The following is a 111,664-nucleotide window of genomic DNA, read 5'->3' on the forward strand; positions in this document are numbered from 1 at the left end:
ATAAGCAAAGCGTTTTATAACTTCTGTGAAGAAGCAGGTTTAGAGCATGAGCGGACACCCGTTCGAACACCGAATAAAAATGCTTTTATTGAATCGTTTCATAGTGTTCTGGAACGTGAGTGTTACCAACGACATTGTTTCGAAAGCTACGAAGAAGCCTTTTCCGAGGTAGATCGATACATCCGTTATTACAACAAAGACCGTATTCACGGCAGTCTACACGACTGGTCGCCGACAGATTACCTGCGCCTGGTCAACGAAGGAACCATAGAATCCAAATCCATTGCGTTATGATGCGTCAATCTGAGAAAAAGCTAGCTAGTGTCCAATATTAAGGGGTTGAACCGATATCACACCTTTTTAATCTCTAACGATCTCAGGGAAGCTTATTTCGGTAATTTGGAGCGAAAACAAGCCTATTTCATGTATTTTTGTTGAAATAAGCTCCCTGGTGAGCGTTAGAATTTCAGAAAGCTCAAAATCGTGCAAATAAGCTCATCTGTGATCGTTAGAATTTTAAGGAGGAGTTTTACATTTCATTGGCTTTACTCTAGCAGGTTTGTGGAGACTTCTAATGAAGATTTCTACTTTCTCCGTATTGCGTTTATGTTTTGTTTCTGAGTTTCCATCTGTATGGTAGTGATGTCCTCAGATGTTTGCAATGTGCAAATCAGATCGGCCCCCTGGTTGGCACAGATAAGAGGGTTGGGTTGGGTTGGGTTGGGTTGGGTTGGGTTGGGTTGGGTTGGGTTGGGTTGGGTATCTTGTTTCGAAGAACAACAAAAAAAAGACCACCTTACACACGAAGAGGTCTTTCATCCTAAGTTTGTATTTGTCAGTTTACTGAGTAACTTCCTACACATTTGTTGCTACTGTACGCACAGCTTGAAGACGATCTCACCAACTATCAGAACTCTCTCTGCAACAGTATCTCCGTCTGCTATTAGGCTTGTCCATCTAGGTTAACACACCTACATAGAAACCAATGGAGATAAACAGAACGCACCAAACAAATGCACCGATTCCAGAAATAACAGCATATCTCCCCATCCTCATGCGGCTCATGCCAGAAAAACAGCACATTAGATTACGCACGCCTGGGATGAAATAACCCAGAATAACGGACCAGGACCCATATTTGAGAAACCACGTTTCTACCCTGCTAAATCGCTTGGCATTTACCCCAATCCATTTACCATACTTATCAAATAGGGGCCTGCCGGCTTTTCGGCCAATCGTATAACTCAGTATGCCTCCCGTAAAGGCCCCGCCAAAACAGACAGCGATGGATACGGAATAATCCAGAACGGAGATCGAGGCGAGATAACCGACAAAGGTCATCAACACCTCATCCGGAATCGGTAGCCCAATAACACCAAGAGCGAGTAAACCATATATTGCGAAATACCCATATTGACTAATAATTTCTTTAGCAAATTCCATAACTTAACTCGCTCCTTATTTCGGTTCCACAATATCCTTCTCATGGGAGGGCAGTATTTGCTTCAATGAAGGGAAACGGATTTGACTAACCATGAGACCGGATAATACCACAATAACAAGATATGCTACAGCATGATTAAAATAAGGACTCCATAGAGCGAAGAAGGACATCAGTCCACCTGCAAATGTAATCGGCATTCCGACAAAACCACTAACTGGTGTTTTCTGGCAGTTATATCTTGCAAGACGAAGCGCTCCGCACACCGGGAACAGTGCTGTCAATGCCATACCCAGCATACCAACTTCAGTCATCGAATTAAGGTACAGAATTAGCACAGGTGCTGTCCCGAAGGAAACGACATCAGCCAGTGAATCAAGTGCTTTACCAAATTCCCCTTCACAATTAAGCTTGCGTGCCGCATATCCATCAAATAAATCAAAGAACATCGCTACCCATATCATTGTCACAGCCAAGGCAAACTCTCCATGAATCGCCATAATGACCGCGAGCATCCCCGAACTTAAATTCCCCAAGGTTAAAATGGATGGTAAAGACTTCATAAAATTTAACTTCCTTTCATACTAGGCTTTAGGAAATGTAATATAAAAACGTACGCCATCCGGTGTATTCTCCACTCCATAACCACATCCGTGCAGATCGAGAATCTGTTTTGAAATGGCCAGGCCTAGCCCGGTCCCTCCCATTTTGCGATTGCGCGAGCGCTCTACACGGTAGAACCTCTCCCATATATATTGCCGTTCCTCTTCCGCAATGTGTTCACCTTTATTCTCAATCGTGACGTGAACACAACCTTCATGCCTGTTAATCTCAATCATTATATCGGTTTGCGGAACCGCGTGACGTATAGCATTCATCATAATATTGTAAAATACTTGCTCTAGCTTGCTTCGATCCCCTTCGACCGTCTGCTCCGTCGTGGATATAAGCACCACTTCAAGCCCTTTATCTTTCAGCTGAGGCCCGAGGCGCCCAGCAATATCTTCAATCATGTCAGCCAAAGCAATCGCTCCGGTATTCAGTTGAATCGCAGCAGATTCCAGTCGGACCAGATCCAGCATTTCTTCAACCATCGTTTCCATCTTAATGGCTTCATCTACAATGACTTCAATGTAGCGCTCCCGCTTGTTTTCACTCACACCGTCTTTCAGCCCTTCAGAATATCCTTTGATAATACTGATCGGTGTTTTGAGTTCATGAGAAGCATCGGCAAAAAACTTACGCTGACGCTGTTCAATCTGCTGTTTCAATTCCATATCGGTACGCATCTGTTCATTCGCCTGTTTAAGCTCTTCCAGCGTCTGACCCAGTGTGCCTGATAGAGCATTCAGACTATCAGAAAGGCTACCAATCTCGTCCTTGCGCCGGATCGATGATCTCACCGTGAAATCCAGCGTGGACATCTTTTTCGCCACATGATTCAAAGCGAGCAGCGGCTTCGTTATGATTTTGGACAATAACAGGGCGAGCAACAGAATCAGCACAAACGCGCCCATACCGAAGTATGCATAGAATAAACGAGTAGCCTCATTCGCTTCCCGAACCTCCTGCAGGGAGGTGAGCGAGAAAATCAACTGTTGTTCCGCGCCGACACGTTGCACAGGAGCAATGGTAACGACGTTTCGCACTCCGCTCCAGCTTTCCTTCCATTCTTCATTAATCATTTTGCCATTAGACAGCTTTTGCTGATCTTCTGACGACAACGGGAACCGACTGTCCAGAGCCTGCACGAGCAGGCCTTGTCTCTGACTCCAGGTAGCAAGATCCGGTAACACAACCTCCGTCAGAACTCCCGTCCATTCCTGCACAGGTAGCAACGATTCTTGAAAAGTTTCTGTGCCCCATGCAGCAGAAGCTGCATCTTGAATTTTGAAGGGATATACCGTAGGCTCAGCTTTACCCTGATCGCTGGAAGATCCCTTTACGGTCAGTTTTTGTCCAAATTTGAGATGTGACCTGATCCAGCCTGCGTTTTCACCATTAATGAACAACGACAGAGATACCTTCACACGTTTGCCGTCTTCCTGAAGAAGCGTGATATGAAAGGGATCATCCACCAGCTTGCCTGTGTTCGTTAAAATAATGAGATGAGACTGATTTTGCCGCATGAATCTGCCCATTTCCTTCGCGAGTTGCATATCACTCCAGTGACTGGCAGAGAATTGCTGTTCAAACTTGGACAGCTTCTTTTTCATACTGCTAATCTTCTGATGCTGGTAAAAATCGGGGAACCAGATCAGTTGGGCAAGCACCGTTGTCCCATACAGCAGGACCACAAATCCGGCCATGACCAGAAACAGCTTCATCGTTACGCCATTTCTTCTCATTCTTCTGCCTCAAAACGGTACCCCGTACCAATCACAGTACGAATGCACTTTGCTTCATCGCCCAGTTTACTGCGAAGCTTTTTGATATGCGTATCTACCACACGAGAATCCCCTTCAAAATCAAATCCCCACACCCGATTTAATATGGCTTCACGGGATAAGACAATGCCAGCATTCCGAGCCAGATAGAGTAGCAGATCATATTCCTTCGGTGCAAGCTCAACTTCAATCCCATTTCTCTCCAAACGTCTACCCCATGGATCGAGAATAACATCGCCAAAACGAATGACCCCCTGCTCCCGCCCCATCGCACCTTCCACTCGTTTCATCAGCGTCTCAGCCCGTGCAACCAGAACCCGGGGACTGAACGGCTTGGTTACATAATCGTCTACACCTAACTGGAATCCATGGATTTTGTCATCGTCTTCCGACCTTGCGGTTAGCATGATAATAGGTACGGCAGAAGTAGAGCGAATATGACCACATAATGTCCATCCGTCCATTTCAGGCATCAGTACATCCAGAATGACCAGGTCTACCTGATGCAAAGCCAGCTGTTCCAGCGCTTGGACTCCATCTTCCGCTTCAATAACATTCCATTGTTCTTTTATAAAATAATCGGCCACAATCTCACGAATGCGGCTTTCGTCTTCTACCAGAAGCACGGTTCTGATCATGACCGACTCTCCTTCTTTATTTCTATAGATAACATACCTGCTCAATGTGTCGTTCGTGTGTCCTGCCAGATCAATCCAGTTATACCGAGTAATCGACTCCACCATATATACGATTAATATATACCAAAAGTTACTATTTTTTATCAAAAATACGCAAAAAAGAAGCAGCCAACTAGTATTACATTGTTCGTTGACCGCTCCTGAGATGAAATTGGGGATATGCTTTATTCAAATTATGCGCTCTGATGCGGCCCGTCCTATTCTGGACAAGTGCATTCCAAACGCTGATTAACGTTGGTGCTCCAAACGATGTGCCACATGCAGTGTAGGTCCAACGAAGCGGTTCAACGGGAACCCGCCAGCAATCGCTTTGGTTACAAATGCTTTCCCTTCACGTACAGCCTCTTTCACGGAAAGTCCGCGAGCGAGCCCGGCAGTAACGGCTGCAGATGTTGTGCAACCTGCACCATGGGTATAACCGGAACCGACAACATCAGCTTCGAACCAATCATAATTGGTTCCGTCATAGAGCAAGTCCATGGCTTTACCCGGGTTAATTACACCGCGATCTTTAATCAGAACATGTTTGGCACCATGCGCGTGAATGGTCGCTGCCGCAGCTTCCATCTGCTCTTTGGAACGAATCGGACCGCTCTTCGCCAGTTGGGAGGCTTCGAAGAGATTAGGTGTTACAAGATCCGCACCCGGGAGCAAAAATTCGATCATGGCTTCGGTGTTTTCTGGCTGCAGCACCTCATCCGTACCTTTGCACACCATAACTGGGTCAATAACGATTTGCGGCAGACCGCTACGGCGAATATGTTTGGCAACAAGCTCAATGATATCCACTGAACCGAGCATGCCCGTTTTCATCGCGTCAAAACCAATCCCATCCAGGACGGTGCGAAGCTGAGCTTCGACTACATTTAATTCTACAGGAAAGACCTGGTGATCCCATGTCTCAGGTTCCATGGAAACAACCGTTGTTAATACGGTCATGCCGTATACGCCCAGCTCCTGGAATGTTTTCAAATCGGCTTGAATGCCTGCGCCACCGCTCGTATCCGAGCCAGCGATAGTTAATGTTTTTGGAATCGTCATGGTCGTTCTATTCTCCTTCGTGTTTCAGTTGACACTATCCTATCCCTTGTACGAGCGGATGTCAATGGCATGTGAGGCTGTATGCAGCCATGCTTTTTCAGCACAAAAGAGATCTGTCTTAATTCAGGTCCTTGGTTTCCAACCGTGTCATGGAAAGTGTAGCAATCCATAAGCCTATTGCCCCCAAGGTCAACGGAATCACGATGATGTTATTGACCGACATTGTAGGTCCATTGGAACCGCTAAAACCCGAGCATACGACGAGAACAAGGAAAATGGAAGCAACCATTGTAGCCGTCACCGAATGCTTGCGCATACCGAAGAATAGAGGAATCAGGGCCATGGCGGCGGCAGAGAGGGAACTGATGGTATATTTCAGCACGATCTGCCCCAAAGCCACAGATTCTACAGGCTCGGTAATAAAACCATAGTACTGATTGGCCGCCAGCAGGAGCACACCCATTAGAATGTCCGTAAACATGATCATCGTAAACGTAAAAATAAAAACTAACATTAACTTCGCAGCAATGATTTTATGCCGCTTGATCGGATAGGTAAACATCACATTCATCGTTTTGTCCCTGTATTCGCTAATGATCAATTTAGATATCAAGGAACCAGCAAATATAATAAACACTGCTCTGGAAAATGTATCAATTAGCGTAAAGGCCCCGTGGTAATCGGCCAAGGCATAATCCTCAGCCCCGAAATCGGTAACACCGATCATAATCATAAATAGAAGAATGCTGACAATGGCGATGCCTGCACCCACAAAATTCCGGGCAAAGCGATGCTTGCGCCATTCCAGACGAATGAGTTTAAGCAACGTCATCAGCCCCTTTCATCAGACCCATGAAGTGCTCTTCCAAGGAATGCGAACGTTTAGAGATCGACTCCACCTCAACCCCGTGCTGAACCAATTTGCTGTTAAGATCGGAAGCCGTTATATCTGGGTCATAGACACGTAACGTCTGCTCATCGAACAACTTATAATTGCTCAGATGCAACAAATGTTCTACGACGTATGCAGCTTTCTTAGGATCTGCAGCCTGTACTTCAATATAATCGGTGTGACTGCCACGGATACTCTCCATGGATACTTCTTCGACAAGCCTTCCCTCGCGAATGATGCCAATCGTGTCCGCAACCTGCTCCACTTCGCCCAGAATGTGACTGGAGATCAGCATCGTAATGCGATATTCTGTGCTCAATCGTTTGAAGAGATCACGCATCTCTTTGATCCCCACCGGGTCAAGCCCATTAATCGGTTCATCCAGAATTAACAACTCCGGTGTTGTGATTAGCGCACGAGCCAGCCCAAGACGTTGCTTCATACCGAGAGAGAAGTCCTTCACAGGTTTTTTGCCTGCATCCTTCAAACCGACCATTTCCATATGTTTCCCAATCATCTGTTTGCTCGTGAACCCCATATACTCACAGTGCAGATCAAGATTTTCCCATGCAGACAGTTTGTCATAGAAAAAGGGATATTCGATAATACTGCCCATTCGTTTCAATAACTCGTAAGAGTCCGGGTTTAGCTTTTCGCCGAAGAGTTCGATCTCACCCGCAGTAGGTTTAACAAGGTTGGTTAACATTTTCATTAATGTTGTTTTCCCTGCTCCGTTCGGCCCTAAAAACCCATAGATTTCGCCTTGCTTAATATTCATGTTAACACCGGATACGACCTCTGTTCCTTCGTACACCTTGGTAAGATTTATGGTCCGTGCAATATAACTCATCTGGTCATTCTCCTTTACGTCCCCCTCCTGGGGTGCTTATAACTGTATTGTAAAGAAAAAAGTCTGCTTTTTTATTAATCAAATCTTACAAAAACCTTAAGTTGGAACGCGTTCTGATTTACTCTGATACTTCATTGGTAAATTGACCCGGATAACCAGCAACTTGGAATCGTTAGTCTTTTACGGCCCTACAACATTTCTTCCAACGTAAAAGAAAACACCGTCCGCTGATGTGGAACGCTATGAACATCAATACGTCCACCCATCCGTTCAACGAGTCGCTTCGTGATGGTTAGGCCGAGACCGCTGCCCTGATACATCCGATTACGGGAATCTTCCAGCGTGTACATTCGTTCAAAGACACGACTGTGTTCCTGTTCCGGGATACCTTTTCCTCGGTCCCATACCTGCACAGTAACGGGCTCTTCTTCCCTGTTCAGTATAGATATTCCGAGTTCCTTGCCATCGGCGCCATATTTCATCGCATTGGTGATCAGGTTGTCCAGCACGCGATCCAGTGCCTCTTCGTTGGCGCGAACGAACACATCCTGCTCTGGAATGCTCAGTTCCACTTGTAACCCGAGCTTTGCAAGCAATTCGTAAAACGATAACATTTTTACCCGGCACAACTCACTGATATTCACCCGGCTAAGCTCCAGCTGACGGTCTCCCGATTCAAGCTTGGCGAGATCAAAAAAAGAATGCATCAGGCGCAGCACTTCCTGTGCTTTATCCTGTATTTTCTCCGTCATTACCCTCCGCTCCGCATCGGTCAGAGATGAACTGTGCAGCAACGTTTCACTGTACCCGAGTACAACCGTAAGCGGGGTCTTCAAATCATGCGAAATGTTGGAGAGCATATGACGTATCTCCTTCTCCTGGTTGGCATAGTCAGCCTTAGCCAGATGGGCGTGTTCAAGCAACCGGTTCATGTCGTTTAACAGCCGGCTTACCTGTGCATCACTATCAAATACAAGCAGACGTTCAAACGTGCCCTGTTCGAGAATACCCGACACTTTGTTGTGAATATACGTTAGATGCTTACTTCGTTTATGAAGGCGTAGTCCAAACGCAATAACAGCACACGCAAGCAGGATCGTTGATACCGCAAGCAACCACAGCATCATCATCATACCGGCTCCGCCTCCAGCTTATATCCAATGCCCCATAACGTTTTAATGTAACGTGGAGCAGAAGGATCAACTTCCAGCTTTTCTCGCAAGCGGCGCATATGTACATTGATAATATTTTCATCGCCATAATAGTGATCATTCCAGACGGACGCGTAAATCTGAGCCTTGGTGAACACTTTACCGGGATGGGTGACCAATAATTTTAAAATGCCAAACTCCTTGGACGTTAATTTGATCGGCTCTCCCTCGCGCTCTACCTCATACGTTTCCATGTCCACCACAAGTCCGCCGAGAATTATTCTGTGGTCGTGGGCTTCTTCTTCCGCAGGCTGAGCAGTGTAATTGGCACGGCGGATGGCCGCTTTGATGCGAGCTGTCAGCTCAATCAGCGAGAACGGTTTGCTCAAGTAATCGTCAGCCCCGAAGCCAAGACCCAGTGCTTTGTCTACGTCCCCATCTTTGGCAGATAGAATGAGTACGGGCACCAGACTTCTTGCGCGAATCGTTTGCAGGACTTCCATCCCGCTGCGATGCGGAAGCATGAGATCAAGAATGATCAGGTCAAAACCAGGCTTCGCCTCGTTGAACAGCCGTTCTGCCTCCAGACCGTCATAGGCATATTTAAGGTCAAAGCCCTCTTTTTCCAAATAGGGACCAACCATCTCACTAATCGAACGATCGTCTTCCACAAGCAACAAGCGATGACTTGACATAAACTCCCCTCCGGCATAAAACATTTTCTATGAAGCTATTCTATAAGACCGTTTTCTTTATTACCTCACAGTTTGATGAAATTGGCAATGACAGATCAAAAAAACCTGACCAAGCAGGCACTTCGGGTTGAAGTGTGCTCCATCAGGTTTATTAATGACGTTATTTATGATTGCGTTCGTTCACTAAACGATGCGATGTGGATCAACAGTTATCTTGCAGCTATGCATTTTCTCCCCGAATCCAGCACAATCCAATTGTACCGGCCCCGGCATGAATGCTCACCACTGGAATAAATGGCATGATTTCTGTTCTCAAACGTGGAAGTAACTCTGCGATCTGCTGTTTGATACTATGGGCTTCGTCGTGATTGTTTGCATGCATAATGCACACATGTTTCACCTTCTCCATGTCTTTTTTCAGCATCTCGAGCATGCGCTCTTTTGTACGTTTGAACGTACGAATCTTCTCATTCACTACGACTTTGCCCTCTTCGAACCGAAGCAACAAGTGTATCTTGAGCAGTTGGCTGATAATCAGTTGTGTCCCGGTCACACGACCGCTGCGATGAAGATTTTGAAGACTCGCAGGAATCAGATAAAAAGACATGTTATCAATCATCTGTTCGATACGATGTTTAATCTCGGCAGCGGAACATCCCTGCTTCTGCCATTCCAGACCTTGCATAATCATCTCGCGAAGAGGATAAGCGCCTGCCCTTGAATCAATTGCGGTAACCGTCACGCCTGCCATCTCCGCTGCCTGCATCGAGGTGTGGAGCGTTCCGCTAAGTGCCGTGGAGCAATGAATCGTTATAATCTCATCATACTGATCCTTAATGGATTCATACAGTTCGATAAACTCACCAATCGGCGGTTGTGAACTGCTCGCGCGCGATGAAGTTGCCAATTTCTCATAAAAGGTATCGGACGAGATTTCTTCGGTTTCCCGGTAACATTCCTCGCCAAATACAATGCGCAGCGGCACAATGTAGATATGATTTTGCTCCGCAAAAGCGGAATCCAGTGTACTGGTGCTATCGGTGACCCATGCAATTTTCTTCATGACATCCTTCTCTCTTGCCGGATTGTTCGTGCTGGTAATCATCTACCCGTCGTCAGGCACATGCCCGGCCGTTATTTTAAATTTGAATAAACACAATTGTAAACGCTTGCGCTCTTACCTCTTCATTATAAAGGAATTCTCCCCTGCCTGTCTTGTGGCGCATTCATGAACAATCCCTCACGTTCCAGTATTCGCTAAAAAAATGTCTTGCCTGTGAAGGAATATATTGGTATGCTGTTGTCCTTCTCTCTTTTTCGCCTTGACTGAAGTGAACGGGTCCGCCGTTCAATCCACTTATCGGAGGTGTCATATGCTTTATTTTACGTTGGCTTCCAAAGCCTACGCCCGAAACCTGCAATATCGCGGGGCACACATGGTACATAACCTGGCAAGCGCCATGTTTGGTTACATGTATGCTTGTCTCTGGATCGGCATCGGGGCCGACCACCAGCTTGGAGAATATGGGGTGCAGGGGATGATCAGTTACATTGCATTCACGCAATCGTCACTCTGGATTTCAGGTTTCCTGACGAACGGACTCGGTATTCCGCTCAGTGTCAGGACAGGGCAGATCGCACTGGATCTCATGCGTCCGGTACATCTGTTTACTCACCTGATGGCACGGGAATGGGGGCAGATCGCCTACCAGTTCGTGTACAAAAGCCTTCCCATCTACCTTCTCTACTCCATCGTTTTTTCCCTAAAATGGCCTTCAGAGGCCTGGACTCTGGGCTATGCCGCACTTGCACTTGCTGGCGCAGCATACTTGTCCATCTGCATGAACTATATTATCGGTGTCACATCCATGTGGACTACGGAATCATCCTGGCTACACTGGGCCAATCATGCCTTGATGAACCTGATGGCTGGTTTCTTCATCCCACTGGAATGGTTGCCGAACTGGCTGGAACAACTGGCCTGGCTGTCGCCCTATCCCTTTTTACTCTATGTACCTACCCGAATTTACCTTGGTTTTGAAGACGGCTCCTTCCTATGGGGAACCTTGCTTTGGTGTGTTTTCATGACCCTGCTCTGCCTTGCCGTCACCAAAGTGTTACGTCGTAAAGTGGAGGTGCAAGGGGGATGAAACCTATCTCGTGGTTCCACTTATATAAAATACTCATTCAAACCAGCATCCGCAGCCGCATGCAGTACAAGTTTAACTTCGTGCTGGGAGCCATCCTGGCCGCTCTGATTCAAATCTCCGAATTTCTGATGGTCGCGTTGGTACTGCACAAATTCGGTGCGATCAAGGGCTGGTCGCTACATGAGATCGGTTATCTTTTTGCGATTATGACATTATCCAAAACGCTATATCGCACATTCGGCAATGAAGTGCATCATTTGGAAAAATATTTGGTGGGCGGTGAGCTGGATCAACTGCTGACACGACCGATGCCTGTCCTGCTCGCGCTGATGCCGCAGAACTTCCGCATCATGATCGGTGAAGTACTGCAAGGTGGATTCATTCTATGCTGGTCGCTTGCGGGCATGATGCACAGCGGGCAGATCGGCTGGACGGTTGTTCCGCTCTCCCTGTTTGTCATTGTGACTGGAGCTATCATTCTTTTTTCTATCGGACTCGCTACAGCCACACTTGGTTTCTGGACGACACGTATTGAAGAGTTGCAAGTCATCACAGAGGATGCGGCCCGTACCGCGGCTCAATATCCGCTCACCCTCTATCCCAAATGGATGTCCGGTCTTCTGCTGACCGTCATTCCTGTAGGATTTGTAAACTATATTCCATCCCTCTACTTGCTTCGCGGTGAAGGCGGTGCTTGGGTGTTGGCCGTCATTGCTGCGGTAGCCGTGATATGTCTGGTAGCCAGCTTACGTTTCTGGGCGTTCGGCATGACTAAATATCAAAGTACGGGTAGTTAGAGAAGTTATATACGTTGAACGATATATTTACACATTAACGGAGAGGACAGAAAAAATCTGGAAAAGCGAAGCGCTCGCCTTTATCACCGGATATTAACCTTTATTAAAAGAATTCAAAAAATCTGGGGATAACAGCGATTGGAAGGTTATTCTGTCATCGGAGTGTCTGTGTAAAATCATTTTTTCAATTTATATGAATTAACGGAGGAGGCGTAATACACATGAATATGATTACAGCACGCAACCTGCAAAAACAATTCAAAACTCCTGTCGTGCGGGAAGGCCGCTTCTCAGGCGTACGTACCTTGTTTTCACGCCAGTATGTAACCAAAGAAGCGGTACGTGATATCAGTTTTGATGTCAGGCAAGGAGAGTTTGTTGGCTACATCGGCCCCAACGGGGCTGGTAAATCCACTACGATCAAAATGCTGACAGGCATTCTTCACCCGACTGCGGGTGAGGTGATGCTTGGCGGGATGAATCCACATGAGGAAAGGCGCAAGACAGTGCGCAAGCTCGGCGTTGTGTTTGGACAGCGAAGTCAGCTCTGGTGGGACTTACCCGTGAAGGATTCCTATGATATTTTGGCAGAGATGTACGGGGTGAGTTCGGATGTCAAAAGGAAACGGTTGTCCCAGTTTGCTGAACTGCTGGACCTCGAATCATTCTGGGCCACTCCGGTTCGCAAGCTCTCTCTTGGACAGCGCATGCGGGCAGATCTAGCAGCGTCCATGCTGCATGATCCGGAACTGCTTTTCCTCGATGAACCCACCATCGGACTGGACGTGAATGCAAAGCGAAATATTCGCCAGTTTTTGCGCACATTAAATGAAGAGTTTGGCAAAACCATTCTGCTCACTACCCATGACATGGATGATATCGAACAGCTATGCAATCGTGTCATGGTTATTAACCACGGACAACTGACCTATGACGGAACCATCGCCTCCCTTCGAGATACGATCGGTTTGCCTACATTGATCCGTGTCGCCTTCCGCGGAAGGGTTCAACTGCCAGATGCATTACCTTCCGCCATTCAGGTTACAAGTATGGACAATCAGGTGCTGACGGCACTGGTGAACCGGAAGGAATGGCGTACGATGGATGTTTTGAAAGAGCTGGAGCAGTGGGGAGAGATCGATGATATTGAGATGAAGGAACCCGACTTCGAGGATGTTATACACAAAGTCTATTGATTAATCTAAGGGTTGGCCTATCTTATAGTGAAACGGGTTATAGGGCTGTTCAAACGCCGTTACAGGAGAGAGGGACATGACGTACTGTAGTAACGGAGGTGAGGGTCATGCTTGTGACCAGACATGTTCTTGCTGCACCCAGTCCCTATGCTACGCCTTATTACATCGTGCGTGGAACGAATCCCGGACCCGTCATGATGATTACATCCGGAGTTCATGGCAATGAAACCGCGAGCATGGCTGCTGCACAGAAGCTTGCCGATGATTGTGCCTCGGGGCGGCGTGTGATTCATAGCGGAACCTTGATTATTGTGCCGAGAGTCAACCAGCAGGCTTATGCGAAAAAAATCAGAGGCAAACCTGACCTGAACCGCACCTTTCCTCGCCGCAAGTCAGGAAAATCGAAGCATCCACTGGCAGCCGCCGTGTTCAAGCTTGCACGGGAGCATCAGCCTGACTGGTGGCTCGATCTGCATGAGGCAAATGGTCTGTCACAGCTCACTCCACGCGTGCTTGGACAAACGCTGATCACCAATCCAGGTAGCTCCAGCGTGCCGATCTGCCGCAGGGTGATTGAGCGCATGAACCGCTCTATACCCGTGGGCAAGCATCATTTTAATCTAAAGCGGCATGAGTTGCCCGGCTCCGCTCGGACAGCGGCTTCAAGGTTGCTACATGCGAAGTCTATCACCGTGGAAACGTGCTGGAGCCTGAAACGCGCTGTACGGATCAAGTACCAGACGGAAATTGTTCATCATTTTCTACGAGAAGCAGGTATGACTTGAGCGAAAAAACAAAAACCACCTCCATTGCAGAGAAGCCGATGAATGACATCGACGGGCGCAATGGGGGTGTTATTTTTGTATTATCCATGCAACATCACGAATTCCAGTATGTTTAGAGAACCTTCTTTAGAAAATATACCGATCTGTTTTCCAATACCAGAATTTTTCTCCCTGAGAGATAATAAATCGCTCCAGCCATGTTTTGAAATTAGTATTAAAGTGACCTGAAAAATCAACGGGATTCATACTTTCACATAGTAATAAGTATTCTTCCTCGCCGGAGTGCCACCGATCCAGATCAATCAAGATTCGATCATCAACAATGTTTGCCACGGCAATCTTACGATCTGTCGGTTCGTTATAATGCATGACATCTTGTGCAGAGTACAACAAAACCTCTCCACCATATTCAGGATGCTCAAACAATGAGGCCCCATTACATATTTGTAGAAAGCCTATGTAGTCAGGAGGTAATGAGACAGAAAAGAAATTCGAAATATCCTCAATCTTCTCCTGCGTTGCTCCAGGTTTCAACCTGTTTATAGCTGTCATTTTCCCCGCAGAAGTAAATATTTCAATCTGGCCATCATTTTGATCAGACCAATCTTTAAACGCTTTGAATAACTCCATCCTTACGGCTCCTTATCAGTAAACTGAACTTGTGAAATCGATTTTGAAGCAGCGATTCTATTCTTTATTGCTCCATGCTTTTTACATCAGATACAACTTGGAAGCCTTTAGCTTTTCCGCTCAGGTATCCCTGTTCGTAAAAATCAATTCCATTGGAGGTTATTGTAATTGCCACCATTTCAACATCATTTTCTACCGAATCAACTACAATATATTTTCTATCTGATAAATAGGTTATCGCCCTATGTTTTTCTATATGTTCTGTTTGGTAGAATGCGCTTTTAGGAACAACGGCAGACTCACTTTCTGAAAACCATATGGAATAAAGTTCTGCCAGAATATTGTACCTCTCTTGTATCCTCTCTTTTATGACTATTTCTAGATCATCAGGCATGCCGAATCCCTCCTTTAATATATAGGAATAAGCAAATATTCTGATCCAACGCCGTATTCTCTTGCCAACCGAAATAAAGCTCTGTTTCTCCAATTCGAATAGGTACATGACGCTAACCAACCTCGAATGGAAAATTCAAACGTTGTATTCGTTATATTCGTTTCTCTCCCCCCGTTTCCTGCTCATTACATACGACCTGTCTGCTCTTAAAAAATAGAAAAAGAGCCGTGATCACGGCTCTACGGCTCTTTTTTCTCCACTCTAAAGGACTGGATATAACTATCGATTTCGTCCTCAGGTACAAGCAACAATCCGGCCAGCTGTTTTTGCATCTGCTCCAGATGTTCAATGTGCTGTTGAATGTCGGTTATCCGTTCACGTACAAGTGTTTTCAACGTCTCTTTTTCCATATCCTCATTACTTAGCAGCTCCAGCGTTTCCTTTATTGCTTTGAGCGAATAACCGAGCGTCTGTGCACCCTTAATGAACTTGACTTTCACCAGATAATCCTCGGTATACACGCGATATCCGTTGGAGGATCGATGCGGAGCAGGCAGTATGCCGCTGTCCTCATAATAACGAAGGGTTGCCATACTTACTCCCGTCTCTTTAGCCAATTGACCTCTTGTCATGGTCTGCACAACGCTCTCCCCTTTCCAACTGACTCATTGCGCTTGTTTGTTACGTATCTGCGTATACTCATGATCATAAGATGCCTCGGGAAATTTTACTGAACTTCCTTGCAGTAGAGGTTGTGCTTCACCTTTCAGATAACGGTCAAAAAAGGCAAGTGCATAACTTCTCGTAATATCGATATTATGCTCCGCAGACATATTCTTGGCAAACAAACGCGGTGAAATTAAGGCAATATCCGTGAAGCTCTGATGGAAAAATCCATCCACGGTCAGATAATAAGTATCATTCAGACTGTTCTTCATAACATGTTTCAGATCGGGTTCAAACTCGGGATAGAATAACTTTTCATACTCGGTAGGATTGGGTCCCAGACTTTTAGCTGTCTTGCCAGACATGATGTACATAAACGGCTGTTTCAGCGACGACTTGGAAACACTGCCCCAAAATCCACCTTCCAGGCTGAGTCCTGCATGAAAACGTTCATCTTGTGCGAGTGCTTCGGCTGTTGTTGCCCCGCCATACGAATGTCCCATAATGCCCGTGTGGTTCAGGTCAAGTCTGCCCTCCAGCACCTGATTCGGGTCACTCACATTCCACTGTTCAAGCGTGTCGAGTACAAAACGTGCATCGGCCGCACGAATGCCGACTCCCTGTACATTATATTGATACAACTCTTCTGATGTTGCAAATTCTGGCCCGGCATCATAAGAAACCTTGTGACCATCCGGGAAAGTTACTCGAGCCGACGTATACGGATGATCTATGCCTACGACGATATAGCCATGGCTAACCAGCTCCTCCACCGCGGTCATACTCTGAAAACGAGCCGAACGGACACCCGGAGAGAACACTACAACAGGATACGAGCTACTTGCATTTGACATCGTTGCACCTTTTACCACATGGGTCGGTATCGTATCCAGATAACTGAATACTTGAGATGGGATGCCAAACACCAGACTGATCGCTTCCCCCAATTCAGCAGGATATGACTCCGGTTTAATACCTTTTGCAACTTCCGGGTCTACGGGATACCACACATTAATCATCAGTTCCCGCTTGTCCCCGGATTCAGGCGAAAGAGTCTCCTCACGAGATTCATCTACGATATGTTGTGAAAATGTACCGATGGCAAATCGCCCCGTTGGCTCGGGCATTGTAAATGCTGGGAAATACCTCGTAAACATTCCTGATCCAATTCCCGAGAAAGCGGCAAGAAGAAGGATGAAGAGACCGCGCATCCAGGCACGTCCTTTTGACTTCTTCTTATGTATTTCTGGTGCTACACTTCCAACACTGCGAGTCCATTTCATCACTTGAATCATTAACAGGATAAATAGAATGAGCGCGACAATATAAGACGGCAGTAACATCACCCTTACTGAGTCCATGATCGCATGTAGCAGAAAAGCAATCACCAAGGCACTGAGCATGCCTATCGCAAGCTTTCGCCTTTTCGCATAAAACGGTAAACCCAGCGCCCCTGCTATCGTCACTAGTACGAAAATCCATTCGAATATCTTCATGATTTTTCCTCCAAACGTTGTTGATACAACAACAATAAACCTTGAAGTATACTTCAAGGTCAAGGATTGAAATGAAAAATCATTAAATTATTCGACAGTCACCTTCGTACGCGGCATGGTATGCATTGCACCCGAAGTTACATGTGCCTGGACAACATATACCCCCGGCTCCTGAAATGTATACTTCACTTCATATATGCCATCACCTACAGAACTAGCCTTCACTGCCCCACGTGCCTCAAGCTCATCGGCATTCATCATTCCTTCTTCAATGGAAGGTGCCGCAGGTTCGTTCTGTTCGTCCCAGATTTGGAATTGTACCTGATCAGCATCATCTACAGGCTTCTCTCCCTGGGTTAGTTTGATCTGTAAAGCGACTTCTTCGTTCACCTTCGCCTGATCTGGCATCATCAGTTTCACTCGAATCATCTCCGGCATCTCGCCAGAGGCCGACTGCTCCGTATAAGAGCAGCCGGACATGATCAGCACCAGTATAAGCAGAGGTGTAAACCAGCGAGCTTGTCCCTTCATCACCGTTAGTCCTTTCTGCGTAAAAAGATTTAAGAAGAACATTTAGTTAGAAGATTTAGGTGTTTTACCGATTCCCCACAACATCACAATAATGATGATAAATGCGATCAGAGCCAGCAATGGAATCGTGATAAAACCAAACCAGTTCAAATAATCGGTATAGCATGGAACCTTACCACACGCCACAGCGTTGCCGGTAGCCGAGAAGATGCGCTGAATCGTTACGTGATACAAAGAAATGCCGCCCCCGATAAAGCTGAGCGGGAGTACGTACTTGGCAATCCCCACATCATCCTTGAAATACGCAATTCCAAGCAGAATCGTTAACGGATACATAAAGATGCGCTGAAACCAGCACAGATCACATGGCAGAAACTGCTTGATCTCACTTAAATAAAGACTTCCCAAGGTTGCAATGACAGATACAGCCCAGGCAATAAATAATCGGGTATCTACACTCCGTGCAGGCTTCTCTGAATTGGATGTTGCACTCATACCTCTGTCCTCCTCTTCCATTGTTCGTTTTGAATGATTTTATCATTCCTTTGTATTCTCTGAGTTCACTGCATGCTTATGTAATTGATTACGCGATTAATTATACCAAATATTTGCTCTTTCAGGCGAATACAAAAAAGCTGCCACAGGGGCAGCCTTTTCGGTTTGAATGTGAGATTAATTATATCAACATAAGACCGTATGGAATCACATTGTTGATTGTTGCATTAAGCTTGCCTTACATCGCTTTAGTCAGTGTAATAGATCCATCTTTTTGAGCCCATTTCACATTCCATTGTAACAATTCAGCAATGAAACGCAGCGGTACTTGTGTACGTCCGTCTTTGTTAACAAACACGGTAGAACCTACGTTTTTCTTCATACCGTTGACTTCCATGACCGTGTTGTTCACCCAGAATACGAGTGTATCATCACCAGCCATAACGGTAACTTGCTGCGCTTTTTTGTCCCATTTCACCGTTGCGCCGATTCCCTCACTCAGGAAACGCAGCGGGATGTATGTTGTATTTTTCCAAAGCACAGGTGTGGTGTCCATGTTCGTTGTTTTATCGTTAATTTTCAGCATTTTGCTGTTCAGCTTCATCCAAACCGTTGTCATATCTGGCGCTGGTGTTGGTGCAGGCGTTGTTGGTGCTGCCTCTTGGAACTTGTCATTGAACTGAGTCACAATGGCATTACCCAGCGCTTGACCTACCCCGAACATCACTTTGAAGCCTTCACGATTCGTGGTGTAAGAAGCATCATAGTTGCCTGCCGCATATTGATCCAGCACTTTTTGCACTTGGTTTTCATGTGTTGTCAGCGCTTGTTGTGCTGCAGATTTAGGCAGGTTGCCTGCTGTTGCGGAATCCAGGAATGTAGCAAACTCCGTTGTGAAGCCGTCGATTCGTTTTTGCACAGCTGTACGTGCGGTAGCATCATTATCTTTTACAGCTTTAACATAATCACTCTGAGCGTTAACATGGTTAGTTACCCAGATTTTTTCGAATGCATTCGCTCCTTCATTTCCATAAATAGAAGCAATCGCGGCTTTGAAGTCCGCTGTATTTCCAGCTTCTGCGGTTACGAGGGCATTCGATGCCGCTGTGCGTCCATCATATTGCTCTTGCATTTGCAGAGCGGAAAGCGCAAAGTGCTCCGAAGCCAAGTGGTTGAGTGCAGATCTCAGGTCAGCTGCTTTGGTATCTGCTTTGGTGTTGTTAAACTTCTCAGGCATCTGTGTTGTAATCGCGGTGGAAAGTGCTTTACTTACGTCAAACATTTCCTTGAAGCCTTCACGATATGCCTTGTATGCATCGGTGTAATCTCCGGCTACGTACTCGTCGAATACTTTTTGCACGAGGTCTTCATGCACTTTCAATGCTTGTTTAGCCGCGTTTTTCGGCAATTTACCTTCTGTCGCTGTGCTCAGAAATGTGGAGAATTCATCCACGAATCCGTTGATGTTATCCTGTGCTTGCTTGATGCCAGCCTGATTCCCCATCTTAGTGGCTTTCACCAGATCGTCGGTATATTTGTTATGTGCGCGGAAGATGCGTTCGAATTCTTTGGCACCAGCTTCACCGTAAAGCGAGGCAATCGCCGGTTGCATATCCAGTGCATTTTGGTCGAGCGCTTTGTAGGCTGCATCTGCATCTTTGGCTCCATCATAAGCTTTCGCCATGGCTGTTACCGCCAGAGCAAAGTGCTCAGATAACAAATGATCCAGATTCGCTCTCAGGTCAGCCGCAGGGGTGTTCACGGATGCTTTCATCATCGTCATGGAAGTGGAGGTCTGGGGCGCAGCAGCAGCTCCCGCGATTCCCGGCATTAACAGCGATAAGCTAAGTACAGGTGCAATAAATGTTTTCATTTTCATCTTCATTGTGTGTCACTCCTTAAGTATGTTTTTGATTCCTTTGTTTCTTTGTCGTTGTCTTTCATAGGGTGTAACGCACGGTTCTCCATTCTGGATCACTCCACAGGCAAAAAAAATTACAGCTTTCAGTAAAGAACGCCGCAAATGCTTGATACATCTATGTTTTTTTATCTAAAAAAAATTAAAATTCTAGTGATCTGAGTATGATCTGAGTCTAAAATGCACAACTCATCTGTAATATACCATATAGATTTAATTCACTCGTCGATCCACAAGTGCGTGTACATCCTTCAAATTCATATCATGCAAATTTCCTATATTTCTCAATAATAGCTTACATTGCGAGTAAACCTGAGATACAATAGAGGCAAACGCTCTCCATCGAATGGAAAAGGAGGTCAACTCATGACTTGGCTACCTTATGCATTGGTTATCGGTATTGCCTTATTTGGCGGGATTGCTACACTTATCATCGGGAATTCGAAAGCCAATCGCATCAGTAACCCCGAGTATGATCGCCGTACACGGCAAAATCTGAGTAAACTTACATATGTATACGTCGGCGCCATCGTACTGGGCATAGGTGGATTTGTCCTGTATTTGTACAACTGATCGTCATCCACTGAATGCTAAAGTAACATCTTTTTGAATACGGCAACTCTCCGCACGCCTCGTTCCATGTGTTGCACCATCGGGGAGGTTACTCCCCTCTCCCTGATCCACGCCAGCCAGCCGCGCAGCATCCATAGGTGAATTTGTTCATACAACTGTTCTCTTGTGAGCAGTCCCCCGGCCTCAGCGTACCCTTCCATTACTTCTTCTATAGTCGATATAGACTCATTCGCTCTTGCGGTTGCAGGAATCATCGAGGTAAGCGCGGCAGCCACATCAAAATGCGGATCACCTCTTCTCACCTCTCCAAAATCGATCAAAAGCGTCTTTTGCTTCATAAATAACATATTCCACACACCCAGATCACCATGAATCGAGCTATCATTTCTCACGATGTACTCCGTACATTGCTCTACATGCCCCTCAAGTGAACCGATAATAGCTGACGAAGATCCCCTGACTTCATCACGGACTTGTGACCATAATAGAGATAACGCAAAACGATCCTGCTGATCCATGATTTCAAGCTTGTGAGCAGCATGGTGGAAGCGAGCAAGCATGTTCCCAAATTCAACAAAATGCATGGTTTCCTGATCGTACGGTACCGTTTCTTCCACGTAGTACTGCAAATTATAAATTTCATCATTCAAATGCACATAGGACAACCCATTCCGCGCAATGACCATTGCTGGAGAGATGTTTTGCAATGACAGAACGTGATGAAGCCTCTCTTCGTTTACAGCCTGCCGCTCATCTCTAAGTTTACGTAACACGAATCTACCTGCTGAAGAATCAATGCATTTTGCTTCAGAGCTCGTCCCCTGTTTCATCACTTCCACGCGCTGTATCCGACCAATATCATAAAACTCTTCAATAAACTCTTTCATAACGCGATGATCCATCTGCCCCCCTCCTTAATTATGAAACCCAAACAAGATGCTCCCCTTATAACCTTTACATCGCAACTACCCATCATGATGCAAAGATCGTTACACATGTTTACAAGTTAGAGATAATTCAGAATTATTCTGGATAAGTTCGGGGGGTAATATAAAGTCATAAGGAACAGCAAGACAACAAATAACCCAACTTAAAGGAGAGATATATGATGAAGAAAAACATGAAAAAATCCGTAGCTACAATGATGGTGCTGGGTATGACCTTAACCGGAGCAGCCGGTGTATACGCCGGAACACAATTGGAGAAAATCTCGGCTTACCTCAATCATGGAATCAGCTTTAATGTAGACGGTGCAGCATACTCGCCGACTGAAGGGGACAGTAAAAAACTGGCTCCAATCACGTACAATAACTCGACTTATCTACCGGTTCGCGCACTGGCTGATGCACTGCATGTGCCTGTAACGTATGATGGTGCCAATAAACAAGTTATTATTGGTGAAGCGAACAGCAATCCAACTGCACTAACCAATGTAACCTATACCGTAGCGCAAAAAGAAGCGATCCAGAAAGCATTTGCTCAATTCGATGGTTTTGAGACAGCATATGCTCCACAGCAAATGACTGCAGGTGATACATTCAAAAGCGTAGCCGTTGGCGACGGTGTAAGCTTCATTTTCAATCACATGAAGGTTGATGTTTCTCCAAGAGATTATTCGGACGGTTACACGAGCAAAGAGGTTAAACTGTCCAATGGTGTTAGTGCAAAATGGTATACACCAAGCGATATCGGCATGTTAACCTTCGAACTGGATGATCGGTATGTCACCCTTAGCTCGCTAGATCATAAACTGTCCCAAGCGCAATTGCAACAAGTCGCTGTCTCTGTACAAAAAGTAAAAGGCGGCAATGATCAAGGGATTACTGCTTTTGAAAATGTAAATTACTCCAAACAGCAACTGGAACAGATCCGCAAATCATTTGCTCAATTTGATGGCTTTACCACAGCCTATGCACCACAACATATGGTTGCGGGAGATGCCTTCAAAAGTGTGGGTGCCGGCGGCGATGGTGTGAACTTTGTATTCAACCGCATGAATGTAACGGTATCTCCTAGAGACTACTCATTCAGCTACGATGGCAAAACGGTAAAACTGCCTAACGGCGTATCAGGCAAATGGTACACACCGGACAAAACCGACATGCTTACGTTCAAGCTGGATGATCGATATGTCACACTCAGCTCGCCAAATAACCAATTGACGCATACCCAACTGGAGCAAATGGCCGTAGCTGTGCAAAAAGTAAAATAATGCAATCCTATTCTGCGTAACGCTCATAAAGCATCATCTGATCATAAACCCATAACATCATAAATAAAATAACAAAACACATACGATATCGGCTCTTCCGTTCTTCAGACTTGGGAGCCGTATAGTGTGTGTTTTGTCTTGGTTATAGGCCGTTTATGCTGCTCGCAAAACGCGGCTTTTGTCCGGCTTCATTTTGATGCGGAAAGGGTTATAATAAATAAAGTTATCCCGATTTTTGCAAAATACAAACAGAAAGGAATGAGTGCACTATGAATCAGCGCATTGATCTGTCGCCAGAAGAGCTGCAGCAGCTTGCCGTCCAATTCAACAAAGCTTCGCAGAATGGACAAGACATCGTTAACCAACTCAAAACGATGATTGATCAATCCGAAGGTCAATGGGAAGGCAATCGGCAGCGTGATTTCCTTGAGCGTATGAATAACAGTATGACCACGGTGAGCAGTTATTTACGAGGTTTAATGGAGACAGGCACGCAGCTGCAGCAGACTGCAGAACGTTTCCGTGAAACGGATCAGTCACGTTAGTACTGATCCGTTTGTATCAAAAATACCAGCAGCCGCGGCCAACATCAAAATTGGCGTAATGTATTGTCACGCCTGCTCAAGCTCTGCCGCAAAAACCTCTTCTTCTTCATCACTATACCCCTTGAAAATAACTTCATCAATGTCTCCGTGATTAAATACATAAGTGTAATCTGGATTAATGTAACCTTCCGGGTACGGGCAGCCAATATAGTCAAATTGCCGCGGAGGTTCGGTCATTAACATTTGTTTCCTTCCATAGATGACGAGTTTTTTTGTACCCTCTTTCAAACGAATTACAGACCCGTTGGGCAGCAGTGCAGGTGTATTATTTTCCAAACTTTTCATCCTCCTCATATCTAGTGACCTTGTAATTAGGCCTGCTTTTCGCTGAATTAAACCGATTTTGGTCTGTTCATGACTCGGCGAAGCCAGTAATATCGATGCAGATCCATAACAAAATGAAAGACAACAAAAGCCAGCAGGATGTATACACATATCAGAACAACAGCCACTGTCTGCTGTGTTACGAAGGCCAATGAAATGTTGGCCAGCAAGTATGCCCCTCCTGTAATTGCGGTTAAGGTAGCAATGGGCATACCATTACTTTTCTCCCCCTTTTTACGCTGGGACGGCTGCTTTAATTTTTGTAAACGAAACCTTACATACTGAGATAAGGCAAAGAAGTATACTGCAAAAGATCCAATCGCATACCATGGCGTAGTCAGTCCCAGTGCTTCATAGGCAAATTTCTGTATAACTACCATAAAAGAAGCTGAACACACCAGTCCGAATACGCCTCGAAACAAGACATAATTGAGCTGTAGCCTGCGCGGGAATGCAATCAGGGCAATGGCCCATAGATTCATAACAGCTAGCGGCGGAAGTAGCAGATAGGCATACAGAGCTTGAAACGGAACACTGAATATAGGTATCAGAAGAAATACATTGAGAAAAAACAGAACCAGTGTGCCTGCGCTGAGCCGAATACCATCCAGCGCATAGATGACCAGATAATTCTCGAACGTTTCCTTGGGATACGATGTCCCTTCATACATCACGGGACCAGCAGCCGTATTTCCCTTATGCACTGAAGGTTTTGAACGCTGTTTATTCGCCATCTACTTAAACCACCCCGCCACGGTAGACCAGGCCTTCTTCGCGCCATGCTTGACAACATCCTTCACCGAATCATCCTTTCCGTCACCGTCCAGGTCCATATCCAGCTTTATCCCTTCCGCAAGATAGGTTAGACCGACCGAAACCCCCAGGCCAACGGCACCTACTGCCAGTACAGGTGCTGCTGCTGGCAGAACGGCCGCAGTTAGAAGAGTCGCTCCTACAGTGGTGGCTCCTCCTACGACAACATTCCCGATAATGTCACCCGCGATCTTGTCGGTACCTGCATTCTGACTAATATTCTCTTTCGTATCGTTGAATACATCTATACCCACACTGGCCCAACCCAGCTTGTCCGTCAACGCTGATTTGACGGCATAACCTGGTTTGATCATGGCGGCAACTTCTTTCATCTGCGGGCTGGCCGTTCCGTTGGCAATTTTGGCCTCAATGTCACGTACATAATGGATTTTATAGTCTCTTGGCCGCCCGTTTGGAGCCTTATTTCCTTTGACTGCATCATGACTCTCACGAACCAGAACCCGAGGTGTATTTCGATCCAGCTGAGCTTTCACCATGTAACCGTTCTTCACTCGATATCCCAAACGGGCAACCGCCATAGCTGCAGTTAATGTACCGACCGTGCTGCCCAGCCCATCAAACGGAGCAAGCAGATTAATGCCCGTCACTCCAAATTGGCCACCAGAGTTATCCTTCTGCTCCATCGTCTGCCGGGTTGTTTTCACATAAGCGGCCAGCTGCTGCATGCTTTGCCCTGCACTTTGGAAACGTTGCTGATGCGCCTGATACAGCCCAATAATCGTCTGCCGGTTACCCGATTGCCATGCGGCTCCTTGGATAGCATGCTGCAACATACCATCAACTTGCTGTAGCTGTGCAGTGACTTGTTCAATCTGCTGGGCAAGAGCATTCAGATATTCTGCTTTCATAACAATCTTTGTCATGTTCAATCCCCCTAACTTTTCGGACGTAATGTCCCTCCCGTTCAGCGCACATAGGGAAGAACGGATATGGAACGTGTTGTCAGCAGAAAGAGACTCTGTACCAGCTCTTCCTCCGTTAAGATGAATGTAGTAAACACATCCTCTGTCTCCCCTTCAAGAAAGAGCCAGTTTCCACTCGTACTGCCGATAAAATAAATGACTTGTGATCTCTCATCTGTACCCCGGGTATATACTTCAAATCGGCCCTGCTGCTCTAGAGCAGCAAAACTGCAGCACAAGGGCTGCACCCAGCCCTGATCCAGATGTTTATCTTCTTCCAATATGACCTGCATTTTATCGGTTGCTTCGGTTTCTTTAGCATCTTCGGTTCTTTCGCTTATCTCCGCTTGTTCATCACCATGTCCCGCTGGACTTATCTCCAATTCAAACAAGCGGCGCAATGTGTCGGCCCCGATGGACGTGCGCATACTCTCTTGTCCCAGATCAGGAACAGCTTCTGGCGGAGTATCATTCATATCCAGTCGGTTACCGAGAACTTTAAACATATCCTGTAAGGAGGGATATGAAGTGAATACGGACTGATGATGCATAGGCTTCCAGATCCATTCGACCAACAGATTACTTGATAAAAAACCATACGTTACGGATCTGCCCTGATCCGTGTTGAATAACTCCAGACGAGTTACCGCACTGCTCAGTTTGCAAGCCGTAAGCAGCATATGTACCTGAGGTTCTAACGTAATTTCCTGATCGCTAATGTTTATTACATGATCCTGTACCAAGCCTTTGAGAATCTGCGTGTACGAAGGTGCAGCCTCTCCCCGGCCTGCAGCAGCATGCGATTCTGCCCGAAGCTGTTTTGCCTCTGGTATATTCATGATTTCAAATAGAAAGAGCGTCTCCGAACCGTTACACTGAAAGGATGTATAAAATGACACGTGTATTCCCCTTTTCAAAAATGAATACCCTTAAAAAGCACTCATTCTTTTATTGTAAAAGGAACGCGAGCGCTGCTCAATGTGCCCCCATTCCTGAAGTTAAGCAGTCAGGCCTGATTATATATACCCAATTATAAATATAAAAGGCACAGCAAATATGCTGTCCCCCTATTTTTTTGCTTTAGTCCATCTTCATATCTGTTACTCGGATCACTCTTCTGTAATACAACGCATCCATCAATTCCTCCCAATCCAGCTCATCCACATTCACGTCCCGGAAAAATACTGAAGCAGCAGGCAGGAAACTAAGTAATGGCCCGGTTCCTCCACAGATCAGAGCCCCGCCATCTCCGCCTTTTGGCATCACTTCTCCATCTGCACCCAGTGTAAGCTCGTACTTATATGGATCTCCGGCAAACTGTACACCGAAGAAGTTCGGCAACTCCAGATCATAAGGGTGATGATGTTCTCCATCTGTTTCTGTATCAGCCGACGCCTGCTCAGACTGAACCGGACTCTCCGGCTTCCCCAGATGTCTTAATCTCATCGTATAGTCAAAGCTGTCTCCCCAAGGAAATAACGTGCGACAACCTCCACCATAGATATACTCCCACTCGTCTTCCGTCAACAAACTGAATCCCGCCGCTGTTTCTTCCTTTACAATGTCCTCCAGTTCGATTCCTTCATTAAACCAGAGAATTCGAACCTCTCCTTGGTCTTGAATCAGTTTGAATTCCAGATGAAGTTCATATTCATTCAGCCCCGATTCCTTGAATTCGGCTAAGGCTTTAGGAAAATCATCATGCTCCTGAGCAAATGCTTCTTCCTCGGTTACCTCAATCCACCCCAGGGAGATGGTCTCACACTCCACAAGCATCGGGCCAATATTGACCTCTCTCACAGGTGACATCTGGCCTGCCAGAAAGGATTGTACGTCCTCAATCCCGTAACTGCTTGCAGTTTCGTGCAGATCAGCAGTCGTTTCCTTATCCATTCCGTGATGCCACTTTTCCCAGCCTAATGTTACCTGATCACCTGGAACAAATACGAATCGCTGTTCATCCTGTGTAAACACTCCGGTCTGAGTCCGCTGTCCATATCGCTCAAACGTCTGCAATCCCTCATACTGCATCCCTTCAGGCAACTGAAGCGCAATACGTTGCATCCATTCCTGCTTGTCCTGTTCAGACAGCCCCTGCCAGACGCTTTTCGTTAAAGCTTCCATCTCCATCCACCTCTCACTGCAACTTTTGGCGTCTAATACTTTAGTTAATGAGTCACCAGGCCCGTTTATTTGAATGGGTGACAGCTCGTTTATTTGCCTGCGGCATGCGACAGCCTCAGTAACAATTCTTTTCGTTTGCCCTCCGCCTTACGGGCCAGTGCAGCCAGTTTCTCTACCTTGCCAAAAATCGGGTAGAGCACTCGCTGAACTTCATATGATTCCAACTCCTGAACCTGTTCCAGCAACCACTCAAGCTTCTCGTCCTGCTCGAACTCCGGCAACAATTTGAGTTTCAATCCGTCCGTTGAACGGCGCAAACTCTGAACGAGAACCGATACTGAGTCTGCTGTCACACCATACTTATCGGCAAAGGCAGCAATAAATTTGTCCTGAATCATCTGATGTTCGTCATCGACCTGCGCCATATATTCGTAAATCAGAGGAAAATACTGCTCGCTCGCAAGTCCAAGCCCAAAGGCGGCATAACTTCCCGGCATCCCACTCTTCTCCCCTTCTGTATCTGCATAAAACTCAAATTCCTGGATGGCTGCTCGTGCGTATTGTTCCAGAAGTGAACGCAGCTCAGGATATTCTAGAGCATTCGCAAAGAATCGGTGTGTATCCGATTTGGCAAGTCCTTTGATTGGCAGATACTGTTTTACTTTGGATTTCAGTTTGATGTGATAACTCTTGGGGAACCCCTGCTCCAGCAAACGAATAATAAAGGCTATCGCCTGTTGATATGCTCCTGGTTCTTCCTGATGTATTTGAATCGCTATCCTCGCAAAAACATCATTGGCCTGGCATTCCACCTGCTCCGTCTTAACATAAGTATCTTCCGGCTTATATGTACCGCTGCCCTCAGTCAACATCCGATCTGCCTGCTCACTACCGAGCTGCTTGGCCAGTTCCAGAAACCTAAGCCCTCTTGGCTTGCTGTAGCTAGGTTCGAAACGCAAAATCATCACCGCTGCATAGAGTAGCAGATCTATAGAGTGTAAACTCTTAACCTGCCCGTCCAGCTTCTGATCTGGCTTCAACGAGTATTCATTTTCACAATATTCTGAAATCTGTACGTCGAAATACTGTGGTAAAAACTGCTTCTCCGCCCATAGCGTCAAGGCATAAATGATCGTATGACGGTGCTCGGCGAGAGCATCCTTTCGCTCCCGATTTAACGTTTGAATCTGTTCATATTGTCTAATGATCCATGTTGCATCCATCGATGGAAACAACACGGGATCGAGCAGATGTTTTGCCAAAAAAGTCGTTTCGAGCGGCTTGGTCGGGTATACACCATTCTCCAGTTTTTGCTCTGTATACGTCCGAATCTGTTCTAGAAGTTGCTGTCTTTTCTCTTCATTGATGTATTCCAGCAACGTCAGCTTCAGCATCCCGTTGCTTGTAGGAAACTTTCCTCTAAACGTAAACCGGTAATCAATCAGCGGTGTATCTGCCCATTCGGCTAACTTCTCCTGAACCACCTCGACCAGCCGCGGCTGTATCTCGGTGCGTACCAGTTCTTCTGTAAACCGGATCGTCTGCGTCGATAGTGAACCTTCATCCCATCCCATATCCAGGCTATCCACGATCGTTCTTCCCGGCTTGTACAAAACAAAAATATCATCAAATATGCCCATCTGCAATTTCGTTCGTTGGATTGTCTGCTCTAAATCCGTACGTGCCGTTTGCTCATCAAACCATTCATGGATAGCCTGAATCATCTCTTCCAAAGCATGTTCCACTGCTGCTGTCATTCTATCTCCTGCCTTTCCGTAAAACATGTTGTATGTACTCTTGTTCCAACACCACGACGGCTTCTATCTCAACTGCCTGAGCAGTCTGTACATTGAATGATAAAAATACGCATTAACGTTCGCATTCCACCTATATTTTACACGCTCGGTCATACTCGCAACAATAAGTCTTACGCACGGTTGTCCCTCACTTGATCCTAATTAAGAGTTTCTTCTCTGACGTGAAACTTCGGAGGAAGCACAAAAAAAACACCGAAATGAGATGTCAGCAACGTCGTTTCGGTGTATTTGTGAAATGGGTTGTTTCCTTGTCAGACTTTCGTACGATTACTTGAAGACTAAACTCCTAGAACTAAGTAAAACAGAAATCATTCAGGTTATAAAATATTCAGGCCATGTATGATATAGCTATCCCTAAATTTTAACAGACGCTATATAATGTAAATAGATATTGCATACCACACTTATGAAGGAGGATCCAATGATGAAGTTGACGGAACAAGGTGTGTTAGTGCTTGAAGAAAAGGATATTGACTATATGTACTGCTACCGGGATCGAGACGGATTTAGGTTTGATGACTCATTTTTCATTGAATTAGAGTCACAAAAAATAACATTCTCTGAAGGCGATGTCCGAACGATTCACTTTCAGTTTGACAAAGAAGAGTACCCGCTTTACGAAGAACGCGAACGACTTGTTTCGGAGGTTCAGTCAGCCGTTCGTACACTTGACCCTAGCTACGATGGTTCGTATGTGAAATGAAGCGTTTGGCATCGTTATATTCATTAATTAATTCATCCAGCACCATCGACTGACGAATGACTTCTGGATGTTGCAGACTCGTATATTGGTTTGCCATCTGGTAAAGTCTCTGCCTTGCGTTTTCGATACATTCCTGAAGGGTTTCCGGGTTCCGTACCATCGTTCTGCCCCCATTCATTCCTTGAATTAATCATCCAGATAAGACCATATATTATAATATTCGGAATGAAGCAGGATTCAGATTACCTTTATTTCAAATTTTATATATTATTTTTCTAAAAGCAGCGTTTATCCTTATTGAGTTCGAAACTCGAATGATATGCAAAAAAGACACCAGATTGGCTTATCGCCTTTCTGGTGTCTAACATGTCTAGATGTACAGCTTATTCGATGTTAAAGTGTCGCATTGTTATCTGAGCCCAATATCCGAGAAGCGATTGTTGATCGTTTCAGGAAAAGCATGTTTAATTGCATCAATGGCAGCCTGTTCCGTACCCCCTGCGTTTCGAATCAGTTCAATAACTTGCTGTACACTTTCCGGTTCCCTTGCATCCCATGCCGCGGAATCATCCAGTACTTCAACAATAGATGCATGGAGATCAGCGAGCTGTGTATATTTTACAATGACTTGATCCATATGCGGCGATAAATGTTCAAGCGCTCTGACATATGAGGCGATGTCCCCTCTTGTATAAGCATAATAGCGAAGCACCGCTGCCGCCTGATTGCTCTCATAGTTTCCGGACTGCAGCACATCCGCAACCGCGGTGTATGCGGCAGAACCGCAAGCGTAATCTTGCGCTGGCAGCATATAGTCATGCGTTTCCCATTTGTATATGGCCTGGATTAACGACTCCTTGCACACTTCCCACATATCGATGGACTGTTGAGCTTCCAACACTTGATAATACCAATAGGGCGAGTTATTCCGGCCGACTAACGTATAGGGTAAACGACGAATCTCAGACTCATCTCCTGTGCAGAAAAATAGGACTTCCTCGTCATCATCGTATCCGACAGCCACCACAAATTGATCATGCCATAACACCGCCCCGGTTCCCCGGTCGATCGAATTTTTGATATTCAGTAATGCATGCTTCTGATAGAGCGGAAACGTCGGTTCAAAGGAAAACCCGGCAGCCTGACTCGCTGTCACTCCGATGAAATCGGCAGCAACAAAATTTTCTGCCATCCAGTTATATGCCGAGATGGATTCTTTCGTCAGACGACGGTCCACCACGAAACGAAAAAGACTTGCTGTCATGCCTGCAATCATATATCGCGGAAGATGTGTCCACTTTTTGTGTAACAAAATAGGGTATAACGCATCTGCATAGGTGCCTGCTCCGTATCGCCGTGTGTCCGTGTTCGTGGTACCCGAATTGGTCTGAGGTCGCTGAATTAAATCAGCCAAATCGGTCAATAACCTCGTTTTTTTCATGCTTTGAGCCCCATTCCTGCATCCATCCTGCCTTCCTTTTCTTCTTCGCACATCCCCTTCCCCAGTTCTACCGTGCGGAATGTGTGCCCCAGCGGGGTACCGTAGATCGTTTACGATCGGCATACTGCGCTGATACGGTACGAAAAGAATCTACCGCCTGCTCTTCGAGCAACTTCGCCTGTCCAAGCCACTGTGCTAGTTGCTCCTTAGCATCCTCCCGTAGTACAAGCCCGTTTTCTTCCCTTACCAGAAGTGCTCTCATTTGCTGGATCAGCTCAGCAATCCGGTTATAACACATCCAGGCCTGCTCCAGTTCAGTCCATAAGCCGCGAACATCATGCAAATACATTCGAATCTCGGTACGCGATTGGCAGTACGAATCCAGAAGGTAAGCTGCTCCTGCACCATCGTAATCTCCAGAGCGAAGTCCTTCTATCCAAACATCATATGCAAGCCGTCCAGAAGCTATATTTTGATCAGGTAACAAACGGTACGGAATATCCCAATCCTCCATTGCCAGGCGTAAAGATTCCAGCACCATCTCCTGCTCTGTACGTTGCACCTGATCACCAAAGATCTGACAGTACCAGAAACCGGTGAAATTCAATCCGAAATTATCATACAGCAAAATATGCGGCTCTTTGCTCCAGCCATCCTGCACATAAAAGACCCGATCTGCATCATCATATCCAGAAATGACACCAAACTCGGGCATCCAGTAGATCGCACCTTTACCTTCATCCAAACTCCGTCTGACCCCATTCACGGCGTCTTGCTTATACGAAGCAAATGTCGGATGTCGGCTTCGCCCTGCACCATATATTGTGAATAGGCCAAGATTGTCGATACCGCCTTGATGAGACACTCCCCACTGTCCGTATGCCGTTACCGACATCGGCAGTAATCTCTTATGGACGGACAATTTAAAGGCCATGCCGGTGTACCCTGCAAGCATATACTTCTCACCCTGGAATTGACCTGTATGCCGCAAAATCGCATGTAGGCTGTCCACAAATGACTTTGACTCCCGCTTCATCACCAGATGCTCCAGCATGTTCTCAGCCATCCTGTTCTCTCCCTTTCTGTCCCCTGCTGAGCCGCTCTGTCATTTCTTCTACCTGCTTCATCAGCTTGCGTCTAAGCCATCCTGGTGAGAGTAGTTCCTCCCACTCCGCAGCGTACAGATGTTGCAAAAATACGTCTGCATCGTGAAATTCAATCAAACAGACCTGCCCCTTTTGCTCCCGAATCCGGTACCCTCGCCACAGCTCCGATTGCTGCATCTCACGGAAACGAATCTCGGCCACAAACGGTTTTCGAACAGGCAATGCATCCCCCCAGGTGCTCATCCATGTATCCTGGTTGCATTCAAAGCGTTCCTCCAGCAGCGTCAGCTGCACGATGCTTTCCAGGCGAATCGGTGTCTGTTGCAGCGGGTCAGTCTCGTAACCGACTACATAGTCTGCATTAAACTGAGCGGTTAGCTTCACTGGGCAGAAGGTGATCTGGTGCTCCCCCTCATGATCCTTGTAATAGATATGCACTTTTCGTGCATCCTCTATCGCATGGGACAACAATTTAAACCATTGAAGGTGCCTGGGCGGTGCTGCAAACAACGGATACTGCTCTTTGGGCAGGTGATCCTCCATCGTAAAACGTTCCAATAAGTGTGCCACCCGTTTCACCGTATCCGCACGCTCATAGTCATAATGCCGATATCGATGAGCCAGATATTTGAGAACGCCTTGTTCCTCATCCGTCATATATAAATGCGGCAAACGAAAGGTCTGATCCTCGTAACAGTACCCTCGATACTTGGCTACATACACCAATGGGGCTCTGAGAGTATTTAGCATATATTCAATATCACGCTGCGCCTGACGCCGAGATATCTCGAATTGTTGTGCCAGACCACCGCTGTTCGGAAAACGCCCGCTTCGAATCTGTTCATCAAACCAATGAATCCGATGCATGCTACTCAAGCGATTTCACCCCCTGAATCATTCCAACGTTTATTCCTGTATTATATCAAAAGGACATAGCCTGTTCCGAAGAACAGGCTATGACAGGGTATCCGTCTACATTTCCTTACGTGATTTATCTTTCAGCTCTACACATTTACCTCTGCCAGATCTACTCTGGACTGCACAGCTTTGGAGCATTTTTTACACACTTTCAGACTCGTACCATCTGTTTTCGTTTGCGTATACAACAATTTGATTCGTGTACTCTTGCATATTGGACATGTTCCCCGTCCTCTGGACGGAAGACTCCACAGAACGCGACCTCTTTTCGTTTTAGCCAATGATTGTGAACCTCTTTTCAATAGGGTTTATGTGTTTTGTTCACCATCAGTATAGAGGCATTGGGACGACATAGAATGTCGTATCAGGAGTAATCTTTTATCGAGTTCAAAAAAATAAAAAATGCCCCTTCTTCATAAAGAAGAAAGGACATTCACTCAGCCGTTTCTGCACTTGTCTCTGCGGCGGCTTGGAGAAGAGGTTGTAGCAACCCTGGAAACCGCTCTTCCAGATCCTCAGACCGTAGTGTAATAAAATGCTGTGTGCCCTGTACTCGGACTCGAATGACACCCGATTCCCGTAAGGTGCGAATATGGTGCGACATCGTTGATTTCACAACACGAGCATGAAAATGACTACACGGTTGCTCCCCGCTTCTAGCGGCTTCGGCCACTATTCCTAGCCGTGTCGGGTCGCTGAGCGCATAAAGCACGGAAGAAAGCACAATATCCGCCACTTGTGGATGATGTAAAATTTTCATACGGCAGTCTCCTTTTTTTAAGACTATGCATTGTATTCTAACATACATCCATGATATATTTCTAATGTTCGATACCAATCGAACTTATATCATTTCGCATGCATCCCTTGTTGTGAAACACAGGGGCTGACATTATACACCATTTTGCAAATGTTACACACCGTTTCTGAAATGTTGCGAAATACACATCATGATAGGAGGTTTTTATGAACAACACGGCTACGGCAACTCCGATGGAACGGACTAGCATACAAGAAGGATTAATTGTGGCGTTGCTTGGATTCACCGTTGTGCTCGTCGTAATGAACACAATGATGTTTAATCTGGCTCTGCCCAAAATTGCAGCCGAATTCAAGCTGACCTCTGTCGCTTCATCCTGGATTGTTACGGGTTATTCCATCGTATTTGCGATTTCCTCGATTACATTCTCACGTTTGTCCGATTTTGTACCGATACGCACCTTGTTTACAACCGGGCTTACGCTACTTGGAGCCGCCTCTGTTCTGGGTTTCTTCAGTGACCATTTCATTGTTCTGCTCATTGCCCGTCTGGTTCAGGCTGCAGGTGCAGCATCCGTTCCGGGACTAGCGATTGTGCTAATTACACGCTACATTCCGAATGACCGCCGGGGTAAATCGATGGCCGTCATCATGTCCGCCAGTTCGCTAGGTCTGGGACTCGGTCCGGTACTTGGCGGTAGCATTACACAGTTTTTGGGATGGCATGATCTGTTTATCGTTACCGGTTTAGCGCTATTTTTAATTCCTGTTTTTTATAAACTGTTACCGCGAGAAACGCCGCAAAAGGGTTCCTTCGACATGCTCGGTGCGGTCTTGCTTGCCATCGGTACAACCGGGATTCTATTATTCCTGACTTCTCGTCAGGTCATTACACTTATTATCGGGGTAAGCGCACTGTTGCTGTTCTGGTTCCGCATTCGCCGTGCAACTGATCCGTTTGTGCAACCCGCATTGTTCAAAGACAAAAAATATATGATCCTCAGCTCACTAGGAATTGTATCGTATATTAATAACTTCGCCACCCTGTTCCTGTTGCCACAGGTTCTGGCTCATCTCTATGGACTGACACCCGCACAATCAGGACTGGTGATTTTCCCGGGTGCGCTTGTGTCCATGCTACTGTCCAACCGCATCGGGCGTATGATTGATCGTCATGGTAATACATTGCTACTGAAGTTTGCACCTTGGCTACTCCTGGCGGCTGCTGGACTGTTTGCTCTGTTTGCAGATCAAAGCATCTATGCCATCATGGTTGTGTACATGCTGCTCAGCGTTGGTTTCTCTTCCTTGACGACCAGCGTATCCAACGAATTGTCGGGCAATCTGTCCATGGATCAAGTGGGCGCAGGCATGGGATTGTTCCAACTCAGTCAATTTTTCAGCGGTGCATTCAGCGTAGCTGTAACCGGGGTTGCTTTGACCGCGATGCAGAACATGCAACTATCTTCAGCGTATAGCTTTATCTTCTGGGGAATGACTGCAGTCGGCCTCGCATCGGTTATCTTTTCGCAAATCTATCTGAGGATGCAACCACGGAAAGATAAGGTGGCGTAATATTAACCTCTAACTAATTTAAAAATACTTCAATAAAACAAAGGAAGAAGCCAATAAAATTAACGGCTTCTTCCTTTGTTTTACCTGAAATTGTTCAGGTTCTTTTCCGATCTCACTATATTTACATTTCGTTATTCAAACAGATCCAGGCGCAGACGTTTCAAGCTGGTGTGCTTAATGCGCCACTGTCCATCGATCTTGACAAATGTTTCGTGATAATGCCCGAATCCGTGGAAAGATTTGTTCTCGTTACCTTCAGGAAACGTTACCCAGTCCTCCATCGGAGAAATAACCTTCGCTTCAGTGGCAGATACAAACTCCACCTCCGCACTATGTACGTGATGCACAGTCACCGCCGGGTCTACAAGGTCACGGAATACCTGTACAATCGTGTCACGTCCAGTCAAAACCGGAATCGGATTGCCTTCCGTACTGAAATCGGCAACGGCATCGGGAGCAAACACGTCACCGAGTTCATCCCATGCTTTTGTATCAATATAGCGGCAATAACGCGCCTTGGTATTTCTAATATTTTCGAGTGCAAGCAGTTGCTCCAGTTCCGTCATCGTCGTCGTTTGGCTCATGTGTTTTCCCTCCAGAGGTGTAAGATGTGATTAAGTATGTATTTATAGTATCTTCCTCTTCCTTATTGTAGCATTGCCCTTCTGTCAGGCACAACGCCGCACCAAGTGAGAAATCTAGAAACATTACCCAATCTTACTGGAATAGAAACATACATGAGCCACACCAGAGCGATAAATGCTACAGCGAATGAGCTTCCCTCATCTGGGATGCGAGCTCAGACATTTTTTTATGTTGCAGGAAACTTTCCATCTCTTCCTCCGCCTGAACCATAACCTGCTGGATCAAACACGCTGCATTATGATTCTGTGAGCATTCAAACAAGGAAGCCTTGCCTTCGATGGCATGAATGATTTCCAGAAAAGAAGGATCAGGGTTCTTGCGACTAAGTCGATAACCGCCATTGGCACCGGATGTGGATTCGATCATGCCCGCTTTGACCAGTTTGGTTAGTATTTTGGACAGGTACGTTGGGGAGACTTTTTGAAATTCAGCCAGTTGATGCACGCTAATCAGTTGCTCAGGCGCAGTGCTAACCAGATATAACATTGTGTGGAGCGCATAGTTGGTCGCTTTGGAATATTTCATGAGAGGACACCTCATATATACGGATTTAATTTATCCATAATAGACCTGATTGAAGGCCCTGTCAAACGAATCCACATGAGAGTCCCAAGGTAGATGGCTTTGCTGAAGGTTTGATTCATCCATTTTTCTTTTTTATTTATGGTAAAGCCCACGGTAATCAGTAGGTGTCATGCCCTCATGCGCCATAAACTGACGGTTAAAATAACTCGCATTAGGATATCCCGCTTCCTCGGCAATCTGCCCAATGTTGGCCGACGGGCGTTCAAGTAGCCACTGCTTGGCCATCTGTAGCCGTGAACGTGTGATAAACTCCATTGGCGTCATCTCTACGGCATTCTTGAACATTTTGCAAAAATAATACGTACTCACTCCTGCGCGATCTGCCCAGTCTTGTAACAGAAAAGGCTCACAAGCCTCCTGCTGCATCTGCGGCAATAACGACAGCACTCGGCTCTCCGTTTTGCTCGTGGTACGTGTGTTCTTGAGGGGTACCGCATGCTGTACAAATTCCGCCAGCAGAGCATAGGTCAACGTGGACAACTGGGCTGGACGAAGCATCCGGTTCTGTTCCACCTCTTCAAGCAACGCCAGATGAGCGTCCTCCCAGGAAGTACGCTGTCTCAGCGTCCATAAAAGGTTGCGGTGCAATCCCCGTTCCAGCATATAATCATGCAACCGTTCCCCGTAAAAATGGACCCAGCGTACGTCCCACGGCTCATCTTCGCTACTATAGTAATGTTGCCGTTGATGCGGAAAATAGAGCACCGCTTGACCTGCCCGAAGCTCGTGCACTATCCCATCGGCCTCCACATATCCTTTACCTGCCGCAACATAGTGAATGTTGAAATTATTAAGCACCCCTGCCTCACGTAATACAGCGTGCTGGGTATGATCCGTATAATGTCCAACGGACTCCGGGTAACAGAAATAGGGGATATCCTGCAGGGTCAGCAATACGGTTTGTCTCATCATGTTTGGTTCACCCCATTAAGCAATATTGTGTTAATTCAATTCAATATATTATCATTTTAATTCATTCATCTATTCTTTATAATCACAATATACATTCAAATACAGGAGGAAACAAGTTATGAATTCTGTTCAAAAGTTACGCTGGGGCATTCTCGGCAGCGCCAACATTGCAATAGGTTCCGTCATTCCTGGCTTGCAGCAATCGGAGTTGAACGAGGTTACCGCTATTGCCAGCCGTGATCTCGATAAAGCACAGCAAACCGCTGATAAACTTGGAATTGAAAAGGCTTACGGAAGCTATGAGGCCATTTTAGAAGATGATTCAATTGATGCCGTTTACATTCCACTTCCGAATCATCTGCACCGGGAATGGACGATTCGCGCAGCACAGGCTGGCAAACATATTTTATGCGAAAAACCACTCGCTCTCACGGAAAAAGAAGCTCTGGAAATGGTTGAAGCTTGTGCAGATGCAGGCGTGCATTTGGCTGAAGCGTTTATGTACCGCCATCATCCGCGTTATGACCAGATTCGGGAGATTATTGCCAGCGGCGAGATTGGTGAAATTCGTGGCATCCACAGTACGTTTTCGTTTAACAATTCGGGTTCGTCCGGCAACGTGCGTTTCCGTAAAGAATGGGGTGGCGGCGCGCTGTACGATATCGGCTGTTATTCCATTAGTGCGGCTCGCCTCCTGCTGGGACAGGAGCCGAAGGCAGTGACTGTTATCGGTATGTTCTCACCAGAGCATGATCAGGTGGATATGATGGCTTCCGGACTGCTTGAATTCGATAACCATGTTGGTGTTACGTTTGACAGCAGTATGTGGGCAGCCTTCCGTAATACGCTGGAGGTACTTGGCTCTGAGGGTATTATTGAAGTCCCTTCGGCTTATATTGCTCGTACAGACAGCACCTCAAACTTCTTTGTTACGGCAGGTGGTGAACGTCGTGAAGTGGAGGTGCAACAGGTCAATCATTATGCATTACAAGGGGATGATATGGCTCGCGCTGTACTTCAGGGCAAAGAACTTCGTTTCGCCCCTTCCGATGCGGCAGCCAATATGAAAGTCCTTGAAGCTTGTCTGCGCTCGGCAGAAGAACGTACACGAATTACGTTGTGAGGAACTTTATATAAGAGAGGACGGTTTAATCTATGGAATTTATTGAAATCGCCGGTGCTGGCAAAAAAGTCTCAAGGCTAATCAAAGGAACAGACTATTTCTTTCATGATACGTATGAGAAAGCTGCAACCAACCTGGATGCGTTTCTGGCGATCGGCGGCAACACGGTAGATACAGCGCACATCTATTGCGGCGGACAGAGCGAAGAGGTACTGGGACGTTATATGAAGGAACGCGGCAATCGCGACCAGATGGTGATTCTCACCAAAGGGGCACACCATGACCAGAACGGCCCTCGCGTGAATGCGGATGCCATTCGCAAAGACCTAACTGAAAGCCTTGAGCGTTTACAGACGGAACATGTCGAGCTGTACGCACTGCATCGGGATGATCCTAACATGCCTGTGGCTGCCATTCTGGAGGCACTAAACGAACATATCGAGTCTGGCAAAATCGGCGCCATCGGCGCCTCCAACTGGACCTGGCAGCGGTTAGAAGAAGCTAACGCTTATGCCGCCTCCCATGGTCTCAAAGGATTCACGTTCAGCAGCCCGAACCTCAGTCTCGCCAAAGCGAACGAGCCATTCTGGGCAGGCTGTGTATCGGCGGATGCCGAAACGCTCGCATGGCATGAGCAAACAAAACTGCCGCTCCTGTCCTGGTCTTCCCAGGCTCGTGGTTTCTTCACTGGTCGATTCACACCAGAGGTACGCGACAATGCAGACTTGGTGCGTGTATTCTACAGTGATGGCAACTGGGAACGACTGCGTCGTGCCGGGGAATTGGCTGCATCCAAGAATACAACGGCGATTCAGATTGCGTTAGCCTATGTATTGAATCAATCCTTCCCGACCTGCGCATTGATTGGGGCACAAAATCAGGCAGAGTTACTCTCCTGTGACGAAGGATCCCGCATTACGCTAACTTCGGAAGAGATCGCCTGGATCGATCTGGCTAGTGAGGTTAAGCCAGCCGGCGTCTGAAGATAATGTCCTGAAATTCTAAACTTGCTAAACGCAAAGAACAAATCTTAAAATAAACCACAAATCAAGCTAAAAACGGGATCAAGGTAACGGATTTTCTGCCTTGTCCCGTTTTTTTTGATAGCTGTGCAACTGAACTAATGGAGAGACGCCAGTTAAACAACATGCTCTACGAAGTTGAACAATAGCTGGAGCTGCTGTTTTTGGCATTACACCTCGCACCCGCACCCGCACCCGCACCCGCACCCGCACCCGCACCCGCACCCGCACCCGCACCCGCACCCGCACCCGCACCCGTCGCAAAGTATAATTACTCACGGATACACAGTAAACCCCTCATTTGTGGTACTTTGAGCCGACGATTACAGCCAAAAGACATGCGCTGAATTTCTAACGATCTCAGATGAGGCTATTCTGCCGATTTTAGCCTATTCTCAAATCTAACGATCACAGGAAACGCTATTTTCCCATTTGACCCTAAATTTTGCCCTTTTAGAGGTATTTTTAGAGAAATAGCGTCGCTGGTGATCGTTACATTTTTCCGACTGCCAAAATCATGCAAATAAGCTCATCTGAGATCGTTAGCGCAATCCTGATGTTTGCACATACGATTTCTCCCTAGATTACTCGCAAAAAAACATTCCCAAGTATAGTTTGCTGGAGAATGTCCCTTCGATTAAATTTATATTCTGCCTGCATCCTATACGAGCATGTAATGTGTTTAACAGTCGCATGCCAACTGATGACTCACATAAAAAGGACATCCACCAGCACACTGCGCTGGGGAATGTCCTCTAAATTTAATGATTGCAAACCAATAGCAATTTCTATCCTAAATATAGTCCATTACAGTCTATTACAGCCTGTTACGACCTATTAAGTCTGTTACAGCTTAACGATCTGACCTGTTTTCTCGGATTCAAACGCAGCCAGAATGACTTGCAGGGAACGCAAGCCCTCTTCACCTGAGATGGATGGAGGCGTCTTGGTCACGATGGATTCTACGAATGCATCGATCACGCCGCTTGGTACTTGTTTTTCATTGGTAGCCATCGCGCCAACTTTATACGTTTCAACCGTACCATTGGTCAACTCAACGATGACCTCGTCACCTTCCACTGTACCGATCTTCATTACGCCGTTCTCACACCACAGCACGGTGCTGTTGTCTCCGCCTCTGTATTGTGTCCAGCTGGCTACGAGTGTGCCGATTGCGCCGCTCTTCATACGCAGCAAACATGTCGCGTTGTCATCCACATCCGTACCTTCTTTGTGCAGCGTGCTGATGAAACCAGCCACTTCGGACACTTCATCGTTCAGCAAATAACGGATAAAGTCGGATTTGTGTACGCCAAGGTCACCCATCGCGCCCATAATAGCTTCTTCTTTGCGGAAAAACCAGCTACCTGCTCCGTCTAAACTCCAGCCTTCCGGACCCGGGTGACCAAAAGCAGTACGGAAGGTCAGCACTTTGCCCAATCGGCCGGAATCCAGAATTTCTTTGGCTTTCACGTGAGGAGGCATCAGACGTTGGTTGTGACCTACCATCAGATATACCCCGTTTTTCTTAGCCGCCTCAATCATTTGCTCGCCTTCTTCAGTGGAAACCGCCATCGGTTTCTCAACCAGCACATGCTTGCCCGCATTAGCAGCGGCAATCGTCATTGGGGCATGCAGATAGTTCGGTGTGCATACGCTCACCGCTTCCACTGTTGTTTCGTTTGCAAGCAATTCCTCATAACTGGAATATGCTTTACCGCCGTACATTTCAGCCATTTCCTGCGCACGCTCCACTACCGGATCAGCAAATGCGACAAGTTCTACGTTCTCATTGGCAGCGTACTCTGGAATATGTCTGCGCTGAGCGATGGCTCCACAGCCGAATACAGCAACTTTAATTTTACTCATGTACAAAATTCTCCTTTGACAATTAGATTCATGTTTGACACGGTTAGATGTTATGTTGAGAACGACTTTAGAGCTAGAAATTAGGACTAACTCTTAAAACTGGTTCAGATAGTTTTGTTTCAGCCAGTTGTGGCTGTTCTCAACGCTCTCAAGCGGAGGGTTCTGACATACATCCTGTTCCACGATCAGCCACTCTACCCCTGCATTTGTTGCGCTTTCAATTACAGCCGACAGATCCACTTCACCTTGTCCCAGCTCCAGTGTTTTCATCTGACCCTGCTCGTCTTTGCTGAAATCTTTCAAGTGAAGCAGCGGCAAACGGCCCGCATATTTATTAATATACTCGATTGGATTTTGTCCGGCAAACTGTACCCAACATACGTCCATTTCCACTTGTACCGCTTCTGGAGTCGTTTGAGCGAACATCGCATCAAAAGCATTTGCATCCCCAACTTGACCATGGAATTCGAAGTCATGGTTGTGGTAACCAAAGATCAAACCTTGTTTCGCTGCTTCGGCTCCGTACTGTTGCAATTCTTCAAACAGCTTTGTCCAGCCTTCTGCATTGTCCGGGCGATCTTCCGGCATCAGATAAGGGCAGATCATATATTGTGCACCAATTGTTTTCAGGTAATCAATTTGTTTTTGCAGGTCTTCGCGCATCGCATGAAGGGACACGTGGCTGCTAAAACCTTTTAGACCCAGCTCATCTAGTAGCGCTTTCATTTCCTCTGCTGGAATGTCGCCATATCCGGCAAATTCAACCCCTTCGTATCCAAGGGCGGCCACTTTGCGCAGTGTACCACGAAAATCTGCTGCAGTTTCATCACGAAGTGTAAAAAGTTGCAAACCAATGTTCAATTTTTTCATGACAGATACTCCTCTGCTCTCAAATTTGCTTACATTGCTCTATCTGGTATCATCCTAACGCAAAACAGGCTAAAATGAACATATACAATATAATCGAAACATGAACTATCTGATCAAATTTTATTTCCATCCTGGATTGTCCCATCATTTCAGCCGTTTAACTGCACTCGGACAGGATGATGAATCGATGATATAACAGGATCGAATGATTGGGGGACGTACATCTGTGGAAACTTTGGACACATCCGTACTGATCTGTGATTACTCCTATCACTACAAGGCATTCACCCATAATATGAAAGGCGAGCTAGCCACCTATCTGTTCCGCTTGCAGACGGAAGGCTCGTGCAAAGTATATGTACAGGAAGAGGAATTCCGTATGACCAGCGGTGATTTGCTTTTATTAAAACCAGGGGACGATTATCGCCTCGTCGTAGATGAGCCACACAAGGAAGGGCGTTTGTCGAGTGGGGACTACTATCTCTTCTGTGAAGGCGACTGGATTGAAAAGTGGTGGAAACGCCAGCAACGTCCGACGGTAAGCCGTATTGGTCTGGATGACAAATTGATCAGCCTGTGGCGCAACATGCTACTGGAGAAACGTCGCGGCCCGCTGGAGGAAAATACGGAGCTAAAGGACGCTCTGCTACGTGGATTATGCCTGTACATTGATCGGGCGATCACGGAAAATATCCAGACCGACCGGGCCGTTTCTTCTGCACTTAAGCTGAAGCGTTTTATCGAAGAACATGCCACGGTTACGTTCAAATTAGAGGAAGCTGCCCGTTATGCCGGACTGAGTCTATCGCGGGCCGTGCGTTTATTCAAGGAACACTACAATCAGACCATGATCCAATATGCCATAGAGATCCGACTGAATGCGGCACTTGAGCGTATGAAATACAGCGAGATGACACTAGAGCATATTGCCGAGTCCTGCGGTTTTGCGAGCTACTCCTATTTTCACCGGGTATTTCGGGCGCATTTTGGCGTGTCTCCAGCGGAATACCAAAAATCAAAGCAGCATGAACCGATCGATGACCTGGAACATGTTTAAGTTAATGTGTAAGTTAAAATAGTTGTACTTCTCAACCGAGGCTGCACCTTATGTGCAGCTTCTCTTTTATCATAAACACATAAGTTACGACTTATTCCATACTATGGAAAGGGAGTTAATTTCTTTTTACAACCAAATTGCAACGTTAGGTCCAGATTATATTTACCTCCATCACAATGCAGTGATAACTATGGAATAGGTACAAAATGAAAAGAATATTACATAAGGAGTCTACCATTCATGAAATTAAAGCGGATTAAATACTGGTTCATAGCCAGCCTATGCCTCTTTCTTGTTATCCCGTCTGAGCCTACTCTGGCTCAAGCTTTCCTACAGCCTCAATGGGAATATGATATTACCAACGGTGGAAAGAGCAGCACAAGTTCACATTCAATGAGGAAAGTTATAGATGCTACGGGGAATGAGAGCCTACTCATCAATAAGGCAGGTAAGAATAATGACTATTATATCGATAGTGTTGATGCCAAAACAGGGAGACTCCTTTGGTCGATGCCAACGGACAATGAATATCAAATTTCCGATGATGGATATATATTCATTTTTAAAAATAATAAAGTGAGTGCCAAGCATATAGCAACAGGTCGAGTCATATGGACAGCTACTTTGCCAGGGGCGCCAGAAGAGTGGAGGCGAGGCGGGGCTGAGGCAGCCAGCCCAGGCGAAAATGGAAGTTTATATTTATTCTGGAACTCTGACGATAATAAAAGCAGTACCCTCTACTATTACAATACAAAAGGGAAGTTAAGCAAAAAGTTAAAAGTTCCATATTTTATGTACCAGATTGATGGAGACATGATTGTCGGCAGTAAATTTGGAGATCATCCCGATCTGTACTTGATTAGCCTGAACACCGGAAAAAAAATTAAAACGATTGCTGGCAGCAAAGGCTACAACAGAATTAGGAGACTATCTGACGGCACATTCCTGCATTATAATATCTACAAAAATACGATGACGCTTAAAGGGTACAACAGCACAGGACAACTCAACTGGACCAAACAACTTCCTTATAAGGAATACTCAACCGAGCTTTATGCTCTGGAAGATCGTTTTTTATATGTAGACGTTAAAAATAATCGAATTAAACTCTATTCGTCTTCAGGTAGAATGATTGCCGAGAAGCCATACCTGCGAGCAGGACTTATTAATATGGCTTTGGATGCCAAAAGTTTTATGTTTCCATCCGTCAAGGATGACAAAGAAGAACTTATTATTATGGACACAAATAACCTGAACATTTTGCAAGTGATTAACAGCGGCGAATTGGATCTCGAGAATGAATCTATGTATCTGCATAACAAGACAGGTCTTTACTTCATTAACAACAAAGGACGTACCTTAGTTAGCACACAATTAAGTAAATAGCATATCAAAAAAACATGGATGTTAATTCTGATTCATACTGAAAGCCCCCACCAATCCAGTCATGGATCAGTGAGGGCTTTTTATCTTCAACTACGACTATATATCTAACCTACAACCCTAATCTTTTAACCCCGCCACTTCTTCGCCAGCTCACTAATCTGATACGGTGTTGTGCGGCAGCATCCGCCAATAATCTGAGCACCAGCGGCAACCCATTGTTCTGATGCGTCCTTCATGCTGCCGCAGGAACCTTGGCCACTCCATGTTTTGGTCTCGGCATCGTAGGTTTCACCTGAATTCGGGTACACGATGATTGGTTTATCGCAAGCTTGGCGCAGGATACCAATGGCTTCCGTGACCACTTCCATCGGAGCACAGTTCAGGCCGACTGCCGCAATCTGCGGTTCAGAGCCAAATGTCTGTGCGCATACCTCAAGCGATGTTCCCTCGCTGATGCTTGTCCCATCTTTTAATGAAAACGAAATCCACGCTTGAGCATTTGGAAACTCCTTAAGCAATTCTACAAGAACACGAGCTTCCTGCAACGAAGGAATCGTCTCGAATGCTAGTACGTCAGCTCCTGCTTCAATCAGCGCAGCCATACGAGGTCGGTGAAATGCAGCCAGTGTCTCATCTGATACACCGTAATGTCCCACATATTCCGAACCATCTGCCAGATAGGCACCGTATGGGCCAACAGAGCCAGCAACGACAGGCCGCGGACGACGTTCACCTGCATCGCCTGCTCCACTTGCCTGCACTTCTGCCCATACATCATCTCTGGCCTTCGCCGCCAGTTCCACTGTTTTGCGAATCAGATCCAAGGCAGCCTCTTCTCCAATGCCACGCTTGCGGAAGCCCTCCACTGTTGCCTGATAACTGGAGGTAATTGCACAATCTGCCCCTGCTCGGAAATAATCAGCATGCACGTTCACGATAACATCCGGGTTCTCCAGCAACACACGTGCAGACCAGAGCGGGTCATCCAGATCACAGCCATGCTGTTCCAGTTCCGTTGCCAGTGCACCATCCAGAATCATGATTGGATACTCGTCCAGAATACGTTGAACCAAATTTATATCATTCGTTTGCTCACGTTGTGTCATGAAGTCAGCCCTCTTTTCTTCTTCGTACGATCCGTCCAATAATACACAATATAACACAAAATAATGAATGGAATACCACAGTATAAAGCAATCCGCTGTGTTGGGTCAAAAGCGATACCTATGCAGGATGCGAGGCACAATACAAATGAAACGATAGGCACAAATGGATACAGCGGCGTTCGGTAAACCAGGTCTTTCACGTCATGTCCTTCCCGCAGATACTGTCTACGGAACATGTATTGAGACACGCTGATGCTCATCCAGACAACTACCACAGCAAGACCTGAGATTGAAACAAGCGTAATATAGACAGTTCCCGGCGCAATGATGCTGGACAGTAAAGCCAGTGCACCACCGGCCATACTAAGCACAAGTGCATTGAACGGCACACCGCGTTTCGTCAGGCGCGCAAACCATGGAGAGATCGTCTTTTTATCCGCCAATGACCAGAGCATCCGTGATGAAGCATATAACCCCGAATTCGCTGCGGATAGAATCGCCGTTAAAATAACAAAGTTCATGATGTCGGCTGCATATGGAACACCGATCCGCTCCATGACAGCAACGAACGGACTCTCCAGCACGCTCGCATCTGACATCGGCAACAAAGCAGACAGAATAACGATCGTGCCAATAAAGAAAATAATCAAACGCCACAGCGTGGTGTGAATGGCCTTCGGAATTGTTTTTTCCGGATTTTCCGTTTCGCCTGCGGCAATACCAATCAGCTCCGTGCCCGAGAAGGCAAAATTGACTGCCAGCATCGTCATGAGGATCGCAGTCGCTCCATACGGGAACCACCCGGACGCAGTAATGTTGGAAAAGAACGGAGCCGGTTCAGCATTTGCCATCGGAATAATACCAAACATGGCGGCACCACCAAGAATGATAAAGATGACAATTGTCATCACCTTCACTAAGGAGAACCAAAATTCGGATTCGGCAAACAGCTTTACCGTGAACGCATTAAACAGGAAGATCATCAGCGCAAACAGTGCACTCCAGATCCAGACGTTCACAGATGGAAACCAGCGTTGCATAAGCAGTCCTGCGGCTGTAAATTCTGATCCGAGCGCTACGGTCCAAGTAAGCCAGTACAGCCAGGCCACTGTGTATCCTGTAGCGGGTCCAATATATTTGGCTGCATAACTATGGAATGCACCCGTCTCCGGCATATGCACAGACAGTTCGCCAAGACAGAGCATCACCAGGTACACCACCAAAGCGCCAATCAGATAAGAAAGAATCGTACCCAGTGGTCCGGCTTGTTGAATGGTATACCCTGAGCTAAGGAACAGTCCTGTTCCTATGACGCCACCAAGAGAGAGCATAACTACATGCCTCGTTTGCATTTTTCGCTGAAATTGGCCTTTATCGTTACTATTCTCCATATAACCTGCTCCCTGCTTCTTCATCCAGAACAAACAAAAAAGACCCACTCTTTCCTGAAGAGTGCGCCGTAACTGACAAATAAAAACAAACGCTCCTATCTATCAGGCTTTCACCCGCTGGAATTAGCACAGTATCCTTCAGATCTGTTGCTGAGGTTTCTAAGGGCCAGTCCCTCCACCTCTCTGGATAAGAAAATGATTTTGTATAACTATATCGACTGCTGCCTGATGTGTCAACATTTAAATAAACACGATAACCGACCCAAGCAGAGCTTTCCATATTCTTGTGCTGAAATTAACACATAAAGTTTTTGCGAACGGGGAGTAAAGAGCTACTCTGTAGAGGAACCCGGATTTATAATACTCGTTTTAATCTCATAGGTAATAGGTACTGTCGCAAACACTTCATCCCAGTTATCTTTTACCTTTTTCCACGTTTTTGGATAATGGATGCGAATGCTGTCCCGAAAACCGGCAACGTCAGCTTTATACGTATGCTGGAGTTTATAGAGCATTTGATCGATCTGTTGATCTACGATTTTAGCAAAATCCTTCTCCAGTTCTTTCAGATAAGCTCCCTTTTCTTCTTTTTCGGGCGCCCGCCAATCCTCCATTAACCAGCCTTCGGACTCTGCCTTCACATGGAACGAAATATCTCCGCGAACCACCTTTGGAATAATTTTTGTGGTCTTTTTCTTAATTTCATAGAGGACAGTGAAACCTTCTTTACTGTATGTTTTAATGACACCGCCTCGCTCCTTCGGCTTAATCCAGGATAATGCCTCCAGATCCGTTTGGCTAAGTTCACCAATAAATTTCGTTGTTTTGGCTTTAAAAATGCTGCCTCCTGAAAACTTGTCCTCACCATCTGCATTTAACACGTTTTGAAGCAAAAAGCTAGACCCAGACTGCATCTCTGCATCCAGTTTGGCAAGGGAAACCGGCTCCATTATCTTATTGGATATATACGAGTTATTTGTGATTCCCGTAAGATAAAAAGCTGGAATTCGAGAAGGATCTCTAGAAGTGAGTACATCAAGCGCACGGTGATGGCTGATTAGTACAAGACAATTGGGGCGAATATCGTTATCCCGTAGCACAAAATCAAGCAACTGTTGTAATCCATACTTTTTAGCAATATCTTTGGAAATGACGATCACTTTCAGATGATGCCCAATGAGCGGGCGATCCCGGCGCAGGGCAAACTGGCGGAAAATCTGGAGCAAGGAATCCCCGGTAAGCTGTTCATTGGAATACGAAGATTTGCCAGAAGAAGGTGAACCACCCTGTTCGCTCTGCTGACTGCTCGACTTTCCAGGGGCAATCTGCACTGTTGCGGTGACATTTTCTTCTTTGGGATAGCCCCCTCCTTGGGCTGCTATTGTTTTCTCAAATTTGGTTTCTTGGCCAACATCAATGCCGAGACCCACATACAGACTCAAATCTTCAATTTCCCGGCTGCTCCAGCACCCGGAGATGAGGCTAAGAATCAGTAACGTACAGATCATACGTATCCACAAACGAAGTGGAATCATGCGTGTTTACCTCCTTTTTTACGAATAATGCTCAGCAGCAGCAGCATCAGAGGCATAATGGCAAACAAAACGACAGACACGTTACCCAACATGTCACCTAGTGCAAATGTTTCATATACATTTTTGGGAATCATGGCTGCCAAATAGATAAAAGGTAGAAGGCAGTACATAATGGTACGCATCTTTTTCGCTTTAAATAGATCACGAATCCCTACAGAAGCGCAGTAATGGGTGATCGCAAACGTAGAGAAAATCTGCAAAATCCAGATGACCAGCAATAACGATTCAAAGCGCTCAAAGATCAAACCCTGAATCTCAAAACTTCGAACCAGATCGAGCGTTGGCCAAGTTCTCGTTTTAATTCCATCCAAGGACAAACTGCCAACGACCATAACGACCGTGATCAAATAAATCGCCGTAGATATGCCCAGCCCCCAAGTCATCGCCTTATTACTTTTTTGGGGATTTTGCATATAAGCTGTAATGACGAGCATTACTTCATAACCTGTGTATGATAACAAGGAAGGTTTCAACCCTTTGATCACAGGTAAAATTCCCTCCCCGAGAACCGGTCTCAGATTACTGATCTCAAACAGTTGATTACTCAGCAATATTTCCATCACAAAGATGACCAAGGTAATCGGCAAAATGACCTCAAACACACGCACGATAACTGGAAGTCCGCCGGAAATAAGATAGATTCCAATCCACATAAACACCATCACAATGGCCCAAGTAGGTGTACGCTCCAGCAAATACATTCCGGTAACGTCAGCCATCACCCGAATTTCAAAAGCGGCAATGACCATAAAATAAATAATGTTGGCACAGCCGAGTATGTAAGCAATCCAACTTCCTGTAATCTCCCGGGTGAATTGGAAAACGGTCTTTTCCGGGAATCGTCGACACAAAGTCACCAGAATAATTCCTACACCCGTGATAATCAACCCGGATAGGATAATCGAAATCCAGACGTCCGGTGTACCAACCGCTTTGCTTGTTGTCCTAGGCAATGTTAATATACCTGCACCCAGCATGTAATTGACGATAATGACCGCGGCTTGTGTCGTGCTTATTTTTACTTGGGAGTCATTCACTTCTTAGCACCTCCAGACCATCTGCTGATTATACGAGGCTAAACTGAACAGTACAGAACTGTTTGGTACGAAACTTCACTTCGATCAACATTATTTCTTGCGATCTTCATCGGTCGGATTCATCATGTCTGGACGTCTTCTCATCATATTCAGCGGGGCACGGATGACAAAATCCTTCCAATCACTCAAGTGGTACGGAACCGCTGGTGCAATATAAGGCACCCCGAAGCTGGAGAGCCGAGCCAGATGTGTGCACATCAGCAAGAAGAACATAACCACGCCATACAATCCCATGACTGCAGCACTGAACATGGCAGCAAAGCGCAACAATCGCAAGGTCAGCCCTGCACTATACACCGGAATAGTAAAGGATGAAATCGCCGTGACCGCCACGACAATGACCAGAAACTGACTGATAATCCCCGCCTGTACTGCCGCCTGACCGATGATTAAACCTCCAACGATTCCCATCGCAGGTCCGATGGGTTTGGGCAGACGAATCCCGGCCTCCCTTAGAATCTCAATGGACAGCTCCATAATCAAAGCTTCAATAATCGAAGGGAAGGGTACACCCGAACGGGTTTCAATAATCGTCAGCACTAGTTTTGTCGGAATCAGACCCGGATGGAACGAAATGAAGGAAATATAAAGCGCTGGGGCTAGCAAGGCTAGCATAGCTGCCATAAAACGTAAAATTCGAAGGAATGTACTTGGAATCCAACGTTCATAGTAATCTTCTGGAGACTGGAGTAACATGCTGAAGGTAACCGGCACGACCAAAACAAACGGAGTTCCGTCCAGCAAAATAGCTACACGCCCTTCTAGTAAAGCACCGATAACGCGGTCAGGTCTTTCCGTATTCAAAATCTGCTGGAAAGGACTTAAGGCATCATCTTCAATCAGTTGTTCTACATAACCGGACTCCAGCATCGTGTCCATATCAATACTTTTCACACGTTTTATAACCTCGGTTACGAGTTTAGGATCGGCAATATCCTGAATATAAGCAATAGCCAAGTCTTTTTTGATCCGGCTGCCCACTTCAAACTTTTCAATAAACAAACTCTGATCGCTTCCATAACGCCGTAGAATACCAGTGTTATCACTAAGCTCCTCTGTAAAACCGATACGCGGTCCACGTAGCAAACCTTCAGACAAAGGTTCATCCACCCCACGTGTCTTTAATCTGGACGTTCCGATCAGCATGGCTCCCGGCAGGCCGTCCACCAACAAACCGTTTTTCCCTACTAAAACACTTTTTGCAAGCTTCTGTAGAGACTCTGTCTCCTGAACCTCACTGACGGGAAGAATTTGAGTTTTCAGATACGTGGACAGGAAGTCTGCTTGTTCAGGATGAAGGAAGCTTTCCTGTTTGAGTTCAGGTATTCCCTTAATCATCAAAGGTTCAATTAAATATTGGTCGATCAGATCTGTATCCGTAAGCCCTTCGGTATACATGATCGCCGCTCTCGTGTTCGTTCCTCGAATGGTGAACTCTCGAATATGTACATCTGCATTTTTGCCAAACGTCTCTCGAACCGTTATCAGATCTGTCGTGTATGTTCCGGTTAGCTTAATGTTGGCATAGTGCCCCGTTTCTGTCCCTGGCCCGATGCCGGCTTCCGCTGGTGAAATGTCCTTCGGCGAAGGAATCATTTTATTTTTGCGAGAGAAGCTGCCCCGCTTGATTGCCGTATGGAACCAGTTGGTCGTGAAATATATCATAATCGGTACAATAAACACCATGAGTGCCTGTGCCCAGATGGTCCATTTCGGTACATAAGATAAGATCGTTGACCACACCCTCCATCCATCCTCCCTTCTCTGTAAAATCAAACCACAGGTATTCCCGGCTTATTGTGTCCTGTTTACCCATAAAAATTCCGTGATTTTGGCAGGATATGCAATAGAACACTTTCTTGCCTGATGGTTAACGACCACTTTTGATTTGCGAGGAATATGATCCACACAGCAAAAAAACGACCCTGCCATGAGCACAGAATCGTTCTGAAATTCATACCGTATTTATTTTTCGCTTACACAATTCGGGTTACATGCTGTGCCTTATCATCCAGTAAAGTGGCCGCGTCCGCGATCGTTTTGAAATCATTTAACGCAATCTCAATTCTTTCGTGACTTTGTTGCACGTAGTCCTCTACCTTTTTCGTACCATTGGTAATATTGGTAATCTCTTTGGTGATGCCTGTTACACTGTCTCGAATCTCATTAATTGAATTCTCCACCATGGCTGACAGCTTGCGCACTTCTTTCGCCACAATATCGAATCCTCGGCCGAACTCTCCTGCATGTGCAGCCTCAATCGCTGCATTGAGCGCGAGTAATTGTGTCTGAGAAGAGATTTCCCGAATCGTTCGCACCACACCTTGAATGGAGCCAGCCTGTTCTTGCAGATGCGTTAGTGTAGACTGGTTAGCTGCAGATACTTCGGAGATATAAGAAACGCTAGACATTAGCTCATGGCTTCGGCCAATTCCGGCACCTGCCTGCTCATTCAGTTCTTGAGATAGCGCCTTCAATTCCTGAACAACGGCTGTAATGTTATTTTGGCGATTCGTAATATCCGTAGCCATCTTGCAAACGCCAAGTACCTTCTGATTCGACGCATCAAACACGGGCATATATGTAGCTTCGAGCCATACCGATTGGCCTTTGGCATCCATACGCTCAATCTTGTCCTGAAAGCTGTTTCCAGCCAAAATACTTCTCCAGAACTCCTCATATGCCGGACTATCTGTAAATGTTCCAAAGCATAATTGCCGATGCTGCATTCCATACATCTCTTCCTTGGTATACCCCATTCTTGAAGCAAATACATCGTTCACGTATGTAACCCTGCGGTTTAAGTCGAAGCGAATAATCGCCAAACTTTTCTCCATCGCCTTGACCACTAAATCGTCCGTCACCTGATCTTGCCGCCCCGTCTCCAATAAAGACATCCAAATCCCCCACAATCCGTCCCATAGTCAATAAAGTGTTGCATTTAATTACTTCATGCCGTTCATGATAGATGCATTCATGCGATGCGTTGACTCCTAGTAATGATACCCGAATTCAGGACTTATGGATCACTAATTTGCACGAATCCCAAAAAATATTTTTTTGTGTACATACAACCTTCATACTCTGGGTCATTATTCACAATCTGTGGGGATATAGAGCAACATAAAAAGCAAGTTATGGGTAATCATAACTTGCTTTTTTCTGGCGACTTTATTCTATATAAGTTGAACTAAAAAAACTTAGAAATCATGTACCGTTACACATAACTGAATGATAACACCAAACGGATCACGGACAATCCCGTAGCCGGGACTAAATTCATTCCTTCCATAAGGCACAAGCACCTTCACCCCTTCATGTTGCGTCAACGCCTCGTATAGTCCATCCATTTGGCTTTGATCCTGAGATTGAATGCACAGCGATGTACTGTTTCCCAGTTCCCAAGGTCTCTCCACATCCATCGCTTCCTCCGCAATCATGATTTTGTTCGCTCCGATCTTCAGCACGGAATGGGTGATGTACTCATCCTGGCCGTCAGGATACGTGAAATCGGGACTCATCTGCTTCATTTCTTTGTAGCTTTTTCGGAATAATACTTTCGCACCCAACGTTTTTTCGTAAAATGTAATTGCTTCTGCCGCTTCTCCGTTCATCGAGAGAAAGGGGATAACTTCAACATTCATGTGACTTGCCTCCTTCATTTGTCTGTCTTACACTTATTACTATAACGACTAAAGGTGCCAATAGATGACACCATTGAGAGGAGGAGATGCCAACAAATGAAAAAGACTGAACGTCTACACCATATGCTTCGCTTTATTAATCAAAAACAGCACTTCACTCTACCTGATCTCATGCAAGAGTTTCAAATATCCAAACGAACCGCATTACGCGATATTGCGTCTTTGGAAGAGATGGGTGCGCCCATTTATGCGGAGTATGGACGTTACGGCGGTTATCGTCTGCTCCAGCAGATGCAACTGCCTCCGATCTCTTTTAATACCGATGAGCTTCATGCCCTGTACTTCGCTATGCAGGCTCTCCGTAGCTTCACCAGTTTGCCTTTTCGAACCACATTTGAATCTGTTCATAAGAAATTTATGGCAGCATTATCAGACAGACAGCAAGAAAACATTCATAACATGCAACAGCGTGTCGCTTTTAAACATACCGAACAGATCAAAGACAGTGCTCATCTGGAGCTTCTATTAAATGCCGCAGTACAGCAGATCGTTATTCAAATTACGTATCATGACAAAAACAGGAGTGCGGCGGAGCAGAGTAAAGTCGCAGTTTCTATTGAGAACAAAGAGCCTACGAAAGAGAATCTGGAAGATTACCATGATCAGTCAGAAGCAGTTTCCAAAACAAAAACCAGCACCCGTATTATACAGCCCATTGCGCTATATTCTATTAAAGGGTACTGGTATTGCCAGTCATACGATCTGAAGAAAAAAGCATACCGTGTATTTCGCTGTGATCGAATCATTTCGGCTGTATTAACGGAGATCGAACCTGTCGCACACCTTGCTGACATACATAGTGAACATCTCCGTTCCCTATGGAAACCTTCCGAACAAGCTATCTCATTTCAATGCAAAATCAGTGAGGCGGGCATGGATCAATTTCAGCAAAATCACTACCCCTCCATGCGCCTTGAAGAACAAGCCGGATTCTATCTGCTCGTCGGAACCTATGAACCTCATGAACTGGAGTTCATTGTGAGCTACCTTGCAGGGTACGGTACTTCCATTAAGATTGTGGAGCCTGAGATGTTGAAGGAATCGTTGAGACAATACTATTTAAATTTGTTGGAGTGGATTTGATGCTAATAAAAAATACCCGGTAGAGTGCATACCGAGAAAAAATACGGCATACACCCAAGCCGGGTATAAGATTAGAACATAATATCAATGGCCTCTATCTCGTCTTGTTCCTGTTCGAATTGACCGTTCAGGGAAATATCCTTCAGCAACATCGAAGGCTGTTCGCCAATCTGGCTGATGATTCCGAGCAGATCCTGAGCGAAATTATCGATCAGATTGCGTGTAAACAACTTGGTCGCATATTCAAACTGCCCGGTCATCCCCTCATCTAGCATCGAAATGACCAAAGTCAGATCGAATTGAGCAACTGTATGCTTTTCCGGATAAGATTCGATCTGGATCTCTCCGAAGTTTTGAACGTTATCTTCCTTCGTTTCCAGGGCAAACATGACATCGAATACAGGATTGCGGCTTAGATCTCGCGGTACCTGAAGTTTCTTCACAAGCTCCTCAAACGGATAATCCTGGTGATCGTAAGCCCCCAGCATCGTTTCTTTGACTTCGTTCAAGTAAGCAAGGAATGTCTTCTCCCCCGAAGGATAATGGCGAATGGCCAACGTGTTGACAAACATTCCGATAAGTGGCTCCAAGTCGGTATGTGTGCGACCCGAAACCGGCGTGCCTACAATGAAGTCTTCTTGCCCCGAGTACTTGCTGAGCAGGATAGAATAGGCCGCAGATAAGACCATATAAAGAGTAGCACCGTTCTGACTGGCGATGCGTTCCAAGCTTTCCGTCATCTGCTGGTCGATATTGAAAGGCAGCACATCTCCCTCAAAGCTGCGATTGACAGGTCTGACAAAATCCGTAGGCAGTTCAAGCGTCGGCAGTTCTCCTTCCAGCACGTCCAGCCAATAGGATTCCTGACGTTTCAGCTGTTCTTTTACAGGCTCAGACTGTTGCCAAGCGGCATATTCCTTGTATTGAATTCGAAGCGGTTCAAGAGTCTCGCCGTTATACAGGCGTAAGAGTTCTTCGACGAATATGCCCATCGACATGCCATCCGTGATGATATGATGGATGTCCAGCATAAGCAAGTGCCGTTCCGCTTCCCATTCAACTAAGCCCACACGTAACAGCGGCGGCCGCTCCAAATCAAAGACTCGCACAAATCCGTCTGCGATATTTCTCGTTTCACTTTCTGTCGCTTTGGTATACTCGACGGCAAACTCCAAGTTCGGATAAATTCGTTGTACGGGTTCACCGTCCACCATTTCGAAGCCAGTTCGCAAAACTTCATGACGAGCGATTAATCCTTTGAGCGCGGACTCGAATTGATTCCGTTCCAAACGCCCGACGAGAACCGTCATGCCGGACATGTTGTAACTAAGCTCCGCGCCCTCCATCTGTTGCTGGATGTACAACCGTTTTTGCACGGAGGAGAGCGGATAGTAATCCTTCTGATCCAGCACCGGAATGGATCGGTGTTCCTGCCACTCCAATTGACTGATTAATTCAGCCATCGATTCAACCGTCGAGTGTCGGAACACATCGCGCAGCGGCAAGTCTACACTCAATTCCTTGTGCACCTTACTAACCAGCATTGTCGCCCGTAAGGAGTGCCCGCCAAGATCAAAGAAGTTATCCGTTACACCTATTGTTATTAGTCCGAGCACGTCCTGCCAGATGGCGACCAGTTTCGCCTCTAGCTTGGTTCGCGGCGCCACGTATTCGCTTCCTCCTCCAGCTCCTTCTTCTGGCGCTGGCAACGCCTTCCAGTCAACTTTCCCATTCGGCGTTAGTGGCAAGTTTTCCAATTCTACAAAGTACGATGGGATCATGTAACCTGGCAACTCCTGGGCCAGCGCGCCGCGCAGATCTTTCACTACCAGATCCATTCCCGTGTCCACTGTGTAATATGCACATAGAACTTTCTGTCCATTTGCGTCATTTCGAACCAGCGCCACGGTTTCGCGCACGCCTTCCACCTGTAGCAACTTCGCTTCGACTTCGCCTGTTTCGATCCGGTAACCCCGGATTTTTGCCTGGTTGTCCATCCGACCGATAAAGTCCACGTTGCCGTCTTTTGTCCATCTCGCCAAGTCTCCCGTGCGATATAAACGCTCACCTGCTGAGAACGGGCTGTCTACGAACTTTTCTTCCGTCAGCTCTGGACGGTTCAAGTATCCGCGCGCGACCCCAACTCCGCCAATAACCAGTTCGCCCAGCACCCCGACAGGCACCGGATTCAGGTGCGCATCTACAATGTAAAACTTCGCATTTAACCATGCTTTTCCGATAGGCACATGCCCCGTCTCGGGAAGCATTTCCAGTGACTCGTCGTAGAAACTGGAATCAATTGCCGCTTCCGTTACGCCATAAGCGTTGATGATTCGGAATTGCGAGCCAAATCGTTCCTGCAAGGTTCGATAATCGGCTACGCTGCAGCTGTCTGAACTTGTAATGAGCAGTTCCATCTGACTCATATCCAGCTGATTTTCATGCACATATTCCATAAACGGCACAATTAACGCTGGCGTCGATTCAAAAAGGGTCACCCGCTCTTGCTCGATCCAGTGGTGCAGACGCGACGGGTCAATCCGATCGTCCTTCGGCACAATGACCATCGTGCCTCCGTTGTACAGCGTGCGTGCGATATCACCCACGAACACGTCAAACGAGAAGCTGGCCAGCTGCAATAGCCGTACCGGGAACTGATCTAATCGGTATTCCCGTCGGTATCCTGCCGCCGTATTCACCAGGCTGCGGTGCTCGATCATAACGCCTTTAGGCTGTCCTGTCGTTCCCGACGTGTAGATTACATAGGCCAGATCCTCTGGACGGGCTTCGTGGAAGCTGTCCATACCAGAACTTATCGGCGCATTTGCCCGCTCCTCGCTGTACGATGCTTCGTCGTCGAGGTACAGCACTGCCGACAAAGCCAGTTCCTCTTCAACGAGCCAAGCTTCGGCACGTTCTTGAAGTGGTTTCTGGGTGAGTAGTACCTTTGCCCCACTGTCTTCCAGCATGAACCGCACACGGTCTGCCGGGTAATCCGGGTCGAGCGGTACATACGCGCCGCCTGCTTTCCAGACAGCCAGCACGGCTACCAGCAAATCCACCGAACGTTCGGCGAGAATGCCGACGATGGATTCACGGCCGATGCCGCTTGCACGCAGTGTAGCGGCCAAACGGTTCGCCCGCTCATTCAGCTCCGCATACGTTAGACGGTCGTTCTCGTACACAACGGCCTCCGATTCAGGCGCTTGTTGCGCCTGTTCCTCGAACAGACGGTGGAACGTAGCTGCAGGAGCAGCTTCCACTTCTGAAAGCGCCGGGTTAAACGCGCAGAGAATTTGTTCTTTTTCCACAGTGGTTAAGATATCCAATTCAGCAATGGTCCCTGACGGGTTACGGAGAATGGATTCGAGCAGTTGCAAGTAATGAGATGCCATTTTCTCCACCGTTTCGGTTTTATAAAGAGCTGTGGCATATTCAAACAGATATTCCAACCCTTCCTCAATCTCCGTCACGTCTAAACTTAGATCGAATTTAGAAATAATCTCTTCGCTGGCGTACGTCGATAAGCGGAGTCCAGGAAGCTGGATTTCCAAATTCTCTGTATTCTGCAAAGCAAACATCGTATCAAACAACGGATTACGGCTTAGGTCCCGAGCCACACTCACCTTATCTACCAGTTCTTCAAACGGATAATTCTGATGTTCAAAAGCACCCAGGGTGGTCTCCTTGATTTCCTTCAAATAGTCAAGGAACGTCTTATCGGCAGCCGGATAACTGCGAATAGCCAAAGTATTAACGAACATGCCGATCAATGGCTGAACGTCACTATGATTTCTTCCCGCAATCGGTGTACCGACGACCACGTCTTCTTGTCCTGTGTATTTCTGCAACAATATCGTATATCCAGCAAGTAGAACCATGTAAAGTGTTGCACCGTTCTCGGATGCAAGTCGTTTCAGACCCTCGCTTTGCTCGCTATTCATAAACAATTGAAGTGTACGTCCCTCGTAACGCTGCATTGTCGGGCGCGGATAGTCAGTCGGCAATTCCAAAACCGGCAGTTCTCCGCGGAACATGTCCAGCCAGTAGGCTTCTTGCTTAGCAAGCTGCGCCTTCTGCTCGTTTGATTGTTGCCATACCGCGTAATCTTTGTACTGAATGCGGAGCGGATCAAGCGACTTACCGCTGTACAAATGTACGAATTCTTCGATTAGTACGTCTATTGAGACACCGTCAGATACGATATGATGCGTATCAAACATCAGAATATGCCGGTCCGGCGCCAGTTCGGCAAGACCTACACGCAGCAGTGGCGGCTTCGCAAGATCAAACGGACGAACGAATTGGCGCACCGTCTCTTCCGCTTGATCTCCGCTGATCTGCACATATTCCACATCGAAGACGACTTCATCATAAATCTGCTGAATCGCTTCGCCTTTTATCATCTCAAAGCCAGTACGCAGCGTTTCATGACGAGCTACGAGTTCACGGAATGTTTCCGCAAACCGCTGTCGGTCAAGCTCACCTTCGAGCAACATAGCTCCCGGTATGTTGTAACTCAGCTCGGCTCCTTCCAGCTGGTTCAAAATATAAAGACGTTTCTGAGCGGAAGAGAGCGGATAATACGCGCTCGGTTCCGCAACCGGAATAGCTGTGAACGAGCCGTTCTCCAGCTTCTCCATAGCCTTGGCCATTTCCTCAACCGTGGAGTAGCGGAATACGTCGCGAAGCGGGAATTGTACGCCTAGCTCTTTATGCATTTTGCTGACTAGCGTTGTCGCCCGCAGAGAGTGTCCGCCCAGATCGAAGAAATTGTCAGTTACGCCCACTGCTTTCTCCCGCACAAGCACATCTTGCCAGATAACAGCCAGCTTGGCCTCCAGTTCGGTGCGCGGAGCCACATATTCACGACCTCCATCTGCTCCCGTCTCTGGTGCCGGCAGTGCCTTCCGGTCGATTTTTCCATTCGGCGTCAGAGGCAGGTGCTCCATTTCTACGAAGTATGACGGAACCATGTACCCCGGCAACTCGCTTGAGATGGCTCGTTTCAGGTCTGCTACGGTTAAGCCTTCTTCCGCAGTATAATAGGCGCACAACGCTTTCTGACCTTCTTGATCTTCCCTTACTACAACGACGGTTTCCTTCACGCCCGTTGCACGCAGCAACTTTGCTTCGACTTCGCCTGTTTCAATCCGGTAACCCCGGATTTTTGCCTGGTTGTCCATCCGACCAATGAAATCCACGTTGCCGTCTTTCGTCCATCTTGCCAAGTCTCCCGTGCGATACAAACGCTCACCTGCTGAGAACGGGCTGTCTACGAACTTCTCTTCCGTCAGCTCTGGACGGTTCAGGTATCCGTGCGCGACCCCAATCCCGCCAATAACCAGTTCGCCCAGCACCCCGACAGGCACCGGATTCAGGTGTGCATCCACAATGTAAAACTTCGCATTTAGCCATGCTTTTCCGATAGGCACATGCCCCGTCTCGGGAAGCATTTCCAGTGACTCGTCGTAGAAACTGGAATCAATTGCCGCTTCCGTTACACCATAAGCATTGATAATTCTGAATTGCGAGCCAAATCGTTCCTGCAAGGTTCGATAATCTGCTACGCTGCAGCTGTCCGAACTTGTGATAAGCAGCTCCATCCCGCTCATATTCAGCCCCTGCTCATGCACATATTCCATAAATGGCACAATCAGCGCTGGCGTCGATTCAAAAATAGTGACCTGCTCTTGCTCAATCCAGTGGTGCAGACGAGACGGATCGATCCGGTCATCCTTCGGCACAATGACCATCGTGCCTCCGTTATACAGCGTGCGCGCAATATCGCCCACGAACACGTCAAACGAGAAGCTGGCAAGCTGCAATAACCGCACCGGGAACTGATCTAATCGATATTCCCTCCGGTATCCTGCCGCCGTATTCACCAGACTGCGGTGCTCGATCATAACGCCTTTAGGCTGCCCTGTCGTTCCCGACGTGTAGATTACGTAGGCCAGATCCTCTGGTCGGGCTTCGTGGAAATCATCCATGCCAGAACTCATCGGCGTATTGGCCTGCTCTTCGCTGTACGATGCTTCGTCATCGAGATACAACACTGCAGACAACGCTAGTTCCTCTTCACCCAGCCATGTTTCAGCACGCTCTCGCAGTGGCGTTTGCGTTAATAGTACCTTTGCTCCACTGTCTTCGAGCATGAACCGCACACGGTCTGCCGGGTAATCCGGATCGAGCGGTACATACGCGCCGCCTGCTTTCCAGACAGCGAGCACGGCTACCAGCAAATCCACCGAACGTTCGGCAAGAATGCCGACGATGGATTCACGACCGATGCCACTTGCACGTAGCGTAGTCGCCAAACGGTTTGCCCGCTCGTTTATCTCCGCATACGTCAGACGGTCGTTCTCGTACACGACGGCCTCCGATTCAGGCACGCGCTGCGCCTGTTCCTCAAACAGACGGTGGAAGGCAAGCGCAGGAGCCGTTTCTGCTTCCAGTTGCGCTGGATTAAAGCCACCGAGAATTTGTTCCTTTTCTGCCGCTGTCAGCAGTTCCAACTGATTCACACGGATGTTCGGATTAGCCGCGACCTGCTCCAGTGCCCGGGCAAAATGACCGTGGATCGACCTGATATCTTCTTCTCTGAAGGTCAGTGCATTGTACGTAAACCGCAGCCAAATATGCTCTTCCGGAATGACAGTAATGTCCAGGTCGTAATTCGTTTGCTCCGGTGACTGGATATTAGCGATTTTAAGCGCTTCTTTGTCCCCGCCAACAACCTGCTCAATCTGTTCCTCCATCGGATAATTTTCAAAGACCATGATATGGTTAATCAAGTCGCGCTTTTGCTTACTCAGCGACTGAATTTCGAACAACGGATATGTCTCATAAGCTCCCGATGTCAGTGCCTGATCCTGAGTATTTCTCAAAATATTAGCTACCGTTTCCGATGCTTTGCTTTGAATACGAACCGGAATGGTATTAATAAATAAGCCAATCATACTTTCGATGCCTGGAATTTCAGCCGGACGACCGGATACGACCGAGCCGAATACGATATCCTCACTGTTGTTGTATATTTGCAGAACCAATCCCCATACGGTTTGCATGAACGTATTAAGCGTCACCTGCTGCTGGCGTGCCACCCGTTCGATTTTCCCGGTCAATTCCTTGCTGAGTTCCACATCCATTTCAGCCATCTCAAAAGCATGCTGATTCAGCTTCATTTTTTCCTGAGGCAGTTTGGTCTGCTCGTCGTAACCCTTCAAATACTCGGACCAGTAATGTGAAGCTTGCGCAACATCTTGCATTTCCAGCCATTCGATATACTTGGAGTACGAAGTAACCGGTGGAAGCTCCAGCTTCCGATTCTCTTGCAACGCGAAGTAGGTTTCGAACACTTCCTTGATCATAAAAGACATGCACCAGCCGTCCATCAAAATATGATGGTGACTCCAGATCACGTGGTAGGACTCATCGTCTGTACGCAAAACGGTAACGCGCATCAGTGAGCCTTGAGCCAAATCGAACTTGTTCGCTTTATCCGCGCTAACGAAATCGGCTATGGTCTTCTCCATGTCTTCACCGCTTACCGAGCGAATATCTTCAAAGTACACTTCACACTTTCGCTCACGGAATACCACTTGAATCGGCTCGTCTCTCCAGCCCGTAATAAAGTTGGTCCGCAATGCCTCATTCCGTTGCACCAACGTATCCAATCCTTTAGCAAAGGCTTCGACATTCAAGCTTCCGTACAGATCGAAGGTCACCTGTTCGAAGTACGCTTCCGAATCAGCATCCAGCAGGCTGTGGAACAACATTCCTTTTTGCAGTGGAGTCAGGATATACACATTCTCCAGTTCGCCAATCGCCGCCGTCTGTTCAGCTAACTGATTTAATTCCTCCACTGTCACATCTTGAAGCAGTACATCACTAGGTGTAAGCTCTGGTCGCTCTTTCGAAACACAATGAAGAATGACTTCGCGTAAACTCGATTGAAGCAAGGTGCCTAATTTCTCTATCGTTTCCCGTTTATACTGGGTCTCCCCGTAACGAATCGTGAATTCCAGCATGCCTTCTGACACCATACCATTGATATCGAGGACAAAATCCATCACTGCATTCGGGCTTGAATCCGCGCCCGCACTGAATGGAGACGGCTGCACCCCGTTGCTTTCGACATCCTGGTCGAACTGACCCAAATAGTTAAAGCTGATCTCTGGTTCCAAAGTAAAGGCCTCACCGTCACGCGGTGCCGACAAATAACGCAGGATGCCATAACCGATTCCTTTGTTCGGAATACGGCGCAAGCTTTCTTTCACCTGTTTTACCTGATGACCGAGAGCCTGAACATGACTCAGCTCCAGTACAACAGGGAATTGACTTGTAAACCAGCCTACTGTACGTGTAATGTCCACATCTGGCAAAAGTTCTTCCCGGCCGTGACCCTCGAGATTCACCAGCACACGTTCCTGACCGCTCCAAGCTTGTACCGCAAGGCCAAGCGCAGTCAGCAACAGATCGTTCATTTCCGTATGGTATGCACGGTGTGCCTGCTTCATCAGCTGTTCCGTTTCCTCTGCCGACCAGCGAACAGTCACAAGCCCACTGTCCTTCAGCTTCGATCTGCCTTGTTCAAAATCTTTCGGAAGCGATTCATAGGTCAATTGCTCGACTTGTTGCCAGTACGCTCTTTCGCTATCTATTGCCGAGCTGTTGGCATAATCAGCAAGTTGTTTTGCCCACGTTTGGAATGAATCCGTTTTGAGCGGTAGACGAATTGGCTGTCCTTGCATAGCCTGCTCATAGCCAGTAGCCAAATCCTCAAGCAGAATCCGCCAGGATACACCGTCTACAACCAGATGATGAATCGCAATGAGCAGATGATCGCCGTCGTCACAGCGGAACAAACCGAGCTTCACCAAGGGGCCGTTTTCCAGATCGATGCTTGCTTGAATGTCATTCGCCTTAGCCTCTACCGTTTCTTTAACGTCGCGGACTCCCTTGAGATCGATAACTTCCAGATCGAACAGCGCTTCATTCTCCAGGGCGCTTCGGTTCCAAGCTGTATAACCGTTCTCGCTTTGACGGTAAACCGTGCGGAGAGCGTCGTGATGCGCAACAAGCTGATGCATCGCATGGCGTAATGCTTCTTCGTCAAAACCTTGCTTGGAAAATTGCATGAACGCCTGGTTGCTATGATGCACGTCAGCCGGATTTTGTCCAAAGAACCAGTGCTGAATCGGAGTTAAGATCACCTCACCCGTTACTTCGGCTTGGCTAGCCGTTTTTTCCACCGTTTGCAGTCTTAAGCTAAGGGCAGAAATTGTCGGGTAATGGAACAAATCTTTCATGACCAACTTGTAGCCCGTTTGCAAAAGACGGGACGATACCTGCAAGGCCTTGATCGAATCACCGCCGAGCGCAAAGAAATTGTCCTTTGTGCCGACCTGATCCACACCAAGTACAGACTGCCATACTAACGCAAGTGCTTGCTCGGCATTAGTACGTGGTGCCGTGTATGCAACCTCGGCGCGAATACTCCCTTCCGGCACAGGTAACGCTTTGCGGTCTACCTTCCCGTTCGGCGTAAGCGGCATCTGATCCAGACGCATCATACGCGCAGGCACCATATGGGAAGGCAGGGCTGTGTCCAGATGAGCCACCAGTCTTTCCAAATCGAAACTTGATTCGGCTACGACATACGCGCACAAATATTTCTGCCCCCGCTCATCCATCCGATCCATGACAAGCGCTTGACGTACACCAGCCACATTATTCATGGCTGCTTCAATCTCACCAAGCTCGATCCGGTAACCGCGAATTTTCACCTGGTTGTCGATCCGACCGATGAAATCTACGTTGCCATCCGGCATCCAGCGGGCCAGGTCACCCGTCCGGTACAACCGCTCCCCAGCGGTGAACGGGCTATCTACGAATTTTTCCGCCGTCAAATCCGGACGGTTCAAATAACCGCGGGCTACACCCACACCGCCAATAACAAGCTCACCGAGTACGCCGATTGGCACCGGCTTCAGATTCGCATCCACGATATAGAACTTGGCATTCAGCCACGCCATCCCGATCGGCACACTCCCCGTCTTTGGCAGTTTCTCCATCGGCTCATCATAGAAGCTGGAGTCAATCGCGGCTTCCGTTACGCCGTAGCTGTTAATAATACGGAACTGCGATCCGAAGCGCTCCTGCAAAGTACGGTAATCTGCTACGCTACACGCATCGGAACTTGTGATCAGTAACTGCATCGAACTGATATCGAGACCTCCGGCATACACATGTTCCATAAACGGTATGATTAACGCCGGAGTCGATTCAAACACCGTTATGGCATAGTCACGAATCCAGCCGTACAGCCGGCTTGGATCAATTCGGTCATCCTTCGGTACGATGACCATGGTGCCGCCATTATACAGCGTGCGCGCTATATCGCCGACGAACACGTCGAACGAAAAGCTCGCGAGCTGTAATAACCGGATCGGAAACTGATCTAGACGGTATTCCCTCCGGTAGCCAGATGCCGTGTTCACCAAACTACGGTGTTCCACTGCCACGCCCTTCGGTTGGCCTGTTGTACCTGAGGTGTAAATGACGTAAGCCAAATCACCCGCCTTGTTCACATTTGCAGGATTGGATGCCGGATCTGCTACTTGTGTGCTCTTCTCAGCTTCTGCTGTGGCAGAGGTTTCGGCAGCAGCCAATTCCACTTCCGCCTGCAACGCAGCTCTCTCTTCAGCGCATGCTTCACCCCAAGCTTGTGTACCTACAGCCCCATTTTCCCCTGCAAGTCCGTACGTTGTCTCGTCATCAAGCGCAAGCACCGTTTGCAGCATCAGATTTGTATCAGTACGCCAGACTTCTGTTTGCTCCAGCAGGCAAGTCTGCGTGAGCAGGACAGATGCACCACTGTCCGCGAGCATATACTCAATTCGTTCCGCGGGGTAATCCGGGTCAAGCGGTACATAAGCGCCGCCTGCCTTCCATACGGCAAGCACCCCAATCAATAGCTCCGTGGAACGACCAGCCAAAATGCCAACCACCTGCTCAGGCTTCACTCCGTGCGTCCGCAGTATATATGCCAAACGGTTCGCTTTGGCGTTCAGCTCCGCATATGTCAGCTTGCTATCTTCGTAGACAACGGCCAGTGCTTCTGGCGTACGCTCCGCCTGTTGCTCAAATCGCTCGTGGAATGTTCTCTCCCGCCAAGCTTCATGTGCCTCCATATCTGTGCCCTCTTCCTCTTCGGAGGATTGTTTCGCGAGAGCCAGAGACGACACGTCAAACCCAACCAGCAAATCATGCTTTTCGTCATCCGTCAGGAAATCCAGATCCGCAATCCGTGCTCCAGGCTGAGCCAGAATCGACTCCAGAAGATGCTCGTAATGCCCTGCCAGCCGTACGATCGTTTCAGGTCTGAATAGCGAGGTAGCATACTCAATCTTGCAAACCAGTTCTCTCCCCGCTTCCACGATATCCAAGCTAAGATCAAACTTTGCTGTCTTCTCCTCGATGTCGAATAGCGCCCATTGCAAACCTTCCATCTTTAAATCCAAGCTCTCGTGCTTTTGTAAAGAAAACATCGTATCAAACAGCGGATTCCGGCTCAAATCCCGGTTCACCTGAAGTACTTCCACCAGTTCCTCAAACGGATAGTCCTGATGCTCATAGGCCCCAAGCGTTGTTTCCTTCACTTCCTGCAAGTATTCCATGAACGTCCGCTCTGCCGCTGGACCCAAACGAAGAGCCAACGTGTTGACAAACATGCCGATAATCGGTTGCAGGTCGGCGTGTGAACGGGCGGCAATCGGCGTGCCGACTACGATATCCTCCTGTCCCGCATATTTATGAAGCAATACGGAGTATGCGGCCAGCAAAAGCATGTACAGCGTTGAGCCCGTATCACCTGCAAGACGTTTAAGGGCTTCACTTTTGGCTTCATCCAGTGTAAACGTGAGCGTTTGACCGTCAAACTGCTGAACAGCTGGACGCGAGAAGTCAGATGGTAGCTCAAGAACCGGAAGCTCGGAGCTAAATACCCCACGCCAGTATTCCTCCTGTTGCTCAACGCGCTGTCGCTGCTCCTCGGATTGTTGCCAAACGGAATAATCCTTGTATTGAATATGCATCTCCGGTAACTCTTCCCCATTGTAAAGTCGCACGAATTCACGCAGTAGTACGTCCATGGAAAGGCCGTCGGAACCAATATGATGAATATCCAGTGCGAGCAGGAACTGCTCTTCTCCCAGTTCGATCAGCAGGGCACGTAGCAAAGGCGGCGCGCTCAAGTCAAAAGGCTGAATGAAGCCTTCAAGAATGGACGCAATCTGATCTTCACTGGCTTGAAGCTTCTCGATCTTGAAAGCGACATGTGGATGGATACGTTGAACCGGCTCTCCATTTACAATTTCAAAACCGGTGCGTAACATATCATGACGGGCCATCAACGTATCCAGTGCTCTTTCCACTCTGGCTTCATCCAGAACACCTTCTAATCGCAAGGCGCTTGGGAGGTTGTAATTCAGCTCCAAGCTATCCAGTTGGTTCAGGACATACAACCTTTTTTGCGCAGAAGAAACCGGATAGTATGCTTTGTCCTCCGCTTTGGGAATGGAAGTATGTTTCGTTACTTCTAAGCTGGCAATAGCCTCGGCCATCGCCCCTACCGTCATATAGCGGAATACATCCCGTAACGGGAGTTCGACGTTCATCTCCTTCCTGATTTTGCTGACAAGGTTTATTGCCCGCAAGGAGTGGCCTCCGAGCTCGAAGAAATTGTTCAGGACTCCAATGCCAGAATAGCCCAGCACTTCCTCCCAAATTTTCACGAGTTGAGCCTCCAACTGGTTACGCGGTGCTACGTATTCAACGCCTGTTTCCATGCCACCTTGTGGCTCAGGCAATGATTTGCGATCGACTTTACCGTTGGACGTCAGCGGCATACGCTCCAGCTGCACGAAGTATGACGGGATCATATATCCCGGCATTTCCTCCGCCAACGCAGTTCTCATGGCACTGACTGTCAGCGTACGATCCGCCACAAAGTAAGCGACAAGCGCCTTCTCACCTCCGCTGTCCTCACGAGCGAGCACCACTGCCTCTTCCACGCCCTCTACATTTAGAAGCTGAGTCTCGATTTCGTCCAGCTCAATCCGATAACCGCGGATTTTCACCTGATGGTCGATCCGGCCTAGATATTCGATGTTGCCATCCGGTAGCCAGGCCGCCAAATCACCCGAGCGATACAGTTTCTCTCCCTCCGCAAAAGGAGAATCGACGAACTTCTCCGCTGTCAGATCCGGACGGTTCAGATATCCTCTGGCTAACCCTTCCCCAGCCACATACATTTCGCCGGACACGCCAATCGGCACAGGACGGCGATTTTCATCCAGAACGTATACGCTCAGCGTAGGGATCGGTTTACCGATATTACTTTTGGCTGCCTCTATCTCGACCCACGTAATTTCCTTATACGTCACATGAACCGTTGTCTCCGTAATACCATACATGTTGATCAGCTTCGTATCAGGGTATTTCGTCTTGTAGCCCTTGAGCAACAATGGACTAAGCGCTTCTCCCCCAAAAATGACGTTGCGAATCCGCAGATCATATGCATGATCCGTCAATACCTCCCGCAACAGTTGATAAAAATACGTTGGCGTCTGGTTCAGAATGGTGACTTGTTCGCGGCCTAACAGTGCCAGGAAATCGGCTGGATTTTTCGCTGTGAGCGGTGGTACAATGACCAACTTACCTCCGTACAGTAGTGCTCCGTACATTTCCCAGACAGAGAAGTCAAAGCAGAACGAATGGAACAACGTCCACGTATCAGACGGTCCAAAGTCGAACAGGTTTTTGTCATTAAACAGGAGGCGCACAACGTTTTTATGCTCGATCAACGTTCCTTTCGGTTTGCCCGTCGTTCCCGATGTGTAGATGACATAGGCCAGATTGCCCGGGCCAGAGATCGGTTCCAAGTTCGAGACATCCAGCGCACTTCCCAAGTCCGCTTTGCCATCTCCCCAAACAAAATCATCCAATTCAAGCCGAGTTCCAGCGAAGTCCGTCTTCTCATGCAATTTCTTTTGAATCAGCAATAATGGTGCACCGGAATCCTCGATCATGAAACGAATACGCTCTTCCGGATAGTCGGGATCGACAGGAACGTAAGCTCCGCCCGCTTTGAGAATCGCCAGAATGCCGACGACCATATCAAGCGAACGTTCGGCCAAAATGGCCACCAACTGATCCGCTTCGACTCCGGTCTCCCTCAGTTTTCGTGCGAGGCGATTCGATTGTTCATTTAACTCGCGGTAGGTCAATTGCTTCTCATTCATAACAGCCGCCACGTTATTCGGGTATAGCTCTGCTTGTTCTTCGAACAGTCCGTGAATGGTTTGCTGACGTGGGTAGTCCGCCTCCGAATCGTTAAACCCGTGCATCAGCTCGTGGATTTCCTCACCCGTAAGCATCTCCAGTGATGCAATGTCCCTGTCCGGTGCTGCTACGATGGTTTCGAGCAACTTGTCATAATGTCTGGCGAACCGCTCCGCAGTTTCCTGTTTGTACAGAGCCGTAGCGTACTCCAACCGACATTCAAGCTGACCATCCAGCTCCGAAATATCTAGTAGCAACTCGAACTTGGATGTTCGGTTTTCCAGCGGATAAAAAGATTGTTCAAGCCCCTCGATGACAATTTGCTCGTTCTCCGTATTTTGCAGGGAGAAGAACGTATCAAAGAGCGGATTCCGGCCAGTCGCGCGCGCAATGTGCAGACTCTCCACCAAGTCTTCGAACAAATAATTTTGATTTTCAAAAGCCCCAAGTGTGATGTCCTTAACTTCATCAAGGTAGGAAAGGTAAAGCTTGGAACGCTCTGGACGGCTACGAATGGCCAGTGTGTTGATGAACATTCCCACGATAGGTTGCACTTCTTCTTGCGTTCTTCCAGCAATCGGCGTTCCTACGATCAGATCTTCCTGGCCCGAATATTTATGCATAAGGATGGAGTACGCCGACAGTAGCACCATATACAGGGTCGTTCCCGTCCTTGCCGCAAGTTCTTTCAACTTCTCCGTTCGTTCTTTCCCGATATAAAAAGTCACAGTCCGGCCTTCAAAGCTCTGCACCGCAGCGCGCGGGTGATCCGTCGGTAGCTCCAAAACAGGCAATTCACCCGACAACTGTTCCAGCCAGTACTCCTTCTGCGGCTCAAGCATCAGCCCATAGGCTTCGGAATGTTGCCAAACAGCATAGTCTTTGTATTGAATGTGTAGTGGAGCCAGTGCCTCACTCCGATACAGACGACTGAACTCGTCGAAAAGCAACGCAGTCGAAATGCCATCGGAGACGATATGATGCATATCGAACAACATAATGTGGCGATTCTTGGCGACTTGGATCAGGCCGATACGTAGAAGTGGCGGCTTGGTCAGATCAAACGGGCGATAATAAGCCTCCACCATTTGATCTAATTCCTGCTCGTTCACCTGGAAATAATCCACGGCAAACTGCACCTCATCATAGATGCGCTGCACAAGCTCGCCCTGAACCTGCTCGATCCCGGTGCGCAGCGTCTCATGGCGCTGAATCAGTGCCCGGAATGCTTGCTCGACGCGCGTATGATCCAATGCACCTTCAAGAAGAAGTGCCGCTGACATATTGTAGCTACGCTCGGCTCCATCAAGCTGGCGCAGGATGTACAAACGCTTTTGTTCAGAGGAAACCGGATAATATTCTGCCTCATCTGCCTTTGTAATCTCGTATGTCTCCTGCTTCTTTAAACTACCAATTCTCTGGGCCAACTGTTCAATTGTGGTATAGCGAAAAACGTCCCGCAGTGGCACCTCGACTTGCAGTTCCTTCCGAATCTTGGAAACCAGCGAGGAGGCTCGCAAAGAATGCCCTCCCAGTTCGAAAAAGTCATCTTGAACGCCAACTCGCGCAATACCCAGCACCTGTTGCCAAATGAGCGCAATCCTTGTTTCAAGCCCTGTGCGAGGTGCTATATACTCATGTCCTGCCTCTACCTCTCCGCTCGGTTCAGGCAATGCTTTACGATCAATTTTACCGTTCGGCGTAAGGGGAAGCTTATCGAGTGATACGAATCGAGCCGGGATCATATGGACAGGTAGCTCTTCCTTCAATCGAGACAGCAGATCGCTTATCTGGAAAGAAACATCGCTAGCCACGTAACCACACAAATACTTCTGTCCCTGTTCATCCATACGGTCGATCACTACAGCCTGCTTAATGTCAGGATAACGTAGCAAAGCCGTTTCAATCTCCCCGAGTTCGATTCGGAACCCGCGAATTTTCACCTGGTAATCGATCCGGCCGATGAAGTCCACGTTTCCGTCTTCCAGCCAACGAGCCAAGTCCCCTGTACGGTACAGACGTTCGCCCGGTACAAACGGGCTCTCTACAAACTTCTCAGCGGTTAAGTCGGAACGTTTCCAGTACCCGCGGGCTACCCCAGCACCACCAATAACAAGTTCCCCCGGAACCCCTATAGGCACTGGCTTTAATGCAGCATCAACAATATAAAATCTGGCGTTCAGCCAAGCTTTGCCGATTGGCACATGGCCCGACGTCGGCAGTTTGTCCAACGGTTCATCGTAAAAGCTGCTGTCAATCGCCGCTTCCGTCACTCCATAGCTGTTAATAATGCGGAATTGTCCGCCGAATATTTCCTGTAACAATTGATAGTCGTTAACACTGCAAGCATCCGAGCTGGTAATCAGCAACTGCATGGAGCTAACGTCCAGCTTTTCTTCATAGATATGTTGCATGAACGGCAGAATGAGCGCAGGCGTTGATTCAAATACCGTAATGTTTTGATCCCGAATCCAGCCGTATAATCGGTTTGGATCAATCCGGTCATCCTTCGGCACAATCACCATAGTACCCCCGTTGTACAGCGTGCGTGCGATATCTCCGACGAATACGTCAAACGAGAAACTCGCCAGTTGCAGCAGCCGTACCGGGAACTGATCCAATCGGTACTCAAGGCGGTATGCATCCGCCGTATTTACGAGACTGCCATGCTCAACCATGACACCTTTCGGATGTCCCGTTGTACCCGAGGTGTAAATCACATAAGCCAAGTCTTGCGGAGCACTGTCGACAGAGTCAAATCCCATGCCAACTGCGTCCCCGGTATAAAGCTGCTCATCGTCCATGGCATAAACCGCTTGAAGCTTCAGCCTGTCATCAGCCAGCCAACCTCCGGCCCGCTCCAACAAATGACGGTGCGTAAGCAACACCGATGCCTCGCTGTCGCTTAGCATATACTCGATTCGCTCTGCCGGATAATCAGGATCTAGCGGCACATAGGCTCCGCCCGCTTTCCATACAGCGAGTACCCCTACCAGCAGTTCGACCGAACGTTCCGCCCAGATCCCTGTAATGCTCTCCTTTCCCACACCCTGTTCACGAAGGAGAGAAGCCAGACGTTCGGCCCGCTCGTTCAACTCGCCATACGTCAGCTGTTGATCCATATAGATGACTGCAGGATGATCCGGTATTTCCCTTGCAAACTTTTCAATATATCGATGAAACGCTTGTGCCTCGCTGAGTTCTGCCACTGGCGGGTTGAAAACGTTCAATATGCGATGTCTCTCCTCATCACTGAGCAGAGAAAGTTCACATACCCGTAGTTCGGGTGTCTGAAGAAACTGATCCAGAACCGTTACATACTGTTCCATAATCCGATCAATTTCGGCCTTCTTGAACAGGCCAGTACGGTAAGAAGCATGCAGAATGACATGTCCTTCATTCAGCATATGGTCGAAGCGCAGCAACAAATCGTCCATCTCATGTCTGGCAAAATGAGCCTCCAGGCGTACTTTGATTTCTTCGTACTCCTCAATTTTCAGAGGCAGATATTCCAGAGATGTGCGGAAAAGCTCCGACAGATCGTTGCGTCCATGTTGCTCACGCAAATCCTGGATCAATTGGTTATACGGATATTTCTGATACCGTAGATCCGCCGTATTTTCCTTGGAAACGGTCTGGATCAGGGACATCAGATGAGCGTCTGGATCAAGATGAATCCGTGTGGCCACAGTGCTGACGAACATACCAATGGTTTCTTTTTCCTTTTTGCTGGTACGATTGGCGAAAACCGTGCCGACCGGCACATCGGTGCTGTCAGTCAGCTTGTACAGCAGGGCGTACATGGTGGACAGAAATAACGTATATAAGCTGACCTGATATCGTTCACTGAAGGCCAGAATGCGTTCATACCGGGAACCATCCAAAGTGATGGCGAGTTTATTGGACTCACTGCCAACGGAGAATGATGGCACCGATTTAATGCCCGTCGTTTCAGGCAACGTACTGTACTTTGTCAACCAATATTCCTTGCCTTTTTGATAACGTTGTGATTGCTCATACTCTTGCTCAGCAGAAATATAATCCAAATAGGAGGGAGCCTGATCATTACCTGAGATATCTTTATCTCTGCCATTCTCATTCTCATTCTCTTTGACTTTGCCTTTTACCTTACCTTTGTCTTTGCGCAGTTTCAGATATTTTTCCATCACGGCATGCAACAAAGCATTTACGGACAAACCGTCAGCAATGATATGATTTATCGTCAAATTAAGCCATACCTGACCATTTGCAAAATGAATAATTGTAAATTGGTAAAGGTTTTCGTCAAACACGCTTACCGGTTTTTCGCTTACTTCGTTTACCCATGTATAAAATTGTTCAGTTGTATCTAATTCGAGGTGGCTTATCCTGGCTTGCACATTCTCCAGTTCTTCAAACCACTGTGTTGGATGTTGTAAATCTCCACTAAGACGGATGCGGAAAGCATCATAGGTTTTGACGATTTCACCCGTCGCTTGCTCCAGAAGCGGTGTGTCAATCTCACCCGTAATTTGGTAAGTTGCGGAAAGCATCGTGATGGACGTACCCGGATTCATAATTTCCATAAACCATATTCGGCGCTGGGCTTGCGTTAATCCGTATTGCTTGTTGGTATTTTCTCTCACATCGACACACTCCCGTTTTAGAGATTGTTTGTTAATAAGTTGAATTAAAGGGTTTTACACAGACCACTCCGATGGCAGAATAACCTTCCAATCGCTGTTATCCCCAGATTTTTTTGATCCATTTCTAAAGGGAAAATCCGGTGATAAAGGCGAGCGCTTCGCTTTTCCAGGTTTTTTCTGTCCTCTCCGTTTTTGTGTAAAAAATAGTTCAACTTATATAAATCAGCTAACTGTAAAGCCGGGCGTAATAACCTCCGAGCGCGAGCAGATCCTGATGCCGGCCCCGCTCAACGACTGTCCCTTGGTTCATAACCGTAATCAAATCTGCATGTTCCACGGCGCTGAGACGGTGCGCGATCAGAATAGTCGTACGCCCCTTCATCAGTACGTTCAGAGCCTGCTGTACCCAATGCTGGGATTCGTTATCCAGTGCAGAGGTTGCTTCGTCCAGCAGGAGAATTGGTGCATTCTTAAGAATCGCCCGCGCAATCGCAATGCGTTGCCTTTGTCCGCCTGACAACGATGCGCCTCTCTCTCCAACCGACGTTTGATACTGCTCAGGAAGTTCCTGAATAAAATGATGAGCGTATGCCGCCTTGGCAGCTTCGACAACTTCTTCATCCGTGGCTTCCGGCTTGCCATAGCGGATATTTTCCTCAATCGTACCTGCAAACAAGAACGGCTCCTGCGGAACATAAGCAATCTGCCTGCGGATTTCCTCCAGTGTGTAATGGCCAAACGCTTTGCCTTGGAGCAGGATTTCTCCACTGTCCACCGGATAAAAGCCGAGCAACAGCTTGATCAGCGTACTTTTGCCGCTACCGCTGGCTCCCACAATTGCTGCGACCTGGCCGGGAAACACCTTCAAGGACATGCCTTCAATCACCTTTTTATCCATCTGATAGGAAAATTCCACATCGCGAAACTCCACCGCAGCATCCGAAAAATGTTTACTATCTGGAGATCCTAGTCGCTCTGGTTCCTCTTCCTCTGCAAGTACCTCTTGAATCCGGTGAGCCCCCGCGAGCGAATTCTGAGTCATGGACAGAACCATCCCCAGGTTCAATAAAGCGTGCGTCAGATTCACTTGCAAAACCGCCAGGGCAGCAACACTCCCCATTCCCATAAGTCCATAGGCATAGAGAAGACTACCGATGACGATAATGCCACAGAAAGTGACGTAGCTAATAAAATGATTCACCGCAGCCTGCATGCCGTTTTTCTGTGCAGTTTGCCGAAGCGTCTGAGTCATCTGTTCGTTCAACGTCTCATACTGGCTATAAATCGAACGGATACGAAACAGTTTCACCATCTGAATGCCGCCCATGAAATCTTTGAATTTTTCAGTCATTTTACCAAGCGTTTGCAATCCTTGTTCGGACAAGACACGAATATCTCGTGCAAATTTCAGGCTGACCGCGGAGGACAATAGCAGAATGACAAAAGATACGCCAGCAAACCGCCAATCGATCAACACCATGGAAACAATAGAACCGATGCAAAAAACAACTTGTAGCAACAGAACGAAGTAAACCTGTGAAAATGTAAACTCAACTGTCGTTACGTCGTTGTTCACCCGCGACAACAAGTCCCCGTGGTGCGTTTGCTCCAGGAATCTCGGACGTACTCGGCACAGTTTGTTATAAAGACGCTCGCGGATGTTCAGTACAGTCAGCTCGACACTCCGCTGGTACAAGTAAATGAACCAGGGCGAAATGATATTTTCCAGAAACAGCGCCGTGCCCAAAATGATAAAAGCATTCACCATCAGAGACGTGTCTCGAGATACGGCGAAATCAACCAAGTTATGTACGACCAAACTGAAGGCGATCAGAAACAATGTCTGGGTGAGAGCCGTTACAGCCAGGCCAGTGGCGTACTGAGTTTTTTGCTTGCGGTTCATAAATGTCAGCAAATAGCCAAGTTCTTTAACTTGCAAGATCCATCCGCCCTTTTTCATGTGTGCGCCACCTCCCTGCGTTCGGCGGACTCGGTAAACTCCTGGTAGTAAGACTGGGCATACAGCCCATTCATCCCCAGTAATTGTTCATGAGTGCCCTTCTCCACAATATTTCCCTGTTCCATGACCCAAATCTCGTCGACACTTTGTACCGTAGAAAGTCGGTGAGCAATAACCATCGTTGTTCTCTGTTTCATCAATACACCCAGAGCTTTCTGAACCGCACTTTCCGACTCCGGATCAAGGGCCGACGTAGGCTCGTCCAACAACAGCACGGGAGCATCCTTTAAAAAGGCCCGAGCCATGGCGATACGCTGACGCTGTCCGCCGGACAAAAATCCTCCGCGCTCTCCAACATACGTCTGGTATCCATCAGAGAGCTGCATAATGAAGGAATGCGCCTGAGCAACTTTGGCAGCTTCAATAATCGCGTCCATCGATGCTCCCTCCTGCCCGTAGCCAATATTTTCGGCAATCGTCCCGCTAAACAAATACGAATCCTGAGTGACCACGGAGAAATGTGACCGCAGTTGCTCCGGATCTGCACCATCAATCTGGCTGCCAAACACGCGGATTTCGCCTTCGCCTTTCTCCGGTAGCGGATAAAAGCCGCAAACCAGCTTAAACACCGTGCTCTTCCCTCCGCCGCTCGCCCCGACAAGAGCAATCGTCTTACCTTCCGGTACCGAGAAGCTAACATTCCGCAGGATCGGAGAGTGATCTTCATATCCGAAGGTTACATTCTTAAATTCAATAGGAGCTGCGTTCGCCTTCGGAATTAAACGGCCATTTTCTGTTTCGGTTGGTTGCTCAACGATGTCGGAAACCCTTCTCAAGGCACCGGCCATTTCGAACGTACGCGTGATAAGCTCGGGAATATGTTCCAGCGGTTCCAGACACAGATTCAGCAAGTATAAGAAGGCAACGAGTTCTCCTGCGCCTAACTGTCCTTGATAGATCAAATAACTTCCGTAACTGACTGCAAAAATGATCGGACTGATCATCAGTGTAGAAAGCAACGGGTTAACCCAGGCTTCCCGCTTTTTCACGGCCAGTTTCTTTTGAGCTGTCAATTGCAGCAACACTTGGTAGGATCGAGATAACATCCCGGATAACAGGTAGCTTTTTACAACAGGCATCCCCCCGAGCGTATCCTGGAGGTTAACGTTCATTCGGCCCATATTGGTCTGAGCTTCCTCCGTCAACCGCTCCAATTGCTTGCCAATCCACTGAGAAACCAGCAAGGCTACCGGAAATAACAGCAGACTGTACAGCATCAGCTCCCATTGGAGGTAGATTAAATATGCAAAACAGCCAATGAACAATAGCGGATGATAGAACCACTGGGCAAAATCCCGAATCATAAACTGCTGGATGAGCTGCAGATCATTGTTGATCCGTGACAGCATGTCACCAGAGTGTTGCTTTTCCAAATCGGAGACCCGAAGTTTACCGATATGACGCATGACATCGTTACGGACATCCTGAACCGCAGAGGCACTGCTTCGCTCCACGCCGAAACTCATGAAAAACTTCGCAGGTACACCGATCAGGATGACCACAAAGACCGCATACACGATCTGTAACACGATTGGCCCTGCCCCTTTCTCGGCCTGCGTGGTCAGTTGCTCGATCAGACTTCCCGTCCATATCTCAATGACGGCCGCAGCAATTGCGGACAATATACCGACAATCATCCAGCCCTTGTGACGGCCTACATAAGACATCAGCCAGCGAAACGCTTTCCATGTGGCGTAAGCGGTGTGACGCTTGGAAGGTTCCACGGTAACTTGTTCTTGAACAAATGGCTGCTGCTCAGCTTCCATGCAGTACTCCAGTCTCCGCCTCAATCTGCCGCTTAACTTGCTCTAAAATATCCCGGATGACGACGGCCGTTTCGTCCACACGCACAAGCTCTAATAGTTCTTCATGCGCGCCTTCCAAACGATAGTCGGTGTAAGCTTGCCTTGTCGCACGCCTCCAGGATGGCAATTGGTGCTCCAGACGAAACGCCTCGCTGTCCTTCGCAATCAATTCATAAATCCGGGCCGAGATCGTTCCAGAATTAATAAGCTGTGCCTCGTACATCAAGGTCGCTTTAACCTTACGATGAACCCGCTCCCGTACGAGTGAGTTACTCATTAATTCCTTCTCTTCTTCGTCAAAATCGGCAAGCATTTCTGCAAGCTCTTTCTCTGACGTTTCAGCAGGCGTCAGCGTTTCCTTAATCCACGAGTCCACCATAAGCACGTCCGTTACGACATGCCCTCTTTTTTCCATCACTTTAGCTACCTCAAACGTCAGGTTGCCTCCAAAGCAATAACCGAGTAACACGTAGGGCCCTTCTGGCTGGATGCGAACAATCTCATCCACATAGCGGTTCAGCATGGACTCGTAATCGGTGGCATCGTCAATAAAATCAATACCGTAGAGTATGAATCGTCCATCGAGCCTACTTGCGAGTTCCCGGTAACCTATGCCGAAGCCGCTACCGGGAGGGAAGCAGAACACGTTAAGATCACCTGTTTTATTCAACTTAATGAAAGAGTCTCCCCCTTGATCTAGCCCCATATCTCCCTCTCCAAAAGCCATGGCTTCAACGGTGAAATGATGGAACTCGCGGTTCAGCGGGATCTCAATTCCTGTTTCATCGTAAACAGCTTGAACGAGCCTCATCAGGCTTAACGAATTGCCTCCAAGTTCAAAAAAGTTATCCTTTACTCCGACCTGCGGAACGCCAAGCGTATCTTGCCATACACGGGTGATTTTCATCTCAAGCAACGTTCTCGGCGCGACATATTCGGCTTCCCTGGCCGCGGTTTCCCCTGGCGCGGGCAACGCTTTGCGGTCAATTTTCCCGTTCGAGGTCAGCGGCATCTGCGGAAGCTGAACGAAGTGAGAAGGAATCATATACCCCGGAAGTTGCTTGGAGAGTTCCTCCTTAAGTTCATGCGCCGAAAACCTGGTTTCTGCGACGTAATACGCAACAAGAAGCTTATTACCGTTCGCGTCGTCGCGATCAAGCACTTTGGCTTCCTGCACAGCTTCAATCTTCAGCATCTGGTTCTCGATCTCATCCAACTCGATCCGGTACCCACGAATTTTCACCTGATGGTCGATCCGGCCCAGATATTCGATATTGCCGTCTGGCAACCAAGTTGCCAAATCGCCCGTGCGGTACAGTTTCTCCCCCTTCACAAACGGGGAATCGACGAACTTCTCTTCTGTCAAGTCCGGACGGTTCAGGTATCCTCTCGCAAGGCCTTCTCCAGCAACGAACATTTCACCCGCTACACCAATTGGAACGGGTTGGCGGTTTTCATCCAGAACATACACACGAAGCGTGGGGATAGGCTTGCCGATATTACTCTTCGCCGCCTCTATTTCGGTCCACGTAATTTCCTTATATGTCACATGAACGGTCGTTTCCGTAATGCCGTACATGTTGATCAGCTTTGTCTCCGGGTACTTCGTCTTGTAACCCTTGAGTAATAACGGACTGAGCGCTTCGCCTCCGAAGATGACGTTACGAATTCGTAGATGATATGCATGATCGACCAAGACCTTACGGAGCAACTGGTAAAAATACGTTGGCGTCTGATTCAAAATCGTAACTTGTTCGCGGCTTAGCAGCGCCAGAAAATCAGCGGGACTTTTCGCCGTCAGCGGTGGTACGATGACCAGCTTACCTCCATTCAGCAACGCTCCGTACATTTCCCAAACAGAAAAATCAAAGCAGAAGGAGTGGAACAGTGTCCATGTGTCGGCTGGCCCAAAATCGAACAAGTTCTTGTCGTTAAACAGAAGGCGCACGACATTTTTATGCTCAATTAGCGTTCCTTTAGGTTTACCGGTCGTTCCTGACGTGTAGATAACATAGGCCAAGTTCCCCGATCCAGATATCGGTTCTAAGTTCGAAGAGTCCAGTGTACCTTCGGAGCCGAGCCCATTCTCTTCCCAAACAAAATGATCTAATTCAAGCCGAGTCCCTGCGAAGTCGGTCTTTTCATGCAAATGCTTTTGAATCAGTAATAACAGTGCGCCTGAATCTTCAATCATGAATCGGATGCGCTCCTCTGGATAATCGGGATCGACAGGCACGTAAGCCCCGCCGGCTTTGAGAATCGCTAGGATGCCAACAACCATATCAATCGAGCGTTCGGCTAGAATCGCGACCAGTTGATCGGCTTTGACTCCTGTCTCCCGCAACTTCCGCGCAAGGCGGTTGGATCGTTCGTTTAATTCGCGGTAAGTCAACTGCGCTTCATTCATGATAACGGCTACGTTATTCGGGTAAAGCACTGCCCGTTCTTCAAATAAGCCGTGAATGGTTTGCCCACGTTCAAATCCGGTTTCGGTGTCATTAAATTGATTCAGGAGCGTTTCCCTCTCATCTGGAGATAGTACGTCGGCTTGTCCAATCTCCAGATCGGGCTGAAATAAAAGTAAGGATAGTAGCCGAACCAAATGGTCGGCAGCCTGTTCCACAAACGCATGCTCATACCGCTGCCCGTCATAACTTATCTCCAACTTGATCGAGCTGTCTTCGCGGTCGAAGCGAAAAATCATATCGTTCACCATCCGGTTGCCCAGCGGTTCAGGATGAATAGGGGCGAAGGAGACCAAGGTATTAATGACTGGGAAGCCGTCCTTCGTGTAACCCAGATGGAGCGGCTCCACCATTTTCCGAAAAGGCAGGTGCTGATGCTCCAGCGCCTCGCCGATGGAGGTTTTAATTCCTCCAAGTAACGTTTTAAGAGTCGTCTGATGGCTTACAGCCGTTTTGATGACCAGGATTTCATGCGACGTCGGCATCTCATGCGCTTCTGCATGATAAGAAGGCATACCGACCAGTACTTGACCCTGCCCTGTATATTTGAAAAGCAGGCCTTTTACTCCTGCCAAAGCAACCATGTATATCGCCAAATCGGAACCACTCGCTAGGCCAATAATTCTCTCCGAGAGCTCGCTTGGCAGAGTGCGGTGAATCAAGCCCGGCTTGGCCTGGACTTCCCCACTTGCAGATAATTTGGAGGATTGACTGTAAGGAAGGAAGCTCAGGCTATCACCGGCATCAAACTTGCTGCTCCAGTATCGTTCTTCCTTTTCAAATAAAGATTTCATGGATACCTCCCCTAAAATGAAGTGACCGCATGCCCCGCGCAGATCCAAAATGTTTGTTTTCGGATCTGTGCATCTATGGGCTTGCATGTTGTTCGTCATCTTACTTGGTATGCGTGCAGATTTCGCTAGACATCAAAGTACGTCTGTAGAGTTAAAACGCGAATTCGATTGTATCCACCGCATTCTTTCCGCCTGTCTCCGGTTTATGACATTCAATGCGGTTTAGCTCAAGCTGTGGATTTTCCACGATTTGAGACAGCACCCGCAGGTAATCCTCGGACAGGGTACGAATCATCGTCTCTTTGAACAGTTTGGTGGCATAGAAGAAGCCTCCGCTCAGCGACCCGTTGTTTTCATACATAAACAGGGTTAGATCAAACTTGGCTTCTTCCAACTGGTCGAGTTCAACATTTTTCAGGTTGACCCCTTCCAGTTCGACGTCTTGTTCTTCGATATTTTGCAAGTCGAAAACAGCATCGAATAACGGGAAGCGGCCCGGTTCCCGCTTCACATTCAAACGCTCCACAAGCTCTTCGAACGGATAATCCTGGTTCTCAAAAGCACCCAAAGCTGTCTCCTTCACTTCTTCAAGGTAGGACAAAAACGTTTTGTCGCCTGAAGGACGATTGCGGAGCGCCAACGTATTAACAAACATCCCGATAACTGGCTCCAAATCGGCATTCGTTCTTCCCGCCACCGGGGTACCCACGATGATATCCTCTTGTCCGCTGTACTTGGAGAGCAACAAGGTATACGCCGCTAGTAGCACCATGTACAGCGTGCTTTCTTGCTGGGCTGCCAATTGACGCAATCGCTCAGAGAGAGAAGCATCAACGTCGAAATCCAGATGCATGCCTTCGTAATCGCGAATCGCAGACCGTTCATAGTCCATCGGTAAGTCGGCCCTTGGGAGCTCGCCTTCAAAGGCTTTCAGCCAGTACGCTTCCTGCCGCCCGATCCGGTCTTGGTAATCCTTAGAGTGTTGCCAAACAGCATAATCTTTGTATTGAATCCGTAGTGGAGGCAGTTCTTCACCGGCATATAAACTTGAGAACTCATCCATCACAATTGCCATCGATACGCCGTCGGACACAATATGATGCATATCGAACAGGAGAATATGCAGGTCCCGCTCCAGTTCTATAACCCCGGCGCGCAGAAGTGGCGGCTTGCCAAGGTCAAACGGGCGAACGAAGCCGCGAATGGTCTGCTCCATTTGAGTCACATCCTCTGGATCTGCTTGATGGTGTTCGATAGCAAAATCAACCTGCTGGTAAATGCGCTGAACCGCTTCACCCTTCATAACTTCAAAACCGGTACGTAGTGATTCATGGCGAGTTATCAATTTACGCATGGCATCTTCAAAACGCTCTAAATCAAACTCACCTTCCAACTGCACCAGTTCCGGCATGTTATAAAGCTGGTCTGCTCCGTCCAGCGTGTGCTGAATGAACAATCGCTTCTGCGCAGAGGAGAGAGGGTAGTATTCTCTCACATCCGCTTGAGGAATGGCGTCATGCTCCCGGCGCTCCATCCGGGCGACTACCTCGGCCATCGCTGCAATGGTCGAGTGACGGAATACGTCGCGCAGCGGCAGATTGACATTTAATTTCTTAAATACCTTGCCTGCCAATGACGTTGCCCGTAGAGAGTGACCACCAATGTCAAAGAAGTTCTCGTACACGCCGATCTCCTTCGTTAGCCCCAGCACCTCTTGCCAAATCGAGGCCAATTTTATTTCCAGTTTATTGCGCGGTGCGACATACTCCACTCCGCTTCCTGCCTCCCCTTCCGGGGCTGGCAACGCCTTCCGGTCAATTTTTCCGTTTGGTGTCAGAGGCAGATGCTCCATCCTCACGAAGTACGATGGGATCATATACCCCGGTAACTCTTGTGCCAGCGCTCCGCGCAGATCATTCACTACCAGATCCGTTCCCGTGTCCACTGTGTAATATGCACATAGCACTTTCTGCCCGTTTGCGTCATTTCGAACCAGCACCACGGCTTCGCGTACATTTTCCACCCGCAAGAGTTGTGACTCGATCTCGCCTGTTTCGATCCGATACCCCCGGATTTTTGCCTGGTTGTCCATCCGACCGATGAAGTCCACGTTGCCGTCTTTTGTCCATCTCGCCAAGTCTCCCGTGCGATACAAACGCTCACCTAAGGCGAAAGGGCTGTCTACGAACTTCTCCTCCGTTAATTCTGGACGGTTCAAGTATCCGCGCGAGACCCCAACTCCGCCAATAACCAACTCGCCCAGCACCCCGACAGGCACGGGATTTAAATGTGCATCCACAATGTAAAACTTCGCATTTAACCACGCCTTGCCGATAGGCACATGCCCTGTCTCGGGAAGCATTTCCAGTGGCTCATCATAGAAACTGGAGTCAATCGCCGCCTCAGTCACGCCGTAAGCGTTGATGATTCGGAATTGAGAGCCAAATCGTTCCTGCAAGGTTCGATAGTCTCCTACGCTGCAGCTGTCTGAACTTGTAATGAGCAGTTCCATCTGACTCATATCCAGCTGATTTTCATGCACATATTCCATAAACGGCACAATCAGCGCTGGCGTCGATTCAAAAATGGTCACTTGCTCCTGCTCGATCCAGTGGTGCAGACGCGATGGATCGATCCGGTCGTCCTTCGGCACAATGATCATTGCGCCTCCGTTGTACAGCGTGCGTGCAATATCACCCACGAACACGTCAAACGAGAAGCTAGCCAGCTGCAACAGCCGTACCCGGAACTGATCTAATCGGTATTCCCGTCGGTATCCTGCCGCCGTATTCACCAGGCTGCGGTGCTCGATCATGACGCCTTTAGGCTGTCCTGTCGTTCCCGACGTATAGATCACGTAGGCCAGATCCTCTGGTCGGGCTTCATGGAAATCATCCATGCCAGAACTCAGCGGCGCATTGGCCCGCTCCTCGCTGTACGATGCTTCGTCATCAAGATACAACACATCCGCCAACGCCAGTTCCTCTTCACCCAGCCAAGCTTCAGCACGCTCTCGCAGTGGCGTTTGCGTGAGTAGCACCTTCGCTCCGCTGTCTTGCAGCATGAACCTCACGCGGTCTGCCGGGTAATCCGGGTCGAGTGGTACATAAGCGCCGCCTGCTTTCCAGACGGCCAGCACGGCTACCAGCAAATCTACCGAACGTTCGGCAAGAATGCCGACGATGGATTCCCGGCCGATGCTACTTGCGCGCAGTGTAGCCGCCAAACGGTTCGCACGCTCATTCAGCTCCGCATACGTTAGACGGTCGTTCTCGTACACAACGGCCTCTGATTCAGGCGCTCGTTGCGCCTGTTCCTCAAACAGAAGGTGGAACGCAAGCGCTGGAGCCTTTTCTGCTTCTGGTTGTGCCGGGTTAAATGCGCTGAGCATTTCTTTTTCCTCAGCCGTTAACAAGCTCAGCTCAGCAATCTTCGCATCCGGACGGCTTACAATCGTGACGAGCAATTGCTCGTAATGTTTGGCCAGCCGTTCGATGGTCTCCCTTTTATAAAGAGCCGTCGCATATTCGAAGCTGTAATCCAAGCCGCCGTTCTCCTCACCCACATCCAAGCTAATATCAAACTTGGCGGTATCCATTGCGCTCGGATAAGAAGTCAAACGGAGCCCTTCCAACTCGAATTCCTCGTTCTCCGTATTCTGCATCGTAAACAACGTGTCAAACAGGGGATTACGGCTTAAATCACGGGTGACTTGCACCTTGTCCACCAATTCTTCGAACGGATAGTTTTGATGCTCGAAAGCATGAAGGGTCGTTTCTTTAATCTCGTTCAGGTATGACAGGAATGTCTTCTCCGAAGACGGATAACTGCGAATCGCCAGTGTATTCAAGAAAATCCCGATTAACGGTTGCACATCTCCATGGTTCCTTCCGGCAATTGGCGTACCAACAACTACATCTTCCTGACCTGAATATTTGTGCAGAAGCACGTTATAAGCAGCAAGCAACACCATGAACAGTGTCGTGCCCGTTTCTGAAGCCAACTGCTTCAGGGCATCGGTTTTCGAAACTTCTAAGAAAAACTCCAGTGTGTGACCATCGTAGCTCTGCACAGCAGGACGCGGATAATCGGTTGGCATTTCCAGCACCGGAAGTTCTCCTTGGAACATGTCCAGCCAGTACGTTTCCTGATGCTGAAGCCGTTCCTTCTGCTCCTGTGAATGTAGCCAAACGGAATAATCTTTGTACTGAATACGTAAAGGCTCCAGTTGTTCTCCCCCATACAAGCGGACGAATTCTTCAACAAAGATCTCCATCGATACACCGTCGGAAATAATATGATGCATATCGTACATTAGAATATGGCGTTCCGGAGCAAGCTGGACAAGGCCTACTCTCAGTAGCGGAGGTTTCGCCAAGTCAAACGGACGGACAAAACGATGAACGATCTCTTCGACCTCTTGCTCATCTGCTGAATAGAACTCCACGGCCAAATTCAAGTCTTGGTAAATCCGTTGCGCTGCTTCGCCATCCACCATCTCGAAACCGGTGCGCAACATTTCATGTCTATCCACGAGCTTACGGAATGCGTCTTCGAACCTTGCACGATCCAAAGCCCCCTCTAGCACCATGGCTTCCGGCATGTTGTAACTAAGCTCCGCACCTTCTAGTTGATTCAAAATAAAGAGACGTTTTTGAGCAAAAGATTGTGGGTACACCTCACGTCTCTCCGCCAGCGGAATAGCAACGAATTTCTGCTCATCTAGCCGGGAAATGGCAACCGCCATGTTCTCGATCATAGAATGACGAAACACCTCTCGCAGTGGCAGATCCACGTTTAACTCTTTATGAATCTTGCTGACCAGTGTCGTTGCCCGTAGGGAGTGACCGCCGATGTCGAAGAAGTTCTCGTACACGCCGATCTCCTTCGTAAGCCCCAGCACCTCCTGCCATATCGAGGCCAATTTTCTTTCTAGCTCATTGCGTGGTGCGACATACTCCGTTCCGCTTCCTGCCTCCCCTTCCGGCGCTGGCAACGCCTTCCGATCGATCTTTCCGTTCGGCGTCAGAGGCAGACACTCCATTTCCACGAAGTACGATGGAATCATGTATCCCGGCAACTCTTGTGCCAGTGCACCTCGCAGAACGTTCATTGCCAGATCCGTTCCCGTATTCGTTGTGTAATAAGCGCATAACATCTTCTGTCCTTCTCCATCAGTTCGAACCAGAACGACTGCTTCGCGAACACCTTCCACACGCAACAGCTTCGCTTCGACCTCACCTGTTTCAATCCGGTAGCCCCGAATTTTAGCCTGGTTGTCCATTCGACCGATGAAATCCACGTTGCCGTCTTCCATCCACCTCGCCAAGTCTCCTGTGCGATACAACCGCTCACCTGCGGCAAACGGACTGTCTACGAACTTCTCCTCTGTTAATTCTGGACGGTTCAAATATCCGCGCGAGACCCCAACTCCGCCGATAACCAGTTCGCCCAGCACCCCCACAGGCACCGGATTCAGGTGCGCATCCACAATGTAAAACTTCGCATTCAACCACGCTTTTCCGATAGGCACATGCCCTGTCTCGGGCAGCATTTCCAGTGACTCGTCGTAGAAACTGGAGTCAATCGCTGCTTCCGTTACGCCATAGGCGTTGATGATTCGGAATTGCGAGCCAAAACGTTCCTGCAAGGTTCGATAATCGGCTACGCTGCAGCTGTCCGAACTTGTGATGAGCAACTCCATCTGACTCATATCCAGCTGATTTTCATGCACATATTCCATGAATGGCACAATTAACGCTGGCGTCGATTCAAAAAGGGTCACCCGCTCTTGCTCGATCCAGTGGTGCAGACGCGACGGATCAATCCGGTCGTCCTTCGGCACAATGACCATCGTGCCTCCGTTATATAGCGTGCGTGCAATATCGCCCACGAACACGTCAAACGAGAAGCTGGCTAGCTGCAACAGCCGTACCGGGAACTGATCTAATCGGTATTCCCGTCGGTATCCTGCCGCCGTATTCACCAGGCTGCGGTGCTCAATCATGACGCCTTTGGGCTGTCCTGTCGTTCCCGACGTATAGATCACGTAGGCCAGATCCTCTGGACGGGCTTCGTGGAAACCATCCATACCAGAACTCATCGGCGCATTGGCCCGCTCATCGCTGTACGATGCTTCGTCGTCGAGGTACAGCACTGCCGACAAAGCCAGTTCCTCTTCAACGAGCCAAGCTTCGGCACGTTCTTGAAGTGGTTTCTGGGTGAGTAGTACCTTTGCTCCACTGTCTTCCAGCATGAACCGCACACGGTCTGCCGGGTAATCCGGGTCGAGCGGTACATACGCGCCGCCTGCTTTCCAGACAGCCAGCACGGCTACCAGCAAATCCACCGAACGTTCGGCGAAAATGCCGACGATGGATTCACGGCCAATGCCACTTGCTCGCAGTGTGGCCGCCAAACGGTTCGCCCGCTCGTTCAGCTCCGCATACGTTAGGCGGTCGTTTTCGTAAACGACGGCCTCCGATTCAGGCGCGTGCTGCGCCTGTTCCTCGAACAGACGGTGGAACGCAGCCGCGGGAGCCGTTTCTGCTTCGGGTTGCGCCGGGTTAAATGCGCTGATCAATTCTTCCTTTTCCGCTGTAGTCAACAGATGTAGCTCAGCAATCTTCGCATTCGGACGGCTTACGATCGTCGCAAGCAAATGTCCGAAATGAGCCTGAAGTCTTCGAATCGTGCTTTCTTTGTAAAGAGCCGTTGCGAATTCAAAGTTGCACTCCAACACGCCGTCTTCTTCTGTAACATCCACACTCAAGTCGAACTTGGCTGAGCCGTAGTCACTAGAGTACGGTGATAACTTCAGTCCTTTCAGTTCTATCTTTTTTTCCTCCAAGTTTTGCAGGGAGAACATCGTATCAAAGAGCGGGTTGCGGCTCAGATCACGAGTGACTTGCACTTTGTAGACAAGCTCTTCAAACGGGTAGTTCTGATGCTCGTAAGCTCCTAAAGTCGTTTCTTTCACTTCTTCCAAATACGAAAGGAAGGTTTTGTCCGCAGTCGGATAATTGCGAAGCGCCAGCGTATTAACGAACATTCCGATCAAAGGCTGTGTGTCGACATGTGTTCTGCCCGCAATCGACGTTCCGACGATCAAATCGTCTTGACCTGTGTATTTATGCAATAGCACGGTATATGCCGCAAGTAACACCATATATAGCGTCGTTCCTCTTTGAGCGGCCAGTTGCTTCAAACCTTCGTTCGTCTTCTCATCGACGAAAGATGTTAACGTCTGTCCTTCAAAACTTTGCACGGCAGGACGCGGGTAGTCGGTCGGCATCTCCAGCACTGGCAAATCGCCTTGGTAACGTTCCAACCAATAGCTTTCTTCCCGTTTCAACTGCTCCTTTTGCTCGTCTGACTGTTGCCATACCGCATAGTCCTTGTATTGAATGCGTAAAGGCTCTAATGTCTCGTCGCTGTATAGACGGACGAGTTCATCGACGAATACGTCCATCGAAACCCCGTCAGAGATAATATGGTGCATGTCAAACATCAGTAAATAACGTTCGGTCGCCAGCTCTACGAGTTTCGCTCGCAGCAGTGGAGGCTTCGCCAAGTCGAAAGGCTGGATGAAGGCCTGTACAACGTCTGGCGCTTCTTCCTCGTTCGCATGGCAGTACTCCACAGCAAAGTGGGCACTCTCATAAATGCGCTGTACTGCTTCGCCTTGCACGATCTCGAAGCCGGTTCGCAGCGTTTCGTGCCGTGCAATCAGTCCGCGGAAAGCCTTTTCCAGCAGACTCCGATCGATTGTTCCTTCCACCAGTAACACACCAGGCATGTTGTAGCTCTGATCTGCACCTTCAAGCTGATTTAGGATATACAACCGCTTCTGAGCTGATGAAAGTGGATAATATGCTCTTCTGTCTGCCAACGGAATCGACGAGAACGTCTGCTCTCCGATCCGGGATATAGCTAGGGCCATCTCTTCAATTGTCGAATAGCGAAATACGTCCCGCAGAGGCAACTCAACGTTCAACTCCTGGTGCACCTTACTTACGAGTGTTGTCGCCCGAAGTGAATGGCCGCCAAGGTCGAAGAAATTATCATGAACGCTAATGTGCGCGAGTCCGAGTACACTTTTCCAAATATCAGCCAGACTGGCTTCGAGTGGGGTCCGTGGTAGAGTCCCCTCTTCTCCAACCTGCAAGCTCTCCTCTGGCGCCGGGAGAGACCTGCGGTCAACCTTGCCGTTCGTTGTCAGCGGGAGTTGCTCTAGCTGGATCAAGTACGACGGAATCATATAGGCCGGTAGCTCCTGGGAAAGTACACTCTTCACCTCAGCCGCTGGAAGCTCAACGTCTGCTTCATAATACGCACAAAGTTGCTTTTCGCCGGAAGCACTCTCTCTGGCAAATACCGTTGTTTTCCGAATGCCCTCCACTTTCTGAAGCTGAGCTTCAATCTCGCCGAGTTCAATCCGGAAGCCACGAATCTTCACTTGGTCATCCGTCCGTCCAACGTATTCAATCGTACCGTCCGGCAACCATTTCGCTAAATCCCCCGTTCGGTACATGCGTGCTCCCGGTTCAAAAGGATGTTCCACGAATTTCTCTGCCGTCAGCTCAGGCCGGTTATTATAGCCCTGTACCAAGCCTTCTCCACCAACGCATAATTCGCCAGCCACACCGATCGGCAGAAGTTGGTTCCGGCTGTCCACGATATACACCGTTGTATTACTGATGGGTCTTCCTATAGGAACGGTAACGGCTGCGTCATCAATGAAGTCGACCGGAAGGTATGTGGTATACACTGTGCTTTCCGATGGGCCATACAGGTGGTTAAGTTTTCCCGGCCCGATATGGGAGAGCGCTTTACGCACATGGCCAACCGACACTCGCTCTCCTCCGAACAATATTGCCCGGACATCTCGCAAGCAGTCGATGTTCACATCTACAAGCACGTTGAAAAACGCCGTCGTTATCAGCATCACAGAAATATGCTCACGCTGAATGAGATCTGCAAGCTGACCAATCTCCAGCACAGTCTCACGGGGAACTAGTACCAACCGTGCTCCGTTGGTTAAAGCACCAAAAATATCGAAGATCGCTCCGTCAAACGAATAACTCGAAAGCTGGAGGACATGATCGTGCTCCGTGATGTCGATATAATTCGTATTTCGCACGATACGCACGATGTTACGATGTGAAACAAGGTTGCCTTTCGGCTTGCCTGTCGTGCCTGACGTATAGATGATGCATGCCAGATCTGTCGCTTCTGTGCCTGGATGTAGATCAGTGCTGTCCTCGTGATAGAAAAATTCATCATCCAATAAGATCACGGAGTCCGAATCCGCCAGACGTTCACGCAAGTGGCTCTGGGTCAGCATGACCTGAGCTCCCGAATCCTCGATCAGAAAACGGATACGCTCCTCTGGATATTCTGGATCAATTGGTACGTAACCCGCCCCGGCTTTGTGTGCCGCCAGCATACCCACCACCATTTCAATGGAACGCTCAGCCATAATAGCGACTAGTCTCCCTCGGGTTATCCCGTGACTACACAAGGTACGGGCAAGGCGGTTGACACGTTCATTCAGAGCGCGGTAAGTCATCTCGTATCCATTCAAGGTGACAGCAGTTGCATCCGGGATGCGCTCCGCTTGTTCCTGGAACAATTGAATGAGCGTCTTATCGCGAGGAAACGCTGTGGTGGTATCGTTAAAACGTTCGAGTAGGTCCGTCTTTTCTGCCTCCGTCACAAGTTCCAACTCACCCACCGCAATTTTCGGATTAGCCGTCACCTGCTCCAGCAGATGTAAGAGATGCCCCTTCAGTCGCTCGATACTATCTTTGTCGAACACTTCAGCATTAAAATCGAACCTGATTTCGATCTCGGCTCCTGGTGATACGGTCACGTTGAAGTTATAGTTCGTCTGCTCCTCCATCTGAACGTCTGCGATCGTCAGTTCCCCATGGTTCTGGTCGCCCGCTTGCTCCATCTGTTCATCTACAGGATAATTCTCGAAAGCGATGATATGGTTGATCAGGTTCTGCTTTTGCAAGCTGAGGGCTTGAATCTCATACAGCGGGTAGTAATCATAACTCCCGGACTCCAGCGCTCGCTCCTGAAGCTTCACCATCAAGTTGGAAAATACGGTGTCGGCTTCACTCGTGACACGAACCGGAACTGTATTGATAAACAGACCGATCATGGACTCGACGCCTGGAATCTCCACCGGTCTTCCGGCTACAACGCTACCAAATACGGCATCGTGGGTTCCGTTATATTTTTGCAACATCACACCCCATGTAGCCTGCAAAAGTGTATTTACCGTAACCAGGTGCTGTTTCGCTACCTGATCCATCCGTTCACTTAAATCCTTGCCCAGCAGAGCTGTGACGTGATCGGCTTTAAATCTGTTATGCGGCACTGATTCCTTTTGCCGTGGGAGTACCGTTTGCCCCTCATAACCTGCCAAGAATGCCGTCCAATAATCGGATGCTGCCTTATCGTCCTGCTTCTCCAACCATTCGATATAAGTACCGTAATCTGCTCCTTTATCTACCACCGGTTGCTCACCAGAGATCAAAGCAGAATATACCTCAAACAGCTCCTGTGTCAGCTGAGACAGACACCAACCATCCATTAAAATATGCTGGAAACTCCACAATACATGGTAGCTTTGCTCTTCAGTACGGAGGATCGTAAAGCGAACAAGTGCATCATGTTCCATGTCGAAGCCGCGAAGTTTGTCATCCTCAGCCTTTTTGTCCAGATAGGCCTGTTTCTGTTTTTCATCCATTTTCAAATGAAGCAACTCTTCATATTCGAAGCCAACTGGTTTATCACGGTACACAATTTGCAACGGCTCCCCTGTCGGACCTTTCACAAAATTCGCCCGTAACACCAGATGTCGTTTCGCAAGCTCCATCCAGCTTTTCTCGAAAAGCTGGACATTGAGTGCTCCCCGCATCGTAAATCGCGTCTGCTCGAAGTAAGCGGCTGTTTGCTGATCAAGCGCGCTGTGGAACCACATACCCTTTTGCATCGGCGTAAGCGAGTAAATATTTTCGATTTCTCCGAGATGACCGGAACGCTGAGCGATTTGCTCCAATGCTGTAACCGTCAAACCTTTAAATTGTACGTCGCTTGGTGTCAGTTCGGTATGTTCTTTCCCTACACAGTGCGCTATGAGCTCTCGGAGACTTTGCTCAAGTCCTTGAGCAAAAAATTCCATTGTTTCCTTCCGATACTGCTTTCGACTGTAGCTAAGATCAAGCGATAAAGCTCCGTCCAGCACCATGCCGTTAATATCCAGCACAAAGCTGCGGGCCTGCCGATCACTAGCCGGGCTACCACTGGAATAAGCAGATATGCCGATCTCATCTTGATTGACATCATCGTCGAACTGACCGAGGTAATTAAAATTAATTTCCGGCTCTGCGCCCCAAACCAAGCTATCCTCCGACTTGGAGAGATAACGGCATATGCCATAGCCAAGACCTTTGTTAGGAATGCGGCGCAAGCGTTCCTTGACCTGTTTAATCTGGTAGGCCAAATCCCGATCGCTTTCCGGCTCCAGGACCACTGGGAATTTGGTCGTAAACCAGCCAACTGTGCGATTAATGTCGATATCAGTTCCGATGGATTCACGTCCATGTCCTTCGAGATTGATCCGCACACGTTCGTGTCCTGTCCAATTACGAATGGCTATGCCGAGCGCCGTAATTAAAATATCATTCATTTCAGTGTTATAAGCTCGGTGAACCCGCTTCAGTAACAGCTCTGTTTCTTCGGGAGTTAGACGGACGAATAGTGATTCGCTGTCTTGTTGTGTCGTCATATCCGTCTCCATATCCTTAGGTATGGCAGGAACCTCAATTTGTTCCACGTCCTGCCAGTAGGCTCGCTCCTTCGCAAGCTCCGCACTTTGTGCGTAAGCGGCCAGTTGTTCTGACCAAGTGCGGTACGCATCCGTTTTCGCCGGGAAACGAATGTCCTCGTTTTTGACTGCCTGCTCGTAACCCAGTGCGAAATCCTCCATCAAAATACGCCAAGATACACCGTCCACCACGGCATGGTGAACCGTCAGTAACAGATGATCCCCATCCGCACACTGAAACAGTCCTGCTTTCATAAGAGGCCCATTCTCCAGATCAATACCTGCTTGAATGTCCGTTGCCTTCGCTTCCACAACCTGCCCGGTGTGTTGCTCATCCTTGAAGTCGAACACATCCAGCGTGAACAACCCGCCTTCCTGAATTGCTCGGTTCCGGGCGCTGAACCCTTGTTCCGTCTTACGGAATACCATTCGCAAAGCGTCATGATGTTCGGCCAGCTTTTGCAGTACATGTCCTACCGTTTCTTCGTCGAATCTGTCCTTTCGGTACAGCATCACCGACTGATTGAAATGATGGGAATCCACAAAGGAGCTCTCGAAAAACCATTGCTGGATCGGCGTCAGTACTGTTTCACCCGTAACTTCTCCTTGATCGATGGTACGTCCAATCGGTTTCACATGCAGACTGAGCTGTGAGATCGTCGGATATTTGAACAAATCCCGGATTTCCAGCTTGTACCCGGCTTGATGAAGACGCGAAGATACTTGAATGGACTTAATCGAGTCTCCACCAAGCTCAAAGAAGTGATCCGTTACCCCAACGCGATCAGCGTTCAATACGGCCTGCCATACATCAGCAAGAGTCCGCTCCACTTCATTTCGGGGAGCTACGTACTCGCCTCCAATCAGTGCATTTCCTTCTGGGGCAGGCAAAGCCTTGCGGTCAATTTTGTCGTTCGGCGTAAGGGGCATCCTTGGAAGCTGAACAAAATGGGCCGGAATCATGTAATTCGGCAAGTTTTGTGCCAGCGTGCTTCTCAGCTCACCTAGTGTAAGTGGGTGGCTCGCGACCAGGTAAGCACACAGTTCTTGGCCGCTTTTGCCATCCCTCGCTATTACGATTGTCTCCTGCACAGAGTCAATCTTCAGAAGTTGCTCTTCAATCTCCCCAATCTCGATTCGGAATCCACGGATTTTCACCTGATGGTCGATCCGTCCCAAATACTCCATATTTCCGTCTGGAAGCCAGCGGGCCAGATCTCCCGTCCGGTAAAGGCGTTCTCCCGGTACAAACGGATGTTCCACGAACTTCTCTGCCGTTAGCTCCGGTTGGTTCAGATAACCTCTCGCAAGTCCCACACCTGCCACGCACAACTCGCCGTCCACTCCTGGAGGTACAAGTTGCAGGTGAGCATCCAGAATAAAAATCTGGTGATTCGCCAGTGGCCGCCCGATCGGAATCACTCTGTGTTCCGGTTGCTCCTCATTCGCATCCCAAAGTGTCGTAACAATGGACGCTTCAGTAGGACCATAAGCATTGAAATAGTGAACCTTCGTTTTCCACTGTTGCACGAATTCGGCTGATACTGCCGAGCCTCCCGTTACGAGTTTCGTTAAACTAGGGAGTTGATCCGGGTGCAAATAAGCGCTATACGTTGGCGGCAAAATCGCCGCTGTAATTGCATGCTCATTCATATAATGCTCGAACAAACGAGTGTCGAGAATCGTTTCGGCTGTAGGAATGTACAAAGTCGCACCAAAGTAGAGCGCTTTGAACATTTCCCAGCAGGATGCATCGAATGACAGACTGGCGAATTGAACAATTCGGTCTCGCTCCGTAATACCAAGCTTGTCCGCAAACATCAATTTCAAGCTTACCAAGCCCCGATGCTCCAGCATGACTCCTTTGGGTTTGCCTGTCGTACCTGACGTATAGATGACATAAGCGAGGTCATTCGGGCCACTAGCGAGCTCCAGATCCGCCCCATCGTTGTCATAGGAGTTCTCGTCATCCAGTGCAAGAACAGTCCCTTTGAAAGGTACTTGGTGCATCAGCTCCCTTTGAGTCAGTAGCAGCTGCGCGTTAGAGTCCTCCAGAATGTATCGGATTCGTTCTTCCGGGTATTCGGGATCAATGGGTACGTAAGCACCGCCAGCTTTTAGAACCGCCAGAATACCAACAACCGTCTCCAGCGACCTCCTTACCATCAAGCCGACCAATTGATTGGGTAACACGCCGACGGATCGTAGCGTTCTCGCAAGCCGGTTAGCTCGTTCATTCAACTCCGCGTATGAAAGTTGCTGATTCTCAAAAACAACTGCCGTTGCTTCTGGCACCCGCTGTACCTGTTCTTCTATGAGTTGATGGATTGTCCAATCCCGGGCATAGTCCTGCTTGGTATCGTTAAAGCTTTGGAGCAATTTAATTTTCTCTTCTTCAGACAACATATCAATCTTCACGATGTCCAGTTCCAGCTCGTGGAGACCCACAGTTAGCAGGCTGTTGAGATGACCAACAACCCGAGTCATGAATTCAGAATCATATAAATGCTCGTTGTATAAAAGAGCTAACTGTATGGTCCCGCCGGTTATGCTGAACTCAAAAGAACAATCCGTGACCACATATGGTGTGATTTCATCCGTATGTAGCTCCTTTAGAGATACTAGTGTATGGATGATTGGCTTCCCGTCCTCATATTGCAAGTCCAGCTTCTCCGTCATTTTCGAGAAGGGAATATGTTGATGCTGAATCACTTCCGGTAAGGAAGTCCTCAATTCATTCAGAAGTGTTTTAAAAGTCACACCCGCCGCAAACGAGTTTTTTAATATGACGGTATGATTAATAGAGCGTCGCTGTTCCGTCTTTTTCGGTACAATCGGCATACCAACCAAAATGTCGGAAGCGCCTGTATATTTATATAAAAGTGACTGCACACCCGCAAGCATAATCATAAACGTCGCCAGCGGAGTCCCCTTACTCATTTGTAGGACACGTTGCGACGCTTTCTCTGAAAGCGAACCACTAACGGTTGTCATCATGGGTCTTAAAGGGCTTTGCGTTTTGCTGTAAGGTAACCGCGTCAGAATATCATCATCACTACCGAGTTTTTCGTTCCAAAACAACGTTTCTTTTTCAAAAGCCACCTGGATCGTTCCCCTCTCTTCATCGGTAAAAGCAATCCGGCAGAGCCTATGCCGCAGCAATGCTCCCCGCCTTTTCAAAATGTGACAACAATAGCTATGGCTTATGCCAAATCACCGCTTTGCTTATCCAATTGATCGCATATGGCAATCTTCTGCCTGGCAACGATCTCGAACGACTATCCTGCTTGAAAAAAATAGAGTCATCGTTTACGCAAAAGGTGTATGTGTTACTGACTCCCTTGCTTCAATATGTTTACTGTGAACACAGATGCCCCAAAACGGACCTTGCATTTAACCTTGGATTCGGAATTGGAATTAGAGGTGGACAAGGGAGGCTTCTCCCATTGATGTAAGACGTGCTGTAGGATTCCAGAGGCCAGCAGAAAATCAGCCGTACCTTCGGATTTTGCAACGGAGTTACCTTGATCAAAACCTATGTCAAGGGGCATTGATACACTCTATGTACGCTTAGTGCATTCCCCCGCAGTCCCGACGTGGATAATTCAAGATCAGGCCGCGGGGTAGTGATCTTTTCCCGGGCGATTACATGTGAAGATGGTATTTCATGAGGTTCTCAAAAATGCTCTGTATTAGATGAACGGGTTAGTCCTAGGAATAGAAATGAATTCCATGTTGCCTGACGCGCGGCCCCCTGAAAGAAGTTCTATTCCTATTGCCAGCGCACCCGTCGGTTTGACCAAACTTAGGTTGTTACCAGCAAACGCTGGGCCTCTTGAGAGATTACCTGCTGAATACTAGACTTGATAATATCGCAACCAGCAGCCAGATTCTCCATGGAAACAGTCAGCGGAGGCATGATCTTCAGGACGAGGTCCCCTCTGCCGGCCCTTTCAATAATAAGCCCATTCTCGAAACTGATCTCCGACATCCGCTTCGCCCCGGCTTCATCCGTAAAGCCCGAAACGTCAATGCCCCAGATCAGGCCAAGCCCGCGGATGGTGATGGAAGGATGTAGAGGTTTGATTTCTTTATCAAGGAACGCTCGCACGAACTCTTCCTTCTGCTTCACCTGTTGTTCCAAGGCTACTCTATCCCGGAACTCAAGAGCAGCCTTGGCAGCCACAAAAGCGAGCTGGTTGCCGCGGAAGGTGCCGTTGTGTTCCCCTGGCGTCCAGAGATCCAGTTCAGGCTTCAGGAGCAGGAGGGACATTGGCAGGCCGTACCCGCTGATTGACTTTGACAGAGTAATCAGATCCGGCTCAATTCCCGCACGTTCGAAGGAGAAGAATTCGCCAGTTCGGCCGCAACCGACTTGAATCTCATCGGTAATGAGCAGTATATCGTGCTTGCGGCAAATCTGTTGCAATCCGCGTAACCACTGTGCGTCAGCAACATGAATGCCCCCTTCAGCTTGAACTGTTTCGAGCAGGATGGCAGCCGGTTTATCAACTCCGGAGTGCGAATCCGTTAGAATATTTTCAATATAACCAAGTGTATCCATATCTGCGAAAGCTCCACTCGGGTGTGGTATGAAGGTGACTCCATCCAGAGGAAGTCCTGCACCTTCCCTCATCGACTTGGAGCTTGTTGCCGAAAGGCTGCCGAGTGACATACCGTGGAAACCGCCCATGAATGCAAAGATGCCGGTTCTTTTCTTCGCCTTGCGTGCAAGCTTGAGTGCCGCTTCCACTGCATTTGTGCCCGTCGGACCGCAGAATTGAAGCTTGTAATTCAGCTTCTTTGGCTCCAAGATCCGTTCCGAGAAGCTCTGGATGAATTCGCGCTTGGCCATTGTGTACATATCGAGACCATGCATAATCCGATCGGAGGTCAGGTAATCTAGAATCCGACCTTTAATATAATCGTTGTTATGACCATAGTTCAGTGCTCCAGCACCTGCAAAAAAATCAATGTATGCTCTTCCATCCTCAGCATATAACAGGTCTTCCTTGGCCCGGTCGAATACTACCGGAAAGCTTCTGCAGTAAGATCTTACGTTAGATTCCAGCTTCTCAAAAATGCTCACGCGCTTCATCCTCCATCGTAATTGGGATAAGTTTAGCTTCATTCTTTCTGAAACTTCTGGCGTCATCGAGCAAAAAATTCTTGGCTGTCGTTACCACAATTGTCGGTCCTCGCATGCCGGCTTGCTGGGTATCCAGTAGACTGGTCTCTCGCACACAGCTTAGGTATGTATAAAAACCCACCAATTCTATTTTTTTCAATAATTGGAAGGTCGACCTGCGTAGAATTATATCAAATTTCCAAAGAATGTATAGTAAAATTTTGGTTAAATTAGATCTTTGAAGTATAAAGTGTTAATATTTCGCCTTAAATTAACACAATTAGGAGGGAAATAAGCAGAGTTTGTCATCAATCGAGGAATTAAACAGGAGTAATTTACCAATAATCCGAATGGTACTAATGGTATATATTACCTTCACTTTCTCCGTCGAAGCTTTGAATCCTTTCACTTTACAAAAATTTAACATGATTGTCCTAAATTGGTCTCGTTAACTTATGTAAGCAGAAGAATTTAAGAAGTTATACTTTTCATTTTAATTTACTTTTGTTTTGTAAAGATTAGCAGAGCTAAAAATTACGTTGATGTCGATTTAACAACTATTTTACGAAGTGCATTACTTGCGATTTCGATACGTGGTAGGCTCTCTTCTTCATTTGGCTTCGTCCTTTTCTTTCATTTTCACTACAACGAATGATCAAGGCTGTATCGTATATTTTGAGAACTAAAAAAGGAAGCCACGAGTCAATCTCTCGGGCTCCCTTTTCGATGTTAAAACCATTGTTCATACCATACGATTCAAAACTCTTTTACTAGTTCACAACTTTTTCATCACTGAACACACTTGTTCATTCAAGCCTGGATTTTACTCAACCGTTACACTTTTCGCCAAGTTACGTGGTTTATCGACATCGTGACCCAGAGCGAGGGAAGCGTAATACGCCAGCAATTGCAATGCAACAACAGACAGAGCTGGGCTTAGAAGTGGCAATGTCTTAGGAATCGCAAACGCTTGGTCAACGGATTTAAGCAATGGAGCTACGTGCTCTTCGTACGTAATCGCCAGTACGTCTGCGCCACGTGCTTTTACTTCTTTGATGTTACTTACCGTTTTCTCCAGTACGTTCTCCTGTGTCGCCAATGCAATAACAGGGATACCATCCTCGATCAACGCGAGTGTACCGTGTTTCAACTCACCTGCAGCATAAGCTTCAGAGTGAATATAAGAGATTTCTTTCAGTTTCAATGAGCCTTCTTGTGCTACCGCATAATCCAAACCACGGCCGATGAAGAAGAGATGTTCATGTTTAGAGATTTGCTCCGCATACCCTTTAATCGCATCCGCTTGCTCCAGCATGGATTCCACTTGTTCTGGCAGTGCTTGCATCGCTGCCAGTGTGTGTGCAATCTCATCCGGTGTTTGTGTACCACGTACTTGTGCAAGGTACAGACCAAGCAGGTTGAACGCGATCAACTGGGACGTGTAAGCCTTAGTGGAAGCCACTGCGATCTCAGGTCCAGCCAATGTAGCAATTACATCATCTGCATCACGTGCAATCGAGCTACCCACAACATTTGTAATCGCCAGTACATGCGCACCGTTAGATTGAGCTTCACGCAGTGCTGCCAGCGTATCTGCTGTTTCACCGGATTGGCTTACCACAATTACAAGTGTATCTTTATGAACGATCGGCGAACGGTAACGATACTCGGAAGCAACATCCGTTTCAACCGGAATACGAACCATTTGTTCAATCACTGTACGTCCAACCAGACCAGCATGGTACGCTGTACCACATGCGATGATTTGAACGTTACGAATATTTTTAATTTGCTCTTCCGTCATTTTGAGCTCAGGAAGCTGCACTTTTTTGCCTTCATTGTCGATGCGACCCAGCATTGTATCACGATATGCTTTTGGTTGCTCATGAATCTCTTTCAGCATAAAGTGCTCAAATCCGCCTTTTTCCGCGGTTACTGCATCCCAATCGACACGAATCATTTCCCGAGAAATAAAATTGCCCTCAATCGTCATCAATTCGACAGCATCATGTGTCAATACAGCCATTTCGCCATCATTCAGAATGTACACATTACGTGTATGTTCCAGAATTGCCGGAATATCGGAACCAATGAAGTTCTCGCCTTCACCAACACCAATAATCAATGGACTAGCTTGACGCACAGCAACAAGTTTCTCAGGCTCATGCTCTGTCAATACACCCAGTGCGAATGCACCACGCAACAACGTGATCACTTTTTGCACAGTTTTAACAATATCACCATTGTATTCACGTGCAACCAGGTGAGAAATGACTTCAGTATCTGTCTCGGAAGTAAACGTGTGACCTTGGGAGATCAGCTCATCTTTCAGCTCCAGATAGTTCTCAATAATCCCGTTATGCACAACGGAAAACTTCTGGCTTCCATCCGTGTGTGGATGGGAATTCTCGTCCGATGGTTTACCATGCGTAGCCCAGCGAGTGTGTCCGATTCCGGCATTACCTACCAGCGGAGCACCATCCAGCTTTGCTTCAAGATTCGCCAAACGTCCAAGAGCTTTCGTAATTTGCAGACCTTGCGGTGTAAATACAGCGATCCCTGCAGAGTCATAACCACGATACTCGAGCTTTTTCAATCCTTCGACCAATACCGATTGAGTGTTCTTATTACCAATATATCCAACAATACCGCACATAATTTAGTTCCTCCGTTTGTATATGAATACTGTGTCTGGAAGAGAAACAGGCAGAGGTGGACGTATTGGAAAATGATAGATTGCTTACCGTATCATGAATATCATTTCCTATTCAATTATCAATGATTAGAACGGCCTTCTGCCGCCCTGTGTGTTCATGCTCTATTACGAATGCAATCATGAATGTACATCATTTTCCCGTCCGCGCACTGTTTACGCTCTTCACGCACATTCATTTTGAATTTTATCTGATCCTTTGCACCTACCGGCGCGTTGTGTGGACAGTCACCTATCCATTTTCCGCAATCCGGTTTACGGCTCTGGTGCATCACCGGGAGGTCCCCGCCGAACAATCCGAACACCTCCACCTCGTCAGCTTGATTGCCGTCCATGTTTCCCATGTTATCTCCTGATTAGCAAAAGAGACATCCATCAACATGCGTCCCGCGCAACTCCAAGCTCTGGCGCTTGTGTAACTGTAACCTTACAATCCTCACTTTCCGTGTCTGAATGACGACTCCACTCATTATATGCACCTTAAGTCCATTTTGCAATGGAGCAAAGTACCTGTAACCATTTCAGCATATTTACCCACGCTCCCAGCCAAATAATCAGACCCGTAGTCTTATCTGGCCAGGACGCAGGAACAATGAATAAATCGTTAATATATGGAATTAAAGCAGCCTCTGTATAACCATATGCCAAGATATCAATTTTGTGAAAAATAACACTCAAATCGCATGACAACAGGCTTTTTTCAGTAGGTTATACCAGTTCTTTTTGCACAACATCTGCAATCTGGGATACAAACTGCTCCAGCTCATCTTTATCTGGCCCTTCAGCCATAACACGGATCAAGGACTCGGTACCTGATGCACGAACAAGCACACGACCATTATCTCCCAGTTTTTCTTCTACTGCAGCGATCGCTTCTCCGATGGCAACATTGCCTTCGTATTTGCTCTTGTCTTCAACACGAACGTTAACCAGCACTTGTGGGTACTGTGTCATGATTGCTTTCAACTCACTCAGCTTTTTACCTGAAGCTTTCAGTGTGTCGACAAGTTGAATCGCCGTTAGCATGCCATCTCCCGTTGTATTGTAGTCCAGGAAAATAACGTGACCCGACTGCTCGCCGCCCAGGTTATATCCACCACGACGCATCTCTTCCATCACATAGCGGTCACCAACAGCCGTTTTGGCTGTTTTCAGCGCAAGCTTCTCTGTTGCTTTGTAGAAACCAATATTACTCATAACGGTAGACACCACCGTGCTATCTTTCAGCTTGCCTGCCCGATTCATCGCGTCTCCGCAAATACACAGAATAAAATCGCCATCCACTTCGGCACCCGTTTCATCAATAGCAATCAGACGATCGGCATCCCCGTCAAAAGCAAGGCCAAGATCCGCTTGATGTTTCAGCACCTCTTGCTTTAAATGCTCCGGATGAGTCGAACCGCACTGCTCGTTAATGTTCAGACCGTTCGGCTCAGCGCCAATGGCAATAACTTCAGCCCCAAGCTCACTGAATAATTTTGGTGCCAGCTCATATGCCGCACCATTGGCACAGTCGAGTACAATTTTGAGACCAGAGAACGACTCGGATACAGTGGTTTTCAGATAATCCAGATAACGATAACGAGATTGCTCATCCATCGTCACCGTTCCAAGACCTGCACCAACGGGGCGTGGCAGTTCATCTTTTGCCGCATCCATCAGCTCTTCGATCCGGTTCTCCGTCTCATCCGATAGCTTGAAGCCATCTCCACCGAAAAATTTGATACCGTTATCCTCAACAGGATTGTGGGAAGCCGAGATCATTACACCCGCGTCTGCTTTGAGCAAACGAGTAATATAAGCGACACCTGGTGTAGACACAACGCCTAAACGAATTACATCCGCTCCAATAGACAACAGACCCGCTACGAGTGCTGATTCCAGCATAAGTCCGGAGATTCGTGTGTCCATGCCGATCACTACTTTAGGTCTTTCCACCCCGCCTGCAAGCACATAACCACCACAGCGTCCGATGCTGTAAGCCAGCTCCGCCGTCAATTCTTTATTCGCAACCCCTCTTACACCATCTGTACCAAAATATTTACCCATGATCTAACTCCTTCTATTTGCATCATATATGAGCACATCAATATCAATTTTAGATTTGAAAATAAAAAATTGCATAATTACGGATTAGAACCAGATTTACTGCCGTTATTATTATTTGCATTGTTATTTACACTACCACGATTGGTCGCTGCACTTCCCTGCTGAGTTTGATCCTGCTGTTCCGTATTCGATTCGTTTTGCTCTTCTACAGGATCCGTGTTTGGCTGTCCATTCTCAACTTCTGCCGGTGATGGATCTGGCCCTGAGGGATTATCCTCACCAGAATTTTGCTCTGGAGGAGCAGTCGCATCTGCGGCTTTCTCACTGATCTTCACCGTGGCACTTAAATTATTAGACGCCTCATCCAGCTTAGCAAACCGGGGCAGATTAGCTTCCAGTTTAATCTCATGTGTGCCCACACCAAGTCCCTGGAGATTGGCTGTAAGCTTGATGTCATCACCACTGAGACCTTCAAGCATGGTTCTTGGCCCACTTAGTGTGATGTTCTGTCCACCACTTTTAGGAGTAACCAACTCACCTTCCAGCCCGTTCCCCACACCAGTTAAATGAATCGGCACGTTGGGAAAGACTTTGGTCGTTGTTTCGACCTCATCATATGGGGACACCGTCACCTTGATCTGAATCGAACTAGGCTCGATTTTCTCAGAACCAGAGGGCGGCGTCAAGTCCACGTTAACTGTAGAGGTACCAGACTCCGTGAATTGCGTAAGATCAAGAGTAGCTTGGTCGTAGGACTGTATACCTGCAAGTGCTCCCTCACTCCCATAAATCGAGACTTCTTTCACGCTCGGCTCAACCGAGGACAGCACCAGACCCTCTGGTAACTGTCCCGAATATTTGATCCTCAAGGGAACTTTAGTGTAGGGCTGATTGACTGGTATTCGAACTTCGACTGTTTGAGGTGATATGGTTGCATTCTCGATGACTTTACCCTCAGCATCATATGCCTGAAGCTTCACTTTTTTCTGAATTATATCTTCCTTCGCATCTTTAACACTGACACTGCCCTGAACACTCGCCACAGCATCAAGCTGTCCTTCCGGCAGAGTTACCTTAACTGGAGCAGAAGGCTCAACCACGGGCGTTCCAGCCGTATATCCAGCCGAAGGCTCTCCTTCGGGTACAATATTCACATTGAACGATTTGGTGCCCAATTTCTCCACGTTCACCGTTACCATGGAAGGTTCCATACTGACCACTTCAACGCCGGAAGGCAGATCAGGTACAAGCGGCAGTGTGTTCGAACCATCTTTAACCTGGCTCAAATCAACCAGAACCTTATAATCATCATTGGTAAAAATGGACGTAAGCATTGAACGCTGTCCTTTAATCTCCAGCCGCACCTCATCTGTGCTAAGTGAAGTAAGAACATAAGCATTACTATCCAGCCCATATGGCTGAACAGGTACAGTACGCTCCACAACCTTGCTCGATATCCCCGTTGTGATGGTTGGTGTAGTTGGTACTTCATCCAGATGAATCATGAACCAGAGAAGCAGGCTTACCGCCAGTGCAAGTATTTTCGCAAAGTTATTGTTGTTAAACCATTTATCCATTGTTACGTCCCCCCTTCCGTTTCCAGAAGGTTGACCATGCATTCTTTTTGCTCAGGTTGGAGGTCGGTCGCAATTCCTCATACAGCTTGGCAATCAACGACTCTTCCTTAATATCACGAACTACCTGTCCATTCATCGCCAGAGAAACTTGCCCTGTCTCCTCCGAAACAACCAGACAGATTGCATCGGCCACCTCCGTTATTCCGATTGCCGCACGGTGGCGCGTTCCCAATTCCTTACTGATAAACGGATTCTCGGATAATGGCAGGTAACAGGCTGCTGCAGATATTTGTTTTCCTTGAATGATGACTGCCCCATCATGGAGCGGCGTGTTGGGAATGAAAATGTTAATCATCAGTTCAGAACTGACGAGAGATTGCATCTTGATCCCGGATTCCGTGTAGTCATTCAGTCCTGTTTCACGCTCGAAGACGACAAGTGCACCAATTTTACGGCGAGACAAATAGTTAACGGACTTAATAATTTCACCAATTAACACGGTTAACTCTTCATCACTTGCGGCGGCTGAGCGCCCAAACAGTTTACCTCGACCCAATTGTTCCAAACCACGACGGAGTTCCGGCTGGAATATGATAAACACCGCAACAACCCCAAACGTAAACATCTGGTTCATTAGCCATTTAAGTGTATACAGATTTAGCCATGTGCTTAACGCCCAGATCAACACCAGGAACAAAATTCCTTTCAGTAGCTGAACCGCGCGTGTACCCCGCACAAGCAAAATCAGTTTGTACATAATATAGGTAACGATCAATATATCGATAACGTCCTTAATGGACTCTTTCCACGTTAAGTCAGCAAAATAATTCATAAGCCAGCCCCCGCTATCCCCATTGATGAGTAAACTCTGATCTCATATTAACCATTTGGGATTTTACATAATCCCTTCTTCGCATTTATTCAATGCTTATCTATATGTAGTATGTTCTCATTACTATCTAGGTTATAACGTTACCGTTCAGGTTGCAAGTTACTCCAGTCACAAACTGCATATAAGCTTCCTTTTCGTACTTTCTCTGTCATTTAGGCAATAAAAAAAGAGCACCCCACGCAATTCGGAGGTACCCTGCTTGGTATATACCCGTGAAGTTATACCCTGACTTAGCGGTAAGCCACTTCATTTACCATATTGGTTATTTTGTACCAAAACCAGTCCAGCGCCTGATCAATACTTTTTACCTGACCTGACACGTGCGCTGTAGAAGCTTGAAACAGTTGTCCGTCGATGACCGTCAGATTGCCATTCACATCACCATACACCTGAGCGGTTCCATTCTCTATCGTAAGATCGCCAGCAACTGACTTACCTTCTGGAACAATAACCGTGTTGCCTTGAATCACGAGCTGATCCAGACTGTTCCCCTTAACGACCATTTCGTTGTTCTGATTCCAGAAATTGAAGGCGCTAAAGAGCATCACGACCAAAAAGAAGGCTGCCGCCGTCAGCGCGGGATGTCCTTTGACCCATCTGAGCCATACTTGTTGTCTCTTGGGCTGTGGCAGAGCATTCATAATTCGATTGGTCAGCTCATCCGAGGCAGACGGTGAATAATGTTTCATGGCAAAGAGTAGCATTTCCGTCTGTTCCAACTCTTTAAAGCGCATGCGACAATCCGGACAGATCAACAAATGGCTTTTCAATTCAGTTTTCTGATCCGGGGACAACGACTCATCCAAACATTCATGCATTAAAGAGACGGCCGAGTTGCAATCCATATGAGAGCCAATCCTTTCCTTAGACACTTAGTCCATACACCTACAAAAAGCATGCATAAGACTTGCATACATTTCATACGCACCCGTTTGAGATATGTTTCAAATAATTTTGCCCAAAATTTCGGGTGATTGTGATTATAACTTATATTCTAGTTTTTTGCGCAGAAAATCACGGCCCCGGTGCACCCTTGTCTTAATCGTTGTTACGGGCATACCTGTGACATCACTGATCTCCTGTAATGACAAGTCCTGTAAATATCTCAAAACCATAACGGACTTATACTTGGCTGGTAAGCTATCAATCGCCTCACGGATGAGGGTCTGTGTTTCGGAAAGCAGTGCTTCACTCTCTGGTGTTCGATCATCACTAGGAAGCATTGCGTAGCCGTCAGATCCTTCCTGATCATTCAGTTCTGCATCAAGTGAGTAAGAAGGTTTCTTTCTCCGTAACCGGTCAATGCACAAATTCGTTGCAATCCGATAGATCCAGGTCGAGAATTTCTGATTCGGATCATACTTTTCCATATTTCGAAACACACGCAAAAACGTCTCCTGAACAACATCCTCCGCTTCGTGACGGTTGCTCAGCATCCGATATGCCAAATGAAACAGCTTGTCCTTGTATAATTCAACGATTTCTGCAAAGGCTCTCTGGTCTCCCTTGAGTACCAGCTTCACAAGCCTGTTCTCCAAATTGTCCACCCTGATTCCCCCAGACATGCTGATGGGTCTTCCGTCTTCTGATACCCGTCCACACTTGTAATTCACCAATCAAATCGTAAATCAACTTTGGTCAAAAATCAAGACTGTATGACAAATATCCTCCAAAAACAGTAAAAACGGGAACTCCCTAAGGAGTCCCGTCTAATCTCTCTTTTCAAAAGAAGAGATAGATATTTATTTTATTACATAAATCATTCATCATATGAACGTTGTGAATGATCTTTTGATCAAACATCAGCCTGTATTCCGCAATCCTGCTGCAATACCATTAATGGTCAACAATACTTCACGAAGTAGTTCGGTATCATCCTCACCACGTTCCCGCATGTCACGCAGTTCACTTAGCAACTGTACTTGCATGTAGGAAAGTGGATCAACATACGGATTACGCAAACGAATCGATTCCTGAATTACAGGTACATCATCCAGAATTTCAGCTTCACCTGTAATTTTCAGAATCAGCTCTTTGGTAAGCTTAAACTCCGATTCGATCTGACCGAAGATACGGTCACGAGCTTCTTTATTGGAAGTCATGGCCGAATACTCTTTAGCAATCACGAGATCTGCTTTGGCAACCGCCATTTGCACCGTATCAATCAGCGTACGGAAGAACGGGAAGTTAGCATACATTTCTTTCAGGACGTTCAGGTTCTCCTCTTTGCCCTGATAGTAACTTTGCAACCCCGTACCTGCCGCATACCAGGCCGGAAGCAAGTAACGGCTTTGTGTCCAGGCAAATACCCAAGGAATCGCACGCAAGTCTTCAAACTTGTCACTGCCCTTCCGTTTGGATGGACGTGAACCAATATTGAGTTCGCCTACTTCTGGAAGCGGCGTAGACTCTTTAAAGAACGTGAAGAAATCCGGGTCACGGAAAATGAGATCCTGATACTTCGTCAGTGACACTTCCGAGATGTCCTTAATAATCTCATCCCAAGCTTGCTCTGACGCCGACTCTTGCGGCTCCAGACCATTCAAAGCCGCTGTGATTAGCGCCGAAGTAGCCTGCTCCAAACTGCGGTAAGCAATTCCTTGGAGAGAATAACGAGATGAAATAACTTCACCTTGCTCCGTAATTTTGATGCCGCCGCCAATCGTATGAGGAGGCTGTGCAAGAATACTACGGTTCAGTGGCATGCCGCCACGTCCGAGCGCTCCGCCGCGTCCGTGGAAGAATTTCAGCTTCACACCATGCTCATTGCCCACAGCCGTAATCGCATTCATCGCTACGCGCAGTTCCCAGTTTGCCGTAACTACACCGCCATCTTTATTACTGTCGGAGTATCCAAGCATAATTTCGTGCAACTCATTACGTCCAGTCACGCTTGCACGATATATAGGTAAGTTAAACAACCGTTGCATAATTTCCGATGCTGCATGAAGGTCGTCAATCGTTTCAAACAACGGAACAGCTTGCAGTGTAGAGATCACTTCACCGTTTGCCCCTTTGGAGAACAAACCAACCTCTTTGGCAAATACCATCACTTCAAGTAGATCACTTGCTCCTTGTGTCATACTGATCAAGTAACTCGTGATACAGCTTGTACCGAACTCATTCTGTGCACGCTTAATTGCGCGGAAGACATCCAGACACTCTCTCGTTCCTTCCGTGTACTGATGATACGGGGAAGTAAGTGGTCTTGGATCATCCAGCAAACGAGCAAGCAGATCGATTTTTCCGTCTTCTGTCAGACGTGCATAATCGTCTACAATATTCATTTTTGCTAAAATTTCCGACATCGCACTTTCATGCTCTTTGCTGTGCTGACGCACATCCAGAGCAGCGGTATGGAATCCGAAAAGTTCAACCTGACGAATCATTTTACGCACTGTAGTATCTGCTACATAGTCAGCAAAATGATGACGCAAGCTACGGTCGATAATTAACAGATCATCAATCAGATCTTGAGCGTTCTGGTAGCGATCCGGCTGACCAACCTTGTTCTCATCAAGGACATTGTTCAGCTTGGCAATCATGTAGGCCAGTTTAATGCGATAAGGCTCTTTTTCATTACGCCAAATGTCCACTTTTTTCAAAGTAACACAGTTGCGATCCTGCTCAATCGACTGCGCCAGTTCATCCGAGATATGAATGATGTTGGTGCTGAAGCTGAGGTGTCCCATAAGTTCAATCATAATCCGCTGATACTCACGCAAAGCGAGCTTGCGTTGCATGAGAAGCGTTTGCCATGTTACATCTGAAGTTACCGATGGATTTCCATCCCGGTCTCCACCAATCCAGGAACCGAAACGCAAATACGTCGGCACATGCCAGTCATGGTCTGGATAAAATTTATTCAGGCAACGTTCCAGTTCCTGATATACATCCGGAAGTACGTGGAACAACGTTTCATGAAAGTAATACATCCCGTTCCGCACTTCATCGAGTACAGTCGGTTTGCGATCGCGAAGCTCATCTGTCTGCCAGAGCGTAATAACCTCATTCAACAGTTTCTCACGCAGTTGTTCACGTTCACGCAACGTCAGCGTAGGATTATCCAGTAGCATGACATCTTCAGAAATCCGTTTATGGATATCCAGAATAACCCGGCGCATCGCTTCTGTCGGGTGAGCTGTCATCACGAGTTCCAGTGATAAATCATCCAGAATCTCTTCTACTTCGGTATGAGACAATCCACGTTCTTTTAGGTCCTGTACTGCCTTTTCAATCGAACCTGGCTGTACAGCATCTCCCGCAGAACGCTCATAATCCCGTTTACGCCGAATCCGATGGTTTTGTTCAGCAATATTAACTAATTGAAAATAAATAGCGAAAGCTCGAATAACCTGATGACGATTGTCCGAGTCTAATTCCTGGATCATCGTTTTGAACTCTTCATACAGTTCTGGCAAAAACTCTGCACGCAACGATTTGCTCGTTTCCCGAATCTTCTCAACGACATCTAGAAGCTCCGTGCCTCCTTGATGGACAAGAACTTCTCCGAGTATGTTGCCCAGGAACCGCACGTCTCGCCGAAGCAGGTTGTTGGATTGGCTTTTGCTGGCGGTTACCGTAGTTTCAGTCATGCTTATCCTCCCATCTGATCGTTCCATTCGTACACGTAAATTTGACACCTTCATAACATCATACAATAAAATGGTACGAAAATCTTTATTTTTCTACTAGTAAAAATGGGGATTATCCCCGAAATACATCACAAAAACACGCTTTTTTATTCATTTTCTTGTTCTGCTTCTATGAATAGCCATATGCTGTCGCATGATACCTTTTTCACGTACTTTTTATACCTTGAACATCTCATAACTAATCTAAAAAATTAATAATTATGCAGTCACATTATTCTAGGTTTTGGAATACGGAAGTAGGCTTTCAATTCTCCAGTTTTAGCATTCATGGATAACAGGCGCTCCTAAGAAACATGACCGGCAAAGCAAGCTTTTGTATACTTTACCACACTGACGCAATGAATTAAAGAGAAATTTCGATTTTCTAACACTTACCGTTGTCTTTTGACATATTTCTTATGTATTTCACAGTAAAATTTGTTTGTCCCCCATAACTTAACACTCCTCCTGCTACATAATGTTCTTGTGTATTTGGGCAGATTACTTGATAGTTCGTACAACATAAAGGAGGAGTTCACATCATGAAAAAAGCCACAACCATTATTGCTTCCATGTTAGTCGTTGCCGCAATGGCTGGTTCTGCAGGTGCTGAGGGCCATATGAGCAACGGGATGGATACCAACGGTTCACGTGTAAAGTCTTATCAGAATAGCAACTACATGGACCGTACAAACAGCAACTTGAACATGAACATGGATGGTAACTATCGTACCAATGGGGATTACCGAAACAATGGGGATTACCGCACTAACAGTGTACGTACAAATGCAGCTACAACAACAGACCGCGACAACGGAATGGACTGGGGATGGCTTGGTTTGCTCGGGTTGCTGGGACTGGCCGGTATGCGTAAGAGAGCAACTGATCATCACGAGCGTTAATGGATTGGTTCTTTTGTGAAAAAAAGGATCTCCGCTACTAAGCTGGTCATCACTGACCTTTAGCGTAGCAACATAAAAGAGCCGAACCCATTGTGTACTGCTTCACACAATGGGTTCGGCTCTTAGATACATACAAGGCGATCTGTGCCTTAGATCCGCCTCCTAACACGATATATCAACGTTTCAGATTCATTACAAAAAAAGTCTCTGCTATAAGTGCAGAGACTTTTTTGAATCAGTAAGCGGGTGATGGGAATCGAACCCACGCTATTAGCTTGGAAGGCTAAAGTTCTACCATTGAACTACACCCGCATAAAC

Annotated in this window: 72 protein-coding genes, 1 tRNA gene and 1 riboswitch; of the genes, 16 read left to right on the forward strand and 57 right to left on the reverse strand. The window is 47.5% G+C overall.

Translation table 11 applies throughout. From position 1 onward, the window contains the following. The coding region (locus BLQ13_RS24315) for an integrase core domain-containing protein (RefSeq protein WP_167375835.1) at positions 1 to 294 on the forward strand (294 nt) is incomplete at its 5' end. Positions 295 to 957: 663 nt separating this feature from the next. On the opposite strand, the gene BLQ13_RS24320 is transcribed toward BLQ13_RS24315, so the two are convergent. The 10 genes from BLQ13_RS24320 to BLQ13_RS24365 form a co-directional block, all read right to left on the reverse strand. Beyond that, on the reverse strand, positions 958 to 1,443 hold the full coding sequence (locus BLQ13_RS24320; RefSeq protein WP_090924292.1) for a DedA family protein: 486 nt from the start codon (positions 1,441 to 1,443) through the stop codon (positions 958 to 960). Between the two features lie 15 nt (positions 1,444 to 1,458). Beyond that, positions 1,459 to 2,004 carry a CDP-diacylglycerol--serine O-phosphatidyltransferase gene (gene pssA / locus BLQ13_RS24325; protein ID WP_090924293.1) on the reverse strand — a complete coding sequence of 182 codons (546 nt, stop codon included), beginning with the start codon at positions 2,002 to 2,004 and terminating at the stop codon, positions 1,459 to 1,461. 21 nt (positions 2,005 to 2,025) lie between these two features. Then, positions 2,026 to 3,789, reverse strand: a complete 1,764-nt coding sequence (locus BLQ13_RS24330) for a sensor histidine kinase (protein ID WP_090924294.1) — start codon at positions 3,787 to 3,789, stop codon at positions 2,026 to 2,028. Continuing rightward, positions 3,786 to 4,466 (reverse strand): response regulator transcription factor, encoded by a 681-nt coding sequence (locus tag BLQ13_RS24335; RefSeq protein WP_090924295.1) that lies wholly within the window; start codon positions 4,464 to 4,466, stop codon positions 3,786 to 3,788. Before BLQ13_RS24335 ends, BLQ13_RS24330 begins: the two co-directional genes overlap by 4 nt. A gap of 288 nt (positions 4,467 to 4,754) precedes the next feature. Continuing rightward, a complete protein-coding gene (gene thiD / locus BLQ13_RS24340) occupies positions 4,755 to 5,567 on the reverse strand; it encodes a bifunctional hydroxymethylpyrimidine kinase/phosphomethylpyrimidine kinase (RefSeq protein ID WP_090924296.1) in 813 nt (270 codons plus the stop codon). Between the two features lie 118 nt (positions 5,568 to 5,685). Beyond that, a complete protein-coding gene (locus BLQ13_RS24345) occupies positions 5,686 to 6,393 on the reverse strand; it encodes an ABC transporter permease (protein ID WP_167375836.1) in 708 nt (235 codons plus the stop codon). Continuing rightward, positions 6,386 to 7,309 (reverse strand): ABC transporter ATP-binding protein, encoded by a 924-nt coding sequence (locus tag BLQ13_RS24350; protein WP_090924298.1) that lies wholly within the window; start codon positions 7,307 to 7,309, stop codon positions 6,386 to 6,388. Before BLQ13_RS24350 ends, BLQ13_RS24345 begins: the two co-directional genes overlap by 8 nt. A gap of 188 nt (positions 7,310 to 7,497) precedes the next feature. After that, positions 7,498 to 8,433, reverse strand: a complete 936-nt coding sequence (locus BLQ13_RS24355) for a sensor histidine kinase (RefSeq protein ID WP_090924359.1) — start codon at positions 8,431 to 8,433, stop codon at positions 7,498 to 7,500. Positions 8,434 to 8,438: 5 nt separating this feature from the next. Next, the gene (locus BLQ13_RS24360) at positions 8,439 to 9,155 is read right to left on the reverse strand and encodes a response regulator transcription factor (RefSeq protein WP_090924299.1); all 717 of its coding nucleotides are present in this window, start codon (positions 9,153 to 9,155) and stop codon (positions 8,439 to 8,441) included. A 220-nt stretch (positions 9,156 to 9,375) separates the two neighbouring features. Continuing rightward, positions 9,376 to 10,218, reverse strand: a complete 843-nt coding sequence (locus BLQ13_RS24365; RefSeq protein WP_090924300.1) for a DegV family protein — start codon at positions 10,216 to 10,218, stop codon at positions 9,376 to 9,378. Between the two features lie 310 nt (positions 10,219 to 10,528). On the opposite strand from BLQ13_RS24365, the gene BLQ13_RS24370 reads away from it, so the two are divergent. The 4 genes from BLQ13_RS24370 (at position 10,529) to BLQ13_RS24385 (ending at position 14,083) form a co-directional block, all read left to right on the forward strand. Then, the gene (locus BLQ13_RS24370; RefSeq protein ID WP_090924301.1) at positions 10,529 to 11,305 is read left to right on the forward strand and encodes an ABC transporter permease; all 777 of its coding nucleotides are present in this window, start codon (positions 10,529 to 10,531) and stop codon (positions 11,303 to 11,305) included. Next, a complete protein-coding gene (locus BLQ13_RS24375) occupies positions 11,302 to 12,102 on the forward strand; it encodes an ABC transporter permease (RefSeq protein ID WP_090924302.1) in 801 nt (266 codons plus the stop codon). The genes BLQ13_RS24370 and BLQ13_RS24375 overlap by 4 nt, the downstream gene beginning before the upstream one ends. A gap of 227 nt (positions 12,103 to 12,329) precedes the next feature. Continuing rightward, a complete protein-coding gene (locus BLQ13_RS24380; protein ID WP_090924360.1) occupies positions 12,330 to 13,298 on the forward strand; it encodes an ABC transporter ATP-binding protein in 969 nt (322 codons plus the stop codon). Positions 13,299 to 13,405: 107 nt separating this feature from the next. Further along, complete coding sequence (locus tag BLQ13_RS24385) at positions 13,406 to 14,083, forward strand: succinylglutamate desuccinylase/aspartoacylase family protein (protein WP_090924303.1); 678 nt, start codon at positions 13,406 to 13,408, stop codon at positions 14,081 to 14,083. Between the two features lie 126 nt (positions 14,084 to 14,209). Here the strand turns inward: BLQ13_RS24385 and BLQ13_RS24390 are convergent, their stop codons facing one another. The 7 genes from BLQ13_RS24390 to BLQ13_RS24420 all read right to left on the reverse strand — a co-directional run bounded on the left by BLQ13_RS24390 (position 14,210) and on the right by BLQ13_RS24420 (position 20,174). Then, positions 14,210 to 14,713 (reverse strand): SMI1/KNR4 family protein, encoded by a 504-nt coding sequence (locus BLQ13_RS24390; protein WP_090924304.1) that lies wholly within the window; start codon positions 14,711 to 14,713, stop codon positions 14,210 to 14,212. A gap of 64 nt (positions 14,714 to 14,777) precedes the next feature. Next, positions 14,778 to 15,107 (reverse strand): hypothetical protein, encoded by a 330-nt coding sequence (locus BLQ13_RS24395; RefSeq protein WP_090924305.1) that lies wholly within the window; start codon positions 15,105 to 15,107, stop codon positions 14,778 to 14,780. A gap of 239 nt (positions 15,108 to 15,346) precedes the next feature. Further along, complete coding sequence (locus BLQ13_RS24400) at positions 15,347 to 15,739, reverse strand: MerR family transcriptional regulator (protein WP_338060894.1); 393 nt, start codon at positions 15,737 to 15,739, stop codon at positions 15,347 to 15,349. A 33-nt stretch (positions 15,740 to 15,772) separates the two neighbouring features. Beyond that, the gene (locus BLQ13_RS24405; protein WP_090924307.1) at positions 15,773 to 17,269 is read right to left on the reverse strand and encodes an alpha/beta hydrolase; all 1,497 of its coding nucleotides are present in this window, start codon (positions 17,267 to 17,269) and stop codon (positions 15,773 to 15,775) included. Positions 17,270 to 17,356: 87 nt separating this feature from the next. After that, the gene (locus BLQ13_RS24410; RefSeq protein ID WP_154891812.1) at positions 17,357 to 17,800 is read right to left on the reverse strand and encodes a FixH family protein; all 444 of its coding nucleotides are present in this window, start codon (positions 17,798 to 17,800) and stop codon (positions 17,357 to 17,359) included. Between the two features lie 42 nt (positions 17,801 to 17,842). Further along, positions 17,843 to 18,295 (reverse strand): disulfide oxidoreductase, encoded by a 453-nt coding sequence (locus BLQ13_RS24415; protein ID WP_090924309.1) that lies wholly within the window; start codon positions 18,293 to 18,295, stop codon positions 17,843 to 17,845. A gap of 238 nt (positions 18,296 to 18,533) precedes the next feature. Next, positions 18,534 to 20,174, reverse strand: a complete 1,641-nt coding sequence (locus BLQ13_RS24420; protein ID WP_090924361.1) for a copper amine oxidase N-terminal domain-containing protein — start codon at positions 20,172 to 20,174, stop codon at positions 18,534 to 18,536. A 405-nt stretch (positions 20,175 to 20,579) separates the two neighbouring features. On the opposite strand from BLQ13_RS24420, the gene BLQ13_RS24425 reads away from it, so the two are divergent. Continuing rightward, complete coding sequence (locus BLQ13_RS24425) at positions 20,580 to 20,786, forward strand: hypothetical protein (protein WP_090924310.1); 207 nt, start codon at positions 20,580 to 20,582, stop codon at positions 20,784 to 20,786. A 17-nt stretch (positions 20,787 to 20,803) separates the two neighbouring features. On the opposite strand, the gene BLQ13_RS24430 is transcribed toward BLQ13_RS24425, so the two are convergent. Further along, complete coding sequence (locus tag BLQ13_RS24430; RefSeq protein ID WP_090924311.1) at positions 20,804 to 21,688, reverse strand: phosphotransferase; 885 nt, start codon at positions 21,686 to 21,688, stop codon at positions 20,804 to 20,806. 203 nt (positions 21,689 to 21,891) lie between these two features. Between BLQ13_RS24430 and BLQ13_RS24435 the strand changes: the two genes are divergently transcribed. Next, positions 21,892 to 22,998, forward strand: coding sequence for a stalk domain-containing protein (locus tag BLQ13_RS24435; RefSeq protein ID WP_244159447.1), 1,107 nt, complete (start codon positions 21,892 to 21,894; stop codon positions 22,996 to 22,998). A gap of 269 nt (positions 22,999 to 23,267) precedes the next feature. Further along, the gene (locus BLQ13_RS24440) at positions 23,268 to 23,543 is read left to right on the forward strand and encodes a WXG100 family type VII secretion target (protein WP_090924313.1); all 276 of its coding nucleotides are present in this window, start codon (positions 23,268 to 23,270) and stop codon (positions 23,541 to 23,543) included. A 66-nt stretch (positions 23,544 to 23,609) separates the two neighbouring features. Here BLQ13_RS24440 and BLQ13_RS24445 read toward each other — a convergent pair whose 3' ends face one another. The 6 genes from BLQ13_RS24445 to BLQ13_RS24470 all read right to left on the reverse strand — a co-directional run bounded on the left by BLQ13_RS24445 (position 23,610) and on the right by BLQ13_RS24470 (position 29,544). Next, entirely contained in the window at positions 23,610 to 23,879 is a 270-nt protein-coding gene (locus BLQ13_RS24445; RefSeq protein WP_244159448.1) for a DUF4176 domain-containing protein, read from the reverse strand. Between the two features lie 56 nt (positions 23,880 to 23,935). Continuing rightward, entirely contained in the window at positions 23,936 to 24,661 is a 726-nt protein-coding gene (locus BLQ13_RS24450) for a hypothetical protein (protein ID WP_244159449.1), read from the reverse strand. After that, complete coding sequence (locus tag BLQ13_RS28960) at positions 24,662 to 25,624, reverse strand: hypothetical protein (protein ID WP_244159450.1); 963 nt, start codon at positions 25,622 to 25,624, stop codon at positions 24,662 to 24,664. Positions 25,625 to 25,665: 41 nt separating this feature from the next. Beyond that, positions 25,666 to 26,562, reverse strand: coding sequence for a hypothetical protein (locus BLQ13_RS24460; protein WP_090924315.1), 897 nt, complete (start codon positions 26,560 to 26,562; stop codon positions 25,666 to 25,668). Between the two features lie 181 nt (positions 26,563 to 26,743). Continuing rightward, positions 26,744 to 27,787, reverse strand: a complete 1,044-nt coding sequence (locus BLQ13_RS24465) for a formylglycine-generating enzyme family protein (RefSeq protein WP_090924316.1) — start codon at positions 27,785 to 27,787, stop codon at positions 26,744 to 26,746. An 89-nt stretch (positions 27,788 to 27,876) separates the two neighbouring features. Next, positions 27,877 to 29,544, reverse strand: coding sequence for a DUF6138 family protein (locus BLQ13_RS24470; protein WP_090924317.1), 1,668 nt, complete (start codon positions 29,542 to 29,544; stop codon positions 27,877 to 27,879). Between the two features lie 481 nt (positions 29,545 to 30,025). Between BLQ13_RS24470 and BLQ13_RS24475 the strand changes: the two genes are divergently transcribed. Further along, positions 30,026 to 30,307 carry a hypothetical protein gene (locus tag BLQ13_RS24475; RefSeq protein ID WP_139168944.1) on the forward strand — a complete coding sequence of 94 codons (282 nt, stop codon included), beginning with the start codon at positions 30,026 to 30,028 and terminating at the stop codon, positions 30,305 to 30,307. Here BLQ13_RS24475 and BLQ13_RS24480 read toward each other — a convergent pair. The 6 genes from BLQ13_RS24480 to BLQ13_RS24505 form a co-directional block, all read right to left on the reverse strand. Further along, a complete protein-coding gene (locus BLQ13_RS24480) occupies positions 30,279 to 30,467 on the reverse strand; it encodes an aspartyl-phosphate phosphatase Spo0E family protein (RefSeq protein WP_090924319.1) in 189 nt (62 codons plus the stop codon). The two genes, BLQ13_RS24475 and BLQ13_RS24480, sit on opposite strands and share 29 nt — an antisense overlap. A 249-nt stretch (positions 30,468 to 30,716) precedes the next feature. Next, positions 30,717 to 31,748: a hypothetical protein gene (locus BLQ13_RS24485; protein ID WP_090924320.1), complete on the reverse strand. Its 1,032-nt coding sequence runs from the start codon at positions 31,746 to 31,748 to the stop codon at positions 30,717 to 30,719. Between the two features lie 67 nt (positions 31,749 to 31,815). Then, positions 31,816 to 32,814 carry a hypothetical protein gene (locus BLQ13_RS24490; RefSeq protein ID WP_090924321.1) on the reverse strand — a complete coding sequence of 333 codons (999 nt, stop codon included), beginning with the start codon at positions 32,812 to 32,814 and terminating at the stop codon, positions 31,816 to 31,818. Beyond that, complete coding sequence (locus tag BLQ13_RS24495; protein WP_244159452.1) at positions 32,807 to 33,721, reverse strand: helix-turn-helix transcriptional regulator; 915 nt, start codon at positions 33,719 to 33,721, stop codon at positions 32,807 to 32,809. Before BLQ13_RS24495 ends, BLQ13_RS24490 begins: the two co-directional genes overlap by 8 nt. 137 nt (positions 33,722 to 33,858) lie before the next feature. Then, positions 33,859 to 34,053, reverse strand: a complete 195-nt coding sequence (locus tag BLQ13_RS28965) for a hypothetical protein (protein ID WP_090924323.1) — start codon at positions 34,051 to 34,053, stop codon at positions 33,859 to 33,861. Between the two features lie 152 nt (positions 34,054 to 34,205). Beyond that, on the reverse strand, positions 34,206 to 34,532 hold the full coding sequence (locus BLQ13_RS24505; RefSeq protein WP_090924324.1) for an ArsR/SmtB family transcription factor: 327 nt from the start codon (positions 34,530 to 34,532) through the stop codon (positions 34,206 to 34,208). A gap of 206 nt (positions 34,533 to 34,738) precedes the next feature. Here BLQ13_RS24505 and BLQ13_RS24510 point away from each other — a divergent pair, with 206 nt between their 5' ends. After that, positions 34,739 to 36,106, forward strand: coding sequence for an MFS transporter (locus BLQ13_RS24510; RefSeq protein WP_090924325.1), 1,368 nt, complete (start codon positions 34,739 to 34,741; stop codon positions 36,104 to 36,106). Positions 36,107 to 36,237: 131 nt separating this feature from the next. Here the strand turns inward: BLQ13_RS24510 and BLQ13_RS24515 are convergent, their stop codons facing one another. From BLQ13_RS24515 to BLQ13_RS24525, 3 genes are all read right to left on the reverse strand, one after another. Further along, positions 36,238 to 36,690, reverse strand: coding sequence for a nuclear transport factor 2 family protein (locus BLQ13_RS24515; protein ID WP_090924326.1), 453 nt, complete (start codon positions 36,688 to 36,690; stop codon positions 36,238 to 36,240). A gap of 178 nt (positions 36,691 to 36,868) precedes the next feature. Next, positions 36,869 to 37,276 (reverse strand): RrF2 family transcriptional regulator, encoded by a 408-nt coding sequence (locus BLQ13_RS24520; RefSeq protein ID WP_090924327.1) that lies wholly within the window; start codon positions 37,274 to 37,276, stop codon positions 36,869 to 36,871. A 132-nt stretch (positions 37,277 to 37,408) separates the two neighbouring features. Next, complete coding sequence (locus BLQ13_RS24525) at positions 37,409 to 38,248, reverse strand: AraC family transcriptional regulator (RefSeq protein ID WP_090924328.1); 840 nt, start codon at positions 38,246 to 38,248, stop codon at positions 37,409 to 37,411. Positions 38,249 to 38,366: 118 nt separating this feature from the next. On the opposite strand from BLQ13_RS24525, the gene BLQ13_RS24530 reads away from it, so the two are divergent. Together BLQ13_RS24530 and BLQ13_RS24535 are read left to right on the forward strand one after the other, a co-directional pair. Beyond that, positions 38,367 to 39,371 carry a Gfo/Idh/MocA family protein gene (locus BLQ13_RS24530; RefSeq protein WP_090924329.1) on the forward strand — a complete coding sequence of 335 codons (1,005 nt, stop codon included), beginning with the start codon at positions 38,367 to 38,369 and terminating at the stop codon, positions 39,369 to 39,371. A gap of 32 nt (positions 39,372 to 39,403) precedes the next feature. Further along, entirely contained in the window at positions 39,404 to 40,354 is a 951-nt protein-coding gene (locus BLQ13_RS24535; RefSeq protein ID WP_090924330.1) for an aldo/keto reductase, read from the forward strand. A gap of 885 nt (positions 40,355 to 41,239) precedes the next feature. On the opposite strand, the gene BLQ13_RS24545 is transcribed toward BLQ13_RS24535, so the two are convergent. Further along, complete coding sequence (locus BLQ13_RS24545; RefSeq protein WP_090924332.1) at positions 41,240 to 42,262, reverse strand: Gfo/Idh/MocA family protein; 1,023 nt, start codon at positions 42,260 to 42,262, stop codon at positions 41,240 to 41,242. 93 nt (positions 42,263 to 42,355) lie between these two features. After that, positions 42,356 to 43,132 (reverse strand): sugar phosphate isomerase/epimerase family protein, encoded by a 777-nt coding sequence (locus tag BLQ13_RS24550; protein WP_090924333.1) that lies wholly within the window; start codon positions 43,130 to 43,132, stop codon positions 42,356 to 42,358. A 235-nt stretch (positions 43,133 to 43,367) separates the two neighbouring features. Here BLQ13_RS24550 and BLQ13_RS24555 point away from each other — a divergent pair, with 235 nt between their 5' ends. Further along, a complete protein-coding gene (locus tag BLQ13_RS24555) occupies positions 43,368 to 44,189 on the forward strand; it encodes a helix-turn-helix domain-containing protein (RefSeq protein WP_090924364.1) in 822 nt (273 codons plus the stop codon). 240 nt (positions 44,190 to 44,429) lie between these two features. Then, positions 44,430 to 45,575, forward strand: a complete 1,146-nt coding sequence (locus tag BLQ13_RS24560) for an outer membrane protein assembly factor BamB family protein (protein ID WP_090924334.1) — start codon at positions 44,430 to 44,432, stop codon at positions 45,573 to 45,575. A gap of 125 nt (positions 45,576 to 45,700) precedes the next feature. Here BLQ13_RS24560 and mmuM read toward each other — a convergent pair whose 3' ends face one another. The 7 genes from mmuM to BLQ13_RS24595 form a co-directional block, all read right to left on the reverse strand. Continuing rightward, complete coding sequence (gene mmuM / locus BLQ13_RS24565; RefSeq protein WP_090924335.1) at positions 45,701 to 46,681, reverse strand: homocysteine S-methyltransferase; 981 nt, start codon at positions 46,679 to 46,681, stop codon at positions 45,701 to 45,703. Then, positions 46,678 to 48,072, reverse strand: a complete 1,395-nt coding sequence (mmuP, locus tag BLQ13_RS24570) for an S-methylmethionine permease (protein ID WP_090924336.1) — start codon at positions 48,070 to 48,072, stop codon at positions 46,678 to 46,680. The genes mmuM and mmuP overlap by 4 nt, the downstream gene beginning before the upstream one ends. 92 nt (positions 48,073 to 48,164) lie before the next feature. Beyond that, positions 48,165 to 48,266: riboswitch (SAM riboswitch) on the reverse strand. A gap of 138 nt (positions 48,267 to 48,404) precedes the next feature. Next, on the reverse strand, positions 48,405 to 49,607 hold the full coding sequence (locus BLQ13_RS24575) for a Ger(x)C family spore germination protein (RefSeq protein WP_090924337.1): 1,203 nt from the start codon (positions 49,605 to 49,607) through the stop codon (positions 48,405 to 48,407). Further along, positions 49,604 to 50,704, reverse strand: coding sequence for a GerAB/ArcD/ProY family transporter (locus tag BLQ13_RS24580; protein ID WP_090924338.1), 1,101 nt, complete (start codon positions 50,702 to 50,704; stop codon positions 49,604 to 49,606). The genes BLQ13_RS24575 and BLQ13_RS24580 overlap by 4 nt, the downstream gene beginning before the upstream one ends. 90 nt (positions 50,705 to 50,794) lie before the next feature. Continuing rightward, a complete protein-coding gene (locus BLQ13_RS24585; protein WP_090924339.1) occupies positions 50,795 to 52,507 on the reverse strand; it encodes a spore germination protein in 1,713 nt (570 codons plus the stop codon). Positions 52,508 to 52,740: 233 nt separating this feature from the next. Beyond that, complete coding sequence (locus BLQ13_RS24590; protein ID WP_090924340.1) at positions 52,741 to 53,661, reverse strand: methyl-accepting chemotaxis protein; 921 nt, start codon at positions 53,659 to 53,661, stop codon at positions 52,741 to 52,743. 303 nt (positions 53,662 to 53,964) lie between these two features. Next, positions 53,965 to 54,408, reverse strand: a complete 444-nt coding sequence (locus tag BLQ13_RS24595; protein ID WP_090924341.1) for a VOC family protein — start codon at positions 54,406 to 54,408, stop codon at positions 53,965 to 53,967. 96 nt (positions 54,409 to 54,504) lie between these two features. On the opposite strand from BLQ13_RS24595, the gene BLQ13_RS24600 reads away from it, so the two are divergent. Further along, positions 54,505 to 55,551, forward strand: coding sequence for a helix-turn-helix transcriptional regulator (locus BLQ13_RS24600; protein ID WP_090924342.1), 1,047 nt, complete (start codon positions 54,505 to 54,507; stop codon positions 55,549 to 55,551). A gap of 71 nt (positions 55,552 to 55,622) precedes the next feature. Here BLQ13_RS24600 and BLQ13_RS24605 read toward each other — a convergent pair whose 3' ends face one another. The 14 genes from BLQ13_RS24605 to ppc form a co-directional block, all read right to left on the reverse strand. Next, positions 55,623 to 74,525, reverse strand: coding sequence for a non-ribosomal peptide synthetase (locus tag BLQ13_RS24605; protein ID WP_090924343.1), 18,903 nt, complete (start codon positions 74,523 to 74,525; stop codon positions 55,623 to 55,625). A gap of 226 nt (positions 74,526 to 74,751) precedes the next feature. Then, on the reverse strand, positions 74,752 to 76,485 hold the full coding sequence (locus BLQ13_RS24610) for an ABC transporter ATP-binding protein (RefSeq protein ID WP_090924344.1): 1,734 nt from the start codon (positions 76,483 to 76,485) through the stop codon (positions 74,752 to 74,754). Next, entirely contained in the window at positions 76,482 to 78,311 is a 1,830-nt protein-coding gene (locus tag BLQ13_RS24615; protein ID WP_090924345.1) for an ABC transporter ATP-binding protein, read from the reverse strand. Before BLQ13_RS24615 ends, BLQ13_RS24610 begins: the two co-directional genes overlap by 4 nt. Next, complete coding sequence (locus BLQ13_RS24620) at positions 78,301 to 81,609, reverse strand: non-ribosomal peptide synthetase (RefSeq protein ID WP_090924346.1); 3,309 nt, start codon at positions 81,607 to 81,609, stop codon at positions 78,301 to 78,303. The genes BLQ13_RS24615 and BLQ13_RS24620 overlap by 11 nt, the downstream gene beginning before the upstream one ends. A 151-nt stretch (positions 81,610 to 81,760) precedes the next feature. Further along, positions 81,761 to 96,613, reverse strand: a complete 14,853-nt coding sequence (locus BLQ13_RS24625; protein ID WP_090924347.1) for a non-ribosomal peptide synthetase — start codon at positions 96,611 to 96,613, stop codon at positions 81,761 to 81,763. 643 nt (positions 96,614 to 97,256) lie between these two features. Continuing rightward, the gene (ectB, locus tag BLQ13_RS24635; RefSeq protein ID WP_090924349.1) at positions 97,257 to 98,540 is read right to left on the reverse strand and encodes a diaminobutyrate--2-oxoglutarate transaminase; all 1,284 of its coding nucleotides are present in this window, start codon (positions 98,538 to 98,540) and stop codon (positions 97,257 to 97,259) included. 862 nt (positions 98,541 to 99,402) lie between these two features. Continuing rightward, positions 99,403 to 101,235 carry a glutamine--fructose-6-phosphate transaminase (isomerizing) gene (glmS, locus tag BLQ13_RS24645; RefSeq protein WP_090924350.1) on the reverse strand — a complete coding sequence of 611 codons (1,833 nt, stop codon included), beginning with the start codon at positions 101,233 to 101,235 and terminating at the stop codon, positions 99,403 to 99,405. Positions 101,236 to 101,390: 155 nt separating this feature from the next. Next, complete coding sequence (locus BLQ13_RS24650; protein ID WP_090924351.1) at positions 101,391 to 101,636, reverse strand: hypothetical protein; 246 nt, start codon at positions 101,634 to 101,636, stop codon at positions 101,391 to 101,393. Between the two features lie 364 nt (positions 101,637 to 102,000). Next, positions 102,001 to 103,341: a phosphoglucosamine mutase gene (glmM, locus tag BLQ13_RS24655; RefSeq protein ID WP_090924352.1), complete on the reverse strand. Its 1,341-nt coding sequence runs from the start codon at positions 103,339 to 103,341 to the stop codon at positions 102,001 to 102,003. A gap of 77 nt (positions 103,342 to 103,418) precedes the next feature. Continuing rightward, positions 103,419 to 104,918 carry a CdaR family protein gene (locus BLQ13_RS24660; protein ID WP_167375837.1) on the reverse strand — a complete coding sequence of 500 codons (1,500 nt, stop codon included), beginning with the start codon at positions 104,916 to 104,918 and terminating at the stop codon, positions 103,419 to 103,421. Further along, positions 104,911 to 105,750, reverse strand: a complete 840-nt coding sequence (cdaA, locus tag BLQ13_RS24665) for a diadenylate cyclase CdaA (protein ID WP_090924354.1) — start codon at positions 105,748 to 105,750, stop codon at positions 104,911 to 104,913. Before cdaA ends, BLQ13_RS24660 begins: the two co-directional genes overlap by 8 nt. Positions 105,751 to 106,040: 290 nt before the next feature. Then, positions 106,041 to 106,655 carry a zf-HC2 domain-containing protein gene (locus BLQ13_RS24670; RefSeq protein ID WP_090924355.1) on the reverse strand — a complete coding sequence of 205 codons (615 nt, stop codon included), beginning with the start codon at positions 106,653 to 106,655 and terminating at the stop codon, positions 106,041 to 106,043. A gap of 135 nt (positions 106,656 to 106,790) precedes the next feature. Then, entirely contained in the window at positions 106,791 to 107,357 is a 567-nt protein-coding gene (sigW, locus tag BLQ13_RS24675) for an RNA polymerase sigma factor SigW (protein ID WP_090924356.1), read from the reverse strand. A 255-nt stretch (positions 107,358 to 107,612) separates the two neighbouring features. Further along, positions 107,613 to 110,405 (reverse strand): phosphoenolpyruvate carboxylase, encoded by a 2,793-nt coding sequence (ppc, locus tag BLQ13_RS24680; protein WP_090924357.1) that lies wholly within the window; start codon positions 110,403 to 110,405, stop codon positions 107,613 to 107,615. 581 nt (positions 110,406 to 110,986) lie between these two features. Here ppc and BLQ13_RS24685 point away from each other — a divergent pair. Further along, positions 110,987 to 111,346: a WGxxGxxG family protein gene (locus BLQ13_RS24685; protein WP_090924358.1), complete on the forward strand. Its 360-nt coding sequence runs from the start codon at positions 110,987 to 110,989 to the stop codon at positions 111,344 to 111,346. A 241-nt stretch (positions 111,347 to 111,587) separates the two neighbouring features. Here the strand turns inward: BLQ13_RS24685 and BLQ13_RS24690 are convergent. Next, positions 111,588 to 111,658 (reverse strand) — tRNA-Gly (locus tag BLQ13_RS24690). Between the last annotated feature and the right edge of the window lie 6 nt (positions 111,659 to 111,664).

It is taken from the genome of Paenibacillus polysaccharolyticus (assembly GCF_900102085.1).
GTDB classification, from domain to species: Bacteria; Bacillota; Bacilli; order Paenibacillales; family Paenibacillaceae; genus Paenibacillus; species Paenibacillus polysaccharolyticus.

Bases quoted from the DNA above. Each gene is read 5' to 3' on its own strand.
- BLQ13_RS24560 (WP_090924334.1), top strand. From the start codon at position 44,430: ATGAAATTAAAGCGGATTAAATACTGGTTCATAGCCAGCCTATGCCTC.
- BLQ13_RS24350 (WP_090924298.1), bottom strand. From the start codon at position 7,309: ATGAGTTATATTGCACGGACCATAAATCTTACCAAGGTGTACGAAGGA.
- BLQ13_RS24530 (WP_090924329.1), top strand. From the start codon at position 38,367: ATGAATTCTGTTCAAAAGTTACGCTGGGGCATTCTCGGCAGCGCCAAC.
- BLQ13_RS24360 (WP_090924299.1), bottom strand. From the start codon at position 9,155: ATGTCAAGTCATCGCTTGTTGCTTGTGGAAGACGATCGTTCGATTAGT.
- BLQ13_RS24410 (WP_154891812.1), bottom strand. From the start codon at position 17,800: ATGAAGGGACAAGCTCGCTGGTTTACACCTCTGCTTATACTGGTGCTG.
- BLQ13_RS24550 (WP_090924333.1), bottom strand. From the start codon at position 43,132: ATGAAAAAATTGAACATTGGTTTGCAACTTTTTACACTTCGTGATGAA.
- BLQ13_RS24435 (WP_244159447.1), top strand. From the start codon at position 21,892: ATGATGAAGAAAAACATGAAAAAATCCGTAGCTACAATGATGGTGCTG.
- glmS (WP_090924350.1), bottom strand. From the start codon at position 101,235: ATGTGCGGTATTGTTGGATATATTGGTAATAAGAACACTCAATCGGTA.
- BLQ13_RS24400 (WP_338060894.1), bottom strand. From the start codon at position 15,739: ATGACAAGAGGTCAATTGGCTAAAGAGACGGGAGTAAGTATGGCAACC.
- BLQ13_RS24685 (WP_090924358.1), top strand. From the start codon at position 110,987: ATGAAAAAAGCCACAACCATTATTGCTTCCATGTTAGTCGTTGCCGCA.
- cdaA (WP_090924354.1), bottom strand. From the start codon at position 105,750: ATGAATTATTTTGCTGACTTAACGTGGAAAGAGTCCATTAAGGACGTT.
- BLQ13_RS24650 (WP_090924351.1), bottom strand. From the start codon at position 101,636: ATGGGAAACATGGACGGCAATCAAGCTGACGAGGTGGAGGTGTTCGGA.
- BLQ13_RS24335 (WP_090924295.1), bottom strand. From the start codon at position 4,466: ATGATCAGAACCGTGCTTCTGGTAGAAGACGAAAGCCGCATTCGTGAG.
- BLQ13_RS24600 (WP_090924342.1), top strand. From the start codon at position 54,505: ATGAAAAAGACTGAACGTCTACACCATATGCTTCGCTTTATTAATCAA.
- BLQ13_RS24670 (WP_090924355.1), bottom strand. From the start codon at position 106,655: ATGGATTGCAACTCGGCCGTCTCTTTAATGCATGAATGTTTGGATGAG.
- BLQ13_RS24510 (WP_090924325.1), top strand. From the start codon at position 34,739: ATGAACAACACGGCTACGGCAACTCCGATGGAACGGACTAGCATACAA.
- pssA (WP_090924293.1), bottom strand. From the start codon at position 2,004: ATGAAGTCTTTACCATCCATTTTAACCTTGGGGAATTTAAGTTCGGGG.
- BLQ13_RS24595 (WP_090924341.1), bottom strand. From the start codon at position 54,408: ATGAATGTTGAAGTTATCCCCTTTCTCTCGATGAACGGAGAAGCGGCA.
- BLQ13_RS24610 (WP_090924344.1), bottom strand. From the start codon at position 76,485: ATGAAAAAGGGCGGATGGATCTTGCAAGTTAAAGAACTTGGCTATTTG.
- BLQ13_RS24505 (WP_090924324.1), bottom strand. From the start codon at position 34,532: ATGAAAATTTTACATCATCCACAAGTGGCGGATATTGTGCTTTCTTCC.
- glmM (WP_090924352.1), bottom strand. From the start codon at position 103,341: ATGGGTAAATATTTTGGTACAGATGGTGTAAGAGGGGTTGCGAATAAA.
- BLQ13_RS24615 (WP_090924345.1), bottom strand. From the start codon at position 78,311: ATGGAAGCTGAGCAGCAGCCATTTGTTCAAGAACAAGTTACCGTGGAA.
- BLQ13_RS24620 (WP_090924346.1), bottom strand. From the start codon at position 81,609: ATGAAATCTTTATTTGAAAAGGAAGAACGATACTGGAGCAGCAAGTTT.
- BLQ13_RS24465 (WP_090924316.1), bottom strand. From the start codon at position 27,787: ATGGAAGCTTTAACGAAAAGCGTCTGGCAGGGGCTGTCTGAACAGGAC.
- BLQ13_RS24470 (WP_090924317.1), bottom strand. From the start codon at position 29,544: ATGACAGCAGCAGTGGAACATGCTTTGGAAGAGATGATTCAGGCTATC.
- BLQ13_RS24395 (WP_090924305.1), bottom strand. From the start codon at position 15,107: ATGCCTGATGATCTAGAAATAGTCATAAAAGAGAGGATACAAGAGAGG.
- BLQ13_RS24420 (WP_090924361.1), bottom strand. From the start codon at position 20,174: ATGAAAATGAAAACATTTATTGCACCTGTACTTAGCTTATCGCTGTTA.
- BLQ13_RS24430 (WP_090924311.1), bottom strand. From the start codon at position 21,688: ATGGATCATCGCGTTATGAAAGAGTTTATTGAAGAGTTTTATGATATT.
- BLQ13_RS24370 (WP_090924301.1), top strand. From the start codon at position 10,529: ATGCTTTATTTTACGTTGGCTTCCAAAGCCTACGCCCGAAACCTGCAA.
- BLQ13_RS24485 (WP_090924320.1), bottom strand. From the start codon at position 31,748: ATGAAAAAAACGAGGTTATTGACCGATTTGGCTGATTTAATTCAGCGA.
- BLQ13_RS24590 (WP_090924340.1), bottom strand. From the start codon at position 53,661: ATGTCTTTATTGGAGACGGGGCGGCAAGATCAGGTGACGGACGATTTA.
- BLQ13_RS24525 (WP_090924328.1), bottom strand. From the start codon at position 38,248: ATGATGAGACAAACCGTATTGCTGACCCTGCAGGATATCCCCTATTTC.
- BLQ13_RS24480 (WP_090924319.1), bottom strand. From the start codon at position 30,467: ATGGTACGGAACCCGGAAACCCTTCAGGAATGTATCGAAAACGCAAGG.
- BLQ13_RS24390 (WP_090924304.1), bottom strand. From the start codon at position 14,713: ATGGAGTTATTCAAAGCGTTTAAAGATTGGTCTGATCAAAATGATGGC.
- BLQ13_RS24545 (WP_090924332.1), bottom strand. From the start codon at position 42,262: ATGAGTAAAATTAAAGTTGCTGTATTCGGCTGTGGAGCCATCGCTCAG.
- BLQ13_RS24425 (WP_090924310.1), top strand. From the start codon at position 20,580: ATGACTTGGCTACCTTATGCATTGGTTATCGGTATTGCCTTATTTGGC.
- BLQ13_RS24475 (WP_139168944.1), top strand. From the start codon at position 30,026: ATGATGAAGTTGACGGAACAAGGTGTGTTAGTGCTTGAAGAAAAGGAT.
- BLQ13_RS28960 (WP_244159450.1), bottom strand. From the start codon at position 25,624: ATGACAAAGATTGTTATGAAAGCAGAATATCTGAATGCTCTTGCCCAG.
- BLQ13_RS24365 (WP_090924300.1), bottom strand. From the start codon at position 10,218: ATGAAGAAAATTGCATGGGTCACCGATAGCACCAGTACACTGGATTCC.
- thiD (WP_090924296.1), bottom strand. From the start codon at position 5,567: ATGACGATTCCAAAAACATTAACTATCGCTGGCTCGGATACGAGCGGT.
- BLQ13_RS24355 (WP_090924359.1), bottom strand. From the start codon at position 8,433: ATGCTGTGGTTGCTTGCGGTATCAACGATCCTGCTTGCGTGTGCTGTT.
- BLQ13_RS24515 (WP_090924326.1), bottom strand. From the start codon at position 36,690: ATGAGCCAAACGACGACGATGACGGAACTGGAGCAACTGCTTGCACTC.
- BLQ13_RS24330 (WP_090924294.1), bottom strand. From the start codon at position 3,789: ATGAGAAGAAATGGCGTAACGATGAAGCTGTTTCTGGTCATGGCCGGA.
- BLQ13_RS24660 (WP_167375837.1), bottom strand. From the start codon at position 104,918: ATGGATAAATGGTTTAACAACAATAACTTTGCGAAAATACTTGCACTG.
- BLQ13_RS24405 (WP_090924307.1), bottom strand. From the start codon at position 17,269: ATGAAGATATTCGAATGGATTTTCGTACTAGTGACGATAGCAGGGGCG.
- BLQ13_RS24380 (WP_090924360.1), top strand. From the start codon at position 12,330: ATGATTACAGCACGCAACCTGCAAAAACAATTCAAAACTCCTGTCGTG.
- BLQ13_RS24440 (WP_090924313.1), top strand. From the start codon at position 23,268: ATGAATCAGCGCATTGATCTGTCGCCAGAAGAGCTGCAGCAGCTTGCC.
- BLQ13_RS24575 (WP_090924337.1), bottom strand. From the start codon at position 49,607: ATGATTCCACTTCGTTTGTGGATACGTATGATCTGTACGTTACTGATT.
- BLQ13_RS24375 (WP_090924302.1), top strand. From the start codon at position 11,302: ATGAAACCTATCTCGTGGTTCCACTTATATAAAATACTCATTCAAACC.
- BLQ13_RS24450 (WP_244159449.1), bottom strand. From the start codon at position 24,661: ATGGCGAATAAACAGCGTTCAAAACCTTCAGTGCATAAGGGAAATACG.
- BLQ13_RS24495 (WP_244159452.1), bottom strand. From the start codon at position 33,721: ATGCATCGGATTCATTGGTTTGATGAACAGATTCGAAGCGGGCGTTTT.
- BLQ13_RS24415 (WP_090924309.1), bottom strand. From the start codon at position 18,295: ATGAGTGCAACATCCAATTCAGAGAAGCCTGCACGGAGTGTAGATACC.
- BLQ13_RS24520 (WP_090924327.1), bottom strand. From the start codon at position 37,276: ATGAAATATTCCAAAGCGACCAACTATGCGCTCCACACAATGTTATAT.
- mmuM (WP_090924335.1), bottom strand. From the start codon at position 46,681: ATGACACAACGTGAGCAAACGAATGATATAAATTTGGTTCAACGTATT.
- ppc (WP_090924357.1), bottom strand. From the start codon at position 110,405: ATGACTGAAACTACGGTAACCGCCAGCAAAAGCCAATCCAACAACCTG.
- mmuP (WP_090924336.1), bottom strand. From the start codon at position 48,072: ATGGAGAATAGTAACGATAAAGGCCAATTTCAGCGAAAAATGCAAACG.
- BLQ13_RS24385 (WP_090924303.1), top strand. From the start codon at position 13,406: ATGCTTGTGACCAGACATGTTCTTGCTGCACCCAGTCCCTATGCTACG.
- BLQ13_RS24490 (WP_090924321.1), bottom strand. From the start codon at position 32,814: ATGGCTGAGAACATGCTGGAGCATCTGGTGATGAAGCGGGAGTCAAAG.
- BLQ13_RS24320 (WP_090924292.1), bottom strand. From the start codon at position 1,443: ATGGAATTTGCTAAAGAAATTATTAGTCAATATGGGTATTTCGCAATA.
- BLQ13_RS24535 (WP_090924330.1), top strand. From the start codon at position 39,404: ATGGAATTTATTGAAATCGCCGGTGCTGGCAAAAAAGTCTCAAGGCTA.